Raw genomic sequence first — 115,343 nt, 5'->3', positions numbered from 1 at the left:
GCTTCGGGAAACCTCGTAGTTAAAGTCCACATGTCCAGGCGTGTCGATTAAGTTAAAAATGTACTCCTGACCGTCTTTCGCCTTATATACCGTGCGGACTGCCTGCGACTTGATGGTAATACCTCTCTCCCGCTCCAGATCCATGTTATCAAGCACCTGCGCCTGCATCTCACGGCTCGTTAAAAGTCCCGTCATCTCAATAATACGATCTGCCAGCGTTGATTTGCCGTGATCGATATGTGCAATGATGCAGAAATTTCTGATTTTGCTCTGATCTATAATTGCCATCCGTTCATTCCTCTCTCTGTATCACTTTGTTTGGCAGCAAAATGTTTGCTGCGATATCTTATTTTTTATTTAAAATCATCTTTTATAATAAATAACACCTGATCTAAATGAATATACCATTTTTTCAGGTACGCCGCAAGTCCTGAAATAGAAAAAGCCTTGACTAAAAGCCTTGCCATTAGCCTGTCAGCACCTGATCCAGAAGCTGCGCCAGCGGATCCATCGCATTGACCGCCTCTTCATATGTATTCGTCTGTGCTCCGACCTCGATCAACGCCGAGCGCGGGCGTAGATGCAGATTGTAACGAAGCCCCTTTAAATAAATCGTCCGCGTAAACCCAGGATATATCTGATCGGCATTCCACTTCATCTGAAAACTGAACGCCAGATTTTCCTTCCGGCAGGGATTTGCCAGATACTCGATCGGTCCGTCCGGCGTTTCGCTGGTACCGTTGAAAAACATGATCTGTGCCGTTGGTTTCCCTTCTATCTGCGTGACTAGATGCGTCTGCTCGCTGACACCGTCCCGGTGCACATCTAAAATCACCTGAATCGACGGGTATTTCTGCAAAAGGTTCGTGACACCCTCGCAGGCATATGTATAGGCACGGCTCCGGTCTAGATGCCCCGACTTCATATCATAGGCAGTTGTATCGTGCCAGACCTGATATCCTTTCGCCCGCAGCCGTTTTGCCAGCTCTTCCCCCAGAGACACCACCGCTCCCTTTCCGTCGCTTCCCGCATAATCTCTATAATTTTCCTGCGAATGGGTATGATAAATCAAGATCTGTGGTCCGTCCGCCTCGTCCTTCCTGATTGTCAGATCCATCGATAAAAATGTCTCTGCGTTCATCAGGCTCCGGTCAATCGATGCCGTCGGGTGGATTGTAAAAAAATGCTGGATCAGATAATCATAATCTTCCAGCTTTTTCCGCAGACGCGGGCTGTCCACCAGTGCGGCAGGATTTGCCCTCTCTGTCTTTTCTCCATTCTTTCCAGCACTATACAGCCTCTCTTCGTCTGTCTCTCCGCCGCCCTGTCTCCCACTTCCATGAACAAGCCCGTTCCATTTTCCAAGTAAAGTTCCATCCACCAGCCTACTCCCGGAAAACTGTGCCAGGAAATCCATATACTCCTGCCGGACTTCCTGTTCTTCCAGATATTTATAATAGGACGGATCGGCTTCTCCCTGTGTCTGTTTCTTCCACCCGGCAAGTCTATGCCTTTTCCCCTCCTCCGAATCTGGTATATCCCGCAAATTAGTCCCCCAGACCGGGTACCAGGACCTTACCACCGCATTCTGCACAGCTGTCCAGATGAATGCACGCATCTTCCAGCCGACTGTCAGCAAAAACAGAACCATCAGGAGCCCGGCTGCCCTCTGCCACCACCGCACCGCATTCATCTCCCTTCTTTCCTGTTCTATCCTATGCGGTTAGCAAAGTGTAGTTTCCTGTTTAGTTCTGTTTTTCAATCTGGCATTTTTTTCAGTGTTATCTTTCTTCCTCCAGCCGTTCCACTGCCCGCCGGATCCCCTCGGCGATTGCTGCGCTCAGCTTGCAAATACGCTCGTCCATGTCCTGCGGGGTCACAAACATCGCTCCAAATTCAGGTTCCAGAAGTTCCCGGATCAGCTCATACTGGCTGTCCGAATCCAGTTCCCGGATGTATTCACCGTACCGGCTGCCCTCTTTTGAGGCGGTTAGTGTCCGCACTAACGCATTGACCGTCCCGTGAACGATCGCCGCCGCGCCCACAACCGTCGGAACGCCGATCGCGATTACCGGCACGCCGAGATTTTCCCGCGTCATTCCCCGGCGGTGGTTGCCGACGCCGGAACCCGGATGAATTCCTGTATCCGTCAGCTGAATGGTGCTTGCCAGACGGTGGACGTTTCGCGCCGCCAGCGCGTCGACCGCGATCACCAGATCCGGGCGGCTCTCCCGCACGACGCCGCGGACAATTTCTGCCGTCTCCATCCCTGTCTGTGCCATCACCCCTGGATGGATACCGCTGAGAACCGGATGCACCGTCCGCCCCGCTTTCTCAGCCGTATAGAGGTATGTGCCATTTCTTCTGCCTGGCTCCGTCCGCAGATGGCGGTTCATCGAAAGCCCATCCACCACGCGCGGTCCCAGCGAATCCGGCGTCACCTGCCGGTTTCCCAGTCCCGCTACCAGAATCGAAAGTCCGGCCATGGTTGAAGCACAGTTTTTCCGGATCAGGGACGCCAGCTGCCGTCCTAACTCCCCGGCAGCCGCCTCACAGTATGCGTCCTCTGTCTCCGACAGCCCCGGATCTTCCATCGTCAGGTAGGTTCCCATCGGCTTTCCCATTGATTCCGCACCTTTTTCGTTCAAAATCGAGACTTCCGTCATCCGGATCGAACTGCCATGACAGCGCCATTCCCGCAGCGCCACACCGCCGATTTCGCCCCCATTCCCCTCAAAACTTTCTCTCTCCTCCAACGCCAGATCCGTCCGATTTTCAAACATGGCTGCTCCCTTCTATCTCACAACTCAATCACAACCCGCACCACCATAAGGCTTAAATTCCATCCTATCACTTTTTACTTCAAGATAGCCTTATTATTTTTCTCAATTCGTAACTGTTCAGTACCTTCACAGTCACGCGCAAAAATTCATTAAAACGCAGTAAATGCGCAGACCTACTGAACAGTTACCTCAATTTTTATATTTTCCAGAAATATATATTTTATTCTCTCAAAAAAACCTAACGCTTTTTTTGTTTCATAGGACGCAATTTCCTGTGAAACAAAAAACTGCGCCACCCAGCCCAGATATTTGACATCGCCCGCAAGGATAGGCGCCGCCTGGTATCCGGTCAGATACCGCAGTTTATACGTTTATTTTTCGAATTTTTCTAAAACTCTATTCTATTTCTCGCCGTCCGCACTCTCCACCGGCGTTACTGTTCACACATGTGTGCTCAGCAACGGGATTTTGCCGATGCTATGCATTCCAAATCGGCAAAATCTGCTGCCGGAACTGTATCGTACGGAATTTTCAGTTCAGAAAATTCCTACCTGCGAACAGCTACCCACCGGCATCTATTCCCCCGGATGTTCCACCTTCCAGATCTCCGTCTCCAGATAGTTCCAGATCTCTTCTCTGCCCTGTTTTGTCTCGGCGGAGAACGGAATCAGCATCACTTCGGTGCCGACTCCCAGACCTGTTCTGAGAATCTTTAACTGTTTCTGGAGCTGGCTGCGCTTGATCTTGTCAGCCTTGGTCGCAATCAGGATCGGCTGGAAGCCCTGGGAAACGATCCAGTCGTACATGAGTTTGTCGTTTGAAGACGGCTCATGACGGATATCAATCAGCAGGAAGACGCAGCGAAGCATCTGCGATTTGTGCAGATAATTCTCAATCATCTTGCCCCACTTTGCCTTGACCTCGACGCTCGCGCGCGCGTAGCCGTACCCTGGCAGATCGACGTAGTAAAACGCGTCGTTGATATGGTAAAAATTGATCGTCTGGGTCTTGCCCGGCTGCGAGGATGTTCTCGCATAGGATCGGCGGTTCATCAGCGCATTGATCAGGGACGATTTGCCGACGTTTGATTTGCCTGCAAACGCGAATTCAGGCTGTGTATTTGCCGGCAGCTTACTGGTGATACCGCAGACGGTTTCCAGATTTACATCTTTTATAATCATATTTTTTCTCCTACTAAACCGCTATTTCTCCGGTACAAATGCCTCTCGGATGACTTCGTTCATCTCCTTGATGTATACGATCTCCATTCCTTTCGTGATTTCCTTCGAAAGTTCCTCGACATCCGGCTGATTTTTCGCCGGTACCAGTACCTTTTCCACCTGCGCCATGCGGGCTGCGAGCAGTTTTTCTTTCAGACCGCCGATCATCAGCACATGACCGCGCAGCGTTACCTCGCCGGTCATCGCCACACGCGGCAGTACCTTCCGTCCTGTCACCGCCGACAGCATCGCCGTTGCCATCGTGATTCCGGCCGACGGACCATCCTTCGGCACCGCGCCCTCCGGGATATGCAGGTGAATATCGTGTTTCTCGAAATAGTTCTCCTTCACGCCGTAATCAGATGCAACCGAACGCACATAGGTCAGTGCAATCTGCGCCGACTCCTTCATGACATCGCCCATCTGACCCGTCATCTGCAGCACGCCTTTGCCCGGCATGACATTGACCTCGATCTGCAGTGTATCGCCGCCGACGCTCGTCCACGCCAGACCGCGCACGATACCGACCTGTGCCTCATTTCCGGCTGCATCGAAGAAGACTTTCTCGCGTCCCAGATAATGATCCAGATTCCGCTCTGTCACGCGGATCGACGGTTTCTTCTTCTCCAGCACCTCTCTGGCTGCCTTGCGGCAGATATCGCCAACCCGGCGCTCCAGATTCCTGACTCCAGCTTCCCTGGTGTAGCTGTGAATCATTTTCTCCAGCGCCGGACCCGTGATATTTAACTGTTCCTTCGAAAGGCCATTCTTCTCCAGCTGTTTCGGAATCAGATAGTCTTTTGCAATGTGATATTTTTCATTTTCCGTGTAACTATTGACTTCAATCAGCTCCATACGGTCCAGCAGCGGTCCAGGGATCGTCTGCGTTGTATTCGCCGTCGCGATAAATAATACCTCCGACAGGTCAATCGGGATCTCCACATAATGGTCGCGGAATTTCACATTCTGCTCGCTGTCCAGCACCTCTAAGAGCGCCGAGGATGTATCTCCCTTATAATCGCTGCTGACTTTGTCGATCTCATCCAGCAGCATCAGCGGATTGGCAACCCCTGCCTGCTTGAGCCCTTCCACGATGCGTCCCGGCATCGCGCCGACGTAGGTTTTTCTGTGACCGCGGATCTCCGCCTCGTCGCGCACGCCGCCCAGGCTGATGCGGACATATTTGCGTCCCATCGCCTTCGCAATCGAGCGGGCGATCGAAGTTTTACCGGTTCCAGGCGGTCCCACCAGGCAAAGGATCGGGCTGGTGCCCTTCTTCGTCAGGATGCGGACTGCCAGGTATTCCAGCACGCGCTCTTTGACCTTTTCCAGACCATAATGGTCGGCTTCCAGAATCTCTTCCGCATGCTTCAGGCTCGCGTTATCCTTCGTCATTTTGTTCCACGGCAGTTCCAGCACCGTTTCCAGATATGTCCGGATCACATTCGCATCCTGGCTGCCCGCCGGCATATTCTGGAAACGGTTGATCTCCTTGCGGATCCGCTCCTTTACTTCCACGCTGGCTTTGATCTTCTTCAACTGCTCCTTCATCTCATCCGCATCAGAAACCGGATTTTCCTCTCCCAGCTCCTCCCGGATCACACGCAGCTGCTCCCGCAGAATATAATCACGCTGATTTTTATCCAGCGCCGCCTTTACCTTCGTCTGAAACTCGCGTTTCACGCGGTAAACCTCTAATTCCGTCAGCAGAAGCTGCAGCTCTGTCTCATACATCTCCGTCAGCGTCCGGCATTCCAGTACCGACTGGCGCGCTTCATAGTTCCACGGGAACTGGGCTGATATCTGGTTCATTAATTCGGTCAGATCTGGCTGTGCGATCAACGGACTTAATACTTCACGTCCCGCTGCCACATTTAATTTTCCGTATTCTTCCAGCTTTTCTTTCAGAATTCGGAGCATCGCCTCTTTCTGAATCGTGTCCAGATCGTCCTCGACCGGATCCAGAATCTCCACGATCGCAGTGCAGCATGCCTCGCCCTTCTCCATCTCCAGAAGCTCGGCTCTCTCCTGCCCTTCCACCGTGACGCGCACCATGCCGCCCGGCATCTTGACAAGCTGTTTCACGTAGCCAATCGTTCCTACCTGAAAAATCCCGTCAATATCCGGGATCACCTCATCCGGCTGCTTCTGCGTCGCCAGAAATACTCGCTGATCGCCCACCATCGCCTGCTCCACCGCCGCGATGGATTTATCCCGGATGATATCGAAATTTACCGTCATCTGCGGCAGCACGGTCAGTCCGCGCAGCGCGATCATCGGCATTGTCAGTTTCTTATCTTCCATAACACCTTTATCTTTCTTAATCAAATGTATCGTTATTTCCTGTGAAAAGAAAAACAGGGGTCTGCCTATGGCAGTTCGCCATCTCACAGACCCCATTAACAGCCGCCATTCTCAAGCTGCTGCATTTATTTTCCTTTACATTTACGCAATCTCGCCGGTTCTGTCTTTCTTAGAACGTCCTGTAAAAGACTTGCGGGGCACCGTATTGTCGCGATATACCAGCTCCGGCGCACTCTTTCCCTCGACTACGTCTTTGGTAATCGTGCAGATGCCGATCGTGGAATCGGACGGAATCTCATACATGGTATCCATCATCAGGGACTCCATGATAGAACGAAGTCCTCTGGCTCCCGTCTTTCTCTCGACTGCCATGTGGGCGATCGCCATCAGCGCATCATCCGTGAACTCCAGCTTCACGCCGTCCAGATCGAGAAGCGCCTGATACTGCTTGATCAGTGCATTCTTCGGCTCTCTTAAAATGCGGACCAGCGCCTCCTCATTGAGCGTCTGGAGCGATACCGTGATTGGCACACGACCGATAAACTCCGGAATCAGACCAAACTTCGTCAGATCCTGCGGCATTACCTGTTTCAGAAGCTCATCGATATCCTGATGCTTGCGATCCACAATATCGGAGTTAAATCCGATGGAACCGGCACCTAAACGGCTGTCGATGATCTTCTCCAGACCGTCAAATGCACCGCCGCAGATGAACAGGATGTTGGTCGTATCGATCTGAATCAGTTCCTGCTGCGGATGCTTTCTGCCGCCCTGCGGCGGAACACTGGCAATGGTTCCTTCCAGAATCTTTAAAAGCGCCTGCTGTACACCCTCGCCCGATACATCGCGGGTGATAGATACATTTTCAGACTTCTTCGTAATTTTATCAATCTCATCAATATAAATGATGCCGTACTCTGCCTTGCTGACGTCGTAATCAGCCGCCTGGATGATCTTCAAGAGAATGTTCTCTACATCCTCGCCGACATATCCAGCCTCGGTCAGAGTGGTCGCATCCGCGATGGCAAACGGTACATTTAAGATCTTCGCCAGCGTCTGCGCCAGGTATGTCTTACCGGAACCGGTCGGTCCGAGCATCAGGATGTTGCTCTTCTGAAGCTCTACATCCTGCGTGGACTTGGACATAACTCTCTTGTAATGGTTATAAACCGCTACGGAGAGCACCTTCTTGGCGTCGTCCTGTCCGATGACATACTCATCGAGAAATTCTTTGATTTCCTTCGGCTTCAGCAGGTTGATTCCGCTGAAATCCGGTCCTTTTTCCTGATCGGCAAATTCCTCTTCCAGAATCTCCGAGCAGAGTTCGATACAGTCATCGCAGATATATACATTATCTGTGCCAGCGATCAGTTTTCTAACCTGATCCTGTGTCTTGCCGCAAAATGAGCAGCGTATTTTGTCGTCTGTTCTGCCTGGCATACTTCCACCTTGTTCCTTTCTATTATTCCATCCAGAAATCTAATTAGTGGTTGGTAATGACACAATCAATCAGACCATACTCTTTCGCCTGCTCTGCTGTCATGTAATTATCACGCTCTGTATCACGCACGATCACGTCATACGGCTGGCCTGTATTGGCTGCCAGAATCTCATTTAATTTCTTCTTGGTACGAAGAATATTCTCCGCTACGATCTGGATCTCGGTTGCCTGTCCTCTCGCGCCGCCGGATGGCTGGTGAATCATCACTTCTGCGTTCGGAAGTGCATATCTCTTTCCTTTGGTACCGCCGGAAAGCAGGAATGCGCCCATGCTGGCTGCCATACCCAGACAGATGGTAGATACATCACATTTGATATAATTCATCGTGTCATAGATCGCCATACCTGCGGTAACAGAACCGCCCGGGCTGTTGATATATAAGCTGATATCCTTATTCGGATCCTCTGCCTCCAGGAACAGAAGCTGTGCTACAACCAGGCTGGCTGTCACATCATTTACTTCCTCTCCCAGGAAAATGATACGATCTTTAAGCAGACGGGAGTAGATGTCATACGTCCGCTCGCCGCGGCTGGTGGATTCAAGGACATAAGGTACTAAACTCATGATTCTTCCTCCTATAATTGAGAATGAATGTTTATGGCAAAAATTGTTACAGTTCACACGCGTGCAAACTGTAACAGGATTTTGCTGATGCTTCGCATTACAAATCAGCAAAATCTGCTGCCACTATGTTATCGCACGGCACTTTCGGTTCCAAAAGTGCCTGCCTGTGAACAGTAATACAAAATTCTATGATGCCTTAGGACACCATAGAATTCTGCCGTATTTCAGTATTCGCTTTTATCGGTTTGATTAAGCAAGCTTTGCCTGCTCTACCAGTAAATCGATCGCTGCCTGAACTTTCAGGTCCTCACGGATCTGCTCTTTCTCGCGCTCACCCATCATTTCTTTCAGCTTAGCGCCTTCCAGTTTGTAGGATGCTGCGATCTCGTTGATCTGCTCGTCAAGCTTCTCATCGGAAACTTCTACGTTCTCAACTTCAACTACTTTCTCAAGAACCAGTCTGGTCTTGATTCTCTTCTCTGCTTCCGGACGCATCTGCTCCATCAGCTTCTCCGGTGTCATGCCGGTATATTTCATGTAATCGTTGATGTTTAAGCCCTGGCTCTGCAGACGGCGAGCGTAGTTCTCTACCATCTCTCTTGCCTGAGTGTCAACCATCGGCTGCGGCAGTTCCATCTGAGCGTTCTCAACTACTTTTTCGATTACGTTGTTCTCGTTCTCTACTTTAGCATCCTGCTCTTTCTTCTCCTGCAGTTTCTTGCGGATGTCTGCTTTGTACTCATCCAGAGTATCGAAATCAGATACTTCGCTTGCGAACTCATCGTTCAGCTCCGGAAGCTCGTTTCTCTTAACTTCTTTGATGGTTACAACGAACTTAGCCGGTTTGCCAGCCAGCTCATCTGCATGGTACTCAGCCGGGAAAGTAACGTTTACGTCACAGGTCTCGCCTTTTTTCTTGCCGATTAACTGATCCTCAAAGCCCTCGATGAAGGAATGGGAACCGATTACCAGCGGATAATCTGTACCAGCGCCGCCGTCAAATGTCTTGTCATCAATGTAGCCGGTGAAGTCGATGATAGTGTTGTCGCCGTCCTCGATTGCGCCGTCTTCTACGTCGATCAGTCTGCCGTTTTTCTTACGTGCTGCAGTCAGCTCGTTCTCTACATCCTCGTCTGTCACAACAGCTTCTGCCTTCTTAACTTCTACGCCTTTGTACTCGCCCAGAGTTACTTCCGGTTTCAGAGCTACGGTTGCCTCGTAGATGAATGCCTTACCTTTTTCGATCTGAGTTACTTTGATCTCCGGAGTGGAAACAATCTCTTCCTTGCTCTCCTCTGCTGCCTTCGGATAAGATGCGTCGATCACTTCGTTTGCTGCATCCTCATAGAAAATGCCAGCGCCATACATCTTCTCCAGCATAGCTAACGGTGCTTTACCTTTACGGAATCCCGGGATGCTGAATTTGTTTTTGTTCTTGTTGTACGCATTTTTGATTGCTGCATCAAACTCTTCAGCCGGAACTTCGATGGTCAGCTTTGCCATGTTCTTCTCTAATTTTTCTACCTGTAAACTCATTTTAAGGGGTCCTCCTTGCTTCTATATGTGAACCGCCATTCTACCGGGCGTTACACTTCAAGATAGCATTATAGCATATCTGCGTGCTAAATACTAGCGGAAAATATAATTTTGCGTTCACTTTTTGCGGGTTTATGAGTGGTTTTAGGTGGGTTTTATGCCATTTTTGATGCATTTTCTGTATGTTTCTAAGTTGAAACTACACCTGGTCATACTGAATTGAATCTTTGACCTGTAATGCTACCGGGCGATCGACTAAGAGCAATGCCAGCTCAATTCCCAGATCCAGCGCATATCCAAGTCCACGCGCCGTTGTGATATTGCCGTCCGTCACAACGCCCGCACCCGTCAGCTTCGCACCGGTCAGGGCATCCTCAAAGCCCGGATAGCAGGTTGCCTTCTTGTCCTTCAAAAGCCCCAGCTGCCCCAGAATGCTCGGAGCCGCACAGATCGCTGCCAGGCGCTTTCCAGCAGCATCTGCCTGCACCAGTGCATCGCAGAGCGGTCTGCACGCCATCAGATTTTTCGTTCCCGGCATACCGCCCGGAAGGAACAGAAGATCCGCTTTCATCGGGTCAACCTCATGCAGCAGAGCATCTGCATGGATACCAAATCCATGTGCGCCCTTCACCTCTTTTTTACCCGTAATCGAAACCAGTTTTACCTTCACACCCGCGCGGATCAGCACGTCTGCCGTCGCCAGACATTCCACTTCTTCCAGTCCATCTGCTAAAAATGCGTATACTACAGCCATGATTATTTCCTCCTGTTCTTTGTTTTTATAACACTTTTTATATTAAATTATTTATTTGTTTTCCACAAAGCAATCATTTTTCCTTTTGAAAATGCCTTTACTAGCACCCACACATTCACCGCCTCGTCAAGAATCAGGCTCAAAATCCAGCCACAGAGCACATCGACCAGCGAATGCTGTTTGATGAACATGGTTGAAAGACAAATCAGAATTGTGACAATCCACGAAAGTGTACGGATCGGTTTCTTGTTCCGCACACTTGCCGCGTGGCAGATCGTCAGATGCACCGCCACAGTGCTCGATACATGGATCGACGGGCAGACATTGTTCGGCGGATCCACACTCCGCAGAAAACGCACAATCTGCGCGCAGAAATTCTGTGATGTGATCTCCTGCCGCAGATTTAAACCGTTTGGTGCCAGCAGGTAGACAAATAAACAAAAGGTTGCTCCTGCAAACATCACAAAGCAAAGTCGCAGATATGCCTCCCGATCCTTGATCATAAAATAAAGCATAAACACCGGCACCCACGCGTACCACAGAAAATACGGCAGTACAAACCATTCATTAAACGGTATCAGGTCATCGACCGCACAATGTATAATATGAACATCCGATGGTTCATGCAGCTCCAGCAGAAAAAATCCTGACAGAAACACCAGCATATAGAGTCCTGCCAGACAGTAGCGGTGCGTTTTGATCCAATTCATTACCTGTTTTATCATTAATAATATACCTTTGTATTGTTCTTTCGTTTTTATTCTTTCGTTTTTAATACCAGGTTTTCCGCCAGCGCCAGACGGCTGTTCTGGTACTCGCCCGTAAACGTCACCTCGCGCCCGAACCATTCCGGCGGCACAAAGGCAAGTGCGGCTTCCTCACTTGGAAATTCAACCTCCGCCAGCTTCAATCCCTCATATTCACCTAAAAAAATGTCCAGCTCAATCGTGTACTCCGTTCCTTCCATCGGAATCAGATAACGCTTTTTCGTCAGAATCCTGCCGTCAGCCTTCGAGCGGAGATGCTCATAGGATTCCTTCGTCAGCGGCAGATTGTATTCCTCCCGCGCCATCAGTCCTTTGGATTTGTAGGTCAGATAATAGGTGTCATCCTCCTGACGGACACGCACAACCGGGGCAGTGCTTAGATATGCCTGCTCGATCTGGTGGAAGGGGTATCCGGCTATATCAAATGGAATGTGACTAATTAAATATTTGCGTTCGATTTCCATAAAATTAGTTGTCCTTTTTATATTTCTTAAAAAGTCTTAACAAAAGTACCGTATTTCTCCAAAATGAGAAAGCCATTTTTCTATAATTTCTTCACTGTTGGCCTCTATCACCCGAATCATACTGTTCAAAATTTGGGCTGATATTTTGGAAGAATTGTGGCTGAGCAATGCCTTGCCCGTACTGGTTATCCACACTTTTGTCGCATTTGAAGTTGCTCTTCCCTCTGCAATATGGACATGCACCGGTTCCAGCGGCTCATTTTCATTCGACCAAAAATATACAATATATGGTCCAATCCTAAAAATTTGCGGCACTCAGAATTCCTCCCTCTTGTGAAAACTCCATAATCAAGTGTGCATTTTCCCGAATCAGTTTCTTGAAATAACTCATTTCCATATCTGAATAACCATTTATATTCTCCCACTTGTAATCTGGCAAATAGCATATCGCATTGTGAAATCCATCTTTTTCATCGGGTGTTTCTATATAAACTTTAACCCTGCCATCTGCCCGCATTTCAGAATGGGTAATTTCCGTATCATCATTTAAGGTCATAAATGGGTACATCATCTTTCTTCCTCCTCTCATTTATCCTCAAAACAGTTTTAACCACGGCTGCTTTCTACTTATTCAGCATCCCCATCACCACAACCACCACAAACAGTACCACCATCACGCCGATAAAAATATCCATCGTCCGCACAGAGACATGCACATGGTCATAGATGCGCTCTTTGATGGTCTTTTCTTTCATGAGTTCCAGCTCCCGGCGGAGCTTTTCATTCTCCGCTTCCAGTTCCTCCAGAGTTTTATCTGCCGTCTCCTCTGCCGCTTCTTTCGCCGTCTCCAGTTTTTCGCTCACTGTTTCTTTTATCGTCTCATTCTTTTCCAGCATTTCGTTTTCGCTCATCCTTGTTCCTTTCAGAATATGGCTTGTTTTCTCTGCTGCTCACTCTGAAACAGCCTCTTCTCTTATTATATCCATAAAAATAAGTTCAGGCAATCCAAAAATATTTTTCCGTCACTGTCAAAGCAAGCGCTGGCACGCCATCTCGTCCACCATCCCCCTGCCGATTACAACTTTTCAGATTTATACAAGAAAAAATCCTGCCCGGCAGTTTATATAATAGAAGATTCCAACGGATTATCCTATTATAAAAAACTCCCCCGCCATGCATCCATGGAGAGGGAGTTTCTGATTTCTTTTCGAACTTATATTTATGTACGGTTTCAGACGACTTTTCATATGGTACATACATTCTCGTCAGAACACAGTTAATCTTATTACTTCTTCGCAATATACTTACGGATATCCAGCGCAATCGCAACAACGATAACGATACCCTGTGCAATATACTGATAGTTCGGGTCGATGCCGAGGAACTGTAAGCAGGTCTTTAAGAACTCGAATACAAGTACACCGATGATAACACCGGAGATACGTCCGATACCACCGTTTACAGATACACCACCGATGGTACAAGCTGCAATAGCCTCCAGCTCGTAACCGTTACCGGTATTTACACCGGCACCACCAGATTTAGCTCCCAGAAGGAAACCTGCGATAGCATACAGTGCAGTAGCTGTTACATAGATGATGATCTTGGTTTTCTTAACATTTACACCAGCAACCTCTGCTGCTGCCTCGTTGCCGCCGATTGCATACATATATTTACCATGGCGGGTGTAGTTAAATACGAACCACATGATCGCGCCGATGACAAATGCAATGATGAACAGGTACGGAATACCGAAGAAGTTACCATTTGCAATGATGGTATACTCCTGACGATAACCGCCTAACGGAACGGATTTTGTGTAAACCAGGTTGATACCGTATACGATCATCTGCATACCCAGGGTACCGATGAAAGCCGGTACATTCAGGTAAGCAACTACGATACCATTGATAAGACCAAATACACAGCAGATAGCAATACAGATAAGGAGAATCAGCCATACGTTCTGCTCGCCAAATCCTTTGGTAAGTTCAAAATGTCCGCTGTAATCACTCTTCTGGAGCAGAGTACCTGCCAGGCAGGCAGAAAGTCCAACCAGACGTCCTGCAGAAAGGTCGGTACCTTTCGTAATCAGACAGCCGGATACGCCGACTGCGATGATGAAACGGCATGCTACGTTGATGGAAATGTTGCTAAAGTTGCTACGGCTGAAGAAGTTCTGTTTTGTCACACCAACAAAGAGAACCATCAACAGGATCAGAATAACGATACCGTTATTGATCAATATATCTTTTACATTCAGTTGTTTCTTATCCATTCTCTCTTCCTCCTTTAGAACTTAGTCGCGTAGCTCATGATACGCTCCTGAGTTGCTTCCTCACCCTGTACCTCACCGGTAATGTGACCATTACACATGACAAGGATACGGTTCGACATACCAATCAGCTCCGGCATCTCAGATGAAATCATGATGATACCTTTGCCCTGCTTTGCCAGGTCAATCATGATCTGGTAGATCTCGTACTTGGCACCAACGTCGATACCACGGGTCGGCTCATCCATGATGAGGATATCCGGGTTGTTGGCCAGCCAGCGGGAAATCAGAACCTTCTGCTGGTTACCGCCTGAAAGTGACTGAATCAGTGTCTTACTGCTCGGCGTCTTGATTGAAAGCTTTGCCACGTTATCCTTGACAAGCTGCTCAATCTTCTTCTTATTCAGTTTGATACCATAGTGTAAATACTGATCCAGGGAGGAAATTGATACATTATCTGCAATGGACAGACATCCCAGAATACCAGTTCCGCGTCGGTCCTCGGTAATCATACCGATACCGCCCCGGATTGCATCCTGCGGACGCTTAATGTTCATTTTCTTACCCTTAATATAAACTTCTCCGGATTTAATATGACGCATACCGAAGATACCTTCCATCAGTTCCGTTCTCTGAGCACCTACCAGGCCGCCGAATCCAAGAATCTCGCCTCTTCTAAGGGTGAAGGAGCAATCCTGGAAGGAACGATCATGGATACTGGAATATCCTCTGACATCCAGCAGTACCTCTCCGGCTTTTGTATCATTCTTCGGAGGATAGATATTGGTCAGCTCACGACCAACCATCTGTTTGACGATCTCATCATCCGAAATCTCGTCCATATGCCAGGAACCAACATAGGTGCCGTCTCGCATGATGGTAATATCATCACAAATCTCACGAATCTCCGCCATCTTATGGGAAATATAGATGAGGGATACGCCTCGTGATTTCAGGTCACGGACAATGCGGAAAAGCGCCTCTACCTCATTATCCGTCAAGGAGGAAGTCGGCTCGTCCAGAATTACAACTCTGGCATTTAAGGATACAGCCTTGGCAATCTCGACAGACTGCATCTGGGCGATGGACATGGTTCCCAGTTTTGCCTTCGGGTTATACGGCATCTTAACATCGTCCAGCCATTTTGCTGTCTCTTCAAACATCTTTTTATGGTCGATGACCTGAATCGGACCAAATTTCTTGGTTGGATAACGACCGGTGTACATATTCTCTGCTACCGTTCTCTCAGGTATCGGCTGCAGCTCCTGATGTACCATGGCCAGTCCTCTGTGAAGGGCTTCATCCGGATTGTGGATCTCCACTTTTTCTCCATCCAGATATACCTCACCTTCATCCATATGATAAATACCAAAGAGACATTTCATCAAGGTGGATTTACCAGCGCCGTTTTCTCCCATCAGTGCATGGACGGTGCCGGGACGTACTTTGAGGTTTATCTTGTCCAGAGCTTTTACGCCAGGGAAGCTTTTCGATACCCCGCGCATCTCCAATCTGTACTCTGCCATCCCATTCTCTCCTTTCATAAAATCGGGTGTGCCATCTGGACACCCGACACTTTATTCACTCCCCTGCAGGGGAGTGATATGTTCATAACCGTCCTTCTCTGAACAGCTACAATTATTTAATCATTTCCAGAATATCGCCAGCGTTCTCAGTTGTAACCTTTACATAGTCTACCATGTATACGTTGTCAACATCTTTGCCGTTTACGAAATCAAGAGCTTTGTCAGCTGCTGTATGAGCCTGTCCGAAGTAATCGTTGAATACGGTACCGGTCATCTTGTCGTTCATAACGTTCTCAACAACCTCAACCAGAGCATCAACACCTACCAGGTAGATATCTTTGTTTACAGTTCTTCCAGCTGCCTCGATAGCCTGCAGAGCACCAAGAGCCATAGCATCGTTGTTGCAGAATACAACATCGATCTTGTCGCCGTACTGGGACAGAGCGTTAGCAGTGATCTCCTGACCCTTTGTCTGATCCCAATCACCACGCTGCTTGGTCAGCTCTTCAACCTCTACGCCAGCTGCCTTTAAAGCCTCAACGGATTTCTCAGTTCTGTACTGAGCATCTACGTTCTCCGGATCACCCTGAACCATGATGTAACGAACAACGCCGTCGCCGTCTGCATCACCCTTGTTCTCAAGCTCAGCGATCTCTTCACCCTGATATGTACCGGACTGTCTAGCATCAGCACCTACATAAGTAGCTTTGATGCCGTCGTCAACCCAAGCCTGCTCTCTCTCAGCATCCGGCTCACGGTTGATGTAAACAACCGGGATACCTGCTTCGTTGCAGATGTTGGTTACATCCGGCTCAGAAGAAGCCTGAACCAGGTTGATGATCATAACATCAAATCCCTGAGTAACGAAGTTACGGATCTGGTTCATCTGCTCGGACTGGTCATTCTTACCATCCATGATGGAGATGTTCTCTGCCTTTAAGCCAAGCTCATCTACTAAATATTTCTGAAGTTCGTTTCTATACAGTGTCATGAAGTTATCAGCGAACTGGTAAATAGAAATACCAACTTTAACTTCTGCCGGATCTTTTCCTTCGATTGCTTCTTTAACAGTCTCTGCTGCGTCAGCTGCTGCTGTTGTCTCTTCTGCCGCTGCAGTTGTCTCTGCCGGTTTGCTGGAGCAAGCAGTTACGGAAAATGCCATTGCAGTTGCCAAACCAAGTGCTGCTACTTTTTTCAGTTTCATAATGTTTGTCCTCCCTTAAACTTGCGTATCCGTTTGCGCTGTCCGGATCCACCGAACAGTTAAATTTTCCGCATACACACATTATACAGTTTCGCCGATTCGTCATTTTTTCTTATCGACACCTTTATTATACGGATCGTTTGTACACTTTTCCATATAATTTTCTTGGTTCTTATATAAAATTTTTTTAGATCCTTTGTGATTTTATTCACATATTCTTGTTTTTCCGGTGTGAAACTGTGGGATTTTATGGTAAATCAGCAACAGTCAACGCTTTCTGACTGCATTGATAATAGGTTCCTTCCTCTAATTCGACCTTTTCCTGTACATTTTGACCAAGTGCCTCAGCGGCAGCTATCTCAAAAATCACTTCTGCATACTCGTCGCTGTCACACTGGACTGTTCCATACAGTTTTCCGCTCTTAAGCCCCTCGATTCCCTGCGGGGTTCCGTCGATGCCGACCACCTTGACGCCCCTTGTGTCACCGGCGCGTTCAAGCGCCTCGGCAGCTCCGAGCGCCATCTCATCGTTGTTGCAGATCACCACCTCGATCGCATCCCCGAACTGGCGGATCCACTGTTCCATCAGCGCCGCTGCCTGGCTCCGATCCCAGTTTGCCGAACCACCGGTCAGTTTTTCCAGCGGAATACCTCCGTCGCGCATCGTCTGTACCGACCACTCTGTGCGGATCAGCGAATCCTGATGGCTGCGCTCGCCCTCCAACATCACATATCCCACGGTTCCATCCTCGTTTAAATCAAGACTGCCTGGATTTTCCTGATACGCATCCACCAGAAGTTCTCCCTGCAGAACCGCCGATTCCCGCGCGTCCTCCCCTACATAATAGAGGTGCTCCCATCGTTTCATATCCTCCTCGACCGGTTCGCGGTTGAAAAATACGACCGGCGTCCCGGCATCCATCGCCTTGTTGATGACATACGATGCTGCCGAGCGATCCACCATATTAACACAGATCGCATCGTATTCCAGAGAAAGGAAACGATCTACCTGGCTGTTCTGCGTATTTTGGTTTCCCTTCGGATCCATGATTTCCAGATTAACCTTGATGCCCGTCTGTTGCTCATATTCCTTCGCCTTTTCCTCCAGACTGGAACGGATATTGTTGATAAAGGCATCCTCGCCCCGGTACAGCGTTACACCGATACGGATGCTCTTTTTTTCTGCCGGTTTTGCCGCGCTGCATCCATTTAAAAGAAGTGTGCCCACTGCCAGAAGTGCCAGCGCCATCTGAATGCTTTTTCCGTTTTTTTTCATCTTTCTATACTCCCTCCCGGATTTTTAATCAATCGGGTACAGCATCTTCTCATATTTCTTCGAGCGCAGCTCATCCTTCTCTATATAGTAGGATTCCAATGAAAGCTGGCTTCTCTCCTGCTCTTTTTCAATCGCCTGCACTGCTTTTTTGACCGCAAAATAGCCCGCGTCAAACTGGTTTGTCACCACCAGCCCCCGGATTGTCCCCTTGTCAAGCTGATCCAGCAGGGACGGCATCATCCCGACGCCGTACAGCCCGGAAATGTATTTTCCGTACACGCTGCTTCCGCCGACAATCTCCGCCGCCTCCGCTGTGCTGGCGAAATCCAGTGCCGCCACCACCGCCGTGCCGCTGCCCGGATAAACTGTTTTTTCAATGACGGAACGGTAAGTATCATCGGTGCCGCGCGGCACAATGGTATAGGAAAAGCCCTGTTTTTCCAGCACCTCCGTCAGCCCCTGCTTCATCTCCCCCGCCTTGCCGATATATGGGTTATCTGCAAAGATCCAGACAGGAAGATCGGGGCTCTGTTCCGCCGTAATCGCCTCGCCCAGCTTTCTCCCGGCTGCCGTCCAGTCCATATGAACCGCCCCCTTGACCTCCTCATCCGGTGATAATTCACCCAGCAGGATAATCGGCGTTCCATATGTATTTTCTTCCAGATATTGGCGGCATTCCAGCTCATCAACCGGCTCCAGTATCACTGCCCCGGCACCGTCTGCCGCTTCCCGGCGCACCAGCTCCATCTGCTGTGCCAGATTATCCTTTTCATACAGGGTAATAAAGCTGACATCTACATTATACTCAACCGCCGCCTGATCCACGCCCTTGCGGAAGTTGACGTAATCATCATCCGAAGTATCGCTGATAATCAGGGACACCGGGTAGACCTCCACCTCTTTTTCCTTGATGATCCAATCCGTGGAGGAAAGGAGATACAGCAAAATAAGTCCCACACACAGGATTCCCCAGAGCACCAGCTCCTTTTTTTTTCTCACTCCATATCGCATTGATCTGTCGCCCCCACTTTTACACTTTCTTCTCTTCCAGCACTTTCTCGTAAGGCACTGCCGGAAGATGAATCTTCACCGCGGTTCCCTCATCCGGCTCCGACTCGATCGAAAGACCATATTCCGCGCCGAAATACAGCTTGATCCGCTCGTTGACATTGCGTACCCCGATGCCGGATCCGCGCTTGGATGCCACGTGCGCCGTATCGGTAAAGAGGCTCTCGACCTGTTCCTCCGTCATGCCAAGCCCATTGTCCCGCACCTCCAGATACAGCTCTTTTTCCTCCTGCCAGGCGCGCACGAAGATCTCGCCGTCGCCGTCCATATATTCCATGCCATGGTAGATCGCATTCTCCACCAGCGGCTGCAGCATCAGTTTTAAACTTGCAAGTTCCAAAACCTCATCATCTGACTTGATCGTATAGGTAAACTTATTTTTAAACCGCATCTGTTGGATCATCAGGTAATTCCGGACGTGTTCCAGCTCATCCTTCACAGTAATTAAGCTCTTGCCGCGGCTTAAACTGATACGGAAGAACCGCGCCAGCGCCGTCACCACCTTGACCGCCTCCGTTTTCTGCTCATTTTCAATCATCCAGACAATGATATCGAGCGTATTATAGAGGAAATGCGGATTGATCTGCGACTGCAGCGTATCAAACTCCTGCTTGCGTTTCGCCTCATGCTCACGCACAATATCCTGCATCAGGAGGCGGATCTGACCCGCCATATCACTGATCGATTTTCCCAGATGGCGGATCTCATACGAACCGCCGATGTACACCGGTGCGCTTAAATTGCCCGCCTCCAGGACGCCGACCGATTTTTCCAGCTCACGGATCGGATTCGTGATCCTCGATGAAATATAAGAGTTAATCAGAGCCAGAATGCACAAAATCAGGGCAATGACAAATACGATAAAAAGCCGGGTTTTGATCGTGTTGAGCGACACGGCATTTTCCGGCGTCACCCCGACCACCTTCCAGCCTGTGTAGCCGATCGTCTTGACCGTCGCCATCCGCTTTTTTCCGGCAAATATCTCCTCATGATTTCCGTCCGAATAGCCGGCTGCCTGTCCATTGTTCTCCTGCACCCAGCCGGAATCCAGAAGCTGCATCTGCGGGTGGTAAAGAATCTCGCCATTTCCGCTGATCATATAGAAATAACCGCCGCGCCCCGTCGTGATGCCGCCAAAGAGCTGTTCCAGGCTCGAATAGCGAATATCGACCAGAAGGACGCCCTGCGAGGTCGAGGTTCCGTGTGTCAGTTCGACCGCCCGCGATAGCGAAATGACCCATCGGTATTGATTTTCCGCATTGTCAAACACATACTGTACGTGCGGCAGGGAAAAATGCTGGTTTTCCGTCCGGTTTAAGGCGCTCCGGAACCATTCTTCCTGCGTCACATCCACCTCATTTTTCAGACGCACCGCCGGGACTGCCTCCAGAAGCGCCCCATCCTCCGAAAACAGGGCAATATTCTCCACATTATCCTTATTATTATCGTAGAGAAGCGTAAATTCACTTCCAAGCGACTGGCTCGACAGATCGGCATTCTTGATCGTGCCATAATAAAGCGAGTCGGACAGCTTCATGATCGTGCGGAGATACGACTCCACAGAGCGCCCCACCTGCGCGATCAGGTTCTGGCTCTCCTCCTGTACTACTTCCGTGACCTGCCGTGACATTCTCTGGTACAGCGACAGGGAGATCAGTACACTCGCCGCCAGCGCCGTGATCGTAAAATAGATAAAGATCATCGACCGGATGCTGGCATCGTCAAAGAGCTTTTTCTTCCAGATCGTCCTTTTTTTACCCATTATGCCTCCCCGCTCCGGTGTGCCGTGCGGTACCGCGTCGGGGAAACACCGAATTTTTTCTTAAATACGTAACTGAAATAGTTCTGCTCCGGGTAGCCGACCTTTTCCGCGATGATATACGTCTTGTCGTCAGTTGCCATCAGAAGCTCGACCGCGCGCCCCAGCCGGACATCGGTCAGATAGGCGATGTACGCCTGTCCCGTCTCCTTCTTAAACATCGTTGAAAAATACGCCGGGCTCATATGCAGATGGCGGCAGATCTTCTCCACCGACAGATCCGGATCTTGAAAATTGTCCTGAATGTACTGCTTCGCCTCGCGGATCACGTTTTTTGTCGTATTGCTCCGCTCTTCTTCCATTCCGGCATTCATCTTGAGCGCCACCTCGGTCAGGTACGGGCGGACATTCTCCATCTTCTGGACGCGCCCCAGAATCTCGAAATAATCATTTTCCACGCCAAACATCTCGCTGATCCGCAGATCATACTGCTGGGAGAGCTGTGTCAGCACATTGATGATCGCAAGCACATACGCCTGATACTGGCGGTAATGCACCCGCGCATCCTCCATCCGGCTCACAATCCCGTCTATCACGGAACGGATCTTTTCCTTCGGTCCAAACTTGACTGCCGCTATAAGCTCCGACTCCATCCGGCTGTCGAACCGGAGTTTTTCATGCCCGGACGGTTCCATATCGCCGATGCAGATCACACCGCCGGAACCCGTGATCGCACGGTAACCGAGCGCATTGAGTGCAGTGTGGCACGGGCGGCTTAAATCCGTCAGCGAGCTGCAGCTCTCACCCACGCCGATCGTAACCGATACCTCCAGAATTTTCTTCGTCTCCTTGCAGATATCGCCCAGCAGGGCAATCAGCCCGGTCTGTGTATTGTCTTTGTCGATCGCCACCAGAAGGATCGTCTCAAAGGAAGAATGGAATACAATAAAACGGTACTGCCCTTCCAGTTTTTCCTCAATCAGATTGCGGACGGAGATCGGAATCAGCTCCCGCTGCTGATGCAGCGAAACCGCCTTGTCCACCTTCTCATCCGGTTCCAGATGGATCGCCGCAATCACCCATTTGACCGCACCCGCAACGTCGATCGCATATTCGTTCAGTTTTTCCTCAATCTGCGCTTCCTCCATGCCGCCGTGAATCAGGTCATTCAAAAAATGTTCCCGGATCGCCGGAAGACTCTTGATATAACTTTCCCTAAGCAGGGTAACATTCCGCTTCTGCTCGATCTCCTCATCGAGATTTTTCTTGATTTTCTTTAAAATCGCCGTCAGCTCTTCGACATTGACCGGCTTTAAAATATATTCGATCACATTGAGCTTGATCGCCTTTTTGGCGTACTCAAATTCATCAAAACCAGAAAAAATCACGATCTTGATGGACGGATATCTCTGCCGTATATTCTCCGCCATCTCCAGCCCGTCCATATATGGCATCCGGATGTCTGTCAGCACAACATCCGGCTCATTCTGCTCGATCTTTTCCAGCGCTTCCTTCCCGTTCTCCGCATCCCCGATCACCTCGAATCCGGCATCCTGCCAGTCGATTTTGCGTATGATGCTTGTCCGTACTTCCTCCTCGTCATCTACCAGCATGATTTTATATGGGTTCATATGGATTCGTCCTTTCAGTTCCTGATGCAATGTTGTTGTGAGCCAGTTTGTCTTAGGACTCTGGAGCTCTGCTACGGTATCCCCATTCCAGCTTTCCCTGACACCTCATGAGGAAGTGGCTGGGCAGGCTGGAATGAGGGGAATTTCTTTCTTTACATTATACCACATCTTTCTTTATTTGTGAGTTTGTGATTTTTCACTGGCAGGTTCCATTTTCTGTAAAGGCGTGCTTCGTCCCCGGGTGCGGGAACCCGGTTCCACACAGCGTCTGCATCCGGTCCGCCGTCCGCGGCAGGCGAGACAGTCTTCATCTATTTCATAAACGGCATTTCCATCAATGATCAGCCGGGTATTCATAGTTCTGAATCCTTTTTTTCTTATTTTTTATAATATACTATATGTGGTTTTTCCTGTCCCGGAGCTTTTTTTCTTTAAACATTCCCGTTCTTTTTCGGTTCCAAAAGTGCCTACCCGTGAACCAAAACGTCTTTTTTTCCTCTCATCTGCATATATTGAGACAAAGATTTGGGAGGTTTTTTTCGTGAGCCAAGATGTTTCTCTCAAAATGACCGAGTTAGACCGCCTGACCTCACTCCCACATATGCAGCTTGTCAAGGCGGCGCTTCCCTATATTCACATCCCGGAACAGCGTTTTTTCTCCCTGTTTGTGAAATTCCGCGAACTAGAAAAGACGATGCAGCTATTTGCTGATCCGGCCGACGGTGAGATCGGAATCTGCTCGGTGGGCGAACGCGACAAGGATTCGCCGGTTGATATGCTGAAAGCGATCAAGCCGTATGGCACAGAGGAAGAGCAAAGTTCGATCGATCTGGTCTTAAATTTTATCGAAGGTTCCCGCCTCTATGAATCCTACTGGCAAAATATGCCGCAGACAGCATCCTTTCCGACTTCGCAAGATATCCAGAATGATTCACCCAATTCTGATGCAGTTCCGGCATCTGTCCTTTACCCGCAAGCCGATTATCCCCGCAGACAGAAAGAACCCACGGACCGTGCATCTGGCACATCCACTTCAAACAGACAGGAGGCACACACTATGGAATTTCAAAACTGGAAACAGGATCCGAGACTCCGCTCCATGGATCCAGACAAAATAAAACAGATGGAACAGTTAGCCGATCAGGCAAGAAACACGCCGCAAGACAAGCTTCTGCCGCTTCTCATGAGTCTCCGGGGCAGCAACGGTTCCCCGCAATTCTCAACCTCAGAAATGGACACTCTTTTTTCGATCCTGACAGACCAAATGCCCCCAGCGCAGAAACGGCAGGCGGAAATGCTGCGGATGCTGAGCCGGCAGATGGGCGGGGCAAATAAATCATAAAACCAGAGTTGCCACTGCTATTTTTCCAAATCATGCTACAATTCATTTCGATAATGGGAAGCTTGTGATGCAGGCTGAGAGGAAACCAAAAGTTCCGACCCAAAACCTGATTTGGATAATGCCAACGTAGGGACAGATATTTTGAGACACCTGAGCGCCGGATATTGTCCGGCGTTTTTGGGTTTCATTAGGAAATTATGTCCTATGAAACAAAAAAACTCATCTGGGGGTTCCTATCTGCTTCCAGATAAAAATCCCCAAATGAGATCTGACTCTCACAGCCTATCTAATTAGTAATTTGCTAAATCGCTCTCATCCTGCACCACCACAATCTTTGTCCCGGCATCCACCTGGCGCACAACCTGTTTCATATCTTCCTCCGGAATACTGATGCACCCGGAAGTTCCCGTATTATTCCAGCTCTTCGGGCAATGCAGAAAGATCGCCGATCCCTTTCCCGGTGTACACTCCGGATTATAATCCAACACCAGACCATAATTATACTGCGGCGCCTGCGCCATCAGATCCTCCGCCGAATTCCAGTCCTTCTGTACCTGCTTCGTATTTGCCAGCTTATTATAATACTGGCTGTTTCCGTCATCCACATAATAATCGCCGTCCACGATCTGGTGGTACGGCAGAATCGTTCCCGGATTTGCCTTCAGACCAAATGCCATCGTAAAGCGGTACACACCCGCCGGCGTCTTCTTATCGCCCTCCTGCTTCTGCGTCGTAATGCCGTTCATGCCGCTGACCGCCTCTTTTGACATCACCTGCACCAGTTTTCCATCTGCATCGCGTTTATACCAGTCCAGACGGCTCTTCGCCGGATCCTGACGGTTGCCAATCACCACAATCAGCTGCGTTGCATCCTTCGCCGCCTCCAGTGTATTTACATCCCCGTTGTAGCTTGCCGTAAGCGCCGGCCCTGTCGCTTTCTCCGCTGCCATCGCAGCCGCCGGAGCTGCCGCACTCATCAACATGCCTGCTGCCAATATTACCATTGCTTTCCGCTTCATTCTCAATTTCATCTTATTTATCTCCTATTATTTTATGTATCTGAATTTTACTCAAAAATCGGCTGCTTTTATCTTTCGCACACCTTTTTCCACACACTCTGTCAGTTCCTGCCACTTTCCAGTCCAGCCGCCTGCAGCATCGCCTTTCCAAAAATATGATGAAACAGCGCAATCACGCGCCCCACCAGCATGACAGCACAGACCGTTCCAATGCCGATTCCCACCGGTTTTCCCGCAAACAAAAGTCCCATAATCAGTGACAGAACAATGCAAAACGCATCCACACAGTTCTTCATCAGACCCGTGCCGATTCCAAAGGTGTCTGCAAGCACCTGCACCAGACCATCGCCCGGATTTGGCACCAGCCGCATTGACAGGGACATCGCCGCGCCGATGCCTGTAAAAATCAGAGCAAGCATCAACACTCCCAGGCGTCCTAAAAGTCCAGAAGCCGCCGGTCCACATTCTTCCAGCGGCGGTATGCACGCTGAAAACACATTCAGAAATCTTGTAAATACAATACTCAATGGAAACTGCAGCGCATCTTTCATAAGCAGGCTGCGTCCGGCTTTTCCTTTCTCCCGCAGATGAATCGCCGCCTGAATCAAGACAAAGATACCATACAGGACAAAGGTCATATCACCAAAATTCCGGTTCCAGATCACGGACGCTGCATACGAAAGTGAAATAATCGGCGACACTCCGAGTCCTGCTTTGGTATTGAGTGTAAGCCCCATCGCCAGAATCAGAAGCCCCATCAGATAGAAGCTCCACCGTGCTACCCCGCTTCCCGTCGGTTTCTCTGTCATTTCCATGTTGTGATTCAAGATTTCCTCATCCCTTTTTCTTAATATTCGTTAAATCGTAACTGTTCAGTCCCCTCACAGTCACGCGCAAAAATCCATTAAAAATTGCCTATGGCAATAGGATTTTTGCCTGCTGGCCCATGTTTTCGTACGGTCAGCGCAGTAAATGCGCAGACCTGCTGAACAGTTACATTAAATCTATTCTATTATAGATCCTTCTCTTTCCACTTGACAAGCGCTTTCCGTTCTCTTTACTTTTTCCATCCTCTATGCTACACTAAACTCATGATTTTAGCTGTATCAAAGGAGTTTTATACATATGAAAAAAGATATGACCGAAGGGCGGGAATGGTCCTCCATCCTGCTCTTTTCCCTGCCTATCATGGGGGCAAACCTGCTGCAGGTTTTGTACAACCTCGCTGACAGCGTGATCGTCGGAAACCTCATCAGCGCAACCGCCCTTGGAGCCGTCGGACTAACCAGCTCCATGATCTGGCTTCTGACCGCCATCTGCACCTCCATCGGTGCCGGTGTCAACATCGCAGTTGCCCAGTATTTCGGTGCCAAAAAAGAGACGGATATACAGGAATCCATCTCCGTCTCCTATCTGATCGCCGTGATCACAAGTATATTTTTAACCGCCGCCTGCTTTCTGGCAGCCCGTCCAGTTATTTTCGGCTTTTTGCAGGCACCGGAAGAAATGCGTTTCGACAGTATGGCCTACTTTCTGATCTACAGCGGCGGAATTATTTTCCAGCTGCTCTACAATGTCACCTACGGCATCCTGCGGGCACATGGGGATTCGCGCGGCGCACTCATTTTCCTGATGATCTCCGCCGCCCTGAACATCGTGCTGGACTGTGTGTTTATCTCCGTCTTTCATATGGGTGTCTCCGGCGCGGCTGCCGCGACCGTGATCGCACAGGCAGGTTCCGCCATCGCCAGTTTCCTGTATCTGCGGCACATTTTCCCGGATCTGCTGCCGAAACGGCGTTATCTCTACGCCTGGAAGAGACAGGGGGCGCTGCTGATGCGCCTGAGTATTCCGATCATGCTGCAGACGGGCGTCAATTCGATTGGTTTCCTCATCCTGCAGCGTCTCATCAACTCATTCGGCGCTCCCAGCATCGAGGGCTACGCTGCCATGCTGAAGGTCGAACAGCTCGCACACATCCCGTCCCAGAGCTTTAACGTCGCCATCTCCAGCTTCGCCGGACAGAATATCGGCGCCGAAAAACTGGACCGTGCCCGCCGCGGTTACCGCACGACCATCCTGATGGGTGTCCTGATCAGTATCTCCATCAGTATCGTGGTTCTGCTTTTTGACCGGCCGCTTCTCCAGATCTTCAACATCACCGGAGAGTCCCTGCGGCGCGCAAAGGAACATCTCGACATCCTGATGTTCTTCATCTGGACCAGCACGATCACCAACATCACCTGCGGTTTCCTGCAGGGAGCCGGCGATGTCAAGATCCCGGCAGCTTCCGGTTTCATCAACCTGGGCATCCGCCTCACGCTCTCCTTTCTTCTGGCGCTCACCCCGGTTGGCTTCCGCTGCTACTACGTGAGCATGCCGCCCGCATGGCTGATCGCCTGCTTTGTAGTTGTGATGCGCTACCGGAGCGGAAAATGGAGGGAGTTTCGAATTGTAAAAGAGTAAAGAAAAGGGATGGAAGAATTTACTTTGGGGGTGATTTCTTCCATCCTTATTTCGTTTAAAGCTCTTTTTCGCGTTTTACCCGCTCCTAAAATTTTAGCACACTACTATCTATAAAACACAAACTCCATTTTTACCATGCACATTCCACTCCACGCGCACACCGCTGCTGCCAGTGCCCGGTATGTAAACACGATATGGATATAAGAATGATTCACAAACACACTATACCAGGCAAACGGAATCAGGCAAATCATAAGATATGGCAACATACATAGGAAGAGCTCCCGCCAGCCACTCCGAACATGCAGGCTTTGTCTATTTCTCCACAGCATAAAAATCGTCAACAGAAGAAAGACAACCGCCGCTAATACCAGAACCCCTATAAATCCGGCACCTATATTCCGCATAAATACCATCACTCTGGAAAAATGATTTTCTCCATAGCTGCTGGAAACGCGGACCTGTGCCTGCGAAACGGCATCTGCCAAAACATTCTGACGTAAAATAATCGAAGAAATCAGCCATTTTCCTGCCCACATGCCAAAATAGCCAAATCCCCAAACGACTGAACCAGCCGCAATCTGCCGAATCTTCTCTGCAGGCGCCGTTTTTTCCTGAATCATCATAAAAACAGTCAGTAATACCCCTAATGAAGCGACCGGATATGTAAGCAAATCCGCGTATGCAATCACAATCCCATTCATCAAAAACAGATAAAGAAAATGTCCCTCCCTGCACATCCATTTCTGAAAATAAATACACACAATAACCGACAGCATCGTCGGGTAAAATACCGTCGAAAGCTGCAGCGAATGAATAATCGCTAATGGACGCAAAAATAAAATCGTAATCCCCAACGGCAGGAACAACTGATATTGTTTTCTTTTTATTATAACCAACACCAGTAATAATATTGTAACCGCAAAAAAGACTGTATTAATTGACCGTATACCCAAATAATCGGTTACCATCAAAAGCGGCCTAAGCGCCACCAGATAGCCATGCCAATAACGCGGGTACGCAATACTGCCAACGTCCTCCTCCGCCTTCACGTATGCATCTAACGAAGTAATCGGATCTCCATTCTGATAATCTGGTCGGTAGGCTGCAGCCGCGCGGTTCAGCGCACTGGCATCTTCTTTCTGATAACAGGCATTTCCAATCATAAGCGCATCCGTCCAGTTATCCAGCTGATCCGCATATGTATAACCAACCGCCGCACCTATCCCTTCATAAGAAAATGTTTCCGCCGATCGAGCTGCATGCGCCTGGGTCAAACGATCCGGCAGCAAAAATACGCACCATAGTAAAAATATGCCTGCAAACAGACTTGCAAGCAGCATCAAACATAATTTTGCACTTATCTTTAGAAATTTCATACTCTCTCCCAACTATTGACATAGCATCAAAAAAGAAGCCCACCTACAAATCGTATACGATTATAGTAAGCGGGCTGATCAACATTATGCTTCTTTCAGTTTCTCAACCACTACTTTACATCTCTTTTTGTAAAAAGCGATGCCATAAAGCATTATATTATGGCGACCATCATTTTTCAGATACTCAGAATACCTTCGATCTCTGATTTGCTTGAGCGCTCTTTCACAGGTCTTATCTAATCCTGACACTTCCTTGGAATGCTTAAATTCAAAGATAATGCCATTATCCGGATTTTGCGGTTCAATGATAATATCAGCATATGTATAACCAACCGCCGCACCTATTCCTTAAACTTTTCCAAAATATTCCTAACTTCATCCACATCTATTTTCATCTGTTCTGCAATCTGGTTTTCTGTATATTTATCTCGATATAATCTATAAATTCCAAACACTCGTTCTTCACCCTGCTTCTGACCTTCCTTTAATCCTTCCTTCTTACCTTCCGCATACTCTGCCTTCCGAATCAATTCCTTTTCCCGTTTCTCATCATATTCGAAAATACACACCTCTATCGCCTCCGTTCGATTCTTTCTCAGGAAATCAGCCAGTATATTTTCCTCAATACATTCCGTCACAGCCTGCTCTGCCGCCCGGTTTATGTCCTTATACTCTGCCGCATATTTACGAATCTTGTCAACCAGAAGCATATACTCTTTCAACAGGCAGCAAGTTTCCAAAATCCTCTGTTTTTTATCCAGATTAATATTCAATACCTTCACTATCAATTCCAGCTCTGGTTCATCCGCCTTCTGGCAGAATGAATGTGACAGTTTCAGAACACTTTCCGCTTCCCGCTCCTCTTCTCCATTGTAAAATACAACAAAGTGTGGGGTCGGCAATTCTACCAGCGTTGACGCATACAGCGTTTGATTCCGAATGAGCATCTGGTATTCTTTCGTCACATAAATCAGAAAACGCAGCGGCATATTCGGATTCCAGGTTGACTGATGTTCATACAAATTCAACTGCATATCCAGCAAAAATGCCTGGTCATTTTTCATATTCATATAAACTGCATTTTCCAGCGTCACGATCTCCAACTCTTTTGCATCCGTATAATGTGAATGATTTACCGCATTATACAGACTCAACAGGTTCTCCCTTGTACTGAAAATCATCCGAAACAACGTATCCTTGTGATCCCGCCTTACTTTTACAGAATTCATATTTCTCATTCATTCTCCCTTCTGGCAGGAGAATTTCCACTTTTCTTTTAACCCTTTGAAAATCTCCTGCTCTTCAATTATTGTTGACTTGGATAAGCATAAGATTTCTCAGATTAAAATTAGAATATTAGATACCGCTTAAATTGCTGATAAAGAAAAATATATGCTTGATAAGATAAATGTAGCATATCCGCATATAGGATGCAAGAAGAATTTATTTCTTTTACATTCTTATTTTATGCCCCAGTTACTGTTCACGCATGCGTGCCCAGTAACGGAATTTGCTGTGGCTTCGCATTCAAATACGGCAAATTCCTGCTGCCACCACGTTTTCTTACGGCACTTTCTGTTCCAAAAGTGCCTACCCGTGAACAGTAACTGCCCCAGAACATTCCCAAATACCGTTTCCGCATTTCCATATCCAACGGTGCATCTGTCATAACTTTCGTATTCAAATAAGGAGTGCCCTCCCTCCGAAAGACACTCCCGTCTAAGCTAAAAATCATTTAAATCGTTCCAAAATTTTCCGTACTTCTTCTACATTCATCCCCAGCTTCTCTTTAATCTGGTTTTCCGTGTAGTTCGCGCGAAATAATTGGTAAATATTAAATATCCGTTCGGCTTCTTCTTTCTTTCCAGCTTCCCGTCCAATCCTTTCTCCCTCTTTCATACCTTCCGCATACTCCGCCTTCCGGATCAGCTCCTTCTCCCGCTTATCATCATATTCAAAAATACACATTTCAATCGCCTCCGCCCGATTCTTTCTTAAAAAATCAGCCAGTATATTTTCCTCGATACACTCCGTCACTGCCTGTTCGACTGCCTGATTAATATCTTTATACTCATCCGTATATCTACGAATCTTATTCACCAGAAGCATATATTCTTTCAAAAGCTGGCACGCCTCCAACACTTCCTGTTTCTTATCAAGGTTAATATTCAACACCCTTACCATCAATTCCAGCTCTGGTTTATCCGTCTTCTGCTGAAACGAATGCGACAGCCTCAGAATCGTCTCCGCCTCCTGCTCCGTCTCCCCATTATAAAACACAACAAAATGCGGTGTCGGCACCTTTACCAGCGCCGATGCATAAAGCGTCTGATTCCGCACCAGCATCTGGTACTCCTTTGCCACATACATCAAAAAGCGCAGCGGCATATTCGGATTCCAGGTGGACTGATGTTCATAAAGGTTCAGCTGCATATCAAGCAGAAACGCCTGATCATTCTTCATGTTCATATAAACCGCATTTTTCAGCGTCACAATCTCAAGCTCCGATGCATCTGTGTAATGCGAATGATTCACCGCATTATAAAGACTCAGCAGATTCTCCCTCGTGCTGAAAATCATCCGAAACAGCGTATCCTTGTGATTCCGCTTCACTTTTACAGAATTCCTACTTCTCATTCATTCTCCCTTCTGGCAGGAGAATTTCCACTTTTCTTTTAACCCTTTGAAAATCTCCTGCTCTTCAATTGTTGTTGACTTGGATAAGCATAAGATTTTCTTAGATTATTTTTAGAATATAGATAAATATATGAAATGTGGTAAAGAAAAATATATGCTTGTTATGTTAAATGTAGCATATCCTTACAGGAGATGCAAGCAGAATAACATCCTTTTTTAACAAACTTTTGATGTTTCAAATTCATGTCCTTCTTCCCTTCTTCCCAGACATCCCCGCCATCACAATAACAAACCAGAAAAACGGCTGCCTGCAGTTCATCAGCGTAAAACTCTCTGCCAGAAGTGCCAGCACCGCCGCCCTCTGCGCTTTCTCACACCGAATCACATTTTTCACAATCCAATACACCAGAAATGTGGTAGGAATCAGTCCATACGAAAACCAGACATCAAAAAAGCTGGAATGAATCTCATTAACATGAAAAACATCAAACACGCCCGGACTCAGAAGCTTCTCAAATCCATCATACGGAATAAAACGTTCAAAAAAGCCCTCTCCCGCTCCATAAAACAGATACTGAGGCGTCAATACCAGCCGTTCCGCACTTCTGTCATACAGCAGATCATAGAGATTTCCATTTGCCAGTTTCCAGATCTTCTGCTGAATTCTGGAAAGAAGCGTATAATCCGTCTGCGAAACATCAAAATTTGCCCCTGGCCAGATCAGATAGACGCCCAGCGCCAGCATCACTACAACAGCTGCCCCGCCGAACCACCAGAGTTTTTTATACTTTGAGTGCGTGCATCTTTCCCAGAAAAACTGCCATGTCAATATTACAAAAAAGACAAGCAGTCCCACAAACATACCGGTTGATTTTGCTTTTCCAATCAGAAAAACTCCCAGAAAAAACATTCCCCAGCACGCAATCCGTGTCTTGACTGTATACTCTGCCTTCCGCCGGTATTCCATAAAAAGCACCAGAATCATCGTAAAAATGAAAAATGCAAACTGGTTCGGATCATTAAACGTTCCCATAAACCGGGAACCGCCCCAGCTCTCATGAAAATAGCGTCCGCGTCCGGAAATCAAAACAATTGTCTGAAACACCAGGTTGATCCGGCACATCCAGCAAAGTCCCCGCATAAACGAATCCGAATAAAGTGTCCGGAACGTCCAGATCAGGAATGCAGAATAAATCCAATAAAGCGTATGTAACGGAAAACTTCCTTTTCCTGTCCGAACAAAATAAATGCCATTAATGACAGCTGCAAATATCAGGAAGACAGCCCAGGGCAGATCCTCCTGATACCAGATTTTTTTACCACTTCTCCGGGCCAGAGCAAAGGTCAGAACACCTGATACGGCGAAAAACAAATCCGCGATGCCGATGCTGCCGCTGGGGAGAAGGTAGAATTGTTTGGTGAGGACGGCTGTGTAAAAAAATAAGCATTGCATTTTATATTCCTCCATAAAATAAACCTTCAAACCAACTAATTCTATATGAATTCGCTTGAAGGTTTATATGCCATTCAGTTTATTCTGTTGTAATCCAAAAGATAGTACAGGAAGATATTAATTTTAGTTCGACTGAATTTCTTCAACTATAAAGTCAACTATTCTGTCACGAAAAGTATCATCGTACTCCAATTCAACAGCCTCTTCATCTAGTCCCATATCACGCAAACTAAAATACTCCATTGAATTCCCAACACCAAATTTTATTCCCGGTTGATTTATAATTATTTTCTTACACTTAAAACTACTAATAATATCACATAACCCACTCCTAATACCAACAAAATATCCTGCATATTCAAGGAATTCTTTTGATTGCTCATATGAAAAGAATATCGCTGTTGTTCCCGGAATAACAGGCTCATTACTTCCAATACTATTGGTACATACATTATATCCTTCTAACGTCAATCTTTCGGCTAACATTCCCCAAAAATCTGACGAAATACAAGGAATCGAATTTGAATATGGCGATAAAATTATTGTATTATGTTTTTTTAAATTTCGCTCTTCAAAAAACTTATTAACATAATCATCATCAGCACCAAACAACGGTCTCTCTTTGATAGCCTTTTGGTCTAATTTAAAAACAATATATAAAAGCATATCATTAAAATTTAACGATTTATAATTCCGCATATTGTCTACTATCCCCATATGCATACTGATCGCTCTATAATGTAATATTTTTATATTTGTTAACTTTCTTCCAACAAAAAGCGAAAAGCGAACCAAATCATCCATTTCTCGTTGGGTTATTGGAACCACATTAACAATATTATACATTTTTGCTACTTTTGCATCACCCTTACCCACAACACAAAAGATGTATTCATTTATTTTATTTTGTTTGATATATTCCGGAAAATATAATCCAAATATATAAACATCTCCTGTAGCTTTATGTGGGCATAAAAATAATGTATGGTTCTTTCCAAATTTACCATTTAATTTATTATACAAAATATACCCTCGATAATTACTTACCGCATATGACAACAATTTATATATTGATGGATATTTTAAATTTAGTATTTCTTTTGCTTTTTCTCGTCCAATTACTTTATTCATTATTACCCCTTTATTTAACAGAATCAAAAAAAGCTTTTATTTCTTCATTATTACCGTGATATATTTTTTCTTGTTTCTTTTTTAATTTACTCAACTTTAAAAGACCAATCACTACTAGTTCTTCTTTAGAAATATCATTTTTCCCTATCAATTCAATTCCGTCACGCCCTTCCGGACGTGTTAATGAAGAAACAACAATTCTGTCATCAAATGGACATAATGAATAATAACTTAATATTTTATCAATATTATTTTCTTTCAAAAGAACTATAGCCCTAACTCTTTTAGAAAAATATGGTATTATTTCTTTTATTATGGCATCCGATGATATTAGAATCGCAGTGTTGGCATAAACTCTATTCAAAAACTCATCTAAATGAAGCAATGTATAATAAACACATTCTCTATCTTCTTTTATAGGCGGTAAAACAATAACAAATTCGTTTGATTTACGATTATAGGAATGTACAATTCTATGCCACAATCCAAATCCTTTAAAAGCATCTAAATAATTAGAGAGCAATTTAATACCAATTCTCATCTTTATACTCCTATATTAACCTATCAAGTAACTTTCTCATAACCTTTCATTTGTTATAATTTATCGTTAAACTCAACACTCAACTCATTCTTCGCATCTCTCTCCATACAAACCGCATAAGCCATTTTCAATCCAGAAGGTTTATTATCATTGACTAAAATGCGCTCTCCATACGGAGCCTCATAAACAATCGTATTATATCTAATTCCATTTTCATTCAAAAATGTTTCTGTTACATCTGCATATTCCTTTTTTCGAGATGTCAGAAAAACAATCATATCTTCCCGTGGAATAGAGCAAAGAAATTCCTTTGCTCCATCCAAAAAAACATCTTTCCCGTACATTTTATATCCATTATGCACTACTATTGTTCCGTCCAGATCCAAGATCCACGTGTGCGGTAATGCAGATAATGTCAGTTTCATATTTTTTCTCCTCTTAATTTAGCTCCTATTCCACCACCTGGATGATTGACTTTAAAATCATCTAATGTAACGCCTCTTTTTTTAGCAATCTGCATTGCTAAACCCTGAAGAAGAATTAAATATACAGTAGTCGAATTGTTTGGAACAATATTCCATTCGTCTCCCTCATTTTTTAAATCTAAAATAAGATGCTCCTTTAAAATCGGAATCAATTTAGACTGTTTACTAAAACTTAGCAGCCATGTTTCAGTTCCTCGTTCAAGTAAATAATTGGCCAGCATAACTGATTCAACCGTATTTCCGCTTTTGGAAAGAAGAAGCACAATATCATTTTTTCCGACCATTCCCAAGTCACCATGCACTGCTGTATTAGTATGTAAAAAACGCGCATCCATACCGAGAGAATTCATTGTTCCAACAAACTTCTCGCAAATCGGAACATTTTTACCTAAACCACTAGCAACAATTTTACCTCCATTATCGATACATTTTATGCAATGATCAATTAACCGTTCAAACTGTTTTACATCAAGTGATCTTAATGACTCCTCACATGTATTCATAATATCATTAAAGTATTTTAACATTATATTTTATCTCCTTTACTATAAAATTTCCTCTAATAAATAAGTTCCCTGATAAAAAGCCCCACATATAGAGTCAAAGTCTTCCCATGCATATGTAGTTAATGAAAGCCAAATCAAAGCATGTAAAAACTTGATTTTTTCAGGTTCAACATTTTCTATTTTACTTAAATAGTAATCTGCCACATCTTTCCAGCCATTAGTTTCTATCTGCAATTTAACTTGACCTTCTTCTATTTCCAGCTTGAATTTTTTATTATTAAACTGATCATAGTCTCCAGCAATTGAATAATATGCTTTCGCCCAATCATATTTTTCATCGCCATATAATTCCTTAAATCCAAAATATCCTCTTGGATCTAAGAAAATAATGTTAAGAGATTTATCTACCATTGTATTTGAAAATGTACAATCACCGTGAATTAAAGCAAACTCTTTTTCATTGCATAATTCATTTTCAACCTTATCTCGTATTGACGCCTTATAAAAATATGGATTTCTGCAATTTTTACCATTAATACGAATGTACTCTCTATCTGCAAACGGTATTAAATCTCGAACACTTTCTAAACGATTCATCGTCTTATGATAATATGCCTCTACCATACTAAATGCATCTGCAGAAACCTTTTTCAATGAATGCAATTTATTCAATGAATCAATCAAATTATCAATTACTATCTTCTTTTCATCTAATGTCAAATCTACCTGGTAAATATTTTTTCCATCTATCTTTTCCATTGTTAATGGATTTAACTCATATAATGTTGGAATTTGCTTAAAATTATATTTACTTACTTCTTGATACCAATTTCTTTCTCGAACAGCCAGCTTTTCTCCCTGCTCATCCACCGGTCTTTTTATTAAAATATTACCTTTCTCTTCCATTGAATTAAACGGACGGCATCTGTACTGTATTTGTGATGTTTCCTCAAGCGCAAGTAAAGTTCCTACTTCTCTAGTTCCATTCAACGGAAACTCTTTAAATTGGATTTCTGTTGTTCCTAACCAACGCACAAATTCTCCTTCGGCTGGTACATTTCTCAGCAACGCTTTTTCTTTGAAAACAAACATTCCTGCTACACCATGCTCCTTTGATGGAGATTCTTGAAAACTTTCCTGTTTATAAGACCATCTGCATTCAAAGTCCTTCGAAATACCGATAAAATTATCATCTATGCACTGCTCGATATTTATACTATCTCCTAATATCAAATCCGACCAAATCAGCATAAATGAATGTTTATCCGGTATATACTGTAATGCTTTCTCTATTCCTGCACATGTACCTGTTTTATCTGCTTTGACTGTAATATATTTCACTTTACAAAACGCTTCTAAATATTCTTCCAAAATTTCATGCTTATAATCACCAATAATAATAAAATGTTTATTAGGATATTTTCGAAACAAATGAAAAATAATCGGCAAATTATTAACTGGCACTATTCCCTTAGGTTTATTTTTTGTCAAGTGCTTTAATCTTGTTCCTTTTCCTCCCGCTTGAATAACAATATAGTCTACTGCCATTTTTCTCCTCCAATAAATTTTTTTATTTTTTTTACTTCTGTTTCTAGTTCTTCATTTTCAAACACCTGAAGCATATCTGCTTTTGTATTAGGTAATGATTTTAAATCAAACAAAGAAAAATACTCCTTATCCGGATATATCGTCACAATTCTCCCTGGTATATATGCAAGCAAATCAAACAATCCACTTCTTATACCAATTACAACTCCTCCATTAAAAGTAAAATCACATACTTCTTGCAATGACATTTTTTTACTTTGTGTTCTCGGAAGTGCTTTCTCATCTTTAAATGGTGTATTAGTATAAATTGAATATCCGCCTTTTATTAATTCCTCTACTATTTTTTCTAAGAATATATTATTTTCTTTTTTCCTTAAGAATTGAGCATCTGGGCATATAAGAACCTTCTTTAATTCGTTTTCGTTATTTTCTTTTATCCTGACCTTTGGTACCACAAACTCTTCTTCTTTTTTCAAATGAAATATTCCATATTTAATACAATCATGAAGAGAAATATTCGGAAAATATTTTATATACTCAAAATATTCCAATACAAACGCATTGCCTGGATTTACAAGTGTTATATTGGGCATCTTTAATAATGCATGACAACCAAATTTAGTCGACCCAATTTTCAGAATTTCATACAATTCTTGTATGTCCAGAATTTTATATGCATCAAAATATTCCGAATAATTTCTTAACAGCGGAATAAATTTCTGCGTGATACAGATAGTAATATGCTTTATATTATTCTTTTCTCTGTATGCCTTTATATATCCCATTGTTATCAGAAAATCTCCAATATGATCACATATAACAATGTAATGAGTATGTACGTTGCACAACTTTTTTTTGCATTTTAATATTCCTTTAGGCACTTCATACATGGAGTATTTTGCGTTATCATAAGCAACTTCAATCGCTCTTTTTATTAAATGTACTTTATTACTCATGTGTACATTCTCCCATATATGCATTTGCTACCGATTCCACATCTCCAGCCATTCTAACAACTCCCTTATCCAGCCACAGTGCGTGGTCGCATACTTCTCTAACCGAATCAATCGAATGCGATACATACAAAAGCGTCGTTCCCTCTTCTCTCATCTGATTCATTCTTTTTTCACATTTCTGCTGAAAGGCATAATCACCTACTGATAATACTTCATCGCAAATAAGGATATCTGGTCTTACAACTGTAGCAATCGCAAATCCCAATCTGGCAGCCATACCGGACGAATAATTTTTTATAGGCATTTCCAAAAAATCTTTCAACTCTGAAAATTCTACAATTTCATCGAAATGCTCTTTCATAAATTTTTTATCATATCCCAGCACAGCACCATTTAAAAAAATATTTTCGCTTGCAGTTAAATCACCATCAAATCCAGCTCCCAACTCAATCATTGGAGCAATTTTCCCGTTTACCTTTACACTTCCTTTATACGGTTTTAATATTCCACATATCAGTTTCAAAAGGGTCGATTTTCCCGAGCCATTTGTTCCGATTATTCCCCAGGATTCTCCTTTTTTCACAGAAAAGCTAACATCTTTTAATGCCAAAAATTCTTTGAACATCAATTCCCTTTTTATCAATTTAATAAAATATTCTTTTAAATTATCTATTCGTTCAGATGCGATATTAAATCGAACGACTGCATGTTCTACTTCCACTGCATATTGTTCATTATCCGCCACAATTTTTCCTCCGTTTTTAAATATATAAAATAAAACGATCCTGATTTTTCATAAAGCATAGAGTTCCAATCAGCAATACTGCCGTACTTACTAAACATCCATTAATAATTAAAGTCATATCTGGCATAACCTGATTCAATACAATCTGCCTAAATTGTGTAATATATAAATATAATGGATTAAATGTTCTTATCCCCCATGCAAGTTCATCTGGTAATTGACTTAATGGATAAAAAATCGGTGTTACATACATCCAAGCTGTTACAAAAGCTGAATATATATATTGAATATCGCGAAAGAAAACGTTTCCCTGTGATAAAAACATTCCCATGCCAATGCAAAACACATATAATTGCAATATAATCACTGGAATGAACAGCATATATACATTTAGCTTTACCTTGCATACAACAAATACGATCAACATTGCACCCAATGAAAAGATAGTATTTACGCAAGCACTGGTAACCTTCGATAAAGTAAAAATATATTTAGGAACATACGTCTTCTTCAACAATGACGCATTTCCCGTAATCGACCACATTGCCTGATTCGTCGATTCAGATACAAAATTGAAAATAGTTTGTCCAATAATCAGATACACGGGATAATTCTCTATATCAAACCGAAACATATTGGAAAAAACAGCCACCATGATGATCATGATCATCAATGGATTCAGAATGCTCCATACATATCCCAAAAAACTTCTCCTATATTTCAATTTAATATCTCGTTCTACCAGTTCCTGCAATAAATGCCTGTACTGATAAAATCCATTTAGCTGTCTCTTAAATCGATTCATTTCTTATCTTCAGATAACGTTTCCAGGCATCCTCCCTCGTTATCTTTTTTACCCCTTTCCTGTACGCTTCTTCTGCCTGTACCAAGTTTTTCAAGTTGATTCCCGTACTGATATACATGCAAACCGCCTGTACCAGTTTTGAGTATCTCCTGCTTCCAACCAAACATTTTCCTGAAAAAGGCTCAAATAAAACGATTCTATTTCTTCGAAATGCATCAAACGGCGGATCTATCGGAGACAGCGGTATCACTTCCTTTTTCGCCGGAAGAAGCCACCCATTAAACGTTACTTTCTTTATCAGCTTCGTCATTTTTCGTGCTGGGCTGAAATAATTCCTTACATTTTTCATTCCATAGGAATCTTTGTACTCCTGGATATACTGCCGAATCCGAAGATATTCTTCTGCTGTCAGCTCTTTTTCCAAGTCTTGAATCGGTTCCATCTTAACCTGATCTCTGAGCCAATTATTCAACTTTTCCGCATCTGTCTTATAAAGCCATTCCGGTCCCTTGCAAAAATCCCGAAATGCCTGATACACCAGTTTCATTTCTCCATATCGAAATTCAATCACAGACACGGTAATTCTCTTCCAAACCCACTTCAGGATCTCCCAGCGGCTTTTTTCAGGCTGTGTTAAGACTGTTGTAATTAACGTATTTCTAACATCATAATAGGTATTCACTCCCGGAAATGTCAGTTCAAATCCTTTATGCCAGACTCCAAAACCATTCAAAAAGACGATTCCATTTTTCTGGTTTCTGATGCCAAACTCGATATCATCGTGATGCAGAAACAGCGGTATCGGCAGATTATCTTCTCTTACTACATTCAGACTCATGCAACAGCACCACCAGCCGGAATACGGTGTATTCTTATGAGCAGCTTCACACATATAAGACTCCGTACAAGTCTTATAATCTCTCAAATCAGCAAGCGGAAAATCATTCTGAACTGCAAAATCTTTAAACCATTCTCCAGATGCCTGCTGAATATACGGAAAATCTTCCCGCAAAAGACTTCCTCCCAGCGTGATGTCCTCCCACTCATCCTTCCGCATCCCCAGGAACCCATACGCCCGCACAAACAGTTCTGGATCCATAACAGCATCATCGTCCATCATCTGGACATGTGTTAAGCCAAGACGTTCTTTTTCTTCAATCGCCTCGATCATGCCTCTGGTAAAACCGCCTGCGCCGCCGACGTTACGGTTTGGTATGATCCGAATTGTGTCTGGATATCGGACCGCCAGACGGCTGATCTCTTCATGTTCTGAAAGAGTTCGACCATTATCTACCAGCCAGTAGCAGAGGTTCAGAGAAGCATTTTCCGGCTCTTCCAGAAAACGGAGAACACTCTTCAAATTTCGAAACACATAGGGCTCCCGTTTGAACGTGCAGACGACTGCCGCGATCCGCACCGGCTTTTCGTTCTGGCAGGTTCCTTCATACCAGCCCTTTACATGCGCAGATATATCGCAGACACTATTTTCTTCTGTCTTCGCTGCTGATTTTTCGAATGAATTCTCTGCCCCGGAGCTTTTCTCTATTTTGACCGAAAACCAGAAAACTCCTTGCTCTGTCTTCGAATATGGGAACTCCATCTCCAGAGTTTCTTTCCCACCTGTCAGCGTCTTTTCCTGAATGATATTCTCATCCAGCATCAGACGAATTGCCTGACAGCCATTCAATTCCAGGTGCAGCGTCAAACTTTCCTGGTTTGTGTACTTCTTCCTTTTTTCGATATAGAAAAGGTTGAAATATCCATTGAAATCGACCCATTCTCCATTTCGATGGAAATACAGTTCTTCTTCCCTGCAGATATCTGCTTCCGGAAATCGTATATTTTGTAGACGCATCCGCTGTGTCTCCTTTTCAGTCCTTTTAGGAACTGCCGTTCCTCATTCCATGTTTTGGGATTATATAGTTTCTAATCTGTCTTTATATCTCTGACGGATCTATCTTCATTTTTAGAACTTCCTTCTGCTACGCCCAAGCGCCCACACCGCCGCCCGGTACAGCCCATACCGGCTTACCCGCAGCAGCTTCACCGCCTTATTTCGGTTCGCATGGTAAACTTCCGGATAGTCCCGAAGTAATTCATCTTCAAACTGCACCAATGCATGCTTTACTTCCTTGCCTGCCGGAAGGCTCAGAAGTATCTTCACTCTCCCAGCTGCCACCCTGGCGATTCCATTTTCAAGATACTGTAGCTTTTCCTGACTGCATGGAAGCTTCTTTCCGTCTTTTCCGGTAAGTGTTCCCCCCTGATAGAGACGATAAAATGACAGCAGGGATTCCATCACCCGGTCATAATTTTCCTTATTCCTGATCATCTTCTCCGGGCTGACACTCTGTCCTTCCCGACCGATCCGGTACTGATAGATAAAGTCCGGGATAAAGGATACGGTCTTGACCCACGGAATCGGATACAGGATGTATTCGGCATCAACGTAATAGCAGTGTTCATCGATCGAAAGCGGCATCTGCCGCAGAATCTCCGTCCTCCAGGTAATTCCATGCATTTTCATATAAATCTGATCCGCGATTCCATCGAATTCATAGGAAATCCCATATTTCACCCCTGAAAATGGTTCTGGAATTTCTGCTTTTTTCGGAAAGGAACTTTCCTCTCCGCTTCCGTTGTCAAACCGCCAGTAGAAACCGCTGACCAGCACATCATCCCGGCAGTTTTTCAGCGCAGCAATCAAGTGATCCAATGCCTCCGGATCCACCCAGTCATCGGCATCGACTACTTTCATATATCGCCCCGATGCATTCTGGATGCCGCAGTTGATCCCAGATCCATGACCGCCATTTTCTTTATGAATGACACGGACAACGGTCGGATAGCGCTCCGCATATTGATCGGCAATCGCACCGGTTTGATCCCTTGATCCATCGTCTATAATCAATATTTCCAGGTATTCGGACCAATCCATACCTAGTTGAAAATCAGACATTCTTGCTGATACGGTTTGAATGTTTGATTCCGTTTCATTTCCTGTCCAGCTCTGATTTTTCTTTTCCAAATCCCGGTCTCTGCACCCTGCGCACAGTGAATCCAGGGTATATGTGATATATTTTTCTGCGTTATACGCCGGGATGACGACTGTCAGAAGCTTTTCCATTGTCTGCGACTCCTTCCGTACTCTCTTTGAGCATCATGATCTTCGGTGTCATCAGGATGAGCTTCAGGTCAAGAAGCAGAGAGTAATTTCGTATGTAAGTCAAATCCAGTTTCAGTTTGTCATAGGACGTTGTATTGTATTTTCCATAGACCTGCGCATATCCGGTCAGTCCGGCTTTCATCTTTAAGCGGTAGCAGAATTCCGGGATTTCTTTCTCGATCTCCGCCGCCAGCTCCGGGCGTTCCGGACGCGGTCCTACGATCGACATTTCACCTTTCCAGATATTGAAAAGCTGCGGCAGCTCGTCCAGGCGAGTTCTCCGAAGAAAATGTCCCACCGGCAGGATCCGATCATCGTGTTCCGCTGCCAGTCTCGCCCCGGTTTTTGCCTCCGCGTTCTGGATCATCGTCCGAAATTTGCAGATCTGAAATTCTTTTCCGCCTTCTGTGAGACGGGTCTGCTTGTAAAAGACCGGACCGCGGTCGGTCAGGTAGATCGACAGCGCCACCAGAAGAAAGAATGGAGATAATACCACGATTCCGATGCTCGAACAGATGAAATCCATCGCCCGCTTAATAAATCGCTGAAGATCCGATATGCCATCATTTCTCGATAATAGCAGAGGACTGTCAAAGATATCTAATTCCTGGGAAGTCCGGATCAGAATGTCCGATAATTTCGGCACCGTGTAGGTCCGGATATCCTGCTCAAAACATTTCTTTAAAAGCGCATTTCGATCCTTCGCCGGAATATCTCCGATAATCAGGGCATCATATTTTTTCGCCTCTTCGAGAATGGCTTTTATGCCGACGCCGATATGAATCGCCGTTTCCAGATAATACTTGTCCTCTCTGGAATGAATCTTTTCCATCAGATGAAAGGCCGGACGGTCTCCGCATACCAAAAGCATTCTTCTTGGCGGAAACAGAATCCTGTATATCTGCTGAAACAGGAACGTCCAGATCAGTGCAATCAAAAGCTGGACAACCGTCATCCCAAGCAGTATCCGGGGATCATGAAATTTTTTATCTAACAGAGAAATCTGAATATACGTAATCAGATTTAAAAGTCCGATCGAAAGGATCTGAGAACAGAGCAGATTTCCTTTTTTCAGGTATCCGATCCGGAATCCCCCGTAAGTCAGCAGGAAAAATAGTAATAGTCCCGCATACAGGGCGATCATCAGCCAGTTTCCTCTTCTCCAGAACGGAAATTCGATCATTTTGTTGAAATATCCGTTCCAGACATATCCATAAGCGCCAACTTCTGCCCCCATCAGGAGCAGCGCACCTATCAGACGGAACAGTCGTTTGAATGGTTCATATTGTCTCAAAATAGTTCCTCTTCTTTTTGTTTTTATTCAGGCCGAACTCCACAGAACCCAACGTGTAATTCTATTCCAGGTAATCTGCCTGTTTCTTTTTATAGGAACACTAAGCATCCTCAGAAAGCGTTCCTCTCAATTTTTTCTGATAGAGTATTCCACGCACGGATGCCGGAATCAGACTTGCAGTAACGCGGATCACGCAGTTTCGCAGATACTCTCTTCTATTTAAAAATCCACTTTTAAAAAACGTTTTCTGCAGATTCAGAGCGGCCCTGGCATAGGACAGACCGCCGCGGCGTTTGATCATCCCATTGTCCGTTCTCGCATACACCAGAATATCCGAAAGATTTTCTGCTTTATATCCTGCCTGCAAAAGACGGACCCACAATTCATAGTCCTCCGCCCCCGGAACCGGATGATAGTTTCCCACCGCCAGCACAGCTGAACGCCGCATCATGACGGCCATATGGTTCATCGGATTGCGCTTTCTGGCAAACGTTAAAATTTCTTTATATTGGCAGGGAAGTGACCGAATTCCAGTGATTCTGCCCGGCGGAAACAATTTTCCATTCATCCCACTTCCAATTTCACCTCTATCTGGCGCATTTAGGTTATCTACATTTTCCTGTTCTGGCACTTCTGCTGCGGCAAATTCTGCAATTTTTCCGCTCAGAAGTCCGAGTTTCCCCTGTTCTGCTTTCTTTCCCAGCAATTTGCCCGCTGCTTCTTCTGCATATCGTTTCAGCTGCTTTTCACAGCGATCCGGACAGGCAATATCATCACTGTCCATGCGGGCGATCCATTCATTTCGGCACGCTTCTACACCTGCTGCCAGCGCCCGTGCGATTCCGCCGCATACAGGAAGGCGAAGCACCTGCAGAACTCCCGGCCATTCCCGGTCAATCGTCTGGATCGTTTCATCCAACACTGGTGTCAACGGTCCATCGCATACCAGGACAAATTCATCTGGAGGAATCGTCTGATTCATCATGCTGGCTGCCGCCTGATAGAAATACGCTGGATTTTCTTTGTGATATACCGGCATCAGAACCGAATATTTCATACACTCATACTCATTATTCTGCTGCCAGCTTTGTTCCATCGTTCTCCGCTCCATGTAATCTTGTTATCTTTTTTGATGGGTTCTTTCCAGAGACCGATACCCGGCTAAAATCGTTTTCCTGGAAATCTCCTGAAAGATTTTTAGGGTTCAGGGGTCCTTTCTTTGGGAAAACTGCCTCCGGATCATCTTCCATCCGGATTGCCAGCTCTACCTGTCGTGCTTCGTTCAGCAGTTCTGCCTGAATCGTCACGATTCGTTTCCGCAGCCGCTTCCGGATGATCTTTGGCAGCATCTCACCAAGCACTCCTTCCGCCCATTCGATCTCCCCCGCGTCATTTGCCCGCACCAGAAACCGCCGGACGGTGTGAGAAGAATCCTCCCGAAGAAGTTCTTTCAGAAATTTCTCTTCCTCTTTTTTTAAGGGGACTGCCGTTCCATATGGATGCGCTTCCGAACCAGCATTCAGAAATCGAACCAGCCCCGCCAGACATTTCACTCCGTCTTCCAAAACCGGCTCATCCGCCGTGTCCACAAACACATAGCCCGGAAACATGACTTCCGTATCTACATAGTAGACACCGCCCATCCGCCAGGTCCGTTCTTTGGACAACACAAAACAAGGCTTTTCAGCCTTATCCCGATAAAAATGATTCAGTTTTTCTGCCGCTTCTGCCTCGCGTCCCACAGGTGTCTGCACCACGTACCACATACAGGCGTTCTCCCTTTCATGTTTGCGATTTTCGCAGAATATCTAGTTCTGCGAAAATCTTCAATCATTATACGATACTTTCAAGGTTAATTCAATAGAAGTTTCTCCCAAGAATCTCTTATGAAATTATTAAGTCGTCATTTCTGAACAAAAATTTCTGAAATTCTCATATAATATTTCCCTTTGCTTTTGAAGCTTTTGTCAATACGGCATTTGGGTTCTGCATATAAAACCTTTTATTTTCGCAGAACTAGATATTCTGCGAAATTTTTTATTCTGATTTTTCTAGCTACAAGCTATTATGTTGCATTTATGATATAAAATTTATCTTTTGAATTGGTAGACTTTTTAGACAATTTTATTGAACGATAGCACTCCACACCTTCGCTTCCTCCCAGAAGCTTCATGTGGAATGTTTCGTATAGACAGCAAAAAAGCATTCCAAATGAGTTTTTCCTCATCAAGAATGCTTTTTGCATTCAGGGCTGATTGAAATGCCGAATTGTCCGGGTTGACAAACATTCCCATATTCACCTATCCCTTCTGAAATCACATAATTTTATTTTATCATTTAGGAAATCAAATAGCAGGCACGCGAAAAAGGAGCGGGCAAAAAACAGCGACCACACAGTTTTTCTCCCCTGTATGGCCGCTGACCTTATCTGCACAGAAAAGTCACAGATTCTTCTGCTTCTTCCCATGCCGTTTTTATTTATTTCATAACAATATTCACAATCCGTCCCGGAACGTAAATTTCTTTTACGATATTTCCAGTCAGCTTGTCCTTGATAGCCTCTTTACCAGCGGCGATAGCATCTTCTTTGGAGATGTCTGCCGGTACGGTGATGGTCGCACGGACTCTTCCGTTGATCTGAACGGCTACCTCTTTCTCGTCATCCTTCATCTTCTCTGCATCGCACTCCGGCCAGGAAGCATGGAAGACACTGTCGGTGCCGCCGAGCTCCTGCCACAGCTCTTCACCCAGATGCGGTGCGAACGGTGCCAGCAGGATAGTGAAGGTCTTGAGGGTTTCTTTGTCGATGCCGCCCTCTTTCTTCGCCAGATCGATGAGCTTGTTGTTGTACTCCATGAAACCGGAGATAACGGTATTCAAGCTGAACTGCTCGAAACGCTGCTCAATGTCGAATACCAGTTTGTGGCGCAGTTTAACCATTTCCTTGGTCTCTTTGATGTCTTTGTCCTTGCTGGTCATAACCAGGTTGTAGAAACGGTTCAGGAAACGGGATACGCCCTCGATACCGCGGTCATCCCACTCTGCATCCAGTTCCGGCGGTCCTACGAAAAGCTCATAGAGACGCAGGGAATCGCAGCCGTAGTCGCGTACCAGATCGTCCGGGGATACGACATTTCCTTTCGACTTACTCATTTTGATACCATTCTTACCAGTGATCATACCCTGGTTGAACAGCTTCTTGAACGGCTCGTCGAAGTCAATAACACCGATATCGCACAGGAACTTGGTGTAGAAACGGGAATACAGCAGATGCAGTACTGCATGTTCAACACCGCCGATGTACATATCAACCGGCAGATATTTGTCTGCTTTCTCACGGGATACCAGTTCTTTATCGTTCTTGTTATCTACATAGCGCAGGAAGTACCAGGAAGATCCAGCCCACTGCGGCATGGTGTTTGTCTCACGTTTTGCCGGAGCGCCGCAGCACGGGCAGGTGGTGTTGACCCACTCGTCGATGGCTGCCAGCGGGGATTCGCCGGTACCAGTCGGCTGATAGCTTTCTACCTCCGGAAGTTTTAACGGAAGCTGATCCTCCGGAACCGGTACGTTGCCGCACTTCGGGCAGTGTACGATCGGGATCGGCTCGCCCCAGTAACGCTGACGGGAGAATACCCAGTCACGCAGCTTATAATTGACTCTCTTGTGACCGATACCTCTCTTCTCAATCATTTCCGGCGCTTCTTTTTTCAGTACGGAAGATTCCATACCATTCCACTCGCCAGAGTTGATCATCGTGCCGGACGCCTCGGTATACGCCTCAGTCATGTTCTCGATCTCTTTGCCATCTTTTGCGATAACCTGGATGATCGGGATATTAAATTTCTTTGCAAACTCGAAGTCACGGTCATCGTGTGCCGGTACGCACATGATAGCGCCTGTACCGTAGTCAGCTAATACATAATCAGACAGCCAGATCGGAACCTTCGCACCGTTGATCGGGTTGATTGCATAAGTTCCGGTAAATACGCCGGTCTTTTCCTTATCCTGCAGACGGTCTACGTTGGAACGCATGGATGAATCGAAAATGTATTTCTCTACTGCCTCGCGGGTCTCATCGGTTGCCAGGCTCTTTGCCATCGCGTGCTCCGGAGCCAGTACCATGAAAGTTGCACCGTACAGGGTGTCCGGGCGGGTGGTGTAAACGGTGATCTTCTCATCGCGTCCCTCTACGCCGAAATCAACCTCTGCACCGTAAGATTTACCGATCCAGTCAGTCTGCATCTTTTTAACCTTCTCCGGCCAGTCCAGTTTGTCCAGATCATTTAAGAGGCGGTCTGCGTACGCGGTAATCTTGAGCATCCACTGGCGCAAGTTTTTCTTGGTAACCGGGGTACCGCAGCGCTCACAGCAGCCGTTGACAACTTCCTCGTTTGCCAGACCTGTCTTACAGGACGGGCACCAGTTGATCGGGAATTCTTTCTCGTATGCCAGGCCTTTTTTGAACATCTGGACGAAGATCCACTGGGTCCATTTGTAGAATGCCGGATCTGTGGTATTTACTTCCATATCCCAGTCATAGATGGCTGCGATCTCGTTGATCTGACGTTTAATATTTTTAATGTTGGACTCGGTCGAGATAGCCGGGTGTACGCCCATCTTGATCGCGTAGTTCTCTGCCGGCAGACCAAATGCGTCCCAGCCCATCGGATGGATCACGTATTTGCCGCGCAGCAGCTGATAACGGCTCCATACATCTGAAATAACGTAGCCTCTCCAGTGACCAACGTGCAGACCACTTCCGGACGGATATGGGAACATATCCAGGCAGTAATATTTTTCTTTCTTTCCATCGTTTACATTGATGGGATGTTTTTCCCAGTTCTCGCGCCATTTTTTCTCAATGGCGGTATGATTGTACTGTGACATCTTTGTTCCTCCTGTTTTCTGCTTAACCCACGCTGATTTTTTGCTATTTCCTGTCAAAATCCGGCTCCAGTCTCTAAAATGATGATTCATTATTGCAATCGACTGGTCCGTTGGCAGTTGCATAACATCCAACCCTTGCGGACATTCTTTCAATCCGGTAACGTCAAAAACGCCCTGCGTCTCTACATTACCTGTATAGAGACGCAGGGCGAAAATTCCAACTGCGCGGTACCACTCTATTTCACACGGAATCCGTGTGCTCCTCATCGTCCTGTAACGGCGGATGACCGGCTCTGTCTACTCGGGTATTCAAAAACACTTCTTTCAACAGGCTGCTCCCGGACCAGTTCGGCGGCTTCCTTCCGCTGCCTCACACCATCCGGCAGCTCTCTGTAGAAATTTCGCGGCTTACTACTTCCGTTCATTGCATTTGTGCTATCTGGTAGAATAGCATAAATGGGAAGAAATGTCAAGTAACGTGACCTTCTCAAACTTGCACGTGACAGATTCGACGTTCTTTCAATACATGACATTTTCGACAATCTTTCAATCACCGTCAAACCTACACCTGAATCCGCTCTGCCACTTCATCGCCCAGTGCCAGCCGAACCTTTCCATTTCCGATGATCAGACCATCCAGCACACGTCCAAGGACCCGGATACGGCTTCCTTCTTTGATTCCATAGCGCTCCAAAAAGTTCATCACATCCGCATTTCCAAACATCCACTTGATTTCACAGGACTCTCCCGCCTGCACCTTTGCCAACGACTGCATACAACGACCTCCTGACTGATATTCCGCTTTCTGTAACTGTTCAGTACCTTCACAGTCACGCGCAAAAATCCATTAAAAATTGCCTACGGCAATGGGATTTTTGTCTGCTGGTCCATGTTTTCGTACAGTCAGCGCAGTAAATGCGCAGACCTACTGAACAGTTACCGCTTTCTTTACTATTATTATATACAGTCAGACTATTGTTAGTCAATGGTAATAATTGTTAGTTAATTCTAACAGTATTTAGCCGTTACCGTGAACCATCTCCACACTTCTCCGTCCATCTCCCGGCGGATTCTGCCGCGCAGGCGAAGGTAGTCCAGATGCGCCATGCACTCGCCCACCGCGAACCACTTCTGGGACGGCGGAAATTCTTCCCAGCTGGCGGCACGGATCTTCCAGCGCATCTTTCCAGCCGTCTCATATGCCGTCATACCCGGATGTTCGGCAAGCAGCGCCTCCGTCTCCTCCAGACGCCGCTCATGGTGTGCCAGCAGCGCCTCGATGCGCGCCGCATAATCGCCTGTCTTCCGGTGTCCCGGTAGGGCAAGGCGGACCGGATATTTTCTGGCGAGACGCAGGCTGTCGAGATAGTCACCTAATGAATCCTCCGATTCCAGCCAGGAAGTAATATTCGGCGATATATCAAACAGGATATGATCGCCCGTGAACATGACGCCCTGCTTCTCTGCCCAGAACATCGCATTGCCCGGCGTATGCCCCGGCACGGAGATCATTTCCAGGGTGTAATCTCCTACCGTGTATTTCCAGCCTGCCTCAATCGGAACAAAACGGTCATCAACCCGATCCAGCTTATAGCGGACTGCCGGATTGAGCGCCTGCGTTTTCTTCATTTCATCCTCCGGAAATCCCCCGGCACGGAATTGCTCCGCCAGGCGAAGCGGACGCTCTGGTGTAAAACCGTCCTTTAAGATTGCCAGATCGGTTCCGCTGATATAAATGCAGCTGTCCGCCCCTGCCGCCTCCCTGGCGAGTCCCGTGTGATCCGAGTGCAGGTGCGTCAGAAGAATATCCAGCCGATCCGGACTGCTGCCAAGTGCCCGAAGCCCGGCAAACAGCGCCTCCCGGCATTCCTCGCGCCGAAATCCGGTGTCAATCAGAAGGTCGCGCCCGTTTTCTTTCCCCTTGATCAGGTAACTGTTGAGTTCCCGCAAAGGATTCTGCGGCAATTCCACACCGATCCGCCAGATTCCATCTGCCACCTGTTCTACAAGGGCTTCCCTCTTCTCTATGTTCTTTGTGATTTCTTCTCTTTTATTTTCTTTAAGCATATTTTTCCTTATTGAATCTATTGAATCTTCTCAGCCTTCTGCTTTCTCTTCTCTATGATCCATCGTCCGGAACAGATGTGCACAAATCAAAATCGCCACCACAATCGACAGATAATCAGCCGCCGGCTGTGCATAGATAACTCCATCCAAGCCAAACATCGCATTCAGCACGAAAATCAGCGGAATAAAAATCAGTCCCTGGCGGCAGATCGTAAGAATCAGCGACGGAAGCGCTTTTCCCATTCCCTGGATCGTATTGATGCAGAGGAATAAGATACCGAGGAGTGGCGCAGAAAGCTGCAGGGCAACCACCATCTGAATACCATACTGGACAACTTCCGCATCATTAATAAACATCTGAATCATTGTCTTTCTTGCGACAATCATAATCAATGTCAGAATCGTTCCCATAATAACCGATACAAGTCCTGTAAATTTGAATACCGACATCAGGCGTTTCTTGTTGCGCGCTCCATAATTATAACCGACCAGCGGCTGGATTCCCACGCAGAGACCAATCTGCAGCAGGACAACAAGCATATTGGATTTCATCGCAACCCCCATCGCCGCTACCGGTGTGTCACCGTAGCCGACCAGCGCCTGGTTCAGGATAATATTGGCAAAGCTCATCAGGATGTTATTTAAGGAAGCCGGAATACCGATCCCTGCCACGCCGGAAGCGATTCCATCTCCCATCTTAAAATCACGAAAATGAATCGACAGTGTCGATTTTCCCCGTAGATAATAAGCAATATAGTAAAGACAGGCCGCAATATTGCCGATGATCGTCGCAAGCGCTGCACCGGTCACTCCCCAGCCAAGCACCAGGATCATGATCGGATCCAAAATAATATTTACTACGGTACCTATCATGTTTCCGACCATCGATTCTCTCGATGCGCCTTCTCCCCGCAGAATATTCGCAAATGCAGTTGAAAACATAATAAACGGCGCGCCGATTGCAATAATCGTCAGGTACTGTCTCGCAAAACCGATCGTATTTACACTGGCACCGATGAGATGCAGAATGGTTTCCATTCCAAGTACAGACAGGATAGCCACTATCACGCCCAGCCCCAGGGATCCATAGCAGCAGAATGAACTGATATGACATGCCCGATCTTTATGGCGTTCTCCCAGTGCTCTCGATATCGCTGAGCTGCCGCCGATACCGAACAGATGGCCTAATGCCATAAAAATCATAAAGACCGGCGTTGCCAGCGAAACTGCCGCCACCTGCAGCGGATCCTTCGTCTGACCGATGAAAAATGTATCCGCCATGTTATAGATAACAACCACCAGCATGGAAATCATGGTCGGAACCGCCATGGTTGCGACCGCCTTCGGTACGGGTGTTTTTTCAAATAAATCCGTATTTGTTTTCATTTGTCGTAACTCCTCTCTTTCTATATTTGTTGTATTCTTTACAGTCACATTCTCGCGCCGAGCGCGGTCGCTTGCGACATGTTTCTGCTTCGCGCAAGTGCACATCATTGGCACGTTAGTGCCTTTTTGTGTAATAGAGGATTCCAAGGAATTTCCTATTACATAAAAATACAGGCACTTCTGCCTGCTGTGTAAAAGACCAACTCTTAATTATAAACACTTAATTTTATCATAAACACCTATTTTGTCAACTATTTCCGTATTAAACTTATCTTAAAACCCAGCTTAAAAATTGTCTTTTGGAATTGTCTTTGGAAGTTGCAAAAAAGCGCTTTCTGGGATATGATGGAAATTAGAAAATTATGAATTTCATACCGATGGAGGATTTTTACTATGTCTAACAATTACGCAGGCAAATTTGTAAGTGCTGAGGCCGCCGTCAAGGCCGTTCAACCGGGCGACTGGGTGGATTATGGCTTTGGCGCTGGATTTCCGGAGCTTCTCGACCGTGCGCTGGCAGCACGCAGGGATGAGCTGACCGATGTCAAGATCCGCGGCGGTTTAGTCATCCGCCCGCGCATCGAGGTTGTCGAAAGCGACCCGGATCAGAAAGCATTCAGCTACTACAGCTGGCACATCGGCGATTATGAGCGCAAGCTGCAGACCCGTGGGCTCTGCAAGTTTATGCCGATGATGCTGCGTTCCCTGCCGGAAATGTACCGCCACCACATTCGCGTGGATGTTGCCTTTGTACCGGTTTCCAGACCAGATGTGGACGGCTGCTGCGGACTGGGTATTTCCAACTATGCATGGCGCACCATCTTTGAGAATGCGCGCACCGTCATCTTCGAGATCAATGAGCGCCTCCCGCGCTTACAGGGCGTCGATGGTTCCCACCGTGTCCACCTCTCAGATGCAGATTTCATCGTCGAGGGCGAGCATGAGCCGCTTCCGATCCGCACCTACCGCGATCCGAGCGCCATTGATATTGAGATTGCCAAACGTGTCGTTGAGGAGATCCCGGACGGCGCTGTCCTTTCCCTGGGCGTCGGCGGCGTTCCGTTTACCGTTGCCAATATGCTGGCACAGTCCGACAAAACCGACCTCGGCTGCCACACCGGCACCATCAGCGATGCTTTTTTAGCCCTCTATAAGGCTGGCAAGCTGACCAACAAGAAGAAGGAAATTGACAACGGTTATTCTACCTGGAACCTTGCCATGGGCTCTCAGGAATTATATGACTGGCTGGATAATGAGCCGCAGCTCTTCCATCCGGCTGACGTCGATTACGTCCACTCCCCGTACCGCATCGGTGAGATGAAAAATGTCATCAGTATCAACGGTGGTGTCGAGCTGGATCTGATGGGACAGGAAAATGCCGAGTCTGCCGGCACCCGACAGCTCTCCGGTATCGGCGGACAGATGGATTTCCTGGAGGGCGCATTCCGCTCCGAGGGAGGCAAGGGCTTTATCTGCCTTGCTTCCACCCACAAGAAAAAAGATGGCTCCTTAAAATCCAACATCGTACCGTTCATTCCGGGCGGCAGCACCGTATCTGCACCGCGTACCATGATTCAGTACGTGGCGACCGAATACGGTATCGCAAAACTGACCGGGCTTACCTTAAAAGAACGAGCGGATGCCATGATCGCCATCGCACACCCGGATTTCCGTGATGAGTTGCGCCGGTATGCGGAGGAGAATTTTAAATAAAAATTGGAAAGATACATCGGAACCGAAACATCAACATTCCATGTTATCTTTGATTATTTGAAAACCAGAATTTTCAACATAGAAAAGCCGTAACCTTATACTTTCGCTCATGAGTTTAATCCCATGGGCGAGTATATCTGGTTACGGCTTTTTATTTTTTATGCCTCTTTCTTCGCCCCTATAACAACCACAACCACCATAAACCGGCAGACCAAAATAATCATAGACGCAAAGAGCTGCCACAGCGCGATATGCAGAATCAGGCTGACTGCGTACCCACACAGTGCTGCTCCCATTACCATAGCATATCCACAGCACAGTTCGGAGTGATACGAATGTCTGGGCGAACCTGCGGTGTAGCTTTCCATCAGTCCATAGAGCACCACATATTCCAGCATACACGGAATCAGCGACCAGATGGTTCCGTCCGGCCGCCTCCAGAACATGGACAGAAAGCTAGAAAAAGCAGTCACCAGCACAAGCGCCGCCCCTGCTGCCCGGTACACTCTCATCTCTTTTACATCCATCTGGAAAAATCCAGCCTGCCGCTCTTTCTGGAGAATCCCGATATATAAAATCAGAAACCCGATGCAGGGCGGCAGCAGCATCACATGGAACAGATTAATATGAATCGAAGCAAGAATCAGACCGGCTAAAATCTTATGATCTCCCGTTTTCACTTAAATGCCTCCTCTTTCAGCAGATATTTCCACACATCAATAAAGCGAAGCTCCCTTCTCTTCCTGTATTCATTTTCAAATGAAAGAACCTGCTCCCCGCCATCTTTGCCGATATATGAAAGCACTGCAACTCCTGAATGAAATACCTGCGGCGACTGGTCTTCCTCTTTGCCAATCCAATGGCTCTGGAACGTCAGGACATCACCCGTTTTTACTGTCAGCCGTTTCGGCTCTTCCCCTTCTTTTTGGGCTGGGATAGGCTCTCCATTTAAGGTCATCGAAAAATTTTCCATCTCCCCGGCTGACGCAATGCAGCCTTTTACTTCGATGGTTCCATCTTTCTGAACGGTGTAAACCTGTGTGGCCGTTCCATCTGAATTGGCGCTGGAACTTGGATTTTCCAGGGCGCTCCCGCCCTCCGGATTTGCAATCAGTACCAGATTACCAATTTTTACGTCCGCTGTGTTTCCATCTGAATAGAGCACCTGCGCCCGCGTCAGGATTCTCCACTGACTGATCCCGTTATGCTGCGGATCTTCAATCGAAAGCGTAGCATCCAGGCGATGAAGCGCATACTGTCCCGCTGACTGGACTGTCTCCCGCATTTCCTGCATTTGAAGTTCAGGCAACTCTGAAAAACGAATTTCTCTCACACAGATCTCATCCGTCACATCCGTCAGATAGGCAAAATTTACCTGTGTATACCATACATCCGAAGTTTCATCTGTCTCATCCACACTTTCTTCCCCCAGTGCATACAAAGACACTGTATTCTCCAATCCCATATCCGCATTCAGGTCTTTCACACCTTCGTCTAAAACTCCAACTTTCACATCGGAATCGGTACTTTCTTCTTCAAGCGCCTCACTTGACACAGATGAAACGATTCCATCCTCCGAAGTTTCTACTCCGTCCAGCCCACAGCCCAGATAAGCCGACTGGCTGTAATGCAGAAACAGCGGTTCTTTCAGCCGGAACGTATACTGGGCGATCAGACCCGCCAGCAGACAAATAAGCGCCAGCACCAGCCAGATACGCACGATCATCCGCTCCGGGTGTTTCCGAACTGTTTTTGCCTGTTCTTTTACTTCCATGAGTTCCCCGCTTTTCTCATTTTTCTCTATCATAAAAAGGCCACCCACCTGTCTGTATAAGTTGTTCTCTTTGCAACATTATACCTTTTTACAGGTGGGTAGTCTTTTCTATTTTCTTACAATTTATAGCCTTCTTTTTGAAAATTGCAAAAGAACGCAATTCGTAGCAATTTGGCATCCGCATTCACTGCCTTAACTTCTCGCCTGTCCCATCGATAACATTCGCAGCGCTTTGTTCAATTCAAGCACAGCCTATAACCATATCGATCCGAAAGACCTTCCAGAAAGAGAAAGCCGCCGCTGACAGCCTTGATGAATCGGTATCGATCCACTCAGCCGCCTGCGGCGGTTTTCTGCTTATTTATATAAGAATATCATATTTTTGACCGAAACGGTAAGCACTTCATCTGCCATTATTCAGCTTCTGCCGCTCTCGCCTCCACTTCTCTCTTCTGTACATCGCCAGGAGCCTGCTCGTAGCGGCTGAACTCATAGGAGAATTCGCCGATACCGCCGGTCATGGAACGAAGGTCGGTATTATAACCAAACAGCTCGGACATCGGGATATCTGCCTCGATGATCTGTTTGCCGTGATGGTTGGAGTTCATACCGAGAACACGGCCTCTTCTGCGGTTCAGATCGCCCATGACGTCGCCGGTAAATTTATCCGGAACGGTTACCTTCAGGGATGCGATCGGTTCAAGGAGAACTGGATTCGCTTCCATGAACGCTTTCTTGAATGCCAGCGTCGCTGCCATCTTGAATGCCATCTCGGAGGAGTCAACCGGATGATAGGAACCATCTAACAGGGTTGCCTTCACACCGACAACCGGATATCCAGCCAACGGACCCTTCTGTACACATTCCTGAACACCCTTCTCAACTGCCGGGAAGTAGTTCTTCGGAACGGCACCGCCAAATACCTTTTCTTCGAATACATATGGTGTCTCCAGATCGCCGGACGGCTCGAAGGACATCTTAACATCGCCGTACTGTCCATGTCCACCAGACTGTTTCTTATATTTGCCCTGTGCTTCTACTTTCTTGCGAAGTGTCTCGCGGAATGCAAATTTCGGTTTACTGAGCACAATGTCTACTTTATATCTTGTCTGCAGCTTGCTGACAACGACTTCGAGCTGCTGCTCGCCGATGCCGTAAAGTAAGGTCTGACGGTTCTCGGTATCGCTGACGCTTCTGAGTGTCAGATCTTCGTCCATCATCTTCGCCAGTGCACTGGAGATCTTGTCCTCATCGCCTTTGGTCTTAGCTGCGTATGCCATGTAGGTATACGGGGTAGAAATCTTCGGTTTGTGGTATACAATCGGAGCCGTGCGGACTGCGATGGTATCGCCGGTCTGAGTAACGTTTAATTTGGCAACCGCGCCGATATCGCCCGCCTTTAATTCCGGAACCTCGATGACATCCTTGCCGCGGAGAACATATACTTTCTGAACTTTCTCTTCAGCATCTTTGTTTACATTGTAGATAACGGTATCTGGTTTTAAGGTACCGGTACAAATCTTCATCAGGGAGTATTTGCCGATGAACGGGTCAACCACAGTCTTGAAAACACGTGCCGACAGGGATACATCGTCATTATATTTAGCGGTAAAGCGCTCTGCGGTCGATACATCGACACCGACACACTCGAACTTGTCCGGTGACGGGAAGTATTTATCGATCGCCTGCAGCAAATATGCGAAGCCCTGTGCATTGATGCCGGAACCCATCATAACCGGAACGATGTTGCCCTCACTTACGTGCTCGCGCAGCGCCTGTGCGATCTCTTCCTGTGTAAATTCTTCACCGGAGAAATAGCGCTCCATATATTCTTCACTCGTCTCTGCCACTGCCTCGATCAGCGCATCACGGATGATGCCGAGGTTCTTCTTGGTGTACTCCGGAATCTCGCATTTCTCATATTCGCTTAAATGAGTGAAACGGCGGCCTTCCATCTTTACCGCATTGACAAAGCCGACAAATTTTTCATTTTCACGGATCGGCACCTGAAACGGCGCGATCTTACGGCCAAACTGTTTCTCCAGTTTTAAGATCAGCTCACGGAAGCTTGCCTGATCGTCATCCATGTTGGTAACGAAGAACAGGCGCGGCAGGTTGTACTCTTCACAGAGTTCCCATGCCTTCTCGGTTCCGACTTCGATGCCAGCCTTGCAGTTTACAACGATGATTGCTGCATCTGCTACACTGATAGCTTCCTCTACTTCTCCCACAAAATCAAAATAGCCAGGGGTATCTAACAGGTTAATCTTGATCGGTCCATCTTCTCCCTGATACTCCAACGGAATCAGCGTGGTGGAGATAGAGAACTGTCTCTTGATTTCTTCTTTATCATAATCGCTGATGGTGGTTCCTTCCGGAACTTTTCCCATTCTCTTGGTAGTACCTGTTACCAGTGCCAGCGCCTCTGCTACCGTTGTCTTGCCGGCACCGCCGTGCCCCAGTAACACTACATTGCGGATTTGTTTTGTCCCATACACGTTCATAGTTAAGTCCTCCCGTCTATTTATTTTGATGTTTTTTTCTTGTATTTTAACCTCTGTTCATATTGTACAAGAAAATAGAGAAAATTTCAAGTAAAACAACACCTTTATACAAAATTTATTCGTTTTATTTTGAAAAGCATTGAAAATGCGACAATTTCCCTGTTCAAAGGCGGTGAAATCAATCGCATTTTCGCAAATTTAGTAATAAACAGATGCAAAAAATTTTCTTTTTCACTTCAACGCGTAAAATCGTTGACAAGTGACTTGTTCTATTCTACAATAATTTCTAGTTTCATTTTTTTTATTATACTACTTATGAAAGAGAGCGTAATTGCTATGAATACACCGATTAATCATCTTACCGCCGGTTTCATCGGACTCGGTCTGATCGGCGGCTCTATCGCCAGAGGTTTGAAACGCAGCGCCCCGGATATTCAGATCATGGCTTATATGCGAACCCGCGAAAAATTGGAACAGGCACATGCAGACGGCATTGTTGACCTGATTCTGGACGGCGTGGACGAGCATTTAAGCGAGTGCGACATCATTTTCCTGTGCACACCGGTTGAATTTAATGAATCCTATCTGCGCCAGATCCGACCGTTCTTAAAGGAAGGCGCGGTTGTGACTGACGTCGGAAGCACCAAGACCAGCATTCATGAGACCGTTGCCGCGCTTGGCATGGAAAGCTGCTTCGTCGGCGGACACCCGATGGCTGGCTCGGAAAAGACCGGCTACGAGAGTTCAACCGACCATTTGCTGGAAAATGCATACTATATCATTACCCCGACACCACACACCCCAGCTTCCCACACTGACCGTATGGTGGATGTGGCAAAGGCGATCGGTGCGCTGCCCCTGGTGCTGGATTACCATCGTCATGATTTCATTGTCGCGGCGATCAGCCATCTGCCGCACCTCATCGCCTCCAGCCTGGTCAACCTGGTACACGACTGCGACAGCGAGGATCAGATGATGAAACGGCTGGCTGCCGGAGGTTTCAAGGATATCACCCGTATTGCCTCCTCTTCTCCGGTCATGTGGGAACAGATCTGCATGACGAACACAGGCAATATCACTGAGGTGCTGGATCGCTACATTGATTCCCTGACGACATTGCGGGAAGAACTGTCCGACCACCAGTCTAGAGCCATCTACCAGCTGTTTGAGTCCTCCCGCGACTACCGGAATTCGTTTGCAGAAACTCCAAAAGGATCGATACAGCCGGAATACGCCTTCTCCGCCGACGTGGTGGACGAGCCAGGTGCTATCTCCATCATTTCCTCGATCCTCTCCGGTAAAGGAATCAGTATCAAAAATATCGGCATCAGCCACAACCGTGAGCATGGCGAGGGCGCGCTGCGGATCAGCTTCTACGACAAGGCTTCGATGGAAGCGGCGTGGGCGCGTTTGAAGAAATACAATTACACGCTGTTCGCGTAAACTGCAATGTATGTTTCAAACTTAACTTTCAACATTAATGTTTAGGCAGGTACAACTATGAACTCAATGAAATTTACCCATACATCTTCTCTCCGGGGCGAACTCACCGTTCCGGGAGACAAGTCCATCTCCCACCGCAGCGTCATGTTCGGCGCTCTTGCGGACGGACTGACCGAAATCCACGGCTTCCTGCAGGGCGCAGACTGTCTCTCCACGATCTCCTGTTTTTCCAAAATGGGAATCTCGATCGAAAATCAGGGCGAGACCGTTCTCGTCCACGGACGTGGGCTGCACGGGCTGACTGCCCCAGACTCCGTTTTAGACTGCGGCAACAGCGGCACCACAACGCGCCTGATCTCCGGCATTCTCTCGGCCCAGAAATTTGACACAACACTGACCGGCGACGCTTCCATCCAGAAACGTCCGATGAAGCGTATCATCGATCCTCTCTCCCAGATGGGCGCAAAGATCGAGAGTGTCAACGGAAATGGCTGCGCGCCGCTCCATATCACCGGCTCACCGCTGCACGGCATCCATTATAATTCTCCGGTTGCCTCCGCCCAGGTCAAATCCTCGATTCTGCTGGCAGGTCTGTATGCCGACGGAGAAACCCGTGTGACCGAACCGTACATTTCCCGCGATCACAGTGAACGGATGCTGTCCGCATTCGGCGCAGACATCCACACAGAAGGAACCACCGCGATTTTACAGCCGGCAAAACAGCTCTATGGACAGAAAATTCTGGTTCCGGGCGATATCTCCTCCGCTGCCTTCTTTATCGCAGCCGGACTCATCGTACCGGATTCAGAAATCTTAATTAAAAATGTCGGTATCAACCCGACCCGCGACGGCATCCTGCGCGTCTGCAAGGCGATGAACGCGGACGTCGAACTTCTCAATGTAAACACCGCCTCCGGCGAACCGACCGCCGACCTGCTCGTCCGCTCCGGTAAGCTGACTGGAACCGCGATCGAGGGTGCGATCATCCCGACTCTCATCGACGAGCTTCCGGTGATCGCTGCGATGGCGTGCTATGCCGAGGGAACCACCGTCATACGCGATGCCGCGGAACTGAAGGTAAAAGAGTCAAACCGCATTGCTGTCATGGTAGAGAATTTAACCGCTATGGGCGCGGATGTGACCGAGACCGAAGATGGCATGATCATCCACGGAGGCAAGCCGCTGCACGGTGCTGTGATCGACAGCAAGAAGGATCACCGCATCGCCATGACCTTCGCCGTTGCCGCACTCGGCGCTTCCGGCGAGACCGAAATTCTGGATGCAGACTGCGTGAACATCTCCTATCCGGGATTCTATGGGGATCTGAAACGGCTGTGTAAATAAAATGTGACTATGCATATTTGAGACAAAAAGGGCAGGAAAAGCTTCAAATCGCTTTCCTGCCCTTTTCTTTTGTCCTACTGCCCATATTTCGCAAAATACCGATCCAGCACCTGTCTTGCGATCGGCGCAGCGACCGCACCGCCGGAACCGGACTCTTCTGCCAGCACGCAGATCGCCACCTTCGGCTTGTCCGCCGGAGCGAAACCGACAAACCAGGAATGTGTCTCCTTACCTGTCTCAAACTCGGCGGAACCGGTTTTTCCGGCCACCGTATAGGATGCCCCCCGCATCGCGGAACCCGTACCAATCTCGACCACCTGGCTCATGAGATGCGTCAGAAACTGTGCGTCATTCGCAGACATCAGGGTTCCATAGGCGGACGGAAGGAACTTCTTGACCGTCTGACCACCCACATTTTCAACATGATCGATCATATATGGCTTCATCAGCGTGCCGCCGTTGGCGATCGCCGATACGATCATCAGGTTATGCAGCGGCGTAATCTGGGTTTTTCCCTGTCCGATCGCGGTCTGAAGCTTTTCCCAGTCATCCGAACTGCCGTCGAGCGAAAACGTGCTCTGGTTGTACGGAAGTGTGTACGGAAGCTCCGAATTAAAGAGCATCTGATTTGCCAGCGCCCGGAATTTTTCTGAATTAATCTGCATTCCAATCTCCGCAAACGCACCGTTGCAGGAATTGGCAAATGCCTGAATCAGGTTCTGCGCCCCGTGTGCCGTCCCGTGGTAACATTTAATCGTATAATCGCCATTCTGGTAAGAGCCATTACAATTATACACATAGTCCTGCCAGGTATTCGGGTTCTCTTTCATATATTCCAGCACCGTCAGCATCTTGAACGTCGATCCCGGCGGATATAAGCCCTGCGTCGCGCGGTTGACTAACTGCGCCTTCGTATTGTCCGGCGATGTCAACTCTGCCCAGCGCTCATCGACGAGATTCGCATTGAAATTCGGCTGGGAAACCATCGTTAAAATCTTTCCCGTATCCGGTTCCATGACAATCACAGCGCCCCGGTGTTTTCCGATCGCGTCGGATGCCGTCTGCTGCAGATCCACATCAAGCGTCGTAATCACATTGTCGCCCAGATTTTTCTTCCCCTGAAATTCATTGATCGTTTTCTCAATCAGATTCACATGGGAGGAAAGCAGGTAGAAATTCGCCAGCGACTCCAGACCTGTTTTTCCATTTTTGCCAGAATATCCGACCGAATGGACAAACAGATAATCATACGGATAATAGCGTTTCTCGCTTCCGTCACTTGCAACGTTCGTCTGCGCCAGCACCGTTTTATCATTGCTCATAATCGAACCGCGGGTCACCCGGTCTGAGAGGAGATCGAGTCTCGCATTATAAGAGCTGCCGATCACATTTTCACTCTTAAACTGGATAAACCAGCCAAAATAAACGGCCATCGCGATAAAGAGCGCCGCAATCCCATAGGTCAGCCACAGAATATGACGGTTTGAACGCGCTCTCGCATTTTCAGTTCTTTCCATTTCATCCTTCTGCCTCATCAAACTGCTGCTCCTCCTCTTCTTCCTCATTCCGTTTCAGGACATATAGTCCCTGTATCACGCCAAACAGGATAAATGTGCTGAGAATCGAACTGCCTCCATAACTGACAAGCGGCAGCGTCACGCCGGTAGACGGAATGAATTTCGTCACGCCGCCGATCGTCAGGAACACCTGCACCACATACTCAATTCCCAGACCAAACGCGATCAGCTTGTAAAATAATGCCTGCATCCGGGTCGCAATCAGCATGAACTGCATGAAACAGCCCAGACAGATCAGGAGAATACAGAGCGCATAGATGCCGCCCAGCTCCTCCGAGATCGCCGCGAAAATGAAGTCCTTCTCGACAACCGGGATCTTCTTCGGCATCCCCTGGTAAAGTCCCATGCCAAACCAGCCGCCTGTGCCGATCGCAAAGAGCGCCTGCGTAACCTGATATCCTTTTCCTGCGATGTCACTCCACGGATCCTGCCATGCTTCCACGCGGACACGCACATGCGAAAACAGCTTATACGCCAGCATCGCAGCCGCACAGCCGCTTCCAAGACCGCCTGCCAGATACAGCCAGTTGGAGGTTGCAATAAACAGCATCAGGACATAGGCGAGGAAAAAAATCAGCGCACTTCCCAGATCCTTGGATAACACCAGAATCAACACGTGCGCCGCCGCCACGCCGGTCGTGATCGCCACATTTTTAAACTCCGTTGAGCGGTAAAACATCGTCGCTACGAAGAATACAAAGCTGATCTTAACAAACTCGGACGGCTGGAACGAAAATCCGCCGATACTGATCGAAAGCTGCGCGCCGAAGCTGGTATTGCCGATCACACAGACAACCAGCAGCAGCGCCAGACCTATCAGGCCGTACACCCACGGTATCTTAGCGAGCTGCCAGGTTCTATCTATCACATATGGTATAATCATTGTGATAACCGCCGCAACTGCCATGATGATAAACTGGCGGACCGCCTTGTCCATCGAGATGCGCGTCAGCATGATAAAACTAGTGCACAGAAGCATACACGTGTTGTTCAGCAACAGTCTCGACGCATTCCGGTAAAACAGCCGGTATAAGAGCTGGTACAGGACAAAAAAGACAAGCTGCGCGCCGAAAAACAGCACAACTGCCTCATCCTCGGTTTGTAGATAAATGATCGTACCCGACAGAAGAAATATCAAAAACAGCGGTACATTCTGCAGACGGCAGAGCCGGAGTTTCGACTCGTCATCCGGCAGTGAAAAAAAGCGGAAATTGTAATATGTATAAATCAGTATCAGCAATATCATCAGATACCTTGACATCGTTGTCACAAGATTTATCATGGTGATCCTCCTTTTCATGTGTACCCGGAAGATTCCCGGTACACACGCTACTCTACGCCCCTCTTAAAATGACCTCTTGTAAATTCGCCCTCCAGCTCCACCGGTTCCTGATGGAGGAAGGTCTTCACGTAGGCATCCAGCACTTCCCCGGTCTGTGCCGCACTCTCCGACGTAAATGCCAGACGCAGCACCTCCGGCTGCAGGCGGTCTATCTGCTTTTTATCCTTCAAAAGCGACAGGGGGCTGGAATTGTAGATCGTATTGCAGCAGAAACGGCACTGGTTCCTTACCGGAAATACTTTCTTTTTGCGATCCCGCAGATACAGATATTCCGGACATTTACTGCATCCTTCCACTGTTTTCCGGATGCACTGGGCGGTTACCATGACCGGGATCGAACCATATACGAGAAGTTCCCGTTCCCGGCTGTCGCGCGCCTCCAACTCCCGGCTGTTGAGCTCGACCGGAAGGGTAAAACGCATCGAAAGCTCCGGCGCCATCTCCCGCACAAAATCCTCCGCCCGGTGATTCATCGTATAAATACCATAATCCATCACAAGCGGGATGGAAATCTTCCACTCGCGCACCAGTTCCAGCTCTTCCCATGCCCGGATGACAAGACCGTCAAATCCCGCCGATTCCAGCCTGGAACGATGTGTTTCAAAATATTCCTTTGCCCGATCGCGGAAAATATGCGGCATTACCAAAAGACACTGCTTGTCTGCCTCATGGCAGCGCGATACCCATTCGTTCCACTGTTCGGCGCCAAATTCAGCGCTATCCAGGTAGATGGCGCCGACTTCCGGTACGGATAACGCCACTTTTAACTGTGCCGGGTGTTCGACCGAAACGTGGATGTGGTACAGAGCTGTTTTATTCCCTTTTTTATTCTCAAACAGCGTTTTCTGGCTCTGTACAGGTAAATCTGCTGTGAGTTCAACGTCCTGAGCCGGGCTGGTTTTTTCTGATTCCGAACCTGTCTGGTTATTTTCTTCCAGATTCTTTTCTTCCGGATTTTGCCATCCTTTTCCTGTCCCGCACGCCCTATTTTCCGGTATCTCCCGGCGGTATGGACGCAGTATCTCCTCGGTCAGCTGCTCAAACGCAGAGCGGCGGAGTTCATTTAACTCCTGCACCGGCACAAAGGGGCTGCCGCCTGTCTCCACTTCCAGATTTTCAAAATAATACGGCGTATTTCCCGTTTTTCCGAGCTGTTTCTCAATCCGTTCCTTGCTCATCGGCTGTTTCACTGCCGTCTGGACAACTGCTCCGATTCCGCCTGCCATCCGGCTTTCTCCCGTCAGCGGATCTTCGTATTGAAGCGTCAGCTGCAGCGGTTCGCCTTCACAGACACGCGCAAACCCCTGAACCGGTTCTTTCACCTCTGCTTCCACATACGTTTTGTCCAGATACTGGTAAAGTTCCCGGTTTTCCTGGCGGAATGCCGGTTTCTCATGGCAGACCACCATATCGCGTCCATTGTGCTCGGTATAATAGCCTAACGTCTGACCGCCGCGGTCAAACAGATCCAGCAGCTCCTTCCGGTCTTTCGGGTCAACCCGGTAACCTTTTCTGCCATTCTTTAAATATAAATCTACATATTTCCGGTACAGGCGCACCACGCCTGCCGTATAGCGCGGACTCTTCATGCGCCCCTCGATTTTCAAGGAATAAACGCCTGCTTCCAGAATATCCGGCAAAATATCCAGCGTACAAAGATCCTTGAGACTGAGCACATACTTGGAATCACCCGGATTTAACACGCCATTTTCTTTCTTTTTGTTTTTGTTTTCATTCGGGTTGTTCTCATCCAGCCGCCGAAGGACATCAAACGGAAGCCGGCAGGTCTGAGCGCATCGTCCCCGGTTGCCGCTTCTGCCGCCGATCAGGCTGCTGAACAGGCATTGTCCCGAATAACAGTAACAGAGAGCCCCGTGAACAAAGCTCTCTATCTCCACGCCCGTCTCCTGATAAATGCGGCGTATCTCTTCCAATGAAAGTTCACGCGCTGTGACGATGCGGACCGCGCCCATTCTCGTCATAAGCGCCGCGCCCTCCGGTCCGGTAATCGTCATCTGTGTGCTCGCATGAACCGGCAAATCCGGAAAATGCTCCCGGATATAAGAAAATACGCCCATGTCCTGCACGATCACGGCATCCAGTCCCGCCTGGTAATACGGAAGCAGATAGTCGTATAAGTCATCCATCTCGTCTTCCTTTACCAGCGTATTGACCGTCATATAAAGCTGGCGCCCATGCAGATGCACGTAGTTGATCGCTTCCAGCATCCCCGTTTTATCCGGATTTTCCGCATATGCCCTGGCTCCGAAACGGCTGCCGCCCATATAGACTGCGTCCGCCCCCGCAGCAACCGCCGCTTTCATGCTATCGAAGGAACCCGCCGGTGCCAGAATTTCCACCTTTTTTTTCATATCATTTCACCCATTATAACCGCAGAATTGCATCTTTCAGTTCCACCGTTCCCTGTCTCTTGGGAAATGGCTTCCGCTTCATATATGCCTCCACCTGTGCCTGACGGACAGCTGCCAGTTCCTCACGTGCTGCCCCTGCCTCCTGGAGGCTCTCTTCCAGATCTTTCTTTATCGTCTGTTTTTCCTGTTCCGTCTGCATCAGACGTGCTTCCAGCTGCGATTTTTCCGTCTGCACAGCTGTCGCCGCCTGTCTTGCTTCTTCAAGCTGTTGTTTGAAAATCTCCAGCTTGTCCTGCAAAGAAGCGATTTCACTCTGGGATGACTCGACCGCCAGACGCTGATCTTCTGCCTCCTGTTTCCAAACCTCTGCTTCTCCACGGAAATCGTTTGCTTCTTTCTTTGCATCCGCAATCTGTTCCAATGCCTCTTTCTTTGCAGCTTCTGCCTGCTCCCGGGCTGTCTGCTCCGCCCTGGCAGCGCGATCCTGGGCTGCTTTTTCCGCGGATTCCACGCGCTCCTGTACCTCTCTCTTCGCACGTTCAATCTGCTCCTGCGCTTCTTTTCTTGCAGACTCAACCTGTTCCTGTGCTGTTTTCTTCACAGCCTCGATCTGTCCCTGCGTTTCTTTTCTTGCAGACTCAACCTGTTCCTGTGCTGTTTTCTTCACAGCCTCGATCTGTCCCTGCGTTTCTTTTCTTGCAGACTCAACCTGTTCCTGTGCTGTTTTCTTCACAGCCTCGATCTGCTCCTGCGCTTCTTTTTTCACACGCTCGATCTGTGCCTGTACCTCATTTTTAGCAGCTTCCGCCTGCTCAGCTGCCTCTTTTGCCGCCTTCTTTGCCGTCTCCAGTTCTTCCTCGCTGACGGTGCGCTCATTGCGGAGACTCTCGAGTTTCATCTGGGTGCTGACCATCTCATGTTTCAGACGGTATGTCTCTTTTTCCATGCTCTCTTTGTCGGATGCAAGTGCCTTCGCACTCTCTTTTTCTTTAAAATAATCATCCGCCAGATTCAGATAAGTCATAATACTCTGATAGTCTTCCGGCATTTTCAAAAATCCCGGCTGCGCCTTGAGCTGGAAAATCTTCCCATTCAGATACGTGGCAATCTGCTGTACATATCCTTCCGTCTCACTGCCGCCCAGGCTATACACTTTTCCATCAATTAATACATCTATATACCGTTTTGCCATCGCATTCTCTTCTTTCTATCTATAATAAATATGGTTCGACGTTGTCACGTCACCCACACAGAAATACCGCCTTCAAATCAATCAAATATCAAATCTCAGAAATACCGTTTTTTGCTTGATTCCAGGTATACCCGAGATGCCGATACGCTGCTTCGGTCGCCATCCGCCCACGCGGAGTCCGGTTGAGCAGACCGTTCATCAGAAGATACGGTTCATACACATCTTCCAGTGTCCCAGCATCCTCGCCCAGCGCTGCCGCCAGCGTCTCCAGTCCGACCGGACCGCCGGAAAACTTGTCGATAATCATATGTAAGATCGCACGGTCGTTGTTGTCAAGTCCCAGCTTGTCCACATCAAGGATATCCAGTGCAAAATCCGCGACTTCTTTCGTAATCACGCCGTTGTACTTGACCTGTGCAAAGTCCCTCACACGTTTTAACAGTCGGTTTGCCAGACGCGGCGTTCCTCTCGAACGTCTCGCAATCTCATAGGCGCCCGTCTTATCAATCTCCACATTCAGAACTCCCGCCGTCCGCAGGACAATCGTCTGCAGCTCTTCAGGCGTATAAAAATCCATCTTCTGCACGATGCCGAAGCGATCGCGCAGCGGCGCCGTCAGAAGCCCCGCGCGTGTCGTCGCGCCTACCAGCGTAAATTTCGGCAGATCCAGACGAATCGATCGCGCCGTCGAATCTTTTCCCAACATGATATCGATCGCATAGTCCTCCATCGCCGGATAAAGCACCTCTTCCACCTGGCGGTTTAAGCGGTGAATCTCATCCACAAAGAGGACGTCTCCCTCCTGGAGCCCGTTGAGAATCGCCGCAATCTCCCCTGGTTTCTCGATTGCCGGACCGGAAGTAACCTTCATACGGGTTCCCATCTCATTGGCGATAATGCCGCTGAGTGTCGTCTTTCCCAATCCCGGCGGTCCATAGAAAAGAACATGGTCAAGCGCCTCGCCGCGGGATTTCGCCGCATGGATAAATACCTTTAACGTCGATTTGATCCGCTCCTGACCGATATATTCGTCTAAGGTCTGCGGGCGGAGACTTCCCTCAATCCGCTTATCCTCCTCCGTCACCTCGGTTGTAATCGTCCTTCTGCTCATACTTGTTTCCTGTCTTTCCTGTTTTTCTCTCTCATTCAATTAAGCCATGACAGTTCCATTTTCTCATATCTGCCACACATTCCAAATTTTCATCTGACGCACAAGCACCACTATTTTTTATGTTCCAGCAATTTCGAATGTCCGACACATAGGTTGTTTTACAAAAACGCCAGATATTTCAGCGATGCCTTCAATACCGCCTCGGAATCCATCTCTTCCGTCACATTGGCGCTCTTGACCGCCTTCACCGCCTCGGCATTCGTATATCCCAGCGCCACCAGCGCCTCCACGGCTTCCTTCACTGCATTGCCTGAAAGCCCGTTTCCCGCAGCCGGCGAAACCGCCGCACTGCCATCTAACAGCGGTGTCAGCAGATCCTCTGCCCGCACTTTATCCTTCAAATCGAGAATGATCCGCTGTGCCGTCTTTGCCCCAACGCCCGGTGCACGGGAGATCGCCTTCGCATCCCCAGTCATAACCGCAAGACGCAGATCCTCCGGACGCAGCGCCGACAAGATGCCAAGTGCCCCCTTCGGACCAATGCCGTTGACCCCCAGAAGCTGGCGGAACATCTCCAGATCCGAACGGCTTAAAAAGCCGTACAGGCTCATATCATCCTCCCGCACCTGCAGGTGCGTATATATCTTTACCTCTTCCCCGAGCGGCGGTAAAACTTCCAGCACCGACATCGGGACAAAAATCCCGATCCCCATCATGCCGGACTCGACCACGATACGGTCCTTTGCTTTCTCCGCCAGGATGCCTTTTACATACGAAATCACGGTAAATTCCTTTCTTTTCTCACTGGTTCAAACTAAAAAAGAACGCTTCAAAATGCCTCCAAATCTTCTTTTCAGTATACCATAGCACAGTTTTCATTGCAAGGAAAGTGCGGAATTTCGAACATATATTCTGCCCGGTTGATTGAATTTCATTTTTACACATTATCGGGAACCTATAAATGAAAAAGCTTTTCAATTGTAATATCAATGATTACAGTCAAAAAGCCTTTCCATATCTTTTATTTACTTGTTATGCTTAGATAAACTATGTAATATTTCCTGATTACACCTATATAATTCATCAAATAGCTTTCTAAATGGCTTGTATAACTCATGCCTCTCTAAATCCGGCTTATAAATACATTTCTTTTGGATTACTTGGCGCAAATCTGAAAAACCTTGGTAGAATCCGACTCCAATCGCTGCCATCAGTGCATCTCCATAAGCTGCCCCTATGTCTTCCTTTGGTGTTTCTAACGATACCCCTGCTATATCCGCCACCATCTGCATCCAAACTGCGTTTTTCGTTCCTCCCCCCGCCGCTGCAATCCGTTTTACAGGCAAACCATTTTCACGGAATATGTCAATATGCTGTGCAACTGAATACCCAATTCCTTCCAGTGCCGAGCGATACAAATGTCTTTTTGTATGGCTCAATGAAAGTCCCACAATCATTCCTCTTGCGTCTGGATCATTCAGCGGTGTCCTTTCTCCCGCAAAGTAGGGTAAAGTTATCAAACCATCCGATCCAGGTGCAATCTCAGAAATTCCTTTCATCATTTCTTCATATGCATTCAATCCTGCTGTTTTTTCCTTTTCCAAGCATTCAGAAAATAACTGTTCCAAATACCATTTTTGAAGTGTGCCTCCATTATTAGTTCCTGCTGCTACACTATAAGTTTCTGGAATTAAAAATGGATTTCCGCGCACCCGCTCATCCTGAATCAGCCGATCTGCACAACAATAGAAAAATAAGGACGATCCAAACTGTACCATCAGATCGCCTGGTGCAAGTACTCCTACACTGATTGCCTCAGCTGCTGAATCTCCAGTTCCAGTAATAACTGGCGTTCCTTCTTTGAGTCCTGTCTCCTTAGCTGCCTGCTTTGTTACCGTTCCACAAATATGGGTAACCGGCATTCCTTCTGCCAACTGCTCCGGCATACAAATCGGTTTACACATTTCTTTATGGATGCTCCCATCCGGATAATACAGCGGACGAAATGAAGCCATCCCCAAAAATGTATCTATTACATATTTTCCAGTTAGTTTAAATGTTAGATAAGAAGAACCTGTCAAAAACTTGTGTGTGCGTCTATATACCTCTGGTTCATGATTTTTTATCCATAAAATTTTAGCAGACACATCTCCACTGCAAATTGGACGTCCAAATAGTTTTTTTACTTTTTCTGTGCCATAATACTGTGAGAGATACTCCATTTCTTCCACGCAGCGTGCATCAATACCATATAAAATTGCTTTTCGTAAAGGATGCCCATCCTTATCAACTGGAAGGCAATCTGCTCCCAATGTGCTTCCCCCTACACAAGCAATTTTTTCTGGTTCTACACCACTCTGCTGTAAGAGCATTTTTGACAAAATGCAAAAATCATTCCACCATACCTTATCCGCGTCCTGCTCATAATAACCAGGTTCTGGATTTTCCATTCCGTGATGAGTAACTGCCCGACTTACCACCTTTCCAGACTCATCTGTTAGAACTCCTTTACTTGAATATGTACCAACGTCAATTCCTAAAAAATAATGCAACGTCTATACGCCTTCTTTCATTGTACAGCGATACGCCTTAACTACATCCATAAACTCCATGACTCTCTGTTTTTCAACAAAATTCTCAAATTTACCATCTTTCTTAAAAGCAGTCCCTACACAGGCGCCATCACATTCACTAAGTTTTTCAACCACATTTTCCTTCGTACACCCTGTATTACAGAAAACAGGAACAAATCCAGAAACTGCCTTGACCCTGCGTACCAAACTTGAATCCGTTTCCTGACCAGCACTACTTCCAGAAACACACAGACCATCTGGAAAGCAATGAAAAATCATGGATTTTGTTATTTTTTCCAGACTTCTCTCTGCTAGATATACATCCGACTCTGGATTTACCTTATATAGCAATTTCATTTTATCTAGTCCAAGTGCTTTTTTTCTACGCAAGACTTCTGGAATATTCGTATCTGTAATTCCATTTTCACCTATATAGGCACCCGTAAATGTACTTCTTACAAAATCTGCCTCGACTGCTGCTGCCAAATCGATCGTCGCCAATGGATTAGAAACAATATTGACACCAAATGGAACTTTTATCTCTTTTTTTAATTCTCCCACAATCCGTCCCATCGCTGCCACAGTTACGTAGGAAACCTTTTTTTCATACGGAAGGCTGAATTCATTGGCAATCAAAATTCCATCTACTCCTCCCTCCTGGAGCGCCTGAAGCTCTCTGGCTGCATTTTCAATTACCTCTCCCATCGTTGCACCTTTTTCATACAGAGGATCCCCCGGCAGCGCCCGCAAATGCAACAGTGCAATGATCGGCTTTTTTACATGAAATAATTCATCTGTCCACATATTCTTTCTCTCCTCTATTCCATGTACATTCTCAAATTCTGCACATTTCTTTTGTCATAACGAAATGGATCCAGGTAATACGCCGGTGCTGTCAGTTCCTGCGTAAAATATCCCTCATATCCATTTTTTACCATGTCCTCTAAATCCTTTCTTAAGTTTCTCTTCCCTTCACCCCAGATGTAATGCCCATAGGGATCACAATCCTGAAAATGTGCATGTACAATGTTTTCCTTTCCAAAAACATCAAACCACTGCTGAATCGTTTCACCAGAAACCGACATTGCTGTCAAATCAATCATAACTTTAAAGCGCGGATGATCGACTAAATCAAATAACTGTTTCATTTGCTGCAAACTATACCCAATTCTTGATTCCTGCGGCCGTAAAGACTCTGCCACAATTGTCACGCCATTTTCCTCTGCGACCTCACAAAGTCTCTGATGCATCTCAGCTGCCCGTTTCAATCCATCCTCCTCCGCTTCATCCCAGTAACCCCATCCGGAATTTGCTTCCATCTTCTCTGCCCCCAGCGCAGCCCCCAGACGTATCGCATTTGCAAAAAATCCAAATGTTTTTTCTCTCAGTTCTGGTTCTTTTACACCAAATTGATAACCAAACCGGCAATTCTGTGGTGTAAATACCGGACACTTCAAACCGTGTTCCTGTAATTTTTTACGAACCGGCTCCGGATCCTGATATTCATTTGGATCCAGCCAAAGTCCTTGATGCCCTCCCAGCAATTCTACATTTTTGATTCCCAGTTCCTGCATACAATCCAGGAAATAATCCAACGTATATTGGCAATAATGAAGATTCAATACCGAAAGTTTATCAAAATCAACTATTTTCATTTTCGCTTCCTCCTCATACAATTACTCCATTAATCCATTATAAACGGTTCTAATTCACGCATATTCTGCCGATCAGCTGCAGCCGGATCCTCCAGGTAGCGTGCATCATTCAGTGCCAAACTTAGCAATCCTTTATATTTGTACTGATCCAGACAAATCAATTGATCCTCTAACGGTCTCAAACCATCTCCCCATGCAAGGCATCCCTGCGGACGTCCATCCACAAAACGGACATGGTATATTTTGTCTCCAAATGCTTCAAACCAGTCTTTCATCGACTCTCCTGCCACTCCAGCACTCGTCAAATTCAGGGCAGCCTGTATCTGCGGCTCATTAACCGACTCCAAAAGTTTTTTTAGTTCTGGAAGCATATTAATAACCGTTGCGTCTTCTGGCCGTACTGTTTCCACTGCAAGAATAACCCCCTCTTCCGCAGCAGTTTTTGAAAGCCGACGCAAGGTTTGAACCGCACGTTCAAAAATACGTCTCGGATCTTCATTTCTTGCACCGCCGCAGCAATTGAGTACCATCACTTTCGCACCAGCTTCTGCCGCTGCACGGATTCCATTTTCAAAATATCCGATTGAATGCTTTCTTGCCGTCTCGTCATGACAGCAAAGTGCATAATTATAAATCGTACACTCCGGTGAAAAAGCTCCGATTGTCAATCCATAATCTGCTGCATTCTTTTTTAATTCAGCCGCATCCTCAAACCCATAATCATCTAGCAGGAAATGCGGTCTTGCACACCAAAACTCTATATTTTTTATTCCGAGAGCCTGCTGCGTTTTAAAGAAATAATCCAAAGTTCTGTATTTATAGTGCATATTCATTCCTGCAATCTGTTCCCGCCTTATCTTTATCATCCAGTTGTTCCTCCTCTCTACACACAAAGGCACTGCAAAAACCTTCACTCTATCAGATTTCACAGTGCCCGCTTATTTACAGATTACATTTATATCTTTTTTCTTTCCCTAAAGCTCACTTTCATCCCATGCTTTACCTGGATGTTTATGCCACCATTTGAAGACAACCGGGACAATGCAAAGCGCTGCCAGGTAAATCAAAATTGGTGTTACAGCTGCAATCCAGTTTCCCTGAACACAGGCAACCGGAACTGCCGCTAATGCAAAAATTTCAATAATTGACTCAATCGGTGTTACAATTGCTGCATCATCCAGTGTACAGCTCTTATTCTCCGGATCTACAATTCTTAAAAGTGCCATGCCGATTGCTGTTACACCGGTCGAGTAACCATATACATAGATACCTCTCTCAAACCACTCCTGTTTTAAGAGTCTCGGCGCAATCACTGTAAAGTGGAATACAACCCAGACAATTCCAAATAACATCAGCAGACCAAACGGAACTGCGTACTCAATAACAACCGGAATCTTAATTGATGCCACACCGAAAAATACAAGGAAATCAGTTGCACAGCTTCCCATACGGGAAATGATGCGGTTATCTACATATTTATCGGCTTTTATTCCTTTTAATACAAAATGAAATACAATTGCTACCAGGAAGCCGACAGAGAAACTCGGAACGCCAAGTCCGGTTGCTCCCTGAATTACATTTGTTAAAAGATATCCAATACCGGTTGGAATCAGAATCAGAAGAAGATGCCATGCCAGCGGATCAATTGCCATCGGTGAAACGGTTTCTTCGCCTAATACCGGGCGTTTTCCTTCTTCAATGAGTCCCGTGCGCATATCGTTAGGAAGCTGGCTGAAATCTTTTACAAACTTAGTATAGTTTCTTTTTGTTCCAAGTTTGATCAAAATAATTCCACCAAAAATACCGGTTAAAATACCCACCGTTGCACTTGTCATCGCCAGATCCGTTGCATCTTCCCATCCAAGTGTGCCGAGTGTCGCGCCAAGTGCTGCTGCTGTACCATGACCTCCCTGAAAGCCTGCAGGAATCAACATTCCAAATGCCGGATTTAAATCAGGAGCAAACATTTTCAGGACTACCATTGCAAAAATAATCGGCATTGCATACTGAAATGCCCAGCCAATATTGCGGAAGCAGTAGTAGCTGCCAATCCGATCGAAATTTGTTTTCCAGCCACCAGCTGAAAAATTAAAGCCTCTCAGCCCAATTGATACAAATACTGCGATAATCAGCAGACCTGCATAAGAACCAAACTGTGAAGAAAAACTGATAATTCCAAAACCATTCTGTCCTAACGCAAGCCCGATAAATCCAGCCAGCAGACTGACCGGAACAAACAGGCTCTGCAGAATCTTGATTTTTTCCCTCAGCATTTTCGCCACAAACAGGAAAATACCTGCCCACATGAAATCCACCAACATGGAATACGCATTAAACTCCATCTTTTGTCCTCCTCATTTCTTTTTTATGATGCTACTGCAATGCTTTTTTTGCTTTTTCCCTAACCATACTCAATTCCACTTCTGTCATATCACAGTATTCGCTGTTTTCTGTTGTCGTCCCCGCATCCTGCACATATATCAGCTTTGTATCCTTCTGTGTGATCGTATTAAACCATGTTCCCTGCAAAACATTGTAAACTTTATTTGGCTCCATCGGAATTACATCAATCTTAAATGCATCATTCTCGCGGGACGCTGCCAAAAGAACTGCTTTTCCCTGAACCAGAATAAACTGCTCATCGGTTGCGTGATGCACTTCCAGATACTGAATCTTCTCAATATCATTATTAGGCTTCCAGTTTTTAATACATACGACCCATTTTTTATTGTCATATACACACTGAATACCTTCCCCTTCATACTCAAACACATCTGCTTTCATGACATTTCCTCCTACCTTCTTTTCAAATTCTTCTTGTTCCTGCAGGTTTCAAGCGAATTACTTCATATCATGTCATTATAATACATCATATATCATTATATTGTCAATGCTAATTTGTCATTTTACATATTTTTTTTTAGGGGTCAGCCTCTCTCCCTATCATATTTTTATTACGTTTTCTTTTTCATCACACACATCCATATCAATTTTCACAATTTTTTTCACTTGTCTGTTATCTTTTTCAGCAATTCTTTGATGCCAAACGTTCTGATTTTTTACTTACACTATGCTCACTCTAAATTAACTTGCCCGTATGGACAAAACAGCGAAGTCTGCTCCATACGGTCAGGCCTCGCTGTCTGTCTAAGAAAATATTTAATTGGAGGATCTTTAGTATTCCACTTTCCACATATAACGTCTTTCATCCATAGAATGGCCACGCACTTCCGCCATCTGGGAAACATAGTATCTCTCAATCGGAATCATAACAACCGGATTAAAGAATTCTACGACGCTCTTATCGATTTTACCGCCATTTAATTTTTCAAAATCAATTACAATATAATTTTCCGCATAAGTGCGCAGGAATTTTAAGCAGCGTTCATCCAATGCGCGGGTTCTTCCCTCACTCATCAGAAGGATCATCGGAAGCTTCTTATCCGTTGTTTCAAATGGACCATGGAAGTACTCACCCGTATGCAGGCACACAGCATGCTTCCACTGCATCTCCATGAAATGACAGCAGCACATGGAATATGCAACTCCATAGTTTGAACCAGATGCCAGCACGTAAAATACAGGTTCATCTTTATATTTTTCTGCCCAGGCTTTTGCATCCGCCAAAACATTTTTCTTGCCTTCTTCTATAATTTCATCAATGTAACGGTATGCTTCCATCGCCTTGTCATAATTCTCCCAGTTTTCAAACTGTTTTAACAGCTCAAAACCAATCCGAAGGGCGTTCGCCTGGTTAGAATCACTATATACCTGATCATCTCCATTTGAATATGTCACAATATACTGTCCAACTTTTGCCATACCTGTCTGCATATTTCCTGTCATAGCGATTGTCACTGCACCTGCAGCATTGGCTGTTTTTACTGCCTCCACGGTCTCAGGCGTTGCCTTTAATGAACAAATAACTGCAACGCACCGCTCATCCAGTTCTTTTGGTGTTGCATGAACAAATTCATTGCTGGTATATGTAGTAGCGCTAAAAGTTTTTGCCTCACTCTGAAGAAGGTACAGCCCTGGGAAAATAGCTGCCTTAGATCCGCCGCAAGCTACAAAATACACATGCTTTAATCCACCCAGTTTGTCCATCTTTTCTTTGATCTCTGCTACAATTTCTTTTACTGATTTTTCCATCTTTCTGATCTCCTTTTCTTTTTTTGTATCAATTATTTATCAAAATGACTTTCCATGTCCAAAAGCCCCCTGAACCATACAGGTTTTCGAAGAAAACTCTGCTCCTGCTTCCAGTGCTTTCCTTATCTCTTTTTCATAAATGCTTTCTTTCATCTGTATGCCATACTTTTTCCGGCTCTCCAGAAACGAAAGCAGAAATGCCGTTGCAAATGAATCCCCTGCTCCCAGCGTATCTACTGCTTCAACCAGATGCGGCGGCTGCTCATAAAACTGCGTTCCGTCAAACAGAACTGCTCCATAGCTTCCTCTTGTTGCAATTACCATTGGGCATCCAGCACGAAACATTTTCTTACAGATTTCTTCCGCATCCTCTCTCGAAACGGAACCACATGAAAGAAACGCATACGTAATATACGGAGCAACCTTTTTTACTCGTTCTTCATCGACCCACTGACCCGAAAAATCATACGATACAGAAATTCCCTGTTCTGCCAGTTTAGGAAGCTGTTCATCAAAATAGCTATTATTGGTCGTGTGCACATGATCAAATGTTTTAATATACTCCAGATCTTCCACGTCCAGATTTAACGGATTTTCTTTTAATACGCCGCCTTTGTTGCTTCCAAGAAAAACACGGTCTCCGTCTACCAGCGTAACCCTCGCATAACCATTTTCTCCTTCATACTGACGGCACCGACTGTGTTCTACCTGCAGCTCATCGAGTGTTGCTATCACATGTTCTGCAACCTCATCCCGTCCGAACACTCCCATATAAGCTGACTCTGCCCCCAGCATCCCTGCATAAACCGCAAAGTTTGCAGCCTGACCTCCCGGAAACATAAGCCTGAGATGTTCATATTTGTCGCACACATTGTCCCCAATTCCAATGACCCGCATTTTTTCATCTCCTTTGGATTGATTATATATCATTATATAATGTTATGATATCATATTATACTTATGTATGTATTTTGTCAAGTGATTTCTGTATTTTTTTACATCACTTTTTTCTAGGTACTGTTCACGCATACGTGCCCAGTAATGGAATTTCTATCATCTCCATTTCCGTGTTCCTGATAAAAAGAAAAGGCTGACTCCTGTTAGCGCAAGTTTTTCTTGCTTCCTAACCTGAATCAGCCTTTTCTTTTCAATTAATTTACTCGATTCCTATTGTAGATTCACAGACATAAAATGAGCATTTTTCTCCATTAAACACCTGATGCCCTACATAAATGGGTTCCTTCTCAGCCGTATATGCCACACTTTTGATAAAAAGCATCGAAGTTCCTTTCGCCATCTGCAAAAGCTCTGCTTCCGCTGCTGTCGCCTTGCAAAGTTCAATCCATTTTTCTGAAATTGCCACTGCTGTATGAGAGTGTTCCTTCAAAAATGTAAACAATGAATTGTCATCAAATCGTTCTTCCAGAAGAAATGCATATTTAAGTGGAAAATAGTTACGCTCAATCGCCATCGGCATACCATCCGCATAGCGGACTCTGGATATATAGATAACCTGGCTGCCTTTTTCCACATTCAAAAGCCGGGCTATCTTTTCACTCGCCGGTTCCAGCCTGTTTTCAAGCATACGTCCTCCGGCTTTCATTCCCATATGAGCACACATTTCCGAAAAACTCTGCAATTTTTTCATATCCTTAGTTACTTTGCGCTGGCAGACAAATGTTCCTTTTCCCTGTTTTTTTTCTACAAGTCCTTTTTCCACCAATTCGCTGACTGCTTTTCGAACTGTAATAATACTGACTCCAAACGATTTTGCCATTTCACCTTCCGTTTGCAGCTTTTCTCCTGGTTTATATTCACCATCACTTATTTTTTGTTCAATTTTTTCTTTTAATTGGACATACAGCGGCACTGCGGCACTACTATTTAACATTTTCTTTCTCCCTGTTCCTAATAACATGAATGATATAACTCTTTATATAACAATATAAACTATATCTAAATAAAAAGCAATCATATACACGGATCTTTGATACCTCTTTCCTCTAAAAATACCCTGTAAGCCGCATAAAGTCTTATATTTTTTTGTCAATTTCGTCATTTTCATATATAGGCTTTTTGGTCTTTCCGCGGTATAATAGTATGAGGTGATAAAAATTGAAAATAAATACATCAAAATCAAAAAATGCAGAGTCTTTTTATATAAAGCAATCCTACAAGAGATGACGTTATGGCTTGGGCAAAAGAACAGGCCCGGATTGAAACAGACTATGAATTTATCACAAAACGAAAAAGCACCGCCGGAAAAGCTATATAGAATAAGCCTTTCTGCGGTGTTTTTCCAAACATTACTGTCAAAGACGGGAATATACCACCCTTTTCCAATTTTGTCAACGTCACTTTTGTCATTTTGCACAATAATCCATTTTCTTTTTTGACAAGAAAAAGCAATTTTCACAGTTCTTTTTTACGAATCTTTCCGCTTTCAGTCTTTGGAAACTCCTTTAGAAAGACAAATTCGCGTGGAATCTCATAATCTGCCAGTCTTTCTGCCAAAAATTCCCGAATTGCCATATTGGTATAACCACTTTTTTCGCTGTCACTTCCGGCAATTTCTTCCCTTTCAGCTTCTTTCTCCCACACAATCCACACTTTCAGATAATCGCGCCCATGCTCATGGACTGCCTTCACTGCCGTCTCTGCCACTCCCGGAAATGTCCGCACCGCCTCTTCGATCCGGAGGGATGACACTTTTCTCCCATTTATGTTGCAGATATCATCATCCCTCCCATCAAAATAGAAGAGTCCCTCTGCATCTGTGTGACCGCAGTCCCCAATCACCGCGTCATTTCCAATTCCAAGAATTCCATACCGCGTTTTTACATGGAAATGGTCATTTTCAATCCAGACATCCACCTCTGGAAATGCACGGCCAACCAGCGTCGTATCTTCTTTCATCTCACTTCCACGGATATAGGTAATATAGTTCAGCTCGCTGGCGCCATAATACAATGTAATCTCCGCTTCGGGAAATGCCTTTTTAAACTGCACTGCCTCCGCACCGCCCATACTCTGGGAGCCGCTGACAAAAGAAATAATCCGGTAATTGACCGCCTGTTCCCGCTCATAGATACGCCGCAGCGCCCGCAGCTTGACAGGAATCAGATAGACGCAGGTCGCCTGTTCTGCCTCGATCATCCGCTTCCAGAGGCGCGGATCAAAGGAATCCGCCGCAACGACGCTTCCGCCGGACGCAAGCTGCGCCATATAAAGGTTCAGGTTGCCCGTAAACGCCAGGCTCCCCTGCATAAACGTAATGCTTCCCTCTCCCATTTTGAAAATTTTATTCTGAAGCTTAAAAAAATCGTGCCAGCTTTCAAAGGAGCGGAACAATACTTTCTGACGACCGGAGGTTCCCGACGTCATCACACCCATATATGCCCCTTCCGGAGGTGTCACGTCACGCAATTCATCGGAAATTTTTACATCGGACGGTGCAATCACCGGAACCGTATTTCCGTCTCCATATGCCAGAAACTGAATGAGCTGATGCGCGATCGTCGGTTCCTGGATCCAGTGGATGTGACGTTTTCCCTGTTTTTCTTCTATCTCTTTCGGATGTTTCCTTACACGTTCTGCCGCCTCGATGAGCTCCCCGAACGTATAGCGCTCGTTCTCCGTGATCAGGGCTTCCCGCTCTGGCGGGTATGCCCGGAGCGCATCCAGATATGTATTTATACGTTGTGTCTGTATTTCTTTCATGATTAATTCCTGTCTTTTACTTATTTTTATATAGAACTTTTTGCCAATCTGAGCTTTTAAATTTACCACATTTACTTTTTATATCATTCAATCACTGTCTTCATCTACTTCATTACTTTCTCCACCAGAATACTGCTTCCGATCCCTCCGGCGGCTGCCACGCAGCACATTCCCAGATGCCCATTTTTATGTTCCAGTGCTTTCATCAGATGCAGCAGAATCATTGCTCCAGAGACTCCATATGGATGCCCATAGGCAAGTGCCCCGCCCCAGATATTATAACGGTCTTCAATCCCCGGAAATGCACGTTCAAATAGAACATCAATAACGGCAAACGCTTCATTGACCTCAAAAGCATCGATCTCCTGATAAGAATGCCCCGTTTTTGCAAGTATCGCCTTAGCAGCGCTGACGGCTGATTTTGGGCTCATCATCGGATCATCCCCGATCGCTGTACCAAACCGGAAACGGTATTCTGCTTTCCGTCCCTGTTCCCGCAAAAACCGTTCCGAACAAAGTACCACAAATGCCGCGCCATCGTGCATCAGGCACGCATTTGCCGCCGTGATTTTCGTGCCATTTGGAAGCAGATACGGCAGGCGGTCGATCAGACGCTGGCTCATTGTCGGACGGATTCCCTCATCCCGGCTGCTGCCGTCGATGGAAACCGTTATATCCTCCAATATTCCCTCTTTGCGCGCCTGCGCCGCCCTCTTATGGCTCCGGAGCACCCAGGTGTCCATCTCTTCCTTAGAGACATTTTCCCGGATCGCAGTCTCCTCCGCGCCCTCTAACATAACCTGCTCGCCGCGCTTTCCCGGCACAAACTGTGCAACCGTATACACCTTTCCACCGTCATACTCCGGATGGTTCGGGGACATCATGCGGTACGGCTGTACCGAAGAACTCTCCATTCCCCCGGCAATGACCAGATCCGCCATCCCGCTCTCAATCTTGGCTGCTGCCGCGCTGATCGCCTCCAGCGCCGACCCGCACTGCAGATCCAAAGTAACCGCCGGAATCCGCTCTGGAAACCCTGCCGAAAGTGCCGCCAGACGCGTGATATTGCCGCCTCCCCCGACCGCATTTCCTCCTATTATATAGTCGATCGCATCGGTTGGAAGCTCAAATCGCGAAACCACCTCCCGCAGCACCTCCGCCCCCAGCTTTTCCGCCGGGATATGACGGTACATTCCATCTTTCACCCCGATGTAACTGCGCAAACCGCCCAGAATATATACGTGATTCATACTTTTCTCCTGTTTTTCTTCTATTCCTAATTAAAATTAAAGGGATGCGGCAACGGACTCCTCATGCCTCCTGGCTGCATTTCTGCACTAAAAGGCTGATTCTGTTCACTACCACATCCCATCTTTATTTTCTATCTAATTTCCAAATAAGCCCGTCCGCTTCAGCGCCTTTCCAAGTGCTACCGCTGCCACACACTTAACGATGTCCAGCGGAATAAACGGAATTATCGACTGCACGATAACTGCACCCCACGGCTGTCCGGTCACATGTTTCATCCAGCCTGCACCGAATGCGTAAATCACCGGAATACCAACTACAATCAGGAACGCTGTCTGGAATGCAACATTTTTCCATTTCCGGCAAAACAGGGAAATCAGGAACGCTACAACCAGAAATCCGATATAGTAACCGCCGCTCGGTCCAAGCAGTTTTCCCGGTCCTGCGCTTCCGCCGCTGAATACCGGCACGCCGCATAAGCCTAACAGCAGCCAGCTCGCCATAACTAAAATGGTATCCTGTGGTGCAATCAGCAGACCGATCAGGTTGACAATCATCGTCTGCGCTGTGATCTTTGCATCCGAAAACGGAAGCGGAATCGCAATATACGAAGACACACTGATAAGAGCCAGCATCATCGCCAAAAGTGTAAGCCGCTTCGCGCTCCATGCGCCGTGTACGTTCACTGCACTTGTCTCTGAACTCATTATATATACCTCCTCAGTGATAAAATTCTAAGCCGTGTAATGCATTTTCCTATGAATCACACACACAGAATCTTTGCTAGAAAAGAGTATATCGGAATTTCAGTGGATTGTCAACCTTGTTTTTATAAATGGTTTACATATGCATCCATAGCTCCTCTGCACCCACTTTATCATCGGCATCCCTATTTTTCTGTAATCGAAAGAATTTTCTTTCCCTCTTGCTTCGTTCTCAGATACACCGCGTTTCTTCCCTCCTGCCCCGAATCCGACAGATATACCTCCTCATCAGGACGAAGTGGAGCAAGAAAACGTACTTCCAGAGCGGTCTGTCCCTTCATCCAGCCCTTCTTCCACAGACGAAGCAGGCAGGCATTCATAACAAGAAACCCCGGCAGAACTGCCGCTTCTCCCTGATGGATCGGATTGGTATCTGCCGCCTCCCGGAGATATTCTTCCATCTGGCTGCGGCTAAATGCCAGCGTATCATCATCCTCACTTCCCAGTTCCGTAATTGCTTTCATGAGCGGCATTTTCTCTTTTTCCGGGACAAGGACGCTCTGGCGCGGTTTTACCAGCAGCACTTCCATCTCCTCATTTTCCCGTTCCTTTTCCTCCTCCGCTGCCGCTATGCGGACCCGGATTGCCGAGCGGCCTTTTTTGATGATTTCTGGAGTTAATTTGGTATGGCAAAACTCATTCTCCCCCTGTTTGGGCTGCCAGTCCAGATGAAGTGTAGTTGTGCCTATCATCCAGCCCTCGTATCCTTCCAATGTGGAGAGAGCGCGCTCAAAGCAAAGAAGCTTCTTTTTCAATCTATCATTCACGGTATTTTTGACCTCTTCGTTATAAATTATAAATCTGACTCGTATGCACTTTTCGCTGCTCATTATACTAGATCTGTTCCAGAATCACAATATCCGAATCTCCCGCGTCTCCCCCTGATCCACCGGAATAAACCGGTCTTTTAAGCCCGGCGTCAGCCAGATCGTGCCGCCCTCGTCAACCAGGACTGCCTCATAGTCCTGATGCGCCGCCCAATGTGCCGCTGCCTTTTCCCGTCCCATGACAAACAGGGCGGTCGAAAGCCCATCGCAGCGCAGCCCGCACGGTCCGATGATTGTCACAGAAATCAGCCCGCTATGCGCCGGCGTCCCGGTGGACGGATCCATGATATGCCAGTAAATCGTTCCGTCATTGTCCGTAAAATAGCGTTCATAGCCGCCGGAGGTAATGACCGCCTCATCCTGCACCCCGACTCCGCCCAGATAACCGTCGCTCTCCGGATCCTTGATACCGACATACCATTTCTCGCCATCCGGTTTCGTTCCGATCGTCTGGATATTACCTCCAAGACTGAACAACGCGCTTGTCACGCCGTCCTCCTTCATAGCCTTTACCACCTCATCCCCGGTAAATCCCTTTCCGACGCCGCCTAGATCCACCATCATTCCCGGCTCGATCGACGCCGTATCTGCTCCTAAACCAACCAGACGATAATTGACCGATTTAAGCAGGCTTTCCCGCTCGTTCTCACTGGGGACCCGGTAATTTCCCGTTGTAAATCCCCAACTCCGCACAATCGGGTAAATTGATATATCAAGTGCACCATCTGTTTCCGCTCCCAGCGCCAGCGCCTCCTGCATCAGATAACGCGTATCCGCTGAAAGTTCCGCTGTTTTCTCCTGGTTCAGATGAAAAATATCGCTGTTTTCCTGCGTTGTCGAAAGCTCCCCTTCCAGCTCCTCCACCCGCCGTTTCACTTTTTCCTGCAAATCCGTGCTTCCGCCGTAGGCGTCAAACTGCATCACAGTATCCATCGCAAACACTGTCCAATTCTGCCCTTCTCCCGGATTCTGGTTCGAATTTGAGGGATTTTTCTCTAAATTTTCGTTTTTTTCTACTGCTGCCACATTTTCTGCCGTTTCTTCCGTAGACACAGATAAACGAGGACGGTCATTCTGGACCGCCCCCGTTTGATCCGGCTGCGATGAAGCACCGCAGCCACACAGCAGCAGGGTTAATAAAATCCACCACTTCTGTTTCAATTTTTACTCCTTTAAATACAACTACTCTTCTTCAGAAACAGACTCTTCTTTCTCAGAAGTATCGCCTTTACCTCCGTCGGATTCTTCCTTATCAGAAGTATCATCTTTTACGTCACCGGTCTCATCCTTCTTGGAATCATTGTCCTTAGATTCATCCGTTTCATTCTTCTTGGAATCGTCACCAGTTTCGCCGGATTCATCTTTCGAATCATCCTTGTCAGTATCGCCTTTATCTGAAGTTTCGTCTTTCTTCTCATCCGAAGTATCCTTGGACTCGTCCGAATCCTCTTTCTTGTCCTCGTCTACTTCCGGTGCCTTGTTCACATCATCTGTCTCGTTCTTCTTATCGCCATCCGGTACGTCTGCCTTGTTTTCGTCATTCGTCTTCGGCTCTTCCGGTGTCGCGTCCTCTGCCGGTGTTTGCTCCGGTGTGGTGACGATCTCGCTTGGGAGGACTTCGTCGGCAAGAAGCGTTTTGGATTCCTTGATTAATTTCCAGTTTTTATCAAGTTTGCACTCAATCGTTCCGTTATTCGTAGTGTAGATAAGAATTTCATTATCCTCTTCTTCACTCAGTCCGGACGCTGAAACCTTTAAACAATCATAATTCTCATTGCTATGAGATGTATCCGTTGCATGCGGTGCAAACTCACCACTTCCAAGGAACGAGGAAGCGGATGCCTTGCTATACCCTGTTCCATTCACCTCAACCGAATTAATCTCCTTTAAGAAGGTTTTTAACTTTTCCTCCTCAACTCCATTGAAACGAATCAGTAAATATTTTCCCGTCCAATTACTCTCTTTTACAACACTAGAAACCTTAATTTCTGTATCCGCTTTCTGGCTCTCAACTGTAACCGTGATCGACTGATTCTTGTAACCTTTTGCTTCGATCACAACCTCATTCAGACCACTATCCAGTGCGCTTGTCTGAATTGTCAATGTTGTACCATTTACTGCAAATTCAAGTGCAACATCTTCCTCCTCATCATTGCCAGTTACTTTTACAGACTTAATTGCTTTCAGATACTCTTCATCACCAGTCAGAACCAGCGGTTCTCCCTCATCAACCGTAGTGTTGCCTGTCAGCTTCGGTGCTGGAAGCAGTTTCTCTTCGTCACCCGCTAACTTCATATCCTTTGTAACTGTAAAGGTAAGCTCTTCGTATCCTTCTGCCTGGATCGTTACGTCGGTGCTTTCTTCGGTGCTGAAACCGTCTAAAGTGAAATCGATGCAATCAAACTCCTGTACATTGTTATATGGATCATCTGCATCTGTCATCTTCCATGTAGGGTTATACGAACTAAGGCTGTAAGTTGCTTTCGTATACTCTTTATTTCCAACTTTCACGGATGTAATCTTAGCCAAGTAATCTTTTACACTCGTTCCCTTTGAAGCCTTAAAAGAAGCACGGCCAAAATCTGGTTCAAATGACCAGCTGGCTTTATGTTTGCTAAACTCCACTACTTCTGGAGCTGCCATCTCTTCCTTAATTTCTTCCTCTTCCTTCTCAACCACAAATTCACATCTCAGCGCCTCCGTGTAATAATTCGAACGAAGAGTCAGCTTATAGCTTCCCGGCTGAACCTGATGGAGAATCAGCTTCTTGCCATCCCCGGATACTTCATAGTAAACATCGTTGCTGCTGGACACGCCCTTCGTGTAGATATTTCTCTCAACCGCATCTTCTTCGTCAGAAAGCAGGGTAACAGATTTCAGGTTCTTCAGGAAATCTCCCTTGCTGCCATTAACGGTAAATTCAGCATCTGCAAAATAATAAGTCTTATTAGAATCTTCTTTTTTCTCAGCTGCAAACGCCTCTTTATCATCCACATAATCAACGATCAGCGATAAATCGTTTTCCAGCACCTTATCGTATGTAAATGCGATACTCTGGCTCTTATATCCCGTTGCATCGACAGTCAGCTTATACTCCTCACCAGCCTTGAATACATCCGCCTCTATGGTAATGGTGCCAGCTTCTTTATCGATGGAATATTTGTCCTTGCTGAGTGCCTGCCAGTTTCCGTTGACAACGATACTCTGAACCGCCTCGATATACTCTGTATCCTCTGTCTGCAGGACTACCGGCTCGCCCTCTTTGTTCTGTACAACTGTAATCGCCGGTGCATCCTGACGGGAGAAGTTTCCATTGTACTGGATATCGCCGAGCAGACCATCTTCAAGAACCTCTTTTGCCGTTGCCGGATGGTTCGGATCCAGTGCTCCATTTTCACGGTAATCTGCAAATGGGAGCATTCTGTTCTCTTCGTATTTCTGATTCTCGCTCTTATTTACGTAGTCTGTCCATCTGAAGAAATCATCATCTCCAGTATCAAAGACTGCATCCGGAATCGCATTGTACCACCACTCCATCACTGCCTTGGACGCATCATTTTCCATCTTGGTCTGTTCAAGGAGATGTGCATTTACAAGCAGATCTGAATCAAAAATCAGGTTTGCAGAGATTGCAGAGCTTCCTGAGCTGCTGCCGCTGGAGCTTCCACTTCCGCTGGAACCAGTCGATGCGGTGCTGATACCGTCGAATCCGTATGCCGCCATTTTCTGGCCATTGGTCTGTTCCTTCTCTTTTACCGGCTCTGCGCCCGTTGTCACCTTGAAGCTCTTGGAGAATGACCGGAAACCATTTGCATATACAGTGATCTTGTAATTGCCCTTGTATGGCAGATGGTCTGTATTATCATTGTACAGAACAAATAAATTCTGGCTGTAGAGATACCAGTCATCGATCATCTTAAGGTCGCTTACTGTTCCGTTCGGATCTTCCAGTGTCACACGCTCGATCGGTGTCTCAATTGCATATACCAGATCGCTGACTGCAAAATGGAGATTCTTACCGGACTGCGGTGTTTCCTTAAGCTCCAGTGTCGGTACTGTCTCATTGACGACATGAATCGGGACGAGCGCGGAAGCGCCTGCCGACGATACAACCCGCACATAATAACGTCCATTATTGTAGAAATTGCTCTGTCCTGTCTGGATAGTCAGCTGTCCAACGCGTCCCTGTCCGTGCGCCACATTCTTTTCACTGTCAAATACGAGACTCGAATTGATTGTGTTCTTCTGCTCATTGTATTCAACCAGCTCCAGTTTGCGGATGCCGTCAAACCACTCTTTTTCCTCGTCTGTATTATAGTTAAACAAAATGGTAACGGCTGCTTTTCCATTTTTTGGAAGAACCGCATCCGGCGAATAGCTCGGATGAGTCTGTTTCTCTTCATTCAAGTTATAAGTAGTCTTTTTCGGAGAAATGCGGGCATTTCCGTTTTCATCGTAATTGGTCAGATAATAGTCCCAGTAAGCAACTGACTCATGCGTCAGAATCTTCTCAGGCAGATAGCCGTCGTTTTCCTCATATACAGCATCTTCCTGGCTCTCATTGCTCAGAACCACCGTCTCTTCCTTTGCCGCATCTTCTTTGCTGCTGACGGTTACTTTGCCCGGTGTGCCAAGAAGCGCCAGTTTTGCCATACGTCCGTCATCTGTGATCGGAGTTAAAAGATTGGTTACATCTTTTCCATCGACCTTAACGACCGTATTGCCTGCATTGTATCCCTCATCAAATGCGATCGGAAGCCACCAGCCCAGGGAATTTACTTCGGTAAGCTTTGTCTTCGTCTCATCTACCAGCGAAACCATCTGCGGCTTGTCTGGATTTTCAGCGTTTCCGTTATCTCCGGCATTTCCGCCATTCTGATTTCCGTCATTCCCGGAATTACCGTTATTTCCAGAATTACTGTTATTTCCGGAATTACTGTTATTTCCAGAATTACTGTTGCTTCCAGAGCCCCCCGAATGGCTGCCGCCGGAACTGCCGGAATTCCCTGAACCGCCTCCTGATACGCTGCTTCCGGTGCCGGCTGCTGCCGGGCTGCTCGCATAACCTCTATCCGCACGGGTCTGGACCTCTCCATTTTCATTGACCCACTGTCCATCCGCATTGACGCTGTAGCCGTCCGGCGTCCGACCTTCGGTGTGCATCTGACCATAGTTTTCTGCACTCAAGTTATCAAAATAATAGCATTTTCCATCAATCCACTGCCATCCGGTCACGGTCATACCTTCCGTTCCATCGGATGCAGTGCTGAAGAAATACCATTTTCCTGCATTGTCCTTCCACCAGCCGCGGCGCATCTGTCCTTCCACGCCATCGGCAGTTGTGTTCATATAGTACCGGCGTCCATCGACGGTGATCCATCCAGTCATCATCCGTCCGGTCTGCGGATCCAGATAATACCAGCCATTCTCGGTCTTAACCCATCCAGTCTTGAGCGTTCCGTCCGTTCCCTGATATTTCCAGTCCTGTCCTTCCTGAATCCAGGCGCCGGTCTGTACTCCGGGCTCCGATGCCGGTCCGGTTGAAGCATAAGCAGTACCTGCCTGCGCCGCCGCTAACACGGTCACCGCTGCCAGAATTGCCTGCCGGGATCTTCCCTTACCTTTCATACATATTCCTCCATATAATCTTTTGTAATATCTTACTCTCCGCACCGGATTAGGCATCCCTAACTCAGGTGGCCGAGGAGGTTAGTATAAACTAATCTAATAAAATCTGTCAATTATTTAAATCTGTTTGAAAATGAGAATTTTTATCTATTTTTTTATTGAATTTTATTCTCAATAAAGCATTGGTTTTTTAGTTGCTAAAACTAACATGCAAATTTCTTTTTCCATTCAGCACATGTTAAGTCTCATTTTGCAGCGATTTTTCCGCCTTTTTCCCTGATATTGCCTCGCTTGCCATGAATTTTAAAAAAACATATTTTGAGAATTTTTTTCTGTTTGCTTCATTTCGTATATTTTTATCCTTTTCGCACATACTCCATCTGTAAACATTTTGTCCCATTCCAGTCCCTTCGCGGTCACTGATATTGGCTTCTCTGATAGGAGATTTACACGATGCAGATTTCTTCATCCATTGAAAATAACCGGACTTTTTTTCAAAAAAAGCTCCGACCGGACATCAATTTTGATGTCGTAGATCGGAACCTGATGATCGGCGGGCGCGATGCCTGCCTCTACTGTATTGATGGTTTTACCAAGGACGATACGCTTTTAAAAGTGCTGCAGGCGATGAGCAGCATTGAAACCGCCCAGATGCCTGACAATGCAAACGATTTTGCCGCCCTCTACCTCGCCTACGGCGAAATCGGGCTGGAAACGGATTCGGACGCGCTGATTATCCAGCTTCTCTCCGGTGTTCCTTTTCTTCTGATCGACGGGTATGCACAGGCACTCACGATAGACTGCCGCACCTATCCCGCCCGCGGAGTCAGCGAACCTGAAAAGGATAAGGTATTGCGCGGCTCGCGCGATGGTTTTGTCGAAACGCTTGTGTTCAATACGGCTCTGATCCGGCGGCGCATCCGCGATCCGAAGCTGCGGATGGAAATCATGAATATTGGGGAAAGTTCGCACACCGATATCGCCATCTGCTACATGGAAAACCGAGTGGACACCGAACTTTTAAACCGCATCCGCACCCGGATTCAAAAAGTGCATGTCGATGCCCTCTCGATGAACCAGGAAAGCCTTGCCGAATGTATTTATCCGCACAAATGGTTCAATCCGTTCCCAAAATTTCGTTTTTCAGAGCGTCCGGATACCTCCGCTGCCTCGATTCTGGAAGGAAATATCATCATTCTGGTGGACAATTCGCCATCCGCAATGATTCTGCCATCCTCTGTTTTCGATATCATCGAGGAAGCCGACGACTACTATTTTCCACCGCTGACCGGCACCTATCTGCGCCTGTCGCGCACGGTCATCTTTTTCCTGACCTTATTTCTGACACCGCTGTGGCTGCTTTTTATGCAGAATCCCGGCTGGATCCCGGAATGGCTCGCTTTTATCCGTGTCACCGACGAGATCCATGTGGCGCTGATCTATCAGCTCCTGATCCTGGAATTTGCCATCGATGGTCTGCGGCTCGCGGCAGTCAACACCCCCAGCATGCTGACGACACCGCTCAGTGTCATCGCCGGTATCGTGCTTGGAGAATACTCGGTCAAATCCGGCTGGTTCAACAGCGAGACGATGCTCTATATGGCGTTCGTCACGATCGCCAACTACTCGATGACGAGCTTCGAACTCGGCTACGCACTCAAATTCATGCGCGTTCTGCTCCTGATTCTGACCTTTTTCCTCAATCTCTGGGGCTTCATCGCAGGAACACTCATTGCCGTCGGCTGCCTTGTCTTTAACCGGACAATCGCCGGAAAAAGTTATATTTACCCGCTAATTCCATTTCACTGGAGTGAATTAAAAAAGCGGCTGCTCCGGAACCGGCTGCCGCATGAGGAGAAAAACGGGTAAGAATGTCGCATAAAATGTCCGCATACCCACAACTGCCCGGATGGTTCCGGGTACTGGCTGTGGTTTATGCGGACATTTTGACTTCTATATCTATCTTCTATTTTTCTTTCTTATACACTACCTCTTTCAGCACCTCCAGCGCCTCCTCATACCGCTCTGCTCCCATCGAGGCACAGGACAACAGGAGCTTCGGATATCCCTCTTGAAAATGATGCTCCTGTTTTTCCAAAAGACTCCCGACCGACTCCACCGGGCGGACGGCAACGCCTGCCTGTGCCGCACGCCCGGCAATTTCCGCCGATGTAAGCGGGCTGTCAAGCTCCATGAGAACCAGAAAACCGGCATCGCCCAGATGCGTTCGCGCTTTTTCTCCAAAAATGCGCCGCACCGCATCACACAGACACTTTGCCTTTGCCGCGTACAATTTCTTGGACTTTCGGATCTGGCTTTCCAGATGTCCGTCCCGGATAAACTGGCATAGGGCAATCTGCTCTGCCTTGGACGCCGTCTGGTTATAAAAACGCCCCCGCTCCTGATACCGTTTCAGCAGATCCGGCGGCAGGACCATGTAGCTCATGCGGATCGATGGCAGAAGCAGCCTTGAAAATGTCCCCAGATACACGACGCCCCGCCCGCCGGAAAGCCCCTGCAGGGACGGTGTCGGGCGGTTATAATAGCGGAACTCACTGTTGTAATCGTCCTCAATAATCAGCATATCCTCGCGCGCCGCATCCTTTAAAAGCTTCATCCGGTCGCCCACCGGCATGACCTCGCCCCAGACTGTCATCTGCGATGGGGTCAGATAGCAAACACTTCTCCCTGTATGTCTCATCGCCTCTGACATCTGTTCGGATAACCCTGTTTTCATCTCTCTTGCACATACATCTGGCTTTTCCATTCCGCACAAATCCTTTTTTGAGGACTCAATCCTCCTATCATTACTTTCCCAATATTCTCTTATATCTCCGGTCCGAAACCCATAATCCTCAAAAATCTGGCGTCCCTGCCGGAACGACGGATTAAAAAACCATGCGCTGTCCCGCTCTCGCAGCATCGGGCACAAAATATGCAAGAGACTCTGCACACCCGCCCCTACTACGATACTGTCCGGCGTACAGATCACATTGCGGTGGCGCCCCAGATACGCGCAGAGCGCCTCCCGGAATTCCCGCTCTCCCTGCGGTTCGCCATAAGAAAGCAGCCGCTCATCCTGGCGCAGGGCGCTCTTGACATAGCGCCGCCATAAATCAAACTGGAAGCTCTCCCGATCCACATTTGAAGACGCAAAATCATACCGGATTTCCGGGCGTTCCTCCTGATGCGGCACACCGTGCTCTATTTCCTCCCGGTTTGCAGCCGCCAGCACCGCATCCGTTACATAAAAGCCGCTCTGCGGACGCGAAATGATATAGCCATCCGCCGCCAGCAGCATATACGCCGTCTCCACCGTCGTCCGCGAAAGCTGCAGCTGCAGGGAACATTTGCGGATCGACGGCAGCTTCGCTCCCGGCTTCATCTGCCCGGACACGATCAATTCTTTGTAATATTCATATACTCTCAGATACCGGCTCTGTCCCGGTTCGCTTAAATTCAGTTCCATCGTATTTCCTCTATCTATTTATGTAAACGGCGATGCACCGCATCGATCATCCGCATCATCCCATATCCCAGACAACCGCCCATCTTTCCGTCTGCACAATATTTTTCATCTCCACCACTTGTCCCCCTTATATCCAACTGCCTTCCTCAATTATACCGTTTTCTCCTGCTTATAGGCAATCCCCAAAATTGAGTACTGTTACTGTTCACGCATACGTGCCCAGTAACGGAAATTCCGAGGAAGAAATCAAAGATCCGCTTCTTCCTAAGAAAGAAGAAATCCCCCGCATATCCTCTCCACACGGCTGTTCTATTAAATCCTCTATACAGATTTTTATTTTTCATTTGCGTTGATTTTTCACAAAAATGTGGATATAATATATTATAACAAGGATTTAGGAGGTTGTTTTATGCTGATTCAATTTAGTGTAGAGAACTTTCTCTCTATCAAAGATAATGTCGTGTTATCCCTGCTTGCCAGTAAGGATAACGAACATCCAGAGCACCTGATTGTGGACGGAAACAAAAAGCATTTGAAGTCTGCTGTGATTTACGGCGCCAATGCTTCTGGAAAGTCCAATGTCTTGAATGCGTTTTGGTTCATGGTAAATTATGTGCTGACTTCGCATAACCAGCAGCTCCACAAAACCATTGATCGTTCGCCTTTCAAGTTTGACCGGGAAACACCCTCTCGCCCCAGCAGCTTCGAGGTCATCTTCACCACAAATGGCATCCGCTATGCGTATGGCTTTTCTGTAACAGACAAAGCTGTTATCGAAGAATATCTGTATTACTATCCCAATGGCAGGCAGGCACTCATTTTTGAGCGAAAAGACACAAAAGATTTTCGCTTTACCGTTGATGTCGATGAACAAAACACTCTCAAGGATCGCACTTCGGCCAACAAGCTCTATCTGTCTGTCGCATCAAACTGGAGCTATTCCAAAGTGATTCCAGTTCTGGAATGGTTTGCTTCCTGCCAGATCATCACGAAACATTCTGTTGCAGACGCCTACGGCCTTGAAGCAGAACAACTCAAAGAGGATGACTACCGGCATGTGATCGCCTCTATGCTGCGTGTTGCAGATTTTGGCATACAATCCCTTCAGATGCGTGATGCAGAATCCGCTCCTTCTCAGCGTAATGATATCTTTACCAATATTGAGGCCATTCACACGGTACAGGATACAGAGGGAAATACTTCTTCCTACCCGCTGAACATGGCAGAGGAATCTGATGGCACCAACAGTTATTTCAAACTGATCGGTGTTGTAAAAAAGGTGCTGGATGAAGGAACCCTTCTTGTCGCTGACGAGATGGACGCTCATCTGCATCCTCTTCTGACAAAGCATCTGGTCTCGCTTTTTAACAGTGTGGAGTTCAATCCAAATGGAGCCCAGTTGATTTTCACATCACACAACACCAATCTTCTTGACCTGGATGTACTGAGGAGAGATCAGATTTGGTTTACCGAAAAAGACGAGCAAACAGCGGCTACCGATCTGTTCTCCCTTTACGATTTTTCCATCCGCAAGGATGCTAAGGTGGAGAAGGGCTATCTGATTGGCCGTTATGGTGCGATCCCCTTTATCAAGGGAGGGCTGTAAAATGGCACGTGGAAAAATTGAAAAGCGTGGACAGCGACGCAGAAAAATAAAGCCTGTCACTCTGATTGTAACGGAGGGTTCTCAAACTGAGCCTAAGTATTTTGAACACTACCGCAACCGTCAGACAAACATTGATATTCGTGTGGTAGGAAGCCGCACCAGCGGAGGTGAAACAGATTATCTCAGCCTGATCCGGAAAGCCGTGGAATACCATCTTCAAAATGACAGCAGCAAACCGTTTGGAATTGCTGTCAATCCATTTACCGACATCCATCAGCTGGTGGAATCACTGCTATAATGTTTCAAAGAAACATGGTTGGCACAAAATTGTCTCTACATTGGCACAGTCCTGCCCTTTCGCCGTAAATCCATATCTGTTATACTTGGTACAGTCAAAACTTTGCATAGCAGTCGCTCCGGTTTGGAGCGGCTGTTGTCAATTTCAGTAAAGGTGGTGGTTTCTATTCTATTTCAAAAAGCCCGGAAAGTGCTGAACAACGAGCGGGGCGAGATCAACTATTTCAGTACGATACTGCTGCGTTTATAAAGCTGGAGCAAATAATCTTTTCTGCGACGCTTGACCGCCGACACCAAATATGCTGTAAATGTGAACCATCCCACATTCAATCAAATTAAAAAGAGACACGGCATAAATTATTCTGATAGATTTTACATCAGATTGCTTTATGCCGTGCCTTTTATGTTATCATAATGATTGCTACCTACATATAGCAGGCTTCACCCTCCGTTATACACCGGATTCGCATTGATTTTCGGTACGAAGGCAACAGCCGTTCCGCAATTTTCACCATCCTCCACATACTTCTTCATAGATCTGTCCGGCAAAAAATACCCAGGATGGATGTTTTGCCAAGTATACCAATGTTGCAAATTCCCGACGAGTCATAGAAATCAACTCACCGTTCCGGTATGCTGTTCTCTCCTTCAGCCGAAGCTCCAAGCCCGGAAAAACAAGAGTGTTACAAGGGTGGGATGTCACAATATGGTCAAATCCTGGCTCGACCGCAATAATCTCCATAATTCTACTGAGTATATATTCTTCATGGTCGGTATGCGACAGTACCAGAAACTTGCCTATATTGTTCACATCCCTCTTTATTGATATTATTTTTGCATTACATTACGGGTTCATTTTTCATCTGTCGGATGCGGTATTCACCGCCATCGTCCCGTCTGCATAGAAGTAGTACCACTTACCATCAATCTGCTTCCAGTCTCCGGCAAACATTATTCCGGTGACCTTGTCCAGCCAGTACCACTTCTGATCCTCGGAGAGCCAGCCCTTCACTGACTCCCCGTTTCTGTAATAGTTCCACTGGCCGCTGTCATTCTGCTGCCAGCCGTTTGCGGCCTGCGGGTCAATGACGATTTCCACAAACCGCCGCAGAACCGTGGCGACCTCGGCGCGGGTGGCGGTTCCCTTGGGATCAAAGCGGTTGTTTACCTTCCCGGCCAGGATGCCCGCCTGCTGCATGGACTTGACCGCATCCTTCGCCCAGCTGCTGATCTGTGTGTTGTCCGCAAAGGTCACAGCCTTCAAGGTCTGGGGCAGGTCATAGCCCAGCTTTGCAGCATAATTTTTCATAATCACCGCCATCTGTTCCCGGTTGATGTTGGTGTCCGGTGCAAAGGTGGTGTCAGTAACGCCTTCCACAATACCGGTCTGCGCCGCCCAGTTCACATAGGGGGCATAGTAAGCGTCGGCTTTCACATCGGTGAATTTCCCGGTCTGGTAACTGTCCGGGTTGATGCCCGCCAACCGCCCCAGAGCTGTCACAAACATTCCTCTGGTCATGCCGGTGTCCGGGCTAAAGGTGGTGTCGCTGGTGCCGGAGAGCAGTCCCCGGCTGGCTGCAAAGAGGATGTTATCTGCTGCCCAGTGGCCGGTAATATCGGTAAAGGCCGGGGCAGGGTTCTTGTAGCCCACGCCGTAAACGCTGAAATGACCGGTTTCAAAAACCACCGCTTTCAGGCTGGCATTGTAGCTGGATTTGGTGATCCATTCCACCTTGCCAGCGTCATCTACATAGACTGCATAGAGATTACCTGTCTGCTCACCCTTTGCCGGTGTGTAGGGCAAACGCACCGATATAGTGTGACCATTTAAGTTGGCAATCGGTGTTTCTTTGCCGCCGGAGAGGTAGACCAGTGACAGGTCATAGACCGGTCTTGTGCCGATGGTGGCTTTGGCCTCGGTGGAACGCAGTGCATCCACCTTATCTGCCCGGAGAATGATGTCCCCGCCAGCGGAGGCGGTATCCAGCTGCTTCAGAGTATCCAGGCCGATATTAACCGAAACCAGATGGTCTGTTGCTACGGTAAACTGCCGGACGTTTTCTTTAACCAGCAGATCCAGTGTCTGCGCCTTGATGGTCACGTTAAAAGAGGTCTGGCCTGCCGCCGGGGTGATGGGAACCGTAACGCCAATCCCGTTCTCTGTGGTGCCGTTCTTTTTCGCATCCTGTTTGGCCTTATCGATGGCAGACTGGACAGAGCTGTTATCCACTGCCGCATTGCCGTTTTTATCCGGCTGTATGGGTTTGGTTTCACCGGTGACAGGGGCTTGAGGCTTGTTTTCCGGCTGGTTGGTGTTATCATTGTTGCCGGAACCGTTAGAACCGCCGGAGGAGGAGCCTCCACCGCTGCCCGAACCACCAGAGGAGGAACCGCCGTCGCTGGAAGATTGCTTGGAAACGGTCAACGTTCCAGAAACATAGGTGATCGCATAGTTGTCATTTGACAGCGTACCAGTGATGTTGATTGCGGTTTTTCCGGTTTTGCTCATATCCAGTGTCTGTGCGTAGTCCAGTGTTACCGTGCCGCTCAGGGTATCTGCACCAACCAGACCTTCCACCTTGTAATCCTTATCTGCTTCCGGGCTGCTCAGATCGGGCGCGGTGCTGCCGGTGTAGGCGCTCTTATCAAGCGCCGTAACGGTGATCACTTTCTTCGCTACGGTCACAGTCACGTTCTGTTCTGCCACATCTGCGTACTCTGCGTTTCCCTGAACCTTATACCAAACAGTGTATTCCCCCGCGTTTTTCGCTGTGGGGATCTGCTCACTCCACTCAGAATCGCCAAGCCGGTAGAGCATTGTGCCGCCAGTGGTCTTGCCCGCTGTAACCAGAGCCTGTTCTGCACCATTGTAGGTCAGTGTATTGACCGTAGGTGCCGTAACAGTGGGGACAAGCTTGTTGGTCGCATTGACATTGACGGTCAGCGTGATGTCCTCATAGTTTGTGCTCTTGATTACTACGGTCACTGTACCCACAGAGCCGGTGGTTTCCACGTCATTTTTCTGAATGGGCAGGGTCAGCTTGCCGTTTTCCACCTCTGCGCCACCGGTGTAGTAGCTGCCATCCAGTTTGATTCCGCCGATTTCATAGGTGAGCGCACCGTACTCTTTGGGCGTTTCCAGCGTAGGCAGGGCGGGGAGCGTCACAGTGTAGGTCTTTTCGTGGCCGTTTACAATGACGAGCGTAGTTTCCTTGGTGAAGTCAGGCGCGGCGGCCTTGGTGATGCTGCCAGTCGTAGGGAAGCTGCTCTGCTCCAGGGAGTAATTCTTCGCGGCCTGCCCCATCAGGGTCACTGTGGCAGTGACGTTCTTGCCGTTGCCCACGCCGGCATCGTCAAAGCTGGCGGTGACGGTGTAGTCTGTGCCTCGGGTCAAGGTCACGTTGTCGAAGGTTACGCTGGTAATGCCTGCGTCTGTCATGCCATCATAGGGCTTGGACACAGCCGTTACCCCGCTGATCGTCAGCGGTTTCTTTCCAATGCTGACCTCCACGCTGGCGGGTGCGGTATCATTGTGGTTTGCATCGCCAATCACCCGATACCACACGGTATACGTTCCGGCATCGGTGCCGGCAGGGATGTCCTGGCTGTATGTACCGTTCTCGGTCAGGCTGTACTGCATGGTGCCACCGCTGGTCACGCTGCCCGCGGTAATGAGCGCCTGCTCCTGGCCGGTATAGGTCAGGTTTTCCAGCGCTGTGGGAGGCGTGATGAGGCCTGACCTGATGTCGGCCTTTTGTACCGTCACAGCAATATCCTTGCTCATCTTCTCGTAGCCGTCGCAAGTGGCCAAAAAGCGGAAGGTGTGCTGGCCTGCGGACAGCTTTAGTGCAGAAAGATCAAATTGATTCTTTTTTGTCGCACTGCCAACTGCTGTCTCTTTGCCGTCCTCCACCTTGTACCACTGGAAGCTTACAGCGCCTGCGCCGCTTTCCTTCTTTACATTGACAAGAAGCGTCCCCGTACCGCCATAAGTCATGCCCATCTCGGTGGGATAGTCCATGCTCTTGATGGGGATCTTGGCCATAGAAACGTTGGTCAGCTCCGTACCGCTAGGGTCGCTGATCCAGGTACTGCCGCTCTTAAACACGTAACCCTCCGGCAGCAGGGATGCCAGCGTGACATCTCCGGTGACGGTCAGCTTTGCCGCCGTCTTACCGTTCAGATTCAGCTTGAGCGGGCTGTTGATGGTAATCTCGTCTGCATTTGCCAGCAGCTTCACCGTACCGCCGTCGGCTGCGGCGATAGCCGCGTCTGCCGTCGGATGGTAGGAAATGCTGCCGTCCGGCTTGGTCACCTCAGCGGCATAGCCGCAGTAGGGGCAAACAGTCCCGCCGGAAGGGTCATCCGGGTGACTGCACTTCACAACGGTTACGGCAGTATTCTCATTCATCTCCGACAGCCTGACCCATGCGCCGCCTTGCTTCTGATAGGCATAGCCCTTTTCCAGCAGGGATTGATACTTTGCGCCATTCCCGATTTTGATGCTGCCAAAGGAGCCGCCGGACAGGGTCACTTGAATATTGTTAAGAAGTCCCAATTTCAGCAGATCCGCGCTACCGCCGGACATGGTCAGCGTTCCCTCCGTGTAGATGCCGCCGGTGAACGTGCCGCTCGTTACCACGGCTTCGTTCCCGGTAAGGAAGAAAAGCCCAAATCCACGGACGCCAATTCCGCCGCCTACGCTTCCCTCCAGGGTGACATTGTCCAGCGTCAGCTTTGCGCCTGTGTGGTCAAATTTTCCAACTTCCACCGCATTAGCGGACTTGGAGACACAGGTGCTTTGCACCTTGCCGTTTGTTATGGCTACATTGGAGCCGAGGATACGTAGAGGCGCCTCCTCACGGGATTTACTCAGGGTGAATCCATTCAGGTCCAGTATAATATTTTTGCTGATCTCGATAGGCTCTGCGTTCTCGATCGCCAAAGGCCCCCGCAGAGTGATCGTGTCACCGTCCTTCGCGGCAGTCAGCGCGTTTTCCAGACTGGTGTATCGTGTGCCGCCGATTTCAAATGCCTCCACCAGCGCATGGCAGAAGGTGCAGTAACCGGCGCTGTTCACCTTGCCCACATGGTCGCAGATTCTGCCGCAGGCGCATTTGCCGTTCTGATATTGGCAGGTATGCTCGACCACCTTGACCGCTCTATCCGGAATATCTACATTGGAAACGTTCAAAATTTCGTCGCTATCAGCGTCTGCAAAGGCATATCCGTCCGCCAGCAGAGCCAGGGCCGGCTCACCAAGTTCTACATTGATTCCACGTTGGAACGTGCCGCCCTGGAGCTGGGTTTTCCCGAGGAAATTCACCTGACGCTGAAACACGCAGTTGCCCTTTACCGTCAGGGTAAACAGTTTATCAAGGGTGCCCGCGCTTGTTGTAACGCTGTCTAATATCAACACCGCGGGGGCGCTGGTGGCAATGTCATTTATCGTGCCGTTTTTGATGGTAACGCTCTTGTACGGGAAATTTTGCAGATCCAGCGTCTTGACCTTGTGGCCCTGCAGATCCAGCGTAATGTCCATTTTGTTCGCCGGCTCGCCGTTCCCCGCTTTCAAGGTTGCGTTAGTATCCCGCACAAAATAAGCGGTTCCGCCGGAGAACAGAATGAACCCAACATCAGGGTTATCGCCTTCAAACGTATAGGGGATACCGTTGCGAATAAAGAGCACATCCTTGCTGCACGGTTCGCCGCACTGTTGGCATTTGCCCTCGTTGGTGTATTTTTCATGGGGGCAGGTGTTAAAGGTAACAGGGACAGTGTTTGTATCTAGGGTATAGCTCTGATAGGACAGCTTGCAGTAGACCTGGCCGCTGTACTCCCAGTTCTTGCCCGCCGTTGTGGTCAGGTCGGATGGGGTCAGGGTGATTTTATAGCTGCCGCTGCCTGTGCCTGTAAATTCCTTTCCGTTCACATACCACTGATAGGTGATATTACCACTCGTACCGCCTTCCAGCTGGGCCCTTACCCAGACATCCGCCTTAAATTGCCCATCGCCTTTCTTATCGCTGACCTGCGGCTGCGTTCTTATGGTAATGGGGTTTCTGGGCGCGGCGGCGACGGTGACCGTTGCGGTGGCGGTCGCCTGAGCGGGAGAGAAACCATTTTCGCTGTCTGCGGTCAGCTTCAGCTTATAGCTGCCCTCCTTGACGGTGCTGTCGGCGGTAACGGTGATGGTCTGGTTGTCAGCGGATTTTTCCGCCGTCAGACCGGTGTGCGCGCCATCCCAGTCCACGTTCAGGGTGTCCATCTTGACCTTGCTGCCGATAACGTCGAAGGTCGCCGTCTGACTGCCTAAGCTTTCCTGTATGGTTCCCTGCTGCGGACCGACAATCAGGCTTGCGCGGGGCGCCATCTGGGCGATGTAGATGGTCATGACGTCCCCTTCTCTTGTCGTATCGGCCGCTGTGCCGACCGACATATCGTCTGTGTTTGCATTCTGTTTGTCCGAATACAGAACGGTCAGGTTGCTGTCAATGTTTCGGGTCTTTCCATGTGGACTATTCGAAATCGCACCATAGTTTCCGGTGGCGTAAAGGGTTCCTCCGCTCATGGTCAGGGATGCAGTGTCAATACCGTAACCGGAATTTTTTAGATTCAGCGTTCCATTCTCAATCACGATGGTTTTAGCGCTCAAGCCGAACGAACCGCCGTTGGTGGTTATCTTTGCCCCGCCTTTTATGGTAAGCGTCCCGCCGGCGGTGTCGCCGTAATTGCTATCCGCAATACCATATTTCCTGTCAGGAACAGTGACCGTCAGACTGCCGCTTCCCTGAATGGTCAGACTACGATAATCCATTTCCAGAGCGGAGAGCTCAGCAGTATCGGAAATCGTAATGGTATTCTCGCCTTTCAGCGTGATTGTTGTGTCGCCGGTCAGTCTCACCGGGGTAGTTATGGTCTGGTTGTCCCAGGTAACATTGCCGGAGATGGTTTCTTCAGTGCTTGCCGCAGCTGCCATCAGGGGCATTGCCTGCTCTGTTCCCTTGCAGGCAGAGAGGTCTGCATCTTCCGCAGAGCAGACCGGACAGTCGGAATTGACCGCCTCCTGCTCACAGCGAGTTTCGCAGATGCACTCTGCTGGAGCATTCCCGGACACGCCGGGAACAAGCCCGCTGTCCTGAGAATTGCACTGCTCGCAGGTATACCCGCAGGGCGTCCCCTCTGTGGCCGGAATGTAGCCGCAGGTATCGTCATGTTCATGAGGGCAGCTTAATTCTTTTTTGATACAGCCGCTTTCCTTACTGCATTCATGGGTACACGCGGTCGGATGGGCCTTCTCTGCTTCAGATGGGGTCGCCGTATTTTCCGATATGCTGCCTTCCAAAACAGGATAACAGCTTTCGTCATGCTCATGGACACACTTCTTCACAAAGGTGTAGCAACCCTCAGTATGCTCATGTTCACAGACTGCCCCTTCGGTTCCTTCCGTATATCCGCAGTCCGCTGTATGTTCCGGGTGATGCTTGCACAACCCCGTATGGACGGCGGATACACCCGCTTCCACCGCAGATGCCGGAACTCCCGGCATCGTAAAAATCATTGCCGCCGCCAGTAAAAATGCGGCCGGCCGTTTCCATTTCCATATCATTTATTCATCCTCCTCACGCGGTTCGTTCCTTCTCGTTGTTTTCTGAAGCAGCTGGGATACCGCCTCCCGCAGCTGATATTCTGTCACAGGCTTTACCAAAAAGGTGTCCGCCTGCATCCTGCGGCTTTGGGGTTCAAACTCTGCCTGGTCGCTAATCCACAGGAGAGGGACATCCCTGCTGTACCCTCGTATGCTCATGCAGAAATTCATCCCCCTGGCTCCGTCCTCCATGACCACCACAGCATCATAAGGCCCATCCCGCTGCATGGCATAGGTACAAAACACGCCGTTATCAAAGCGGTCTACTTTGCCCAGCTTCATCAGCAAAGCGGTTTCTTTTTCTTTCTGGCTATAACTGCATAGCGCAATTCGCATTTTCGCACCTCCATTTCATGATGGGTTTTATCGCCTCATATAGCTCCTGATCGGAGCAGTCTGCCGGAAGAAACACAGGGATACGCAGGTGATACGCGATCAGGGCGAAGTTTTTATCATCGCTCCACCAGACAAGCGGTGTTTCCGGTGCCAGCTGCTTTGCCTGAATGGCAGCCTCCAATCCCCTTGCCCCGGTCATGGCGATGACAACCGCATGATATCGGCTCCGCCGCAGTGCCTGAGATAGCTGCTTCTCATTCCATAGCTCGTCGATGACAAGCTGTCCGTCCCCAGCAAAAAGGGAGCGCAGCCTGCTCTCAAACCATTCTGCATTCCTTAATTCCGTACAAAGTGCGATTTTCATGCTGAGCCTCCTTTCCTGAAAAGAAAAACAAGAAAGAATGTGCCTTGGCACATTCTTGCGCCTTGCGCGGTCGCTTGCGACAATCTACATCTTCGCGCAAGTGCGCATCTTTGGCACGTTAGTGCCTTTTTTATGTGACAGGGAATTCTTCGGAATTTCCTGTCACATAAAAAAACCAGACCTTCTCATCGGAAAGTCTGGTAGTATAATTAGAGTAGCATCTTGTCAAGAGAAATGCAACCGACTTTGTTTAAGACGCAGGTTTCCTGTTTAAGACGCAAGTTTTTTCCTGCGGTTTTATGTTATACTAATATTGGATTATTGTGCAAAGGAGATGGCACGATGCAGATTGCGATTGTGGATGACAGAGCAGAGGACAGAGCCGAACTGTCTGCCTGCCTGGAAAATTATATGAAAAAGCATCAGCTGGACTATACGCTGACAGAATTTGAGGACGGAGAGAATTTTCTGAAAGCTGCCGCCCAGGTCAATTTTCAACTTGTCTTTATGGACATCTATATGGAGAACATGGATGGAATAGAGGCCGCCAGAAGGCTGCGCCAGAAAAACAGGCTTTGTAAGATTGTTTTTCTGACCATTACAGAAGATTATGCCCGGATGGGGTACAGCCTGTCCGCCAGCTATTATCTGCTGAAGCCGCTTTCGCTCCATCAGGCAGATTTTGAAGAAGCGATGGAGCTGTGCCAGCTAAAACCGCCCTATGAAGTGATGACACTTTCGGTTATGGCTGACCGTCAAAAGCTGGAACTTCCCACAGAGAAGATTCTATACATAGATTATCAAAACCGTATGACACGGATTCATACGGCAGAACGCGTGATACCGGTAAGCGGAGGCTTTCAGGAGGTTACTGCCGCATTGCAGAAGGACAAGCGTTTTTTGCCCTGCTACCGGGGCATTTTAATCAACATGGATTACATCAGCCAGGTTGACAGTCAGACCTTCCGTTTGATAAACGGGGAGGAACTTCCGATTGCCCTCCGCAATGGAAAACAGCTGCGGGAAACCTACCGTCAATATGTTTTCTCTGGAATGGGGGGTATCGTATGAGAATGAAGCAAATGCACAGGCGTATTCTGGAGGGCTGTCTGGCCTGTCTCCTCTGCTTCACCTGCAGTATCCCAGCATTTGCCGCCGAAACTGCAACCCCATCCAATGCCGATGAAAGAAGGGAGATTTTGCCGGATTTAGAAAGCGAGGCTCCGGAGACACTGGAGAGCAAAACCCCGGAAGCATCGGAAGAAGTATCCCTCGTCCTTGTCACAGAAATACAAAATGAAGACGAACTGCTCTCCCTGCCAGATTTCACCCTGCCCCTTAGAACCACACCGTCTGATGATGACCTGGAGGAAATTTATCAGCTGGCCCTTCGGTATCAAACCGTCTGCGCCACTGTAACAGCAGGTAAAGAAATCCGGCAGGAAACATTTTCTGTCGCATGGGATTTTTCGGCCATTGACCAGACCACTCCAGGCGAATATACCGCAGCAGGCCGGATTGAACTGCCGGAGGGGTATGCCTTTGGTGAAGCTGTCTTGCAGGAGCTTCAGATTTCCGTCCGGGTAAAAGAAATGCCGCCTGCTGTCATTACCTCCATAGAGAAGTGGTATCCTTATACGGACGCGTTTGCGGTTCAACAGGGCAGCGAAACCGAAACGCTGGAAAATTTGTTTGCCTTTTCCCCTTACTATCTGGAATGCTATGCGGAAAATGGAACCAGCTACACCGCTGTGGTGGAATGGGATTTTTCTGGTATTGATTTGAATACTGTGGGACTGTACCATGCAGCAGGAAGGCTGACTGCACCGGAAAATACCATATTTGCAGATCGTGTCGATTTCCCTGAAATTTCAATTCCTGTTTCTGTTCAGGCTCCGGGCAGCCCAGACATCAACTGCTTCCTGGTTCGCAGAGGAAGCCTTTATTTTCCCTGGGTCACACCGCCGGGGAATCTGGACAAGGTCAGTATATGGCTGTCCAAAAACAACGGTTCATGGAACCGTCTGGAAAGTGGCGTTTATGTGGGTCAGGAAATGCTCTCGATTGCTACCCGTCTGCTGATGCCGGGCAGCAGTTACCGCCTTCAGGTGGATTATGACGGCGGACAGACCGGCATCCTGTCCTTTACCTACGCAGATGAAATTGTCCTTGAGGGGTATCATGAAGGCGACCGGGATGGAGGGGATGCAGGCGGGAATCCACCCGATACCATCATTCAACCGCCTCCTGAAGATACCGACGATCAGGAAGATGGTTTTACAGACAGGCCCTCCACAAAGCCTCCAAAACCGCCTGCAACAAATGGCGGTGGAACGAATTCCGATGATTCTGAAAAAGCACCACCGGTCAGCGGAGAAAATAAGCCTACGGATCACAAGCCTTCCGAGCCATCCTGGGTTGGAAAGGATGATTCCATAGATAAAGAAGAATTCCCATCGAAACAGACAAACGGTGATGCAGAGGAAGCATTAGAACCAGACGCTGGTTCCGATGAACCGACTATACCGGAATCGAAAAACAGGAAAGATTCAGTGCAAAGCGCTATGACCGTTCCCCAGGAAGGCGCAGATTCCCAAAACTCCGCGTTTTCAGAGTTCTTCGATGAAACCACCGACCGGATTTCCGGCACGCGCTTTTTGATGATGCTGCAAACAGGGGAGCAAAGAGCCGTCTTTTCCAAACAGGGAATCACCATCAGCATACCAAAAGACGCCTTGCCGGAGGGCATCCAAAACGAAGATCAGATTGAAGTCATCATCCAAACGGATACGGACGGCGGTTTTTCTTTTTCGTTTTCCATCAATGGAACTGCGCTCAGCTCCCTGCCGGATGTTTCTGTCATGCTGCCCTGTCCAAATGACCCGGCAGCCGGCACATGGTTCCTCTGTGATGAAAGCGGCGTGGAAATTCCCATGACCGGTTATGACGATGCGGCAAAAGCCGTCTCCTTTCAGATCAGCCATACAGGGGCATACACCATTGTGGGAAAGGAAGATGCCGTTTCCCTGGCACAGGCCGCCGACACAGAGCATAGCCGGTCGCCCATACTCCTTTTGATTCCGGCCTGTCTGCTTCTTCTGTCTGCCGGTGTGTTTTTCCTAAGGAGGAGGCGAAAATAAGATGGTATCTTCTGCGGTAAAAAAATATGCTGCCTTATGTATGGTCTGCCTGTGCTCATCCCTGTTTTTTCTTGGCCTGTATCAGTTCAATAATAAATATAGCCAGAACACAATCCAGGCGGCAAATGGGATTCTGGCGCTTTCTGAGGAAGAACTTCAAAAGTCACCGGTGCGCTTTCTGGTATCCGGCTGGACATTTTATCCTGACGCGCTTTTGACCCCGGAAGAAATACGGGATGAAAGCCATTATATGCGCTACCTTTCCATCGGAGAGCAGACCAATTTCTCCAGCCCTGCAAACCCTTCTCCCTATGGCTGCGGGACTTATCAGATGACATTCTTTCTGCCGGAACGGAAGGAAACATATGCGCTGGAAATCCCAGAAGTGTTTTCTGCTTACAACCTTTATCTGGATCATGACCTGATCCTGCAAATGGGGGAACCGGCACAGGGGACACCATTGGTTCAAAACCGCATGGTCACTTTTCATGGCGGAAAACCGGTCACACTCACCATAGCGGTCAGCAACTATGACCACTTTTACGGAGGAATTGTCTATCCGCCTGCTTTCGGAACGATGCTGGCGGTCAATACAACCAGAGGAATCCGGTTTGCATTCTGCCTGTTCAGCTGTACAGTTACCTTTGTCTGTGCGCTGCTGTCCTTTTATTTCAGCCGCCGGATGAAACAGAAAAATACATTCCTGTTCGGACTGATCTGCCTTGCCATGTGCGGCCTGTCATCCTATCCGGTGCTTCATATGCTGGCTGCGGTTCCCGTATTCCCCTGGTACACGATTGAACTGTTCTGTATCTATCTGGTTACCTGGCTGATCGTAGTTCTGCAAAACCGGATATGCAGGCCGGGCTTCCTGCCTGCGGCCATCAGTAATGGAGTGGGCGCTGCCTTCCTGGTATATGCGTTTGTGTATGGCATGATGGCTTCCCATCTCTCCCTTGGAGCGATTCGTTTCTTCTCTGCATCGGTCTTTTGTTATAAGGCGGCATCTGCGCTCTATCTGCTTATCATCGCTGTGCTTGCCATTCACAGAGGAGAAAAACGGAGCAGGCCGATCTTCTATGCTGCGGCAGCCGCAACCTGCGCCTTTATATGGGATCGCCTTCTGCCGGTTTATGAGCCGGTTATCGGCGGTTGGTTTTTGGAATGGGGCAGCTTTTTCATAGCAGCAGCCATCGGTTATTCCCTCTGGCGCGATGTGATAGAAGGATATGGAAACAGCCTGATTTTCCAGGAAGAACGCAAGCAGGTCATCCGTCAGCTTTCTATGCAGACCGAATACAGCCGTCAGGTTTCTGAGGCAGCGGCAGAAAATAGAAGGCTGATCCACGACATCAAACACCATCTGCGCACCATAGACCGCATGGCCTCTGAACGTGGGCAGACGGAGATCTGCTCCTTCCTGTTACAGGTAGAGGAACAGTTTGCGGCATCATCGGGTCACTCCCCTGCCCAGTTCTGCAAAAATCCCGTCGTAAATGCACTGATTGAATACTACTACGGCATGGCGCAGACACAAGGGACAGAATTTCAGGTGCGGCTCGATCTTCCCGATCAGATGCCGCTTACCGATGTGGAACTGTGTACGGTGCTGGGCAATCTTTTGGACAATGCCGTTGAGGCGTGCAGCCGCCAAAAGCAAGGGGTGCGCCGCGTTTTCATTGCAGGCGAAACCAGAGGCAATATGTACTTTTTGAAGATTGAAAACACTTACGACGGTCTGGCCTTGCAAGAGGGAAAAACATTCCTCTCCCGAAAGGGTACATCTGCTGATCATGGAATCGGGCTTTCCTCTGTCCGAAAAATCATTGAAAGCCATGGCGGTGATCTCGATCTTGTTCCCGGTGAGGAATCCTTTCTTGTTGGAATTACAATACAGATGTAAAAACTGTTTTTTGAGGCGCATTCAGATAACATAGGCAAGACCTGATGGATGGACTTTGCCCGGAGGGTGTGGGGTATCCCAGATTCAGGATACCGTAGGCGAGCAATGTTTCGGAATATCCTTTTGGACATTCCGATACGCTCGTTGGGGGTCTCGGCTGCCGCCGCCAGAGGATTGACACATTTTCGTTTGCCGCGTATAATAATAGTAACAGGCAGGGATCGTTCCTGCCACGAAAATATTGTCCGCCCACCGTTCTCCCCGAGGGGGGTTGTTCATATACGTTCATTATTTCTGCATAAATTCAAACACCGCCTCTTTCGTCGGAATCGCAGGGATTCCACCTCTCTTTTGCACACACAATCCTGCAACTGCATTTCCCAAAACAGCACACTTTCTGATTTCTTCCCATTCCATTTTTTCAACATTCTTATTCACGGAAAGGATACTGCATAATACGCCTCCCCAGAATGAATCACCTGCCCCAGTCGTGTCGACCGCATGTATCTGAAATGCTTTGATGATTTCTTTTCTGCTTTTTGTTGCCATAAGAACGCCCTGTTCTCCCAATGTAATGGCAACCAGCTTTGGTCCCATGGCAAGGAGTTGATCGGCAGCCTGCTCATAACTTTTCGCCTCTGTCAACAGAGTACTCTCTTCATCCGATACCTTCATGACATCTACCAATTCTATGACAGATCTCATTTTTTTCACTGCATCCTCTTTGCTCTTCCAAAGAGACGGTCGATAATTCGGATCATAGGAAATAAGTGCACCCGCTGCTTTTGCCATTTTTACCGCTTCAATCGTTGTACTTTCTGCCGGTTCATCTGTCAGCGATAATGATCCAAAATGAAAAATTTTACATCCGGAAATTAACGTCTGATCCAGTTCTTCTTTTTTTAACTGTGTATCTGCACCTGGTTTTCTTGCAAAAGAAAAATTCCGTTCTCCATTTTCACCGATTTCCACAAATGCCAGTGTTGTAAAATAATCTGCATCTTCGACGATAGCATCTGTATTGATTCCTTCCGTTTGCAGTGTCTTCTTTAAAAATTTACCATGCATATCGTTTCCAACTTTTCCAATAAAAGAGGTGCGATACCCAAAGTGGCTTGCAACGGTCAGAAGATTTGCCGGAGCACCGCCGGGATTCTGTTCGAACAATTTTCTCCCACCCTGACTGTGTCCTGCTTCCGTAAAATCAATCAGCAATTCTCCCAATGCCACGATATCAACTTTTTCTTCCATTTTTCAGTTCCTCCACAATCTCGTTATAACGTTTTTTATTTAACCGGTAGAAAAATAATACAACCGCAGTCACAATCCACAGTGCACCTGGAATCGTCGTAAATGCATGTTTCATAATTGAAAGTACAATTGCATTTTGTGTCTGATTTGCAATATAACCATATTTTCCAAGTATTCCTGCTAAAAGTGCTGTTCCAACTGCCATTCCGATTTTATTTCCGAGTGAAATAAACGCATACTGAAAACCGTCATTTCTAAGTCCGGTTTTCCACTCCCCATATTCCACACAGTCTGGAATAATTGCATAGATTGCGGTATTAAATCCAGAGAAAAAAAACTGTGTGAGACCAGATAATGCATAAAAAATAGCTGGTGATTCTTTGGCATTGAAGAAAAACATAGGCAACATGGAAATTCCTGTAAATAAAGCAAAGAGAGATGCTGTTCTTCCTTTGTTATTCAACTTGTGGAATAATGGTTGAAAACAAGCCGCCCCGATGATAGAAGGAATAATAATGCACATCGAATAAGTTGTGTAGTAAGAGGCATTCCCTTCCACATATGTAAAATAATACAGAATATCTGCGTTTCTACCATACAATGTAAATCCAAATAATATCTGTCCTGCCAATGCAAGAAGATATGGTCTGTTCTGCATGACTGCTTTCAACTGTACCTTTACAGAAATTTTTTCTTTTTCCGGAGTAATCAACGCCTCTTTCGTCTTCGCAAAGCAGAAGAAATGACAGGCTGTAAAAATACATCCATATATGACCGCAACCGTCAGATATCCTGTCTTTGCACTGTGACTGCCGAATTTGCTGAGCAGTGGAACTGTGATAATATTTAACACACCAATTGCAATCATCGCTGCAACCGAACGGGATGTATTTATTTTTGCACGTTCATCAATATCCTGTGTCATAGCACCACACAAGGTTCCATATGGAATATTCACACAGGTATACCCCAAAACCAGCAGACAATATGTAATTACCATATAAATGATCTTTCCATTCTGCGACCAGTCAGGTCTTGCCCAGAATGTCATGACAAGAAGAATCGCTGTAATTGGTGCCGCTACTAACAGCCATGGACGGTACCGTCCCCATCTCGATTTTGTTTTATCCGTAAGGCCCCCGACGATTGGATCATTGATTGCATCCCAGAATCTTGAAAAAAGCATAAGTGCTGACACAGCCGCCATACTGATTCCGAACACGTCTGTATAAAATATCATCAGAAAATTACTGACGAACATCCAGCTGAAATTACATCCAACATCACCAAACCCATATGCAATCTTACTGATCAGCGGTACTTTTCCATTTTTGTTTTCGCTTCCCATATGTCTCTCCTATTTTTATTAAAGTTTCTGACAGAACTCTATTCTTTCTTCATTTGGTCCCTTAATCATAAAAAACTTCACACCATTTTCCCAAAATGGCAGTTCTTCGATTCCGTCTGTAATAACTGTGTATTTTTCATTGCAGATTTTCTGATACATACTATCAATGTCTTCCACATCAAGTGCAATATGTTGGTATGCACCATCTGACATTACCGCCTTCCCATTTTCAAAAGTCTCTATACAGTATTTTTTATCTGTAAAAATGCCACTTTTTCCCCTGCTTTTTCATTATAAGACTGCATAATTACTTCAAATCCAAGACTCTTATAAAACTCAACTGTTTTCTGTAAATCGTTTGTCGGAAGCCCGACATGGGCAACTCCGACAATTCCATATTTATTTTCCATATGTACTCCTTACTTTTCATTGACGTTGATAATTACTTTCATCGTTGTCTCGCGGTTATCATCAATATACTGGTATGCCTTCAGATAATCCTTAAAAGCAAATGTCTTTGAGATGAGCGGCTTCAAATGAACTTTGCCCTCATTTACCAGTCTGATTCCATCTATATAATCATCATGGCGGTACATCATCGTACTCTTAATGTCAAGTTCGTGGTCATTTGCCACTGCAAGATCTACTTCTGCCATTCCTGCAAAAACAGCCACCAGTACGATCGTGCTTCCTTTTCTTGCATATTTAATTGCCTGTCCCATTGTGATATTGTTTCCGGCACAGTCGTAGATCACATCCGCCTTATCCGGTCCAAATGCTTCGATCATTGCCTCGCCGAAATCTTTGTTTCTAGTATTCACACATACATCAATCCCACATTCTTCTGCCTTTGCCAGTCTAAGATCACTGATATCTGTGATCATCACTTTCGCTGCCCCCATTCCTTTTGCTGCCTGTGCTACAAGATTTCCGATCGGTCCTGCACCAAGGACTGCAATATTCATGCCAGCCACATCGCCCATCTGTTTTACACCATGAACTGCCACCGCAAGCGGTTCGATCATAGCTCCTTCTTCATAGGATATGCCTTCTGGAATCGGTGTTACTTTCGATGCATCCACTGCAAAATACTCAGATGCTGTTCCTGTCGTCTGAAATCCCATTACTTTTAATTCCTCACAGAGATTATACTTTCCATGACGGCATGGATAGCAGTGTCCACAATATACCTGCGGCTCTATCGTCACCTTCTGTCCCACATGAAACTCTGTAACATTTTTTCCAAGTTCTGTGATCTCACCGGAAACCTCATGTCCCTGTGTTACCGGATATTTTGTAAACGGATGTTTTCCATGATAAACATGAATATCTGATCCACAAACACCAATATTCATAATCTTTACCAACACCTGATTTTCCTTTACCTCCGGAACCGGAACCTCTCTGAAAATAATTTCTCCTGGATTTGTCATTACCTGCTGCAACATAATTGTTTCCTCCTTTTTTGTTTTATCTTATGTTTTATAAAATGTTTTATCAAAGTAATTATATTATTACCATGTTAACAAACTTTGTCAATATATTTTTTCATATTTTATATATTTCATAATTTCAAAATATATTTTTTGTGTATTTTTCACAATTAACACACAAAAAAAACGGAAAGGAAACCGCAGTTACTGTTTTCTTTCCGTTTTTTACTATAATTTCTTTTTCTAATCTTACACAACTTCTCGTTTTTCACACATATAAAGCGGACATCCGCATTCGCTTTGCAACCTGTCAGTGGGAGCTGTACCGTACGGAATTTTCAATTCAGAAAATTCCTACTTGTGGACAGTTACTACAATTCTACCATATGTTTTGTGAAAAAGTATTTCGCGGCTCCAACAGCCGACGCTTCTTTCTTATACGAACAATTTTTCAAGTATGAAACATCATGCTCAAAGCCATTATATGCCATCACTTTTTCTCCCAGTGGTATCATATAATCTGACAATACACCTCCCACATCACCTCCTAGTATGATATCCATATCATATGCCATCCGCAGATTTGATATCAAAACCGCAAGATGATCCAGATACTCATCCCATATCTGCAAAATTTTTTCATCACCACTTTCAATTTTTTCCATAAACGCATCCAATGACTGCCTATTATCTTGTGTCAACACACTTGCAGCACAATATGCATCTGCACATCCTAATTTACCACAATAGCACTTTCTTCCACTGGGAACGAGTATCATATGACCAAACTCTCCTGCTTTCTGGTTCTGCCCTCGAAACAGCTTTCCATCTATGCAGAATGCACCTCCTAAGGTGTGGTTCAAAGACAGATATATCGCATTTGGATACTTTTGCTTTTTTTCTGCAAGCATTGCAGCATTAGCATCGTTTTCAAAATATACTGGAATTTCCAGAGCCTGCTCTAAAAAGCGCAGACTATAATTTTCTATACCTAAAGCATGGGATTTTAAAACGATCCGTTCTTTCTGATTAATAATTCCTGGAATCGCCACTCCAATCCCAAGTAGCGTGTCCTTCGCTACTTCGCCTTCAAGAAAAGTTTTGACCTTTTGTGCCGCCTCTGTACAATAAGATAATTCAGCCGTAAATTTTAAACGGATGCGACCTTTTTTTATAATCTCATCTCCAAGATTTACTAATACCATTTCTATATGATTCGCTGTAATCAAAATTCCCATTGCATGACAGTATGACTTATTAATCCCTATACTTTTTGCCTTTCTTCCACCGGTTGAAGCATATTCCCCAGTTTCTTCCAACACCCTTTTTTCTAACAAGTCATTCACATTTGCTAACACAGTCGGCATACTCAAGTTTAACTCTTTTGCAATTTCCGCCTTGGATGTAACATGATTGTTCAGCACATAATTAATTATTTTTTTTCTTGTCATATTTTTTTTATCTTTATTTTCCGTTTTCTTACCCTCTTTTATTAAATATTTTACAAAAGAATTATATGCTTTTTTATGCTTCTTGTAAAGTAATGTTCTATAATAAAAATTTGCTGCATTCAAAAATACTGGCATTTAAGAATCAAATTTACCAAATACCCACTCACTATATTTTTCATTCACGTTATCTCATCATTCAGATTTTCAACAAGTAGCTTATCCAGCTTTTTATGTATTGTTACTGGCTGTTCCTGAATCGTATGTATATGGTCAAAATATTTTTCAATAACAGGAAACGCATTCTGTATCAGAAAAGCATTTTCTTTTCCTGCAAATAAGCCAATTACAATTGTATTGCATTTACCATATCTTTTCTTTTTCTTCTCAATGATTCCCTTATACTTATCTGCTTGTGAACTAATCGGTATCATCCAATATATTTTTGGATTCTTTTTATCCTAAATCGCATAGTAATGTGGTCGATAATTTCCTTGTTCCTTATTGCTCATCAAATATTTATCCTGAACCAAGTCAAAAAATTCATCCTTGATATGGTAAGAATATCCCTGTCGTATCTCCATAAACAATCTTTCCTCTGTGATAAAATTCCCCATCAGCATTCACTGATGGGGAACATTTACGAACTATACTATTTTTATCCCACCTGTATAGCAAGTGGCTTCATTTACGAACTGAATTATTTATACCCCGCACCATCAGCAAGCGGCAAACATTTACTTCTATCCTTAGTATATACAGTTTCTCTGAATTTAGCAACCTGTTTTTTAAGTTTAGGACAATAAGCGGGAATCCTCGGCAATTCAATTACCGAGATGAAAGCGCAGGAGTGTGCATATCTGCACAATGCAAATAGTATAATAATTCTCATCCTTTGATGGTAATGCCGTAACCGGCATACAATAAAAGCGAAAATATGTTCGAATAATAATTGCGTATTACACTTCAATATGATATACTATATGTATGAAAGGAAATCTGATACATTATAGAACTTGCGTGTGTAATATTAACTACCATATGGTTTGGCCGGTGAAATACAGACGGAAGATATTAACCCCAGAAGTTGAGAAATACCTGCAGGAACTCGTGCAGCAGATAGCTGACGATAAAGGTTTTACCGTTCATTTATTTGAATGTGGTGAAGGTGATCATGTTCACTGTTTTGTATCAGCTCCACCAAAGCTGTCAATAACAGCCATTATCAAGTATCTGAAGGGGATTACAGGCAGGAAATTATTAGAACGTTTTCCGGAAATAAGAAACCAGTTGTGGAAGGGAGAACTGTGGAACCATTCCTATTATGTGGAAACGATCGGATCCGTATCTGAGGAAAATATTCGCCGTTATATTGAACATCAGAGCAAGTCGTATTAATTCAATGTGAATTGTAAATATTCATATGCATGGCTGTCTGAAGGGGGAGGAGAATGCTGTTGTCGCACAGAACATCGGTCAATATCCGGCCGGAATATTCTAATATTATAGGGCATATGTGTTACGCTGCTTCCAAGCTCTGGAATGTCTGCAACTATGAACGCCGTCGATATAAAGAATTGGGGCTGGAGAAGTATCCTGACTGGTATTATCAGAAGAAAGCGCATAAAGGAGATCTGTGGTATAGACAGCTTCCGTCCCAGACAGCGCAGGAGACCTGCAAGCAGCTGGATAAAGCCTGGAAATCATTTTATG

At 46.8% G+C, this 115,343-nt stretch carries 93 protein-coding genes, 2 pseudogenes, 1 riboswitch and 1 other annotated feature (1 of these 97 running past the window's edge); of the genes and pseudogenes, 13 read left to right on the top strand and 82 right to left on the bottom strand.

What is annotated here, in order from left to right; translation table 11 throughout:
- From lepA to DWV73_RS00380, 22 genes are all read right to left on the bottom strand, one after another.
- On the bottom strand, nt 1-288 hold the 5' end (the start) of the coding sequence (gene lepA, locus DWV73_RS00485) for a translation elongation factor 4 (protein WP_117795078.1). 1,527 nt of this gene lie to the left of the window's left edge; only the first 288 of its 1,815 coding nucleotides appear in the window; its start codon is at nt 286-288; the stop codon falls past the left edge of the window.
- A 178-nt stretch (nt 289-466) separates the two neighbouring features.
- The gene (spoIIP, locus tag DWV73_RS00480) at nt 467-1,693 is read right to left on the bottom strand and encodes a stage II sporulation protein P (protein ID WP_117795076.1); all 1,227 of its coding nucleotides are present in this window, start codon (nt 1,691-1,693) and stop codon (nt 467-469) included.
- Nucleotides 1,694-1,781: 88 nt separating this feature from the next.
- Nucleotides 1,782-2,783 (bottom strand): GPR endopeptidase, encoded by a 1,002-nt coding sequence (gene gpr / locus DWV73_RS00475; RefSeq protein ID WP_022359222.1) that lies wholly within the window; start codon nt 2,781-2,783, stop codon nt 1,782-1,784.
- Nucleotides 2,784-3,358: 575 nt separating this feature from the next.
- Entirely contained in the window at nt 3,359-3,964 is a 606-nt protein-coding gene (gene yihA, locus DWV73_RS00470; protein WP_117795074.1) for a ribosome biogenesis GTP-binding protein YihA/YsxC, read from the bottom strand.
- A gap of 21 nt (nt 3,965-3,985) precedes the next feature.
- Nucleotides 3,986-6,307, bottom strand: coding sequence for an endopeptidase La (lon, locus tag DWV73_RS00465; RefSeq protein ID WP_117795736.1), 2,322 nt, complete (start codon nt 6,305-6,307; stop codon nt 3,986-3,988).
- 141 nt (nt 6,308-6,448) lie between these two features.
- Nucleotides 6,449-7,747 (bottom strand): ATP-dependent Clp protease ATP-binding subunit ClpX, encoded by a 1,299-nt coding sequence (clpX, locus tag DWV73_RS00460; protein WP_117795072.1) that lies wholly within the window; start codon nt 7,745-7,747, stop codon nt 6,449-6,451.
- Between the two features lie 43 nt (nt 7,748-7,790).
- Nucleotides 7,791-8,372: an ATP-dependent Clp endopeptidase proteolytic subunit ClpP gene (gene clpP / locus DWV73_RS00455; RefSeq protein ID WP_022359226.1), complete on the bottom strand. Its 582-nt coding sequence runs from the start codon at nt 8,370-8,372 to the stop codon at nt 7,791-7,793.
- Between the two features lie 249 nt (nt 8,373-8,621).
- A complete protein-coding gene (tig, locus tag DWV73_RS00450; RefSeq protein ID WP_022359227.1) occupies nt 8,622-9,908 on the bottom strand; it encodes a trigger factor in 1,287 nt (428 codons plus the stop codon).
- A gap of 199 nt (nt 9,909-10,107) precedes the next feature.
- Nucleotides 10,108-10,662: a DJ-1 family glyoxalase III gene (locus DWV73_RS00445; protein WP_117795070.1), complete on the bottom strand. Its 555-nt coding sequence runs from the start codon at nt 10,660-10,662 to the stop codon at nt 10,108-10,110.
- A 47-nt stretch (nt 10,663-10,709) separates the two neighbouring features.
- A complete protein-coding gene (locus DWV73_RS00440) occupies nt 10,710-11,387 on the bottom strand; it encodes a phosphatase PAP2 family protein (protein ID WP_207661025.1) in 678 nt (225 codons plus the stop codon).
- Nucleotides 11,388-11,419: 32 nt separating this feature from the next.
- Nucleotides 11,420-11,893 carry a CYTH domain-containing protein gene (locus DWV73_RS00435; protein WP_117795066.1) on the bottom strand — a complete coding sequence of 158 codons (474 nt, stop codon included), beginning with the start codon at nt 11,891-11,893 and terminating at the stop codon, nt 11,420-11,422.
- Between the two features lie 36 nt (nt 11,894-11,929).
- Complete coding sequence (locus DWV73_RS00430) at nt 11,930-12,208, bottom strand: DUF4160 domain-containing protein (protein ID WP_107001610.1); 279 nt, start codon at nt 12,206-12,208, stop codon at nt 11,930-11,932.
- Nucleotides 12,192-12,482 (bottom strand): hypothetical protein, encoded by a 291-nt coding sequence (locus tag DWV73_RS00425; RefSeq protein WP_347471934.1) that lies wholly within the window; start codon nt 12,480-12,482, stop codon nt 12,192-12,194. Before DWV73_RS00425 ends, DWV73_RS00430 begins: the two co-directional genes overlap by 17 nt.
- Nucleotides 12,483-12,516: 34 nt before the next feature.
- Nucleotides 12,517-12,804: a hypothetical protein gene (locus DWV73_RS00420; protein WP_227589388.1), complete on the bottom strand. Its 288-nt coding sequence runs from the start codon at nt 12,802-12,804 to the stop codon at nt 12,517-12,519.
- Nucleotides 12,805-13,178: 374 nt separating this feature from the next.
- Nucleotides 13,179-14,171: a beta-methylgalactoside transporter gene (locus tag DWV73_RS00415; protein WP_107001612.1), complete on the bottom strand. Its 993-nt coding sequence runs from the start codon at nt 14,169-14,171 to the stop codon at nt 13,179-13,181.
- Nucleotides 14,172-14,185: 14 nt separating this feature from the next.
- The gene (locus DWV73_RS00410) at nt 14,186-15,694 is read right to left on the bottom strand and encodes a sugar ABC transporter ATP-binding protein (protein WP_107001613.1); all 1,509 of its coding nucleotides are present in this window, start codon (nt 15,692-15,694) and stop codon (nt 14,186-14,188) included.
- 112 nt (nt 15,695-15,806) lie between these two features.
- Nucleotides 15,807-16,898, bottom strand: coding sequence for a substrate-binding domain-containing protein (locus DWV73_RS00405; RefSeq protein ID WP_181357250.1), 1,092 nt, complete (start codon nt 16,896-16,898; stop codon nt 15,807-15,809).
- Between the two features lie 247 nt (nt 16,899-17,145).
- Nucleotides 17,146-18,174, bottom strand: coding sequence for a galactose ABC transporter substrate-binding protein (locus tag DWV73_RS00400; RefSeq protein WP_117795064.1), 1,029 nt, complete (start codon nt 18,172-18,174; stop codon nt 17,146-17,148).
- A gap of 24 nt (nt 18,175-18,198) precedes the next feature.
- Nucleotides 18,199-19,173, bottom strand: coding sequence for a substrate-binding domain-containing protein (locus tag DWV73_RS00395; RefSeq protein ID WP_107001676.1), 975 nt, complete (start codon nt 19,171-19,173; stop codon nt 18,199-18,201).
- Nucleotides 19,174-19,204: 31 nt separating this feature from the next.
- Nucleotides 19,205-21,004, bottom strand: a complete 1,800-nt coding sequence (locus DWV73_RS00390; RefSeq protein WP_117795062.1) for a sensor histidine kinase — start codon at nt 21,002-21,004, stop codon at nt 19,205-19,207.
- A complete protein-coding gene (locus DWV73_RS00385; protein WP_107001617.1) occupies nt 21,004-22,632 on the bottom strand; it encodes a response regulator in 1,629 nt (542 codons plus the stop codon). The genes DWV73_RS00390 and DWV73_RS00385 overlap by 1 nt, the downstream gene beginning before the upstream one ends.
- A gap of 174 nt (nt 22,633-22,806) precedes the next feature.
- On the bottom strand, nt 22,807-22,989 hold the full coding sequence (locus tag DWV73_RS00380; RefSeq protein ID WP_117795060.1) for a hypothetical protein: 183 nt from the start codon (nt 22,987-22,989) through the stop codon (nt 22,807-22,809).
- Nucleotides 22,990-23,173: 184 nt separating this feature from the next.
- On the opposite strand from DWV73_RS00380, the gene DWV73_RS12905 reads away from it, so the two are divergent.
- Complete coding sequence (locus DWV73_RS12905; RefSeq protein WP_242995686.1) at nt 23,174-23,974, top strand: hypothetical protein; 801 nt, start codon at nt 23,174-23,176, stop codon at nt 23,972-23,974.
- A gap of 44 nt (nt 23,975-24,018) precedes the next feature.
- Nucleotides 24,019-24,124: riboswitch (TPP riboswitch) on the top strand.
- Nucleotides 24,125-24,264: 140 nt separating this feature from the next.
- Here DWV73_RS12905 and DWV73_RS00370 read toward each other — a convergent pair.
- Together DWV73_RS00370 and DWV73_RS00365 are read right to left on the bottom strand one after the other, a co-directional pair.
- Complete coding sequence (locus tag DWV73_RS00370) at nt 24,265-25,005, bottom strand: L,D-transpeptidase family protein (protein ID WP_117795058.1); 741 nt, start codon at nt 25,003-25,005, stop codon at nt 24,265-24,267.
- An 89-nt stretch (nt 25,006-25,094) separates the two neighbouring features.
- Nucleotides 25,095-25,808, bottom strand: coding sequence for a DUF6198 family protein (locus tag DWV73_RS00365; protein WP_242995685.1), 714 nt, complete (start codon nt 25,806-25,808; stop codon nt 25,095-25,097).
- 310 nt (nt 25,809-26,118) lie between these two features.
- On the opposite strand from DWV73_RS00365, the gene DWV73_RS00360 reads away from it, so the two are divergent.
- On the top strand, nt 26,119-27,459 hold the full coding sequence (locus tag DWV73_RS00360; protein WP_117795056.1) for an MATE family efflux transporter: 1,341 nt from the start codon (nt 26,119-26,121) through the stop codon (nt 27,457-27,459).
- 104 nt (nt 27,460-27,563) lie between these two features.
- Here the strand turns inward: DWV73_RS00360 and DWV73_RS00355 are convergent, their stop codons facing one another.
- The 21 genes from DWV73_RS00355 to DWV73_RS00240 all read right to left on the bottom strand — a co-directional run bounded on the left by DWV73_RS00355 (nt 27,564) and on the right by DWV73_RS00240 (nt 52,448).
- Nucleotides 27,564-28,802, bottom strand: coding sequence for a hypothetical protein (locus DWV73_RS00355; protein ID WP_207661024.1), 1,239 nt, complete (start codon nt 28,800-28,802; stop codon nt 27,564-27,566).
- A gap of 377 nt (nt 28,803-29,179) precedes the next feature.
- Nucleotides 29,180-30,067, bottom strand: coding sequence for a transposase (locus DWV73_RS00345; RefSeq protein ID WP_207661023.1), 888 nt, complete (start codon nt 30,065-30,067; stop codon nt 29,180-29,182).
- 502 nt (nt 30,068-30,569) lie between these two features.
- Nucleotides 30,570-31,475: a transposase gene (locus tag DWV73_RS00335; protein ID WP_117795045.1), complete on the bottom strand. Its 906-nt coding sequence runs from the start codon at nt 31,473-31,475 to the stop codon at nt 30,570-30,572.
- Nucleotides 31,476-31,716: 241 nt separating this feature from the next.
- Nucleotides 31,717-32,928, bottom strand: coding sequence for a hypothetical protein (locus DWV73_RS00330; protein ID WP_242995684.1), 1,212 nt, complete (start codon nt 32,926-32,928; stop codon nt 31,717-31,719).
- Between the two features lie 123 nt (nt 32,929-33,051).
- Entirely contained in the window at nt 33,052-34,059 is a 1,008-nt protein-coding gene (locus DWV73_RS00325) for a hypothetical protein (protein WP_117795041.1), read from the bottom strand.
- A 10-nt stretch (nt 34,060-34,069) separates the two neighbouring features.
- Nucleotides 34,070-34,600 (bottom strand): hypothetical protein, encoded by a 531-nt coding sequence (locus tag DWV73_RS00320; protein ID WP_117795039.1) that lies wholly within the window; start codon nt 34,598-34,600, stop codon nt 34,070-34,072.
- Nucleotides 34,601-34,653: 53 nt separating this feature from the next.
- Entirely contained in the window at nt 34,654-35,025 is a 372-nt protein-coding gene (locus tag DWV73_RS00315; RefSeq protein WP_117795037.1) for a hypothetical protein, read from the bottom strand.
- Nucleotides 35,022-35,612 carry an SIS domain-containing protein gene (locus tag DWV73_RS00310; RefSeq protein ID WP_117795035.1) on the bottom strand — a complete coding sequence of 197 codons (591 nt, stop codon included), beginning with the start codon at nt 35,610-35,612 and terminating at the stop codon, nt 35,022-35,024. Before DWV73_RS00310 ends, DWV73_RS00315 begins: the two co-directional genes overlap by 4 nt.
- An 18-nt stretch (nt 35,613-35,630) precedes the next feature.
- Complete coding sequence (locus tag DWV73_RS00305) at nt 35,631-37,139, bottom strand: sugar phosphate nucleotidyltransferase (protein ID WP_117795033.1); 1,509 nt, start codon at nt 37,137-37,139, stop codon at nt 35,631-35,633.
- Complete coding sequence (locus DWV73_RS00300; protein WP_117795031.1) at nt 37,130-38,095, bottom strand: hypothetical protein; 966 nt, start codon at nt 38,093-38,095, stop codon at nt 37,130-37,132. The genes DWV73_RS00305 and DWV73_RS00300 overlap by 10 nt, the downstream gene beginning before the upstream one ends.
- Nucleotides 38,088-38,840 (bottom strand): ABC transporter ATP-binding protein, encoded by a 753-nt coding sequence (locus tag DWV73_RS00295; RefSeq protein ID WP_242995683.1) that lies wholly within the window; start codon nt 38,838-38,840, stop codon nt 38,088-38,090. The genes DWV73_RS00300 and DWV73_RS00295 overlap by 8 nt, the downstream gene beginning before the upstream one ends.
- A gap of 16 nt (nt 38,841-38,856) precedes the next feature.
- The gene (locus DWV73_RS00290) at nt 38,857-39,645 is read right to left on the bottom strand and encodes an ABC transporter permease (RefSeq protein WP_117795029.1); all 789 of its coding nucleotides are present in this window, start codon (nt 39,643-39,645) and stop codon (nt 38,857-38,859) included.
- Nucleotides 39,632-41,500: a glycosyltransferase gene (locus DWV73_RS00285; RefSeq protein ID WP_117795027.1), complete on the bottom strand. Its 1,869-nt coding sequence runs from the start codon at nt 41,498-41,500 to the stop codon at nt 39,632-39,634. Before DWV73_RS00285 ends, DWV73_RS00290 begins: the two co-directional genes overlap by 14 nt.
- A 111-nt stretch (nt 41,501-41,611) precedes the next feature.
- Entirely contained in the window at nt 41,612-42,583 is a 972-nt protein-coding gene (locus DWV73_RS00280; RefSeq protein WP_333549882.1) for a glycosyltransferase, read from the bottom strand.
- Nucleotides 42,584-42,734: 151 nt separating this feature from the next.
- Nucleotides 42,735-44,105, bottom strand: a complete 1,371-nt coding sequence (locus DWV73_RS00275) for an exopolysaccharide biosynthesis polyprenyl glycosylphosphotransferase (protein ID WP_107001637.1) — start codon at nt 44,103-44,105, stop codon at nt 42,735-42,737.
- A gap of 100 nt (nt 44,106-44,205) precedes the next feature.
- The gene (locus tag DWV73_RS00270; protein WP_117795023.1) at nt 44,206-45,216 is read right to left on the bottom strand and encodes a glycosyltransferase; all 1,011 of its coding nucleotides are present in this window, start codon (nt 45,214-45,216) and stop codon (nt 44,206-44,208) included.
- Entirely contained in the window at nt 45,176-45,871 is a 696-nt protein-coding gene (locus DWV73_RS00265) for a transcription termination/antitermination NusG family protein (protein WP_117795021.1), read from the bottom strand. Before DWV73_RS00265 ends, DWV73_RS00270 begins: the two co-directional genes overlap by 41 nt.
- Nucleotides 45,872-46,583: 712 nt before the next feature.
- Nucleotides 46,584-48,995: a leucine--tRNA ligase gene (gene leuS, locus DWV73_RS00255; protein WP_022360162.1), complete on the bottom strand. Its 2,412-nt coding sequence runs from the start codon at nt 48,993-48,995 to the stop codon at nt 46,584-46,586.
- A 195-nt stretch (nt 48,996-49,190) separates the two neighbouring features.
- Nucleotides 49,191-49,429, bottom strand: a binding site (T-box leader).
- A 128-nt stretch (nt 49,430-49,557) separates the two neighbouring features.
- Nucleotides 49,558-49,770 (bottom strand): ferrous iron transport protein A, encoded by a 213-nt coding sequence (locus DWV73_RS00250; RefSeq protein ID WP_022360163.1) that lies wholly within the window; start codon nt 49,768-49,770, stop codon nt 49,558-49,560.
- A 233-nt stretch (nt 49,771-50,003) separates the two neighbouring features.
- The gene (locus DWV73_RS00245) at nt 50,004-51,062 is read right to left on the bottom strand and encodes an MBL fold metallo-hydrolase (RefSeq protein WP_117795017.1); all 1,059 of its coding nucleotides are present in this window, start codon (nt 51,060-51,062) and stop codon (nt 50,004-50,006) included.
- 30 nt (nt 51,063-51,092) lie between these two features.
- Nucleotides 51,093-52,448 carry an MATE family efflux transporter gene (locus DWV73_RS00240; protein ID WP_117795015.1) on the bottom strand — a complete coding sequence of 452 codons (1,356 nt, stop codon included), beginning with the start codon at nt 52,446-52,448 and terminating at the stop codon, nt 51,093-51,095.
- A gap of 393 nt (nt 52,449-52,841) precedes the next feature.
- Between DWV73_RS00240 and DWV73_RS00235 the strand changes: the two genes are divergently transcribed.
- A complete protein-coding gene (locus tag DWV73_RS00235; RefSeq protein ID WP_117795013.1) occupies nt 52,842-54,161 on the top strand; it encodes an acetyl-CoA hydrolase/transferase C-terminal domain-containing protein in 1,320 nt (439 codons plus the stop codon).
- 158 nt (nt 54,162-54,319) lie between these two features.
- On the opposite strand, the gene DWV73_RS00230 is transcribed toward DWV73_RS00235, so the two are convergent.
- From DWV73_RS00230 to DWV73_RS00220, 3 genes are all read right to left on the bottom strand, one after another.
- A complete protein-coding gene (locus tag DWV73_RS00230; RefSeq protein ID WP_117795011.1) occupies nt 54,320-54,841 on the bottom strand; it encodes a hypothetical protein in 522 nt (173 codons plus the stop codon).
- Nucleotides 54,838-55,968, bottom strand: coding sequence for a hypothetical protein (locus DWV73_RS00225; RefSeq protein ID WP_117795009.1), 1,131 nt, complete (start codon nt 55,966-55,968; stop codon nt 54,838-54,840). The genes DWV73_RS00230 and DWV73_RS00225 overlap by 4 nt, the downstream gene beginning before the upstream one ends.
- 380 nt (nt 55,969-56,348) lie before the next feature.
- Nucleotides 56,349-58,439 (bottom strand): elongation factor G, encoded by a 2,091-nt coding sequence (locus DWV73_RS00220; protein ID WP_117795007.1) that lies wholly within the window; start codon nt 58,437-58,439, stop codon nt 56,349-56,351.
- Nucleotides 58,440-58,775: 336 nt separating this feature from the next.
- Between DWV73_RS00220 and DWV73_RS00215 the strand changes: the two genes are divergently transcribed.
- Together DWV73_RS00215 and aroA are read left to right on the top strand one after the other, a co-directional pair.
- On the top strand, nt 58,776-59,882 hold the full coding sequence (locus DWV73_RS00215; protein WP_117795005.1) for a prephenate dehydrogenase: 1,107 nt from the start codon (nt 58,776-58,778) through the stop codon (nt 59,880-59,882).
- A 66-nt stretch (nt 59,883-59,948) separates the two neighbouring features.
- Nucleotides 59,949-61,226 carry a 3-phosphoshikimate 1-carboxyvinyltransferase gene (gene aroA, locus DWV73_RS00210; RefSeq protein ID WP_117795730.1) on the top strand — a complete coding sequence of 426 codons (1,278 nt, stop codon included), beginning with the start codon at nt 59,949-59,951 and terminating at the stop codon, nt 61,224-61,226.
- 74 nt (nt 61,227-61,300) lie between these two features.
- On the opposite strand, the gene DWV73_RS00205 is transcribed toward aroA, so the two are convergent.
- From DWV73_RS00205 to DWV73_RS00105, 22 genes are all read right to left on the bottom strand, one after another.
- Entirely contained in the window at nt 61,301-62,761 is a 1,461-nt protein-coding gene (locus DWV73_RS00205; RefSeq protein ID WP_117795003.1) for a penicillin-binding transpeptidase domain-containing protein, read from the bottom strand.
- Entirely contained in the window at nt 62,745-64,085 is a 1,341-nt protein-coding gene (locus DWV73_RS00200) for an FtsW/RodA/SpoVE family cell cycle protein (protein WP_117795001.1), read from the bottom strand. The genes DWV73_RS00205 and DWV73_RS00200 overlap by 17 nt, the downstream gene beginning before the upstream one ends.
- Before the next feature lie 47 nt (nt 64,086-64,132).
- Entirely contained in the window at nt 64,133-66,517 is a 2,385-nt protein-coding gene (locus DWV73_RS00195; protein WP_117794999.1) for a DUF3656 domain-containing protein, read from the bottom strand.
- Between the two features lie 13 nt (nt 66,518-66,530).
- Nucleotides 66,531-67,709 carry a cell division protein ZapA gene (locus tag DWV73_RS12675; protein ID WP_181986183.1) on the bottom strand — a complete coding sequence of 393 codons (1,179 nt, stop codon included), beginning with the start codon at nt 67,707-67,709 and terminating at the stop codon, nt 66,531-66,533.
- 88 nt (nt 67,710-67,797) lie between these two features.
- Entirely contained in the window at nt 67,798-68,820 is a 1,023-nt protein-coding gene (ruvB, locus tag DWV73_RS00185; protein ID WP_117794997.1) for a Holliday junction branch migration DNA helicase RuvB, read from the bottom strand.
- A gap of 158 nt (nt 68,821-68,978) precedes the next feature.
- Nucleotides 68,979-69,602, bottom strand: coding sequence for a Holliday junction branch migration protein RuvA (gene ruvA, locus DWV73_RS00180; RefSeq protein ID WP_117794995.1), 624 nt, complete (start codon nt 69,600-69,602; stop codon nt 68,979-68,981).
- A gap of 243 nt (nt 69,603-69,845) precedes the next feature.
- The gene (locus DWV73_RS00175) at nt 69,846-71,372 is read right to left on the bottom strand and encodes an FGGY-family carbohydrate kinase (RefSeq protein ID WP_117794993.1); all 1,527 of its coding nucleotides are present in this window, start codon (nt 71,370-71,372) and stop codon (nt 69,846-69,848) included.
- Nucleotides 71,373-71,375: 3 nt separating this feature from the next.
- On the bottom strand, nt 71,376-72,197 hold the full coding sequence (locus DWV73_RS00170) for a BtpA/SgcQ family protein (RefSeq protein WP_117794991.1): 822 nt from the start codon (nt 72,195-72,197) through the stop codon (nt 71,376-71,378).
- A gap of 14 nt (nt 72,198-72,211) precedes the next feature.
- Complete coding sequence (locus DWV73_RS00165; RefSeq protein WP_117794989.1) at nt 72,212-73,048, bottom strand: sugar phosphate isomerase/epimerase family protein; 837 nt, start codon at nt 73,046-73,048, stop codon at nt 72,212-72,214.
- Between the two features lie 29 nt (nt 73,049-73,077).
- Complete coding sequence (locus DWV73_RS00160; protein WP_207661022.1) at nt 73,078-73,962, bottom strand: sugar phosphate isomerase/epimerase family protein; 885 nt, start codon at nt 73,960-73,962, stop codon at nt 73,078-73,080.
- A gap of 60 nt (nt 73,963-74,022) precedes the next feature.
- Nucleotides 74,023-75,390: a sodium:glutamate symporter gene (locus tag DWV73_RS00155; RefSeq protein ID WP_117794985.1), complete on the bottom strand. Its 1,368-nt coding sequence runs from the start codon at nt 75,388-75,390 to the stop codon at nt 74,023-74,025.
- 31 nt (nt 75,391-75,421) lie between these two features.
- Nucleotides 75,422-75,832 carry a cupin gene (locus DWV73_RS00150; RefSeq protein ID WP_117794983.1) on the bottom strand — a complete coding sequence of 137 codons (411 nt, stop codon included), beginning with the start codon at nt 75,830-75,832 and terminating at the stop codon, nt 75,422-75,424.
- Nucleotides 75,833-76,222: 390 nt separating this feature from the next.
- Nucleotides 76,223-77,200, bottom strand: a complete 978-nt coding sequence (locus tag DWV73_RS00145) for an SIS domain-containing protein (RefSeq protein WP_107001657.1) — start codon at nt 77,198-77,200, stop codon at nt 76,223-76,225.
- 39 nt (nt 77,201-77,239) lie between these two features.
- Nucleotides 77,240-78,097 carry a fructoselysine 6-kinase gene (locus DWV73_RS00140; RefSeq protein ID WP_107001658.1) on the bottom strand — a complete coding sequence of 286 codons (858 nt, stop codon included), beginning with the start codon at nt 78,095-78,097 and terminating at the stop codon, nt 77,240-77,242.
- Between the two features lie 259 nt (nt 78,098-78,356).
- Nucleotides 78,357-79,091, bottom strand: a complete 735-nt coding sequence (locus DWV73_RS00135; protein ID WP_107001659.1) for a GntR family transcriptional regulator — start codon at nt 79,089-79,091, stop codon at nt 78,357-78,359.
- A gap of 42 nt (nt 79,092-79,133) precedes the next feature.
- Entirely contained in the window at nt 79,134-79,616 is a 483-nt protein-coding gene (locus tag DWV73_RS12810; protein WP_207661021.1) for a hypothetical protein, read from the bottom strand.
- Nucleotides 79,613-80,920 (bottom strand): AMP-binding protein, encoded by a 1,308-nt coding sequence (locus DWV73_RS00130; RefSeq protein WP_117794981.1) that lies wholly within the window; start codon nt 80,918-80,920, stop codon nt 79,613-79,615. Before DWV73_RS00130 ends, DWV73_RS12810 begins: the two co-directional genes overlap by 4 nt.
- 104 nt (nt 80,921-81,024) lie before the next feature.
- Entirely contained in the window at nt 81,025-82,170 is a 1,146-nt protein-coding gene (locus tag DWV73_RS00125; protein WP_117794979.1) for an acetyl-CoA C-acyltransferase, read from the bottom strand.
- 135 nt (nt 82,171-82,305) lie between these two features.
- Complete coding sequence (locus DWV73_RS00120; RefSeq protein ID WP_022360190.1) at nt 82,306-82,875, bottom strand: biotin transporter BioY; 570 nt, start codon at nt 82,873-82,875, stop codon at nt 82,306-82,308.
- Nucleotides 82,876-83,057: 182 nt separating this feature from the next.
- A complete protein-coding gene (locus tag DWV73_RS00115) occupies nt 83,058-83,699 on the bottom strand; it encodes a hypothetical protein (protein WP_147341914.1) in 642 nt (213 codons plus the stop codon).
- Between the two features lie 84 nt (nt 83,700-83,783).
- A complete protein-coding gene (locus DWV73_RS00110) occupies nt 83,784-84,920 on the bottom strand; it encodes an FAD:protein FMN transferase (protein WP_242995682.1) in 1,137 nt (378 codons plus the stop codon).
- Between the two features lie 21 nt (nt 84,921-84,941).
- Entirely contained in the window at nt 84,942-89,387 is a 4,446-nt protein-coding gene (locus tag DWV73_RS00105; RefSeq protein WP_117794975.1) for a hemoblobin-interacting domain-containing protein, read from the bottom strand.
- 453 nt (nt 89,388-89,840) lie between these two features.
- On the opposite strand from DWV73_RS00105, the gene DWV73_RS00100 reads away from it, so the two are divergent.
- Nucleotides 89,841-91,256, top strand: a complete 1,416-nt coding sequence (locus tag DWV73_RS00100) for a spore germination protein (protein ID WP_117794973.1) — start codon at nt 89,841-89,843, stop codon at nt 91,254-91,256.
- A 97-nt stretch (nt 91,257-91,353) separates the two neighbouring features.
- Here DWV73_RS00100 and DWV73_RS00095 read toward each other — a convergent pair whose 3' ends face one another.
- Both DWV73_RS00095 and DWV73_RS13060 read right to left on the bottom strand, forming a co-directional pair.
- Nucleotides 91,354-92,856, bottom strand: a complete 1,503-nt coding sequence (locus tag DWV73_RS00095) for a PLP-dependent aminotransferase family protein (RefSeq protein ID WP_117794971.1) — start codon at nt 92,854-92,856, stop codon at nt 91,354-91,356.
- 14 nt (nt 92,857-92,870) lie between these two features.
- Nucleotides 92,871-92,993: a hypothetical protein gene (locus tag DWV73_RS13060; protein ID WP_270523723.1), complete on the bottom strand. Its 123-nt coding sequence runs from the start codon at nt 92,991-92,993 to the stop codon at nt 92,871-92,873.
- A 272-nt stretch (nt 92,994-93,265) separates the two neighbouring features.
- Between DWV73_RS13060 and DWV73_RS00090 the strand changes: the two genes are divergently transcribed.
- Both DWV73_RS00090 and DWV73_RS00085 read left to right on the top strand, forming a co-directional pair.
- Nucleotides 93,266-94,462 (top strand): ATP-binding protein, encoded by a 1,197-nt coding sequence (locus tag DWV73_RS00090; RefSeq protein ID WP_117794969.1) that lies wholly within the window; start codon nt 93,266-93,268, stop codon nt 94,460-94,462.
- A 1-nt stretch (nt 94,463) separates the two neighbouring features.
- Nucleotides 94,464-94,760 carry an RloB domain-containing protein gene (locus tag DWV73_RS00085; protein ID WP_107001666.1) on the top strand — a complete coding sequence of 99 codons (297 nt, stop codon included), beginning with the start codon at nt 94,464-94,466 and terminating at the stop codon, nt 94,758-94,760.
- A 507-nt stretch (nt 94,761-95,267) separates the two neighbouring features.
- On the opposite strand, the gene DWV73_RS12805 is transcribed toward DWV73_RS00085, so the two are convergent.
- From DWV73_RS12805 to DWV73_RS00060, 4 genes are all read right to left on the bottom strand, one after another.
- Nucleotides 95,268-95,501: a hypothetical protein gene (locus tag DWV73_RS12805; protein ID WP_242995681.1), complete on the bottom strand. Its 234-nt coding sequence runs from the start codon at nt 95,499-95,501 to the stop codon at nt 95,268-95,270.
- Nucleotides 95,502-95,618: 117 nt separating this feature from the next.
- Nucleotides 95,619-102,368, bottom strand: a complete 6,750-nt coding sequence (locus DWV73_RS00070) for an S-layer homology domain-containing protein (RefSeq protein ID WP_117794967.1) — start codon at nt 102,366-102,368, stop codon at nt 95,619-95,621.
- Entirely contained in the window at nt 102,369-102,743 is a 375-nt protein-coding gene (locus tag DWV73_RS00065; protein WP_117794965.1) for a hypothetical protein, read from the bottom strand.
- Nucleotides 102,718-103,107, bottom strand: a complete 390-nt coding sequence (locus DWV73_RS00060) for a hypothetical protein (protein ID WP_117794962.1) — start codon at nt 103,105-103,107, stop codon at nt 102,718-102,720. Before DWV73_RS00060 ends, DWV73_RS00065 begins: the two co-directional genes overlap by 26 nt.
- Nucleotides 103,108-103,449: 342 nt before the next feature.
- On the opposite strand from DWV73_RS00060, the gene DWV73_RS00055 reads away from it, so the two are divergent.
- From DWV73_RS00055 to DWV73_RS00045, 3 genes are read left to right on the top strand one after another with little or no spacing between them, the layout of a single operon-like run.
- A complete protein-coding gene (locus DWV73_RS00055) occupies nt 103,450-104,178 on the top strand; it encodes a LytTR family DNA-binding domain-containing protein (RefSeq protein ID WP_181986181.1) in 729 nt (242 codons plus the stop codon).
- Complete coding sequence (locus tag DWV73_RS00050; RefSeq protein ID WP_117794957.1) at nt 104,175-106,247, top strand: hypothetical protein; 2,073 nt, start codon at nt 104,175-104,177, stop codon at nt 106,245-106,247. The genes DWV73_RS00055 and DWV73_RS00050 overlap by 4 nt, the downstream gene beginning before the upstream one ends.
- Before the next feature lies 1 nt (nt 106,248).
- Nucleotides 106,249-108,150: an ATP-binding protein gene (locus DWV73_RS00045; RefSeq protein WP_117794955.1), complete on the top strand. Its 1,902-nt coding sequence runs from the start codon at nt 106,249-106,251 to the stop codon at nt 108,148-108,150.
- A gap of 288 nt (nt 108,151-108,438) precedes the next feature.
- On the opposite strand, the gene DWV73_RS00040 is transcribed toward DWV73_RS00045, so the two are convergent.
- From DWV73_RS00040 to DWV73_RS12900, 6 genes and pseudogenes are all read right to left on the bottom strand, one after another.
- Nucleotides 108,439-109,401, bottom strand: coding sequence for a carbohydrate kinase (locus tag DWV73_RS00040; protein WP_117794952.1), 963 nt, complete (start codon nt 109,399-109,401; stop codon nt 108,439-108,441).
- Nucleotides 109,385-110,749 (bottom strand): MFS transporter, encoded by a 1,365-nt coding sequence (locus DWV73_RS00035; protein ID WP_117794950.1) that lies wholly within the window; start codon nt 110,747-110,749, stop codon nt 109,385-109,387. Before DWV73_RS00035 ends, DWV73_RS00040 begins: the two co-directional genes overlap by 17 nt.
- A gap of 18 nt (nt 110,750-110,767) precedes the next feature.
- Nucleotides 110,768-111,159, bottom strand: a pseudogene (locus DWV73_RS00030) (VOC family protein).
- A 9-nt stretch (nt 111,160-111,168) separates the two neighbouring features.
- Nucleotides 111,169-112,197 (bottom strand): alcohol dehydrogenase catalytic domain-containing protein, encoded by a 1,029-nt coding sequence (locus DWV73_RS00025; protein WP_117794948.1) that lies wholly within the window; start codon nt 112,195-112,197, stop codon nt 111,169-111,171.
- Nucleotides 112,198-112,553: 356 nt separating this feature from the next.
- A complete protein-coding gene (locus DWV73_RS00020) occupies nt 112,554-113,756 on the bottom strand; it encodes an ROK family transcriptional regulator (RefSeq protein ID WP_347471917.1) in 1,203 nt (400 codons plus the stop codon).
- Nucleotides 113,757-113,812: 56 nt separating this feature from the next.
- Nucleotides 113,813-114,064, bottom strand: coding sequence for a hypothetical protein (locus DWV73_RS12900; protein WP_242995680.1), 252 nt, complete (start codon nt 114,062-114,064; stop codon nt 113,813-113,815).
- A gap of 553 nt (nt 114,065-114,617) precedes the next feature.
- Between DWV73_RS12900 and tnpA the strand changes: the two genes are divergently transcribed.
- Complete coding sequence (gene tnpA / locus DWV73_RS00010) at nt 114,618-115,028, top strand: IS200/IS605 family transposase (RefSeq protein ID WP_117794946.1); 411 nt, start codon at nt 114,618-114,620, stop codon at nt 115,026-115,028.
- Nucleotides 115,029-115,081: 53 nt separating this feature from the next.
- A pseudogene (locus DWV73_RS00005) lies at nt 115,082-115,343 on the top strand (RNA-guided endonuclease TnpB family protein); the annotation flags it as partial.

Origin of the sequence: Clostridium sp. AF12-41 (genome assembly GCF_003461685.1) — a bacterium.
In the GTDB taxonomy this organism is placed as follows: Bacteria; Bacillota; Clostridia; order Lachnospirales; family Lachnospiraceae; genus Otoolea; species Otoolea fessa.
Note: the sequence above shows the minus strand (reverse complement) of the source record. Positions and strands in the feature narration are given on the sequence as shown.

Excerpts from the sequence above, each read along its gene's own strand:
- DWV73_RS12900 (WP_242995680.1), bottom strand. The coding sequence starts at position 114,064 with ATGATACCGATTAGTTCACAAGCAGATAAGTATAAGGGAATCATTGAG.
- DWV73_RS00085 (WP_107001666.1), top strand. The coding sequence starts at position 94,464 with ATGGCACGTGGAAAAATTGAAAAGCGTGGACAGCGACGCAGAAAAATA.
- DWV73_RS00155 (WP_117794985.1), bottom strand. The coding sequence starts at position 75,390 with ATGGAGTTTAATGCGTATTCCATGTTGGTGGATTTCATGTGGGCAGGT.
- DWV73_RS00330 (WP_242995684.1), bottom strand. The coding sequence starts at position 32,928 with ATGCAATGCTTATTTTTTTACACAGCCGTCCTCACCAAACAATTCTAC.
- DWV73_RS00435 (WP_117795066.1), bottom strand. The coding sequence starts at position 11,893 with ATGGAAATCGAACGCAAATATTTAATTAGTCACATTCCATTTGATATA.
- DWV73_RS00045 (WP_117794955.1), top strand. The coding sequence starts at position 106,249 with ATGGTATCTTCTGCGGTAAAAAAATATGCTGCCTTATGTATGGTCTGC.
- DWV73_RS00290 (WP_117795029.1), bottom strand. The coding sequence starts at position 39,645 with ATGAATCGATTTAAGAGACAGCTAAATGGATTTTATCAGTACAGGCAT.
- DWV73_RS00095 (WP_117794971.1), bottom strand. The coding sequence starts at position 92,856 with ATGGAACTGAATTTAAGCGAACCGGGACAGAGCCGGTATCTGAGAGTA.
- DWV73_RS00235 (WP_117795013.1), top strand. The coding sequence starts at position 52,842 with ATGTCTAACAATTACGCAGGCAAATTTGTAAGTGCTGAGGCCGCCGTC.
- DWV73_RS00145 (WP_107001657.1), bottom strand. The coding sequence starts at position 77,200 with ATGGAAAAATCAGTAAAAGAAATTGTAGCAGAGATCAAAGAAAAGATG.
- DWV73_RS00050 (WP_117794957.1), top strand. The coding sequence starts at position 104,175 with ATGAGAATGAAGCAAATGCACAGGCGTATTCTGGAGGGCTGTCTGGCC.
- DWV73_RS00310 (WP_117795035.1), bottom strand. The coding sequence starts at position 35,612 with ATGTTAAAATACTTTAATGATATTATGAATACATGTGAGGAGTCATTA.
- yihA (WP_117795074.1), bottom strand. The coding sequence starts at position 3,964 with ATGATTATAAAAGATGTAAATCTGGAAACCGTCTGCGGTATCACCAGT.
- spoIIP (WP_117795076.1), bottom strand. The coding sequence starts at position 1,693 with ATGAATGCGGTGCGGTGGTGGCAGAGGGCAGCCGGGCTCCTGATGGTT.
- DWV73_RS12805 (WP_242995681.1), bottom strand. The coding sequence starts at position 95,501 with ATGGAGATTATTGCGGTCGAGCCAGGATTTGACCATATTGTGACATCC.
- DWV73_RS00245 (WP_117795017.1), bottom strand. The coding sequence starts at position 51,062 with ATGCTTAAAGAAAATAAAAGAGAAGAAATCACAAAGAACATAGAGAAG.
- DWV73_RS00195 (WP_117794999.1), bottom strand. The coding sequence starts at position 66,517 with ATGAAAAAAAAGGTGGAAATTCTGGCACCGGCGGGTTCCTTCGATAGC.
- DWV73_RS00380 (WP_117795060.1), bottom strand. The coding sequence starts at position 22,989 with ATGAATACCCGGCTGATCATTGATGGAAATGCCGTTTATGAAATAGAT.
- DWV73_RS00065 (WP_117794965.1), bottom strand. The coding sequence starts at position 102,743 with ATGCGAATTGCGCTATGCAGTTATAGCCAGAAAGAAAAAGAAACCGCT.
- DWV73_RS00090 (WP_117794969.1), top strand. The coding sequence starts at position 93,266 with ATGCTGATTCAATTTAGTGTAGAGAACTTTCTCTCTATCAAAGATAAT.
- DWV73_RS00360 (WP_117795056.1), top strand. The coding sequence starts at position 26,119 with ATGAAAAAAGATATGACCGAAGGGCGGGAATGGTCCTCCATCCTGCTC.
- DWV73_RS00280 (WP_333549882.1), bottom strand. The coding sequence starts at position 42,583 with ATGGATTGGTCCGAATACCTGGAAATATTGATTATAGACGATGGATCA.
- DWV73_RS00135 (WP_107001659.1), bottom strand. The coding sequence starts at position 79,091 with ATGTTAAATAGTAGTGCCGCAGTGCCGCTGTATGTCCAATTAAAAGAA.
- leuS (WP_022360162.1), bottom strand. The coding sequence starts at position 48,995 with ATGTCACAGTACAATCATACCGCCATTGAGAAAAAATGGCGCGAGAAC.
- tnpA (WP_117794946.1), top strand. The coding sequence starts at position 114,618 with ATGAAAGGAAATCTGATACATTATAGAACTTGCGTGTGTAATATTAAC.
- DWV73_RS00420 (WP_227589388.1), bottom strand. The coding sequence starts at position 12,804 with ATGAGCGAAAACGAAATGCTGGAAAAGAATGAGACGATAAAAGAAACA.
- DWV73_RS00315 (WP_117795037.1), bottom strand. The coding sequence starts at position 35,025 with ATGAAACTGACATTATCTGCATTACCGCACACGTGGATCTTGGATCTG.
- clpX (WP_117795072.1), bottom strand. The coding sequence starts at position 7,747 with ATGCCAGGCAGAACAGACGACAAAATACGCTGCTCATTTTGCGGCAAG.
- DWV73_RS00055 (WP_181986181.1), top strand. The coding sequence starts at position 103,450 with ATGCAGATTGCGATTGTGGATGACAGAGCAGAGGACAGAGCCGAACTG.
- DWV73_RS00415 (WP_107001612.1), bottom strand. The coding sequence starts at position 14,171 with ATGGATAAGAAACAACTGAATGTAAAAGATATATTGATCAATAACGGT.
- DWV73_RS00335 (WP_117795045.1), bottom strand. The coding sequence starts at position 31,475 with ATGAGAAGTAGGAATTCTGTAAAAGTGAAGCGGAATCACAAGGATACG.
- DWV73_RS00200 (WP_117795001.1), bottom strand. The coding sequence starts at position 64,085 with ATGATAAATCTTGTGACAACGATGTCAAGGTATCTGATGATATTGCTG.
- DWV73_RS00170 (WP_117794991.1), bottom strand. The coding sequence starts at position 72,197 with ATGTGGACAGATGAATTATTTCATGTAAAAAAGCCGATCATTGCACTG.
- DWV73_RS00240 (WP_117795015.1), bottom strand. The coding sequence starts at position 52,448 with ATGAAAACAAATACGGATTTATTTGAAAAAACACCCGTACCGAAGGCG.
- DWV73_RS00250 (WP_022360163.1), bottom strand. The coding sequence starts at position 49,770 with ATGCAGTCGTTGGCAAAGGTGCAGGCGGGAGAGTCCTGTGAAATCAAG.
- gpr (WP_022359222.1), bottom strand. The coding sequence starts at position 2,783 with ATGTTTGAAAATCGGACGGATCTGGCGTTGGAGGAGAGAGAAAGTTTT.
- DWV73_RS00100 (WP_117794973.1), top strand. The coding sequence starts at position 89,841 with ATGCAGATTTCTTCATCCATTGAAAATAACCGGACTTTTTTTCAAAAA.
- DWV73_RS00410 (WP_107001613.1), bottom strand. The coding sequence starts at position 15,694 with ATGGCAGAGTACAGATTGGAGATGCGCGGGGTATCGAAAAGCTTCCCT.
- DWV73_RS00105 (WP_117794975.1), bottom strand. The coding sequence starts at position 89,387 with ATGAAAGGTAAGGGAAGATCCCGGCAGGCAATTCTGGCAGCGGTGACC.
- DWV73_RS00370 (WP_117795058.1), bottom strand. The coding sequence starts at position 25,005 with ATGAAATTGAGAATGAAGCGGAAAGCAATGGTAATATTGGCAGCAGGC.
- DWV73_RS00125 (WP_117794979.1), bottom strand. The coding sequence starts at position 82,170 with ATGAATCACGTATATATTCTGGGCGGTTTGCGCAGTTACATCGGGGTG.
- DWV73_RS00300 (WP_117795031.1), bottom strand. The coding sequence starts at position 38,095 with ATGAGTAATAAAGTACATTTAATAAAAAGAGCGATTGAAGTTGCTTAT.
- DWV73_RS00215 (WP_117795005.1), top strand. The coding sequence starts at position 58,776 with ATGAATACACCGATTAATCATCTTACCGCCGGTTTCATCGGACTCGGT.
- DWV73_RS00140 (WP_107001658.1), bottom strand. The coding sequence starts at position 78,097 with ATGCGGGTCATTGGAATTGGGGACAATGTGTGCGACAAATATGAACAT.
- DWV73_RS00355 (WP_207661024.1), bottom strand. The coding sequence starts at position 28,802 with ATGCTGCTTGCAAGTCTGTTTGCAGGCATATTTTTACTATGGTGCGTA.
- DWV73_RS00425 (WP_347471934.1), bottom strand. The coding sequence starts at position 12,482 with ATGAGAGGAGGAAGAAAGATGATGTACCCATTTATGACCTTAAATGAT.
- DWV73_RS00390 (WP_117795062.1), bottom strand. The coding sequence starts at position 21,004 with ATGGGTAAAAAAAGGACGATCTGGAAGAAAAAGCTCTTTGACGATGCC.
- tig (WP_022359227.1), bottom strand. The coding sequence starts at position 9,908 with ATGAGTTTACAGGTAGAAAAATTAGAGAAGAACATGGCAAAGCTGACC.
- DWV73_RS00035 (WP_117794950.1), bottom strand. The coding sequence starts at position 110,749 with ATGGGAAGCGAAAACAAAAATGGAAAAGTACCGCTGATCAGTAAGATT.
- DWV73_RS00285 (WP_117795027.1), bottom strand. The coding sequence starts at position 41,500 with ATGCGTCTACAAAATATACGATTTCCGGAAGCAGATATCTGCAGGGAA.
- DWV73_RS00345 (WP_207661023.1), bottom strand. The coding sequence starts at position 30,067 with ATGAATTCTGTAAAAGTAAGGCGGGATCACAAGGATACGTTGTTTCGG.
- DWV73_RS00070 (WP_117794967.1), bottom strand. The coding sequence starts at position 102,368 with ATGATATGGAAATGGAAACGGCCGGCCGCATTTTTACTGGCGGCGGCA.
- clpP (WP_022359226.1), bottom strand. The coding sequence starts at position 8,372 with ATGAGTTTAGTACCTTATGTCCTTGAATCCACCAGCCGCGGCGAGCGG.
- DWV73_RS00040 (WP_117794952.1), bottom strand. The coding sequence starts at position 109,401 with ATGGAAGAAAAAGTTGATATCGTGGCATTGGGAGAATTGCTGATTGAT.
- DWV73_RS12675 (WP_181986183.1), bottom strand. The coding sequence starts at position 67,709 with ATGGCAAAACGGTATATAGATGTATTAATTGATGGAAAAGTGTATAGC.
- DWV73_RS00025 (WP_117794948.1), bottom strand. The coding sequence starts at position 112,197 with ATGTTGCAGCAGGTAATGACAAATCCAGGAGAAATTATTTTCAGAGAG.
- DWV73_RS00400 (WP_117795064.1), bottom strand. The coding sequence starts at position 18,174 with ATGAAAAAAAACGGAAAAAGCATTCAGATGGCGCTGGCACTTCTGGCA.
- DWV73_RS00385 (WP_107001617.1), bottom strand. The coding sequence starts at position 22,632 with ATGAACCCATATAAAATCATGCTGGTAGATGACGAGGAGGAAGTACGG.
- DWV73_RS00320 (WP_117795039.1), bottom strand. The coding sequence starts at position 34,600 with ATGAGAATTGGTATTAAATTGCTCTCTAATTATTTAGATGCTTTTAAA.
- DWV73_RS00445 (WP_117795070.1), bottom strand. The coding sequence starts at position 10,662 with ATGGCTGTAGTATACGCATTTTTAGCAGATGGACTGGAAGAAGTGGAA.
- DWV73_RS00270 (WP_117795023.1), bottom strand. The coding sequence starts at position 45,216 with ATGGAGCGGAGAACGATGGAACAAAGCTGGCAGCAGAATAATGAGTAT.
- DWV73_RS00220 (WP_117795007.1), bottom strand. The coding sequence starts at position 58,439 with ATGAACGTGTATGGGACAAAACAAATCCGCAATGTAGTGTTACTGGGG.
- DWV73_RS00150 (WP_117794983.1), bottom strand. The coding sequence starts at position 75,832 with ATGAAAGCAGATGTGTTTGAGTATGAAGGGGAAGGTATTCAGTGTGTA.
- DWV73_RS00130 (WP_117794981.1), bottom strand. The coding sequence starts at position 80,920 with ATGAAAGAAATACAGACACAACGTATAAATACATATCTGGATGCGCTC.
- DWV73_RS00265 (WP_117795021.1), bottom strand. The coding sequence starts at position 45,871 with ATGTGGTACGTGGTGCAGACACCTGTGGGACGCGAGGCAGAAGCGGCA.
- DWV73_RS00305 (WP_117795033.1), bottom strand. The coding sequence starts at position 37,139 with ATGGCAGTAGACTATATTGTTATTCAAGCGGGAGGAAAAGGAACAAGA.
- DWV73_RS00165 (WP_117794989.1), bottom strand. The coding sequence starts at position 73,048 with ATGAAAATAGTTGATTTTGATAAACTTTCGGTATTGAATCTTCATTAT.
- DWV73_RS00325 (WP_117795041.1), bottom strand. The coding sequence starts at position 34,059 with ATGAATAAAGTAATTGGACGAGAAAAAGCAAAAGAAATACTAAATTTA.
- DWV73_RS00365 (WP_242995685.1), bottom strand. The coding sequence starts at position 25,808 with ATGGAAATGACAGAGAAACCGACGGGAAGCGGGGTAGCACGGTGGAGC.
- lon (WP_117795736.1), bottom strand. The coding sequence starts at position 6,307 with ATGGAAGATAAGAAACTGACAATGCCGATGATCGCGCTGCGCGGACTG.
- ruvB (WP_117794997.1), bottom strand. The coding sequence starts at position 68,820 with ATGAGCAGAAGGACGATTACAACCGAGGTGACGGAGGAGGATAAGCGG.
- DWV73_RS00440 (WP_207661025.1), bottom strand. The coding sequence starts at position 11,387 with ATGATAAAACAGGTAATGAATTGGATCAAAACGCACCGCTACTGTCTG.
- DWV73_RS00405 (WP_181357250.1), bottom strand. The coding sequence starts at position 16,898 with ATGAAACTGAAAAAAGTAGCAGCACTTGGTTTGGCAACTGCAATGGCA.
- DWV73_RS00120 (WP_022360190.1), bottom strand. The coding sequence starts at position 82,875 with ATGAGTTCAGAGACAAGTGCAGTGAACGTACACGGCGCATGGAGCGCG.
- DWV73_RS00205 (WP_117795003.1), bottom strand. The coding sequence starts at position 62,761 with ATGAGGCAGAAGGATGAAATGGAAAGAACTGAAAATGCGAGAGCGCGT.
- aroA (WP_117795730.1), top strand. The coding sequence starts at position 59,949 with ATGAAATTTACCCATACATCTTCTCTCCGGGGCGAACTCACCGTTCCG.
- DWV73_RS00060 (WP_117794962.1), bottom strand. The coding sequence starts at position 103,107 with ATGAAAATCGCACTTTGTACGGAATTAAGGAATGCAGAATGGTTTGAG.
- DWV73_RS00225 (WP_117795009.1), bottom strand. The coding sequence starts at position 55,968 with ATGATAGAGAAAAATGAGAAAAGCGGGGAACTCATGGAAGTAAAAGAA.